This is a genomic window from Streptomyces sp. NPDC006134 (assembly GCF_040628835.1).
Lineage (GTDB): Bacteria > Actinomycetota > Actinomycetes > Streptomycetales > Streptomycetaceae > Streptomyces.
Genome location: NZ_JBEXTV010000009.1, coordinates 1 through 114,268, shown reverse-complemented (window position 1 = coordinate 114,268; position 114,268 = coordinate 1). Strand labels below are relative to the sequence as shown.

Annotated in this window: 99 protein-coding genes, 5 tRNA genes and 1 riboswitch (1 of these 105 cut by a window edge); of the genes, 29 read left to right on the top strand and 75 right to left on the bottom strand. The window is 72.6% G+C overall.

From position 1 onward, the window contains the following. The 3 genes from rsmD to ABZ340_RS08485 all read right to left on the bottom strand — a co-directional run. Window positions 1-333: the 5' portion of a 16S rRNA (guanine(966)-N(2))-methyltransferase RsmD gene (gene rsmD, locus ABZ340_RS08495; RefSeq protein ID WP_358780984.1), read on the bottom strand. The gene continues 255 nt to the left of window position 1, outside the view; the window shows 333 of its 588 coding nt (coding positions 1-333); its start codon is at window positions 331-333; the stop codon falls past the left edge of the window. A gap of 100 nt (window positions 334-433) precedes the next feature. Beyond that, the gene (gene recG, locus ABZ340_RS08490) at window positions 434-2,674 is read right to left on the bottom strand and encodes an ATP-dependent DNA helicase RecG (protein WP_358780983.1); all 2,241 of its coding nucleotides are present in this window, start codon (window positions 2,672-2,674) and stop codon (window positions 434-436) included. A 212-nt stretch (window positions 2,675-2,886) separates the two neighbouring features. Beyond that, window positions 2,887-4,698 carry a DAK2 domain-containing protein gene (locus tag ABZ340_RS08485; protein ID WP_358780982.1) on the bottom strand — a complete coding sequence of 604 codons (1,812 nt, stop codon included), beginning with the start codon at window positions 4,696-4,698 and terminating at the stop codon, window positions 2,887-2,889. Window positions 4,699-4,967: 269 nt separating this feature from the next. Between ABZ340_RS08485 and rpmB the strand changes: the two genes are divergently transcribed. Then, on the top strand, window positions 4,968-5,153 hold the full coding sequence (gene rpmB / locus ABZ340_RS08480) for a 50S ribosomal protein L28 (protein WP_003993230.1): 186 nt from the start codon (window positions 4,968-4,970) through the stop codon (window positions 5,151-5,153). Window positions 5,154-5,390: 237 nt separating this feature from the next. Here the strand turns inward: rpmB and thiD are convergent, their stop codons facing one another. Beyond that, window positions 5,391-6,224, bottom strand: coding sequence for a bifunctional hydroxymethylpyrimidine kinase/phosphomethylpyrimidine kinase (gene thiD / locus ABZ340_RS08475; protein ID WP_358780981.1), 834 nt, complete (start codon window positions 6,222-6,224; stop codon window positions 5,391-5,393). Beyond that, window positions 6,221-7,189 carry a thiamine-phosphate kinase gene (locus ABZ340_RS08470; RefSeq protein ID WP_358780980.1) on the bottom strand — a complete coding sequence of 323 codons (969 nt, stop codon included), beginning with the start codon at window positions 7,187-7,189 and terminating at the stop codon, window positions 6,221-6,223. The genes thiD and ABZ340_RS08470 overlap by 4 nt, the downstream gene beginning before the upstream one ends. A 244-nt stretch (window positions 7,190-7,433) precedes the next feature. Between ABZ340_RS08470 and ABZ340_RS08465 the strand changes: the two genes are divergently transcribed. After that, window positions 7,434-7,667, top strand: a complete 234-nt coding sequence (locus ABZ340_RS08465; RefSeq protein ID WP_003997603.1) for an Lrp/AsnC ligand binding domain-containing protein — start codon at window positions 7,434-7,436, stop codon at window positions 7,665-7,667. A 20-nt stretch (window positions 7,668-7,687) separates the two neighbouring features. Further along, the gene (locus ABZ340_RS08460) at window positions 7,688-8,179 is read left to right on the top strand and encodes a DUF3515 domain-containing protein (RefSeq protein WP_358780979.1); all 492 of its coding nucleotides are present in this window, start codon (window positions 7,688-7,690) and stop codon (window positions 8,177-8,179) included. A 42-nt stretch (window positions 8,180-8,221) separates the two neighbouring features. On the opposite strand, the gene ABZ340_RS08455 is transcribed toward ABZ340_RS08460, so the two are convergent. The 3 genes from ABZ340_RS08455 to ABZ340_RS08445 all read right to left on the bottom strand — a co-directional run bounded on the left by ABZ340_RS08455 (window position 8,222) and on the right by ABZ340_RS08445 (window position 11,230). Then, window positions 8,222-9,379: a D-alanine--D-alanine ligase family protein gene (locus tag ABZ340_RS08455; RefSeq protein WP_358780978.1), complete on the bottom strand. Its 1,158-nt coding sequence runs from the start codon at window positions 9,377-9,379 to the stop codon at window positions 8,222-8,224. Window positions 9,380-9,449: 70 nt separating this feature from the next. Then, window positions 9,450-10,460 (bottom strand): NAD(P)H-dependent glycerol-3-phosphate dehydrogenase, encoded by a 1,011-nt coding sequence (locus ABZ340_RS08450; protein WP_358780977.1) that lies wholly within the window; start codon window positions 10,458-10,460, stop codon window positions 9,450-9,452. Beyond that, window positions 10,457-11,230 (bottom strand): lysophospholipid acyltransferase family protein, encoded by a 774-nt coding sequence (locus tag ABZ340_RS08445; RefSeq protein ID WP_358780976.1) that lies wholly within the window; start codon window positions 11,228-11,230, stop codon window positions 10,457-10,459. Before ABZ340_RS08445 ends, ABZ340_RS08450 begins: the two co-directional genes overlap by 4 nt. Before the next feature lie 154 nt (window positions 11,231-11,384). Between ABZ340_RS08445 and cofC the strand changes: the two genes are divergently transcribed. Further along, window positions 11,385-12,035, top strand: coding sequence for a 2-phospho-L-lactate guanylyltransferase (gene cofC, locus ABZ340_RS08440; RefSeq protein ID WP_358780975.1), 651 nt, complete (start codon window positions 11,385-11,387; stop codon window positions 12,033-12,035). A 9-nt stretch (window positions 12,036-12,044) separates the two neighbouring features. Further along, entirely contained in the window at window positions 12,045-12,248 is a 204-nt protein-coding gene (locus ABZ340_RS08435; RefSeq protein ID WP_028425256.1) for a hypothetical protein, read from the top strand. Between the two features lie 97 nt (window positions 12,249-12,345). Here the strand turns inward: ABZ340_RS08435 and ABZ340_RS08430 are convergent, their stop codons facing one another. The 4 genes from ABZ340_RS08430 to leuC form a co-directional block, all read right to left on the bottom strand. After that, a complete protein-coding gene (locus ABZ340_RS08430) occupies window positions 12,346-12,993 on the bottom strand; it encodes an HU family DNA-binding protein (RefSeq protein ID WP_358780974.1) in 648 nt (215 codons plus the stop codon). Window positions 12,994-13,129: 136 nt separating this feature from the next. Further along, window positions 13,130-13,360 carry a hypothetical protein gene (locus tag ABZ340_RS08425; RefSeq protein ID WP_358780973.1) on the bottom strand — a complete coding sequence of 77 codons (231 nt, stop codon included), beginning with the start codon at window positions 13,358-13,360 and terminating at the stop codon, window positions 13,130-13,132. A 265-nt stretch (window positions 13,361-13,625) separates the two neighbouring features. After that, entirely contained in the window at window positions 13,626-14,219 is a 594-nt protein-coding gene (gene leuD / locus ABZ340_RS08420) for a 3-isopropylmalate dehydratase small subunit (protein ID WP_358780972.1), read from the bottom strand. Window positions 14,220-14,225: 6 nt separating this feature from the next. Then, complete coding sequence (gene leuC, locus ABZ340_RS08415; protein ID WP_358780971.1) at window positions 14,226-15,656, bottom strand: 3-isopropylmalate dehydratase large subunit; 1,431 nt, start codon at window positions 15,654-15,656, stop codon at window positions 14,226-14,228. 196 nt (window positions 15,657-15,852) lie between these two features. On the opposite strand from leuC, the gene ndgR reads away from it, so the two are divergent. Continuing rightward, window positions 15,853-16,569: an IclR family transcriptional regulator NdgR gene (gene ndgR / locus ABZ340_RS08410; RefSeq protein WP_014675221.1), complete on the top strand. Its 717-nt coding sequence runs from the start codon at window positions 15,853-15,855 to the stop codon at window positions 16,567-16,569. 171 nt (window positions 16,570-16,740) lie between these two features. Here ndgR and ABZ340_RS08405 read toward each other — a convergent pair. The 10 genes from ABZ340_RS08405 to ABZ340_RS08360 form a co-directional block, all read right to left on the bottom strand. Beyond that, window positions 16,741-16,813 (bottom strand) — tRNA-Glu (locus ABZ340_RS08405). Window positions 16,814-16,841: 28 nt separating this feature from the next. After that, window positions 16,842-16,913: transfer RNA gene (locus tag ABZ340_RS08400), tRNA-Gln, on the bottom strand. A gap of 35 nt (window positions 16,914-16,948) precedes the next feature. Then, window positions 16,949-17,021 (bottom strand) — tRNA-Glu (locus ABZ340_RS08395). Between the two features lie 41 nt (window positions 17,022-17,062). Continuing rightward, window positions 17,063-17,135 (bottom strand) — tRNA-Glu (locus ABZ340_RS08390). 39 nt (window positions 17,136-17,174) lie between these two features. Next, window positions 17,175-17,246, bottom strand: a tRNA-Gln gene (locus ABZ340_RS08385). Between the two features lie 90 nt (window positions 17,247-17,336). After that, entirely contained in the window at window positions 17,337-18,068 is a 732-nt protein-coding gene (locus tag ABZ340_RS08380) for an HAD family hydrolase (protein WP_358780970.1), read from the bottom strand. Window positions 18,069-18,148: 80 nt separating this feature from the next. Further along, window positions 18,149-18,868 (bottom strand): DUF4241 domain-containing protein, encoded by a 720-nt coding sequence (locus ABZ340_RS08375; RefSeq protein ID WP_358780969.1) that lies wholly within the window; start codon window positions 18,866-18,868, stop codon window positions 18,149-18,151. Window positions 18,869-19,054: 186 nt separating this feature from the next. After that, on the bottom strand, window positions 19,055-20,536 hold the full coding sequence (gltX, locus tag ABZ340_RS08370; protein ID WP_358780968.1) for a glutamate--tRNA ligase: 1,482 nt from the start codon (window positions 20,534-20,536) through the stop codon (window positions 19,055-19,057). Continuing rightward, window positions 20,529-21,314: a fumarylacetoacetate hydrolase family protein gene (locus ABZ340_RS08365; protein ID WP_358780967.1), complete on the bottom strand. Its 786-nt coding sequence runs from the start codon at window positions 21,312-21,314 to the stop codon at window positions 20,529-20,531. Before ABZ340_RS08365 ends, gltX begins: the two co-directional genes overlap by 8 nt. A 225-nt stretch (window positions 21,315-21,539) precedes the next feature. After that, the gene (locus ABZ340_RS08360) at window positions 21,540-21,725 is read right to left on the bottom strand and encodes a hypothetical protein (RefSeq protein ID WP_358780966.1); all 186 of its coding nucleotides are present in this window, start codon (window positions 21,723-21,725) and stop codon (window positions 21,540-21,542) included. Window positions 21,726-22,327: 602 nt separating this feature from the next. Here ABZ340_RS08360 and ABZ340_RS08355 point away from each other — a divergent pair. The 8 genes from ABZ340_RS08355 to ABZ340_RS08320 all read left to right on the top strand — a co-directional run bounded on the left by ABZ340_RS08355 (window position 22,328) and on the right by ABZ340_RS08320 (window position 33,052). After that, complete coding sequence (locus ABZ340_RS08355; RefSeq protein WP_358780965.1) at window positions 22,328-26,128, top strand: nitrate- and nitrite sensing domain-containing protein; 3,801 nt, start codon at window positions 22,328-22,330, stop codon at window positions 26,126-26,128. A gap of 9 nt (window positions 26,129-26,137) precedes the next feature. Then, window positions 26,138-26,551: a roadblock/LC7 domain-containing protein gene (locus ABZ340_RS08350; RefSeq protein ID WP_358781032.1), complete on the top strand. Its 414-nt coding sequence runs from the start codon at window positions 26,138-26,140 to the stop codon at window positions 26,549-26,551. Window positions 26,552-26,662: 111 nt separating this feature from the next. After that, complete coding sequence (locus ABZ340_RS08345; protein ID WP_358780964.1) at window positions 26,663-27,061, top strand: DUF742 domain-containing protein; 399 nt, start codon at window positions 26,663-26,665, stop codon at window positions 27,059-27,061. Further along, window positions 27,042-27,617 (top strand): ATP/GTP-binding protein, encoded by a 576-nt coding sequence (locus ABZ340_RS08340; RefSeq protein WP_358780963.1) that lies wholly within the window; start codon window positions 27,042-27,044, stop codon window positions 27,615-27,617. The genes ABZ340_RS08345 and ABZ340_RS08340 overlap by 20 nt, the downstream gene beginning before the upstream one ends. A 396-nt stretch (window positions 27,618-28,013) precedes the next feature. Beyond that, entirely contained in the window at window positions 28,014-31,400 is a 3,387-nt protein-coding gene (locus tag ABZ340_RS08335; RefSeq protein WP_358780962.1) for a nitrate- and nitrite sensing domain-containing protein, read from the top strand. Between the two features lie 10 nt (window positions 31,401-31,410). Continuing rightward, window positions 31,411-31,824, top strand: a complete 414-nt coding sequence (locus ABZ340_RS08330; protein WP_004983065.1) for a roadblock/LC7 domain-containing protein — start codon at window positions 31,411-31,413, stop codon at window positions 31,822-31,824. A gap of 93 nt (window positions 31,825-31,917) precedes the next feature. Then, a complete protein-coding gene (locus tag ABZ340_RS08325; RefSeq protein ID WP_358780961.1) occupies window positions 31,918-32,490 on the top strand; it encodes a DUF742 domain-containing protein in 573 nt (190 codons plus the stop codon). Further along, window positions 32,471-33,052: an ATP/GTP-binding protein gene (locus tag ABZ340_RS08320; protein ID WP_055515381.1), complete on the top strand. Its 582-nt coding sequence runs from the start codon at window positions 32,471-32,473 to the stop codon at window positions 33,050-33,052. The genes ABZ340_RS08325 and ABZ340_RS08320 overlap by 20 nt, the downstream gene beginning before the upstream one ends. A 165-nt stretch (window positions 33,053-33,217) precedes the next feature. On the opposite strand, the gene ABZ340_RS08315 is transcribed toward ABZ340_RS08320, so the two are convergent. The 4 genes from ABZ340_RS08315 to ABZ340_RS08300 all read right to left on the bottom strand — a co-directional run bounded on the left by ABZ340_RS08315 (window position 33,218) and on the right by ABZ340_RS08300 (window position 38,475). Continuing rightward, window positions 33,218-33,415, bottom strand: a complete 198-nt coding sequence (locus ABZ340_RS08315; RefSeq protein WP_358780960.1) for an acyl-CoA carboxylase subunit epsilon — start codon at window positions 33,413-33,415, stop codon at window positions 33,218-33,220. A gap of 18 nt (window positions 33,416-33,433) precedes the next feature. Beyond that, window positions 33,434-34,966, bottom strand: coding sequence for an acyl-CoA carboxylase subunit beta (locus ABZ340_RS08310; protein ID WP_358781031.1), 1,533 nt, complete (start codon window positions 34,964-34,966; stop codon window positions 33,434-33,436). Between the two features lie 229 nt (window positions 34,967-35,195). Further along, window positions 35,196-37,613, bottom strand: a complete 2,418-nt coding sequence (locus tag ABZ340_RS08305) for a polysaccharide lyase 8 family protein (RefSeq protein ID WP_358780959.1) — start codon at window positions 37,611-37,613, stop codon at window positions 35,196-35,198. A 70-nt stretch (window positions 37,614-37,683) separates the two neighbouring features. After that, the gene (locus ABZ340_RS08300; RefSeq protein WP_358781030.1) at window positions 37,684-38,475 is read right to left on the bottom strand and encodes an SDR family NAD(P)-dependent oxidoreductase; all 792 of its coding nucleotides are present in this window, start codon (window positions 38,473-38,475) and stop codon (window positions 37,684-37,686) included. Between the two features lie 584 nt (window positions 38,476-39,059). Here ABZ340_RS08300 and hpnR point away from each other — a divergent pair. Then, window positions 39,060-40,556 (top strand): hopanoid C-3 methylase HpnR, encoded by a 1,497-nt coding sequence (gene hpnR / locus ABZ340_RS08295; RefSeq protein WP_358781029.1) that lies wholly within the window; start codon window positions 39,060-39,062, stop codon window positions 40,554-40,556. Between the two features lie 9 nt (window positions 40,557-40,565). Then, window positions 40,566-41,465: a DMT family transporter gene (locus ABZ340_RS08290; RefSeq protein ID WP_358780958.1), complete on the top strand. Its 900-nt coding sequence runs from the start codon at window positions 40,566-40,568 to the stop codon at window positions 41,463-41,465. A gap of 18 nt (window positions 41,466-41,483) precedes the next feature. Here ABZ340_RS08290 and ABZ340_RS08285 read toward each other — a convergent pair whose 3' ends face one another. Beyond that, window positions 41,484-42,767: a glycosyltransferase gene (locus ABZ340_RS08285; RefSeq protein ID WP_358780957.1), complete on the bottom strand. Its 1,284-nt coding sequence runs from the start codon at window positions 42,765-42,767 to the stop codon at window positions 41,484-41,486. A gap of 198 nt (window positions 42,768-42,965) precedes the next feature. On the opposite strand from ABZ340_RS08285, the gene ABZ340_RS08280 reads away from it, so the two are divergent. Next, on the top strand, window positions 42,966-43,595 hold the full coding sequence (locus tag ABZ340_RS08280; protein ID WP_358780956.1) for a YceI family protein: 630 nt from the start codon (window positions 42,966-42,968) through the stop codon (window positions 43,593-43,595). 469 nt (window positions 43,596-44,064) lie between these two features. After that, entirely contained in the window at window positions 44,065-45,219 is a 1,155-nt protein-coding gene (locus ABZ340_RS08275; RefSeq protein ID WP_358780955.1) for a Cmx/CmrA family chloramphenicol efflux MFS transporter, read from the top strand. A gap of 62 nt (window positions 45,220-45,281) precedes the next feature. Here ABZ340_RS08275 and ABZ340_RS08270 read toward each other — a convergent pair whose 3' ends face one another. The 12 genes from ABZ340_RS08270 to ABZ340_RS08215 form a co-directional block, all read right to left on the bottom strand. Continuing rightward, window positions 45,282-46,670 (bottom strand): hypothetical protein, encoded by a 1,389-nt coding sequence (locus ABZ340_RS08270; protein ID WP_358780954.1) that lies wholly within the window; start codon window positions 46,668-46,670, stop codon window positions 45,282-45,284. Window positions 46,671-46,800: 130 nt separating this feature from the next. Then, a complete protein-coding gene (cimA, locus tag ABZ340_RS08265) occupies window positions 46,801-48,405 on the bottom strand; it encodes a citramalate synthase (RefSeq protein ID WP_358780953.1) in 1,605 nt (534 codons plus the stop codon). 318 nt (window positions 48,406-48,723) lie between these two features. Then, entirely contained in the window at window positions 48,724-49,941 is a 1,218-nt protein-coding gene (locus ABZ340_RS08260; RefSeq protein WP_358780952.1) for a hypothetical protein, read from the bottom strand. A 190-nt stretch (window positions 49,942-50,131) separates the two neighbouring features. Then, on the bottom strand, window positions 50,132-50,764 hold the full coding sequence (locus ABZ340_RS08255; protein ID WP_358780951.1) for a TetR/AcrR family transcriptional regulator: 633 nt from the start codon (window positions 50,762-50,764) through the stop codon (window positions 50,132-50,134). 9 nt (window positions 50,765-50,773) lie between these two features. Then, window positions 50,774-51,811 (bottom strand): agmatine deiminase family protein, encoded by a 1,038-nt coding sequence (locus ABZ340_RS08250; RefSeq protein WP_358780950.1) that lies wholly within the window; start codon window positions 51,809-51,811, stop codon window positions 50,774-50,776. Window positions 51,812-51,847: 36 nt separating this feature from the next. Next, the gene (locus tag ABZ340_RS08245) at window positions 51,848-53,569 is read right to left on the bottom strand and encodes an urease subunit alpha (RefSeq protein WP_358780949.1); all 1,722 of its coding nucleotides are present in this window, start codon (window positions 53,567-53,569) and stop codon (window positions 51,848-51,850) included. Continuing rightward, entirely contained in the window at window positions 53,566-54,270 is a 705-nt protein-coding gene (gene ureA / locus ABZ340_RS08240; RefSeq protein WP_358780948.1) for an urease subunit gamma, read from the bottom strand. Before ureA ends, ABZ340_RS08245 begins: the two co-directional genes overlap by 4 nt. Before the next feature lie 224 nt (window positions 54,271-54,494). Further along, window positions 54,495-55,583, bottom strand: coding sequence for a branched-chain amino acid aminotransferase (locus ABZ340_RS08235; RefSeq protein WP_358780947.1), 1,089 nt, complete (start codon window positions 55,581-55,583; stop codon window positions 54,495-54,497). Between the two features lie 258 nt (window positions 55,584-55,841). Then, complete coding sequence (locus tag ABZ340_RS08230) at window positions 55,842-56,894, bottom strand: 3-isopropylmalate dehydrogenase (protein ID WP_358780946.1); 1,053 nt, start codon at window positions 56,892-56,894, stop codon at window positions 55,842-55,844. A gap of 84 nt (window positions 56,895-56,978) precedes the next feature. Continuing rightward, window positions 56,979-57,110 (bottom strand): hypothetical protein, encoded by a 132-nt coding sequence (locus tag ABZ340_RS08225; RefSeq protein ID WP_358780945.1) that lies wholly within the window; start codon window positions 57,108-57,110, stop codon window positions 56,979-56,981. A 430-nt stretch (window positions 57,111-57,540) separates the two neighbouring features. After that, the gene (gene pruA, locus ABZ340_RS08220) at window positions 57,541-59,172 is read right to left on the bottom strand and encodes an L-glutamate gamma-semialdehyde dehydrogenase (protein ID WP_358780944.1); all 1,632 of its coding nucleotides are present in this window, start codon (window positions 59,170-59,172) and stop codon (window positions 57,541-57,543) included. A gap of 48 nt (window positions 59,173-59,220) precedes the next feature. Then, a complete protein-coding gene (locus ABZ340_RS08215; protein WP_358780943.1) occupies window positions 59,221-60,147 on the bottom strand; it encodes a proline dehydrogenase family protein in 927 nt (308 codons plus the stop codon). A gap of 182 nt (window positions 60,148-60,329) precedes the next feature. Here ABZ340_RS08215 and ABZ340_RS08210 point away from each other — a divergent pair, with 182 nt between their 5' ends. After that, on the top strand, window positions 60,330-61,628 hold the full coding sequence (locus ABZ340_RS08210; protein ID WP_358780942.1) for a helix-turn-helix domain-containing protein: 1,299 nt from the start codon (window positions 60,330-60,332) through the stop codon (window positions 61,626-61,628). On the opposite strand, the gene ABZ340_RS08205 is transcribed toward ABZ340_RS08210, so the two are convergent. Continuing rightward, window positions 61,609-62,205: a TetR/AcrR family transcriptional regulator gene (locus ABZ340_RS08205; RefSeq protein WP_358780941.1), complete on the bottom strand. Its 597-nt coding sequence runs from the start codon at window positions 62,203-62,205 to the stop codon at window positions 61,609-61,611. The genes ABZ340_RS08210 and ABZ340_RS08205 overlap by 20 nt on opposite strands. A gap of 97 nt (window positions 62,206-62,302) precedes the next feature. Between ABZ340_RS08205 and ABZ340_RS08200 the strand changes: the two genes are divergently transcribed. Beyond that, window positions 62,303-63,850: an MFS transporter gene (locus ABZ340_RS08200; RefSeq protein WP_358780940.1), complete on the top strand. Its 1,548-nt coding sequence runs from the start codon at window positions 62,303-62,305 to the stop codon at window positions 63,848-63,850. Between the two features lie 72 nt (window positions 63,851-63,922). Here ABZ340_RS08200 and serA read toward each other — a convergent pair whose 3' ends face one another. The 6 genes from serA to ABZ340_RS08170 form a co-directional block, all read right to left on the bottom strand. After that, on the bottom strand, window positions 63,923-65,512 hold the full coding sequence (gene serA, locus ABZ340_RS08195) for a phosphoglycerate dehydrogenase (RefSeq protein ID WP_358780939.1): 1,590 nt from the start codon (window positions 65,510-65,512) through the stop codon (window positions 63,923-63,925). A gap of 267 nt (window positions 65,513-65,779) precedes the next feature. Continuing rightward, complete coding sequence (gene ilvC, locus ABZ340_RS08190; protein WP_358780938.1) at window positions 65,780-66,778, bottom strand: ketol-acid reductoisomerase; 999 nt, start codon at window positions 66,776-66,778, stop codon at window positions 65,780-65,782. A 112-nt stretch (window positions 66,779-66,890) separates the two neighbouring features. Continuing rightward, window positions 66,891-67,415, bottom strand: coding sequence for an acetolactate synthase small subunit (ilvN, locus tag ABZ340_RS08185; RefSeq protein ID WP_358780937.1), 525 nt, complete (start codon window positions 67,413-67,415; stop codon window positions 66,891-66,893). Window positions 67,416-67,444: 29 nt separating this feature from the next. Next, window positions 67,445-69,295 carry an acetolactate synthase large subunit gene (locus ABZ340_RS08180; protein ID WP_358780936.1) on the bottom strand — a complete coding sequence of 617 codons (1,851 nt, stop codon included), beginning with the start codon at window positions 69,293-69,295 and terminating at the stop codon, window positions 67,445-67,447. Between the two features lie 243 nt (window positions 69,296-69,538). Then, entirely contained in the window at window positions 69,539-72,634 is a 3,096-nt protein-coding gene (locus tag ABZ340_RS08175; protein ID WP_358780935.1) for an EAL domain-containing protein, read from the bottom strand. A 529-nt stretch (window positions 72,635-73,163) separates the two neighbouring features. Beyond that, complete coding sequence (locus tag ABZ340_RS08170) at window positions 73,164-74,114, bottom strand: 2-hydroxyacid dehydrogenase (protein WP_358780934.1); 951 nt, start codon at window positions 74,112-74,114, stop codon at window positions 73,164-73,166. Between the two features lie 78 nt (window positions 74,115-74,192). Here ABZ340_RS08170 and ABZ340_RS08165 point away from each other — a divergent pair, with 78 nt between their 5' ends. Further along, on the top strand, window positions 74,193-75,191 hold the full coding sequence (locus tag ABZ340_RS08165; RefSeq protein WP_358781028.1) for an aldo/keto reductase: 999 nt from the start codon (window positions 74,193-74,195) through the stop codon (window positions 75,189-75,191). A 188-nt stretch (window positions 75,192-75,379) separates the two neighbouring features. Next, window positions 75,380-76,582, top strand: coding sequence for a PQQ-dependent sugar dehydrogenase (locus ABZ340_RS08160; RefSeq protein ID WP_358780933.1), 1,203 nt, complete (start codon window positions 75,380-75,382; stop codon window positions 76,580-76,582). Between the two features lie 9 nt (window positions 76,583-76,591). Here the strand turns inward: ABZ340_RS08160 and ABZ340_RS08155 are convergent, their stop codons facing one another. The 14 genes from ABZ340_RS08155 to ABZ340_RS08090 all read right to left on the bottom strand — a co-directional run bounded on the left by ABZ340_RS08155 (window position 76,592) and on the right by ABZ340_RS08090 (window position 92,732). Then, window positions 76,592-76,780 carry a DUF6191 domain-containing protein gene (locus ABZ340_RS08155; protein ID WP_358780932.1) on the bottom strand — a complete coding sequence of 63 codons (189 nt, stop codon included), beginning with the start codon at window positions 76,778-76,780 and terminating at the stop codon, window positions 76,592-76,594. A 250-nt stretch (window positions 76,781-77,030) separates the two neighbouring features. Further along, window positions 77,031-77,624: a hypothetical protein gene (locus ABZ340_RS08150; RefSeq protein ID WP_358780931.1), complete on the bottom strand. Its 594-nt coding sequence runs from the start codon at window positions 77,622-77,624 to the stop codon at window positions 77,031-77,033. A 199-nt stretch (window positions 77,625-77,823) separates the two neighbouring features. Next, on the bottom strand, window positions 77,824-80,130 hold the full coding sequence (locus ABZ340_RS08145; RefSeq protein ID WP_358780930.1) for an MMPL family transporter: 2,307 nt from the start codon (window positions 80,128-80,130) through the stop codon (window positions 77,824-77,826). Between the two features lie 277 nt (window positions 80,131-80,407). Next, window positions 80,408-81,922, bottom strand: coding sequence for an Asp-tRNA(Asn)/Glu-tRNA(Gln) amidotransferase subunit GatB (gene gatB / locus ABZ340_RS08140; protein WP_358780929.1), 1,515 nt, complete (start codon window positions 81,920-81,922; stop codon window positions 80,408-80,410). Window positions 81,923-81,937: 15 nt separating this feature from the next. Next, the gene (locus ABZ340_RS08135; protein WP_358780928.1) at window positions 81,938-82,177 is read right to left on the bottom strand and encodes a hypothetical protein; all 240 of its coding nucleotides are present in this window, start codon (window positions 82,175-82,177) and stop codon (window positions 81,938-81,940) included. Further along, window positions 82,174-83,670, bottom strand: coding sequence for an Asp-tRNA(Asn)/Glu-tRNA(Gln) amidotransferase subunit GatA (gene gatA, locus ABZ340_RS08130; RefSeq protein WP_358780927.1), 1,497 nt, complete (start codon window positions 83,668-83,670; stop codon window positions 82,174-82,176). Before gatA ends, ABZ340_RS08135 begins: the two co-directional genes overlap by 4 nt. Before the next feature lie 6 nt (window positions 83,671-83,676). Beyond that, window positions 83,677-83,973, bottom strand: a complete 297-nt coding sequence (gene gatC, locus ABZ340_RS08125) for an Asp-tRNA(Asn)/Glu-tRNA(Gln) amidotransferase subunit GatC (protein WP_029381524.1) — start codon at window positions 83,971-83,973, stop codon at window positions 83,677-83,679. A gap of 116 nt (window positions 83,974-84,089) precedes the next feature. Beyond that, complete coding sequence (locus tag ABZ340_RS08120) at window positions 84,090-84,581, bottom strand: cupin domain-containing protein (protein WP_358780926.1); 492 nt, start codon at window positions 84,579-84,581, stop codon at window positions 84,090-84,092. A gap of 107 nt (window positions 84,582-84,688) precedes the next feature. Beyond that, window positions 84,689-87,043 (bottom strand): bifunctional diguanylate cyclase/phosphodiesterase, encoded by a 2,355-nt coding sequence (locus tag ABZ340_RS08115; protein ID WP_358780925.1) that lies wholly within the window; start codon window positions 87,041-87,043, stop codon window positions 84,689-84,691. Between the two features lie 259 nt (window positions 87,044-87,302). Next, the gene (gene ligA, locus ABZ340_RS08110; protein WP_358780924.1) at window positions 87,303-89,498 is read right to left on the bottom strand and encodes an NAD-dependent DNA ligase LigA; all 2,196 of its coding nucleotides are present in this window, start codon (window positions 89,496-89,498) and stop codon (window positions 87,303-87,305) included. 15 nt (window positions 89,499-89,513) lie between these two features. Then, entirely contained in the window at window positions 89,514-90,521 is a 1,008-nt protein-coding gene (locus ABZ340_RS08105; protein WP_358780923.1) for a methionine synthase, read from the bottom strand. 154 nt (window positions 90,522-90,675) lie between these two features. Continuing rightward, the gene (locus ABZ340_RS08100) at window positions 90,676-91,365 is read right to left on the bottom strand and encodes an SDR family oxidoreductase (RefSeq protein WP_358780922.1); all 690 of its coding nucleotides are present in this window, start codon (window positions 91,363-91,365) and stop codon (window positions 90,676-90,678) included. A gap of 24 nt (window positions 91,366-91,389) precedes the next feature. After that, window positions 91,390-91,929, bottom strand: coding sequence for a TIGR00730 family Rossman fold protein (locus ABZ340_RS08095; protein ID WP_358780921.1), 540 nt, complete (start codon window positions 91,927-91,929; stop codon window positions 91,390-91,392). Beyond that, window positions 91,926-92,732: a class I SAM-dependent methyltransferase gene (locus ABZ340_RS08090; protein WP_358780920.1), complete on the bottom strand. Its 807-nt coding sequence runs from the start codon at window positions 92,730-92,732 to the stop codon at window positions 91,926-91,928. The genes ABZ340_RS08095 and ABZ340_RS08090 overlap by 4 nt, the downstream gene beginning before the upstream one ends. A gap of 111 nt (window positions 92,733-92,843) precedes the next feature. Here ABZ340_RS08090 and ABZ340_RS08085 point away from each other — a divergent pair, with 111 nt between their 5' ends. After that, window positions 92,844-93,167 carry a DUF427 domain-containing protein gene (locus ABZ340_RS08085; RefSeq protein ID WP_358780919.1) on the top strand — a complete coding sequence of 108 codons (324 nt, stop codon included), beginning with the start codon at window positions 92,844-92,846 and terminating at the stop codon, window positions 93,165-93,167. 37 nt (window positions 93,168-93,204) lie between these two features. Then, on the top strand, window positions 93,205-93,984 hold the full coding sequence (locus tag ABZ340_RS08080; RefSeq protein ID WP_358780918.1) for an alpha/beta fold hydrolase: 780 nt from the start codon (window positions 93,205-93,207) through the stop codon (window positions 93,982-93,984). A gap of 273 nt (window positions 93,985-94,257) precedes the next feature. Here the strand turns inward: ABZ340_RS08080 and mnmA are convergent, their stop codons facing one another. After that, window positions 94,258-95,388: a tRNA 2-thiouridine(34) synthase MnmA gene (mnmA, locus tag ABZ340_RS08075; RefSeq protein WP_358780917.1), complete on the bottom strand. Its 1,131-nt coding sequence runs from the start codon at window positions 95,386-95,388 to the stop codon at window positions 94,258-94,260. A gap of 59 nt (window positions 95,389-95,447) precedes the next feature. On the opposite strand from mnmA, the gene ABZ340_RS08070 reads away from it, so the two are divergent. After that, complete coding sequence (locus tag ABZ340_RS08070) at window positions 95,448-96,113, top strand: N-acetylmuramoyl-L-alanine amidase (protein ID WP_358780916.1); 666 nt, start codon at window positions 95,448-95,450, stop codon at window positions 96,111-96,113. A gap of 10 nt (window positions 96,114-96,123) precedes the next feature. Here the strand turns inward: ABZ340_RS08070 and ABZ340_RS08065 are convergent, their stop codons facing one another. The 4 genes from ABZ340_RS08065 to ABZ340_RS08050 all read right to left on the bottom strand — a co-directional run bounded on the left by ABZ340_RS08065 (window position 96,124) and on the right by ABZ340_RS08050 (window position 98,400). Further along, complete coding sequence (locus ABZ340_RS08065) at window positions 96,124-96,507, bottom strand: DUF1304 domain-containing protein (protein ID WP_358780915.1); 384 nt, start codon at window positions 96,505-96,507, stop codon at window positions 96,124-96,126. Between the two features lie 106 nt (window positions 96,508-96,613). Continuing rightward, entirely contained in the window at window positions 96,614-97,783 is a 1,170-nt protein-coding gene (locus ABZ340_RS08060) for a cysteine desulfurase family protein (protein WP_358780914.1), read from the bottom strand. A 111-nt stretch (window positions 97,784-97,894) separates the two neighbouring features. Next, complete coding sequence (locus ABZ340_RS08055; RefSeq protein WP_358780913.1) at window positions 97,895-98,161, bottom strand: DUF4190 domain-containing protein; 267 nt, start codon at window positions 98,159-98,161, stop codon at window positions 97,895-97,897. Between the two features lie 71 nt (window positions 98,162-98,232). Further along, window positions 98,233-98,400 carry a hypothetical protein gene (locus tag ABZ340_RS08050; protein WP_358780912.1) on the bottom strand — a complete coding sequence of 56 codons (168 nt, stop codon included), beginning with the start codon at window positions 98,398-98,400 and terminating at the stop codon, window positions 98,233-98,235. A 113-nt stretch (window positions 98,401-98,513) separates the two neighbouring features. Here ABZ340_RS08050 and ABZ340_RS08045 point away from each other — a divergent pair, with 113 nt between their 5' ends. Beyond that, the gene (locus ABZ340_RS08045; protein ID WP_358780911.1) at window positions 98,514-99,140 is read left to right on the top strand and encodes a TetR family transcriptional regulator; all 627 of its coding nucleotides are present in this window, start codon (window positions 98,514-98,516) and stop codon (window positions 99,138-99,140) included. Between the two features lie 241 nt (window positions 99,141-99,381). Here ABZ340_RS08045 and ABZ340_RS08040 read toward each other — a convergent pair whose 3' ends face one another. The 10 genes from ABZ340_RS08040 to ABZ340_RS07995 form a co-directional block, all read right to left on the bottom strand. After that, a complete protein-coding gene (locus ABZ340_RS08040) occupies window positions 99,382-100,251 on the bottom strand; it encodes a thioesterase family protein (protein WP_358780910.1) in 870 nt (289 codons plus the stop codon). A gap of 220 nt (window positions 100,252-100,471) precedes the next feature. Next, entirely contained in the window at window positions 100,472-101,128 is a 657-nt protein-coding gene (locus tag ABZ340_RS08035; RefSeq protein WP_358780909.1) for a trimeric intracellular cation channel family protein, read from the bottom strand. A gap of 73 nt (window positions 101,129-101,201) precedes the next feature. After that, the gene (locus ABZ340_RS08030; RefSeq protein WP_358780908.1) at window positions 101,202-102,458 is read right to left on the bottom strand and encodes a dipeptide ABC transporter ATP-binding protein; all 1,257 of its coding nucleotides are present in this window, start codon (window positions 102,456-102,458) and stop codon (window positions 101,202-101,204) included. A 23-nt stretch (window positions 102,459-102,481) separates the two neighbouring features. Next, a complete protein-coding gene (locus ABZ340_RS08025) occupies window positions 102,482-103,579 on the bottom strand; it encodes an ABC transporter ATP-binding protein (RefSeq protein WP_358780907.1) in 1,098 nt (365 codons plus the stop codon). Beyond that, the gene (locus tag ABZ340_RS08020; RefSeq protein WP_358780906.1) at window positions 103,576-104,574 is read right to left on the bottom strand and encodes an ABC transporter permease; all 999 of its coding nucleotides are present in this window, start codon (window positions 104,572-104,574) and stop codon (window positions 103,576-103,578) included. The genes ABZ340_RS08025 and ABZ340_RS08020 overlap by 4 nt, the downstream gene beginning before the upstream one ends. 108 nt (window positions 104,575-104,682) lie before the next feature. Then, complete coding sequence (locus tag ABZ340_RS08015; protein ID WP_358780905.1) at window positions 104,683-106,479, bottom strand: ABC transporter substrate-binding protein; 1,797 nt, start codon at window positions 106,477-106,479, stop codon at window positions 104,683-104,685. Window positions 106,480-106,548: 69 nt separating this feature from the next. Beyond that, the gene (locus ABZ340_RS08010) at window positions 106,549-107,556 is read right to left on the bottom strand and encodes an ABC transporter permease (protein WP_358780904.1); all 1,008 of its coding nucleotides are present in this window, start codon (window positions 107,554-107,556) and stop codon (window positions 106,549-106,551) included. A 490-nt stretch (window positions 107,557-108,046) separates the two neighbouring features. After that, a complete protein-coding gene (locus tag ABZ340_RS08005) occupies window positions 108,047-108,844 on the bottom strand; it encodes an enhanced serine sensitivity protein SseB C-terminal domain-containing protein (RefSeq protein WP_358780903.1) in 798 nt (265 codons plus the stop codon). Window positions 108,845-108,945: 101 nt separating this feature from the next. Continuing rightward, the gene (locus tag ABZ340_RS08000; protein WP_358780902.1) at window positions 108,946-109,740 is read right to left on the bottom strand and encodes an enhanced serine sensitivity protein SseB; all 795 of its coding nucleotides are present in this window, start codon (window positions 109,738-109,740) and stop codon (window positions 108,946-108,948) included. Between the two features lie 291 nt (window positions 109,741-110,031). Then, window positions 110,032-110,700, bottom strand: a complete 669-nt coding sequence (locus tag ABZ340_RS07995) for an AAA family ATPase (protein ID WP_358780901.1) — start codon at window positions 110,698-110,700, stop codon at window positions 110,032-110,034. A 180-nt stretch (window positions 110,701-110,880) separates the two neighbouring features. Next, a riboswitch (glycine riboswitch) is annotated at window positions 110,881-110,975 on the top strand. 190 nt (window positions 110,976-111,165) lie between these two features. On the opposite strand from ABZ340_RS07995, the gene gcvT reads away from it, so the two are divergent. From gcvT to glyA, 3 genes are all read left to right on the top strand, one after another. Continuing rightward, entirely contained in the window at window positions 111,166-112,317 is a 1,152-nt protein-coding gene (gene gcvT, locus ABZ340_RS07990) for a glycine cleavage system aminomethyltransferase GcvT (protein WP_358780900.1), read from the top strand. Window positions 112,318-112,525: 208 nt separating this feature from the next. After that, window positions 112,526-112,903, top strand: coding sequence for a glycine cleavage system protein GcvH (gene gcvH / locus ABZ340_RS07985; RefSeq protein WP_358780899.1), 378 nt, complete (start codon window positions 112,526-112,528; stop codon window positions 112,901-112,903). Window positions 112,904-112,918: 15 nt separating this feature from the next. Further along, window positions 112,919-114,181, top strand: a complete 1,263-nt coding sequence (gene glyA / locus ABZ340_RS07980; RefSeq protein ID WP_358780898.1) for a serine hydroxymethyltransferase — start codon at window positions 112,919-112,921, stop codon at window positions 114,179-114,181. Window positions 114,182-114,268 lie beyond the last annotated feature (87 nt).

Sequence of the window (114,268 nt, the reverse complement as noted above, 5' to 3'; positions counted from 1 at the left end):
CGCCGTGCGGATGATCTGTTCCGCTTTGCCCTGTCTGACCTCGGCGCCGGGCAGGCCGAGGGCCTTCACGTTCTCCCGGACCGTGCGGACGGCGCGGGCGTCGGCCTCGACGAGCAGGGTGTGGCCCGCGCCCCGGGACAGCGCCTCCAGGCCGACGGCGCCGGAACCCGCGTACAGGTCGAGGACCCGCTCGCCGTCCAGGGGTCCGCCGAGCAGGGACTGCCAGGTGGAGAAGAGGCCCTCGCGCGCGCGGTCGGAGGTGGGGCGGGTGCCGGTCCCGGGCGGAACGGCCAGGCGACGTCCGCCGGCCACGCCGGCGATCACGCGGGTCATCTGGGGTCCTTGTGAGTAGTGCGGTTACGGGTCCAGTCTGGCAGGCGGGGTGGGCGGGCGCCGTGCCGCCGGCGTCGTCCCCGGCCCTTCTCTTCCTTTCTCAGCCCTTCTCCAGGTACTGCTCCCTCTCGGCGTCCAGGAGGGCGTCCAGGGCGGTGCGCAGTCCCGGCAGGTGCTCCAGGTCGGGGTCGGCCGCCACGACCGCCGCGGCTTCCCTGCGCGCCTCGGCGATGACCTCCTCGTCCTCGATGACGGCGAGGACGCGCAGGGAGGAGCGGGCGCCGGACTGGGCCTGGCCGAGGACGTCGCCCTCGCGGCGCTGTTCGAGGTCGATGCGGGAGAGCTCGAAGCCGTCGAGGGTGGCGGCGACCGCGTTCAGCCGCTGCCGGGCGGCGCTGGCCTCGGGCATCTCGGTGACCAGCAGGCACAGGCCGGGTGCCGAGCCGCGGCCGACGCGGCCCCGGAGCTGGTGGAGCTGGGAGACGCCGAAGCGGTCGGCGTCCATGACCACCATCACGGTGGCGTTGGGGACGTTGACGCCGACCTCGATGACGGTGGTGGCCACCAGCACGTCGGCCTCCCCGGCGGCGAAGCGGCGCATGACCGCGTCCTTGTCGTCGGGCTGCATACGGCCGTGCAGGACCTCCACCCGCAGGCCCTTGAGGGGGCCCCGGGCGAGCTGCTCGGCGACCTCCAGGACGGCGAGCGGCGGGCGCTTGCCGTCCTCGCCCTCGGCAGGGTCCTTCTTGCCGGCCTTCTTGGTGCCGGCGGCTTCCTCGGCGTCGTCCCCGATGCGCGGGCAGACGACGTACGCCTGGTGGCCGCCCGCCACCTCCTCGCGCACCCGCTCCCAGGCCCGCGCCAGGAAGTGCGGCTTGTCCGCGGCCGGGACGACATGGCTCGCGATGGGCGAGCGGCCCGCCGGGAGCTGGTCGAGGACGGAGGTCTCCAGGTCGCCGAAGACGGTCATGGCGACCGTGCGCGGGATGGGCGTGGCGGTCATGACGAGCAGGTGCGGCGGCTGCTTGCCCTTGCCGCGCAGGGCGTCGCGCTGTTCCACGCCGAAGCGGTGCTGCTCGTCGACGACGACGAGGCCGAGGTCGTGGAACTGCACCTTGTCCTCGATGAGCGCGTGGGTGCCGATGACGATGCCGGCCTCGCCGGTGGCCAGGTCGAGCAGGGCCTGGCGGCGGGCGGCGGCGCCCATGGAGCCGGTCAGCAGCACCACCTTGGTACCGTGCTCCGCTCCGCCGAGCATGCCGCCCTCGGCGAGCTCCCCCATCATCTCGACGACCGAGCGGTGGTGCTGCTGGGCGAGCACCTCGGTGGGCGCCAGCATCGCCGCCTGCCCGCCCGCGTCGACGACGGCGAGCATGGCGCGCAGGGCCACCAGGGTCTTGCCGCTGCCGACCTCGCCCTGGAGCAGCCGGTGCATCGGGTGCTCGGTCGCCAGGTCCGCGAAGATCTCCCGGGAGACCTTCTGCTGGCCCTCGGTGAGGGTGAAGGGGAGGCGGGCGTCGAAGGCCGCGAGCAGGCCGTCGGGCGCGGGCTTGCGGGCGACGGCGGGAAGCTGGGCGTCGGCGTGGCGGCGGCGGGCGAGGGCGACCTGGAGGACGAAGGCCTCGTCCCACTTCAGCCGGGCGCGGGCGTCGGCGATGTCCGCCTTGGTGTGCGGGCGGTGGATCTTCAGCAGGGCCTCGGGGAGGGGGACCAGGCCGCGGCCCTCGCGCAGGGATGCGGGGAGGGGGTCGACGGCCTCCTGGGCGCTGGGCAGCACCGTCTGGACCGCCTTGCCGATCTTCCAGGACTCCAGTTTGGCGGTGGCCGGATAGATGGGGATGAGGGCACCGGCCCAGCTCTCGACCGACTCCGCCGCCCCGTCCGCGTCGTCGCTGCGGAGCAACTCGTAGGCCGGGTGGGCCAGTTGGAGACGCCGGTTGAAGACCGACACCTTGCCCGCGAACATCGCGCGGGTGCCCGGCAGGAGTTCCTTGTGGGGTTTGTGCACCCCGTTGCCGAAGAAGACCAGCTGAAGCCGGCCGCTGCCGTCCGTGATGGTCACTTCCAGCCGCTGTCCCTTGCCGCGCGGGGCCCTGGAGGAGGCGAAGGTGTGCAGGCGGGCGTCGGCGACCTGGGCGACCACCGTGACGTGCTCGTCCATGGGGAGGTCGGCGAGGTGGGTGAGCTGCCCGCGCTCCTCGTAGCGGCGCGGGTAGTGGTGGAGGAGGTCGCCGACGGTGTGCAGGCCGAGGTGCTCGGCCATCACCTTCGCGGTGGCGGGGCCGAGCACCGACTTCAGGGGCTGTTCCAGTGGTTCTCGCAGTGCGGGCACGCGATCCATTGCACACCACGCCACTGACAACGCCGCAGAGGTGCCCGGAAACGCACGGTGAGGCGGACGGCCCGGGCGGAGCGCGTGGCGGCGCGGCGCGGCCGGGACCGGGAAAACAGAAGCGGGAACGGGAGTGCAGGGGCGGGAACAGGGGCGCAGGAGCGGGAACAGGGGCGCAGAAGCGGGAACGGGGGTGCAGGGGCGGGCGAGCCGGCCCGGGGCTACTCCACCCCGATGAGCAGCAGCGCCCCCTGCCGGCCACCCCGGTACACCACCGTGTCGACGGCGAGGTACGCCTCCCGGACGCGTGCCTCGAGGTGCTCGGCGACCGTCTCGGGGACCTCGTCGCCGAGGACCAGGGTGACCAGTTCGCCCCCGGCGGCGAGCATGCGGTCGAGGACGGTCCGGGCGGTGGCGGTGACGTCCGGCCCGATCACGGCGACGTCCCCGTCGATCAGGCCGAGCACGTCCCCGGCCTGGCAGATGCCGGCCGTGGTCCAGGACTCGCGCTCGGCGACGGTGACCTCGGCGTAGCGGGTGGCGCCGGCCGCCGAGGTCATCGCCACGACGTCCTCGTCGAAGCGGCGGCCGGGCTCGTGCACGGCGAGCGCCGCGATGCCCTGGACCGCGGAACGGGTCGGGATGAGGGCCACCCGGACGCCCGCCGCGCGGGCCTGCTCGGCCGCCGCGGCGGCGGTGTGCCGCAGCTCGGCGTCGTTGGGCAGCAGCACGACCTCGCGCGCGTGGGCCCGCCGTACCGCCTCCACCAGCTCCCCGCTCGCCGGCGGCTCCCCGGGGCGGGCCAGGACGGTGGTGGCGCCGGCCTCGGAGTACAGCCCGGCCAGTCCCTCGCCGGGCACCACGGCCACCACGGCGCGCTGGGCCGGTTCGCGGAACGGGCGCCCGGCGCCGGCGGTGTGCGCGTCGCCCTGTCCGAAGTGGGTGATCCGGATGCGGTACGGCCGCCCGGCCTCGACGCCCGCCTCGACGGCGGCGCCGGCGTCGTCGACGTGCACGTGGACGTTCCACAGCCCGTCGCCGCCGACCACCACAAGGGAGTCCCCGAGGGCGTCGAGCCGCTCCCGCAGCCGCGTGACGGCGGCGTCGTCGGCCTCCAGGAGGTAGATCACCTCGAAGGAGGGGCCACCGCCGGGAGTACCGCCGGGAGTGTCGCACTCACCGGGCAGGCCGCCCTCGTCGGAGCCGGCTCCGACGGCGTCTGCGCGGAGGTCTCCGGAGGTGTCCCGGCCGGCGCGCTCCCCACGCGCGTGGGCGCCGCCGAGGGGAGGCACCGTCCGGGACGCGGACGCACCGGCGGCCGGCGCCTCCCCCGTCAGCGCTTCCACCAGCGCGGCGAGCACCGACACCAGCCCGCACCCGCCGGCGTCGACCACTCCCGCGCGCCGCAGCACCGGCAGCCGGCCGGGCGTCGCGGCGAGCGCCGTCCGGGCGCCCTCGTACGCCGCGCGGGCCACGGCACCGCAGTCGCCCTCCGCCCTCTCGGCCGCGTCGGCGGCGGCGGAGGCGACCGACAGGACGGTGCCCTCGACCGGGTGGGCCACGGCCTGCCGGGCGGAGTCGGCCGCACGCCGCAAGGCGAGCCGCAGGCCGGGGCCGTCGGTGTAAGCGTCCTCACCCCGGCCGGCGAGGACCTGGGCCATGCCGCGCAGCAGCTGCGCCAGGATCGTGCCGGAGTTGCCGCGCGCGCCGATCAGCGCCCCGTGGGCCATGGCCCGCGCGGCCTCGGCCAGCGACGGCCCGCCGGACGCCTCCGCCCCGCCGGCACCGGTCCCGCCGGGTCCGGCGTCACCACGGCCGCCGGGTCCCACCTCGTGTGCCGCGAAGACCGCCTCCACCGCGGCGACGGCCGACTCGACGGTCAGGTACAGGTTGGTGCCGGTGTCCCCGTCCGCGACGGGATAGACGTTGATCGCGTCGATCTCCTCACGCGCGCTCCCCAGCGCGCGCAGCGCCAGACCGCACCAGGTGCGCACCGCCAGAGCGTCGAAGAACCTCTGCGGCACCTGCGCCACCTGCGCCTCCCTGAGCTGCTGAATGTGGCACGCAGCGTAGACCCCGGGGCGGTACCCGCCGGAAGAGGGCCGGGAACCGGCTCCTGAGCTGCCATGGTAGTTTCGTTGTACGGGAGCAGCCGTTGTATGCTGCTCCGGTTGCCCGATCCGATCGGGCTAGTTCCCCTGGCAGCGCCACTCAGATCTCGGAATGCTCGCAAGAGCCTAAGATCTCGATCCCGGCATGCCGGGATTAACCGTAAGTGCATCTGAAGTCTTTGGAGTGACCCGTGGCTGCCAACTGCGACGTCTGCGGCAAGGGGCCGGGCTTCGGCAACAACATCTCGCACTCGCACCGCCGTACGTCTCGCCGCTGGAACCCGAACATCCAGCGTGTGCGTACCGTGGTCGGCGGGACGCCGAAGCGCGTGAACGCTTGCACCTCGTGCATCAAGGCCGGCAAGGTCTCGCGCTGACGCTCAGCAAGAGCGCGCGGCCACTGCTGGTTCGCTTGCACTGAGCCGGTCCACCGAAAGGTGGGCCGGCTTTTTGCGTGCCCGGAAAAACCGCGTACCCGGAAAGCACGAGGAACAGCCGCACCGGTCTGTTCCCGGCCCGGGCCAGCCGGAATCCGGCCCAGGCGCTCGGCACCCCGGCCCCTCCGGACCCACGCACCGACGGCGGCGCCCCCGCCCGGGCCGCCGCCACCGGCATCAGACTCCCGGACCACCCACCCTGTCCGCCTTGTCTGCCCTGTCCGTCCTGAACGCCCACCCGTGATCCACGGGCCCGATGCCCCCGCCGAGCGGGAACCCGGCCGCGATCGCCCCGGTGACGTACTCCTTGGCCGCCGCCACCGCCTCCGGCACCGGCTGCCCCTTGGCCAGCTGGGAGGCGATCGCCGAGGCGAGGGTGCAGCCCGTGCCGTGGGTGTGCCGGTTGTCGTAGCGGGGCGCCCGCAGCCAGTGCTCCTCGGAGCCGTCCGTGAGCAGGTCCACGGCGTCCCCGGGCAGATGGCCGCCCTTGATCAGCACCCAGCGCGGCCCGTACTCCAGCACGGCCGCGGCGGCCCGGCGCAGGTCGGGTTCCGACGCGACGCGCACGCCGGTCAGTTGCGCCACCTCGTCGAGGTTGGGCGTGGCGACGGTCGCCACCGGCAGCAGCTTGGTGCGGACGGAGTCCAGGGCGGAGGCGGCCAGCAGCGCGTCCCCGTGCTTGGAGACGCCGACCGGGTCGACGACCGCGGGCGCGTGGGTACCGGCGATCAACTCGGCGACCGTCTCGACCAGTTCCGCCGAGGCCAGCATGCCGGTCTTGACCGCCTGGACGCCGATGTCGTCGACGACGCTGCGGTACTGCGCCCGCACCGCGTCCACCGGCAGCTCCCAGGCGCCCTGCACGCCCAGGGAGTTCTGCGCGGTCACCGCGGTGATCACGCTCATGCCGTGCACGCCGAGCGCGAGCATCGCCTTCAGGTCGGCCTGGATCCCCGCGCCGCCGCCGGAGTCGGACCCCGCGACCGTCAGCACCCTCGGCAACGCGCTCATGACTCTATGTCCTCTCCGAAGTGGTCCCAGCCGCCCTTGCTCGTCCAGGGTGCCCCGTCGACGGTGACCTGGGGCAGCGCCGAGGGGTTGAGGACCTCGCCGATGACCTTCCAGCGGGCGGGCAGCTTCACGTCCGGCGGGAAGGTCGCCACGATCGCGTGGTCCTCTCCCCCGGTCAGCACCCACTGCAGCGGGTCGACGCCGACGGCCTGCCCGATGTCGTGCATCTGGGTGGGGATGTCGATCTGCCCGGAGCGGATGTCGATGCGCACGTTGCTCGCCTCGGCGATGTGCCCGAGGTCGGCGATCAGCCCGTCGCTGACGTCGCACATCGCGGTGGCGCCGAGCGCGGCGGCGGCCGGGCCCGCGTGGTACGGCGGCTCCGGGCGGCGGTGGGCCTCCACGAAGGCGCGCGGCGAGCGGAACCCGCGGGACAGCACCGCGTACCCGGCCGCGGACCAGCCCAGCCAGCCGGTCACCGCGACGAGGTCGCCGGGCCGGGCGCCGCCCCGCGTCACCGGCTCCTGGCCGCGCAGGTCGCCGAGGGCGGTGATGGACACGGTGACGCTGTCGCCGCGCACCACGTCGCCGCCGACCACGGCGGCGCCCGCGACCTGGCACTCGTCGCGCAGCCCGTCCATCAGCTCGGTCGGCCAGGTCACCGGCAGTTCGGCGGGCACGACCAGGCCGAGCAGCAACGCGGTGGGCACGGCGCCCATCGCGGCGATGTCGGCGAGGTTCTGCGCCGCCGCCTTGCGGCCCACGTCGTAGGCGGTGGACCAGTCGCGGCGGAAGTGCCGGCCCTCCACCAGGACGTCGGTGCTGGCCACGACCCGGCGGTCGGGCGCGGCGACCACCGCGGCGTCGTCGCCGGGGCCGATGCGGACCGCCGGGGTGGTGGTGAGACGGGAGGTGAGCTCCCTGATGAGCCCGAACTCCCCGAGCTCACCAACAGTGCCCTTCATTGCCCTTGCTCCCCTTCTGTCCCTGTCCGGGCCCGGTCGCGCGTCATCTCTGTCCTCGTTACGGTCGAAGTTGCCGGCCGGGGAGCCGGCCGAAGCCGTCTCCGCCGGAACCGTCAACTCGTATCCTCCCCGCACCCCCGGCGCGCGCGCCCGGCACCCCGCAGGTCTCCCCGCGGGGAGCGGCGACGCGATACCGTGGCGTTCCTTTCCCCCACATGATCCTCGTGGCCGCCCTGGAGGTTCCGTGGTACAGGCGTACATCCTGATCCAGACGGAGGTCGGCAAGGCGTCGACCGTCGCCGAGACCATCAGCAAGATCCCCGGTGTGATCCAGGCCGAGGACGTGACGGGCCCGTACGACGTCATCGTGCGGGCGCAGGCCGACACGGTCGACGACCTGGGCCGCATGGTGGTCGCCAAGGTCCAGCAGGTGGACGGCATCACCCGCACCCTGACCTGCCCCGTCGTCCATCTCTAGCCCCCGTCTACCCTGTGCCGGTGAACTCCTTCGCGCACCGGCACCGCTTCGTCCTCGCTCCGTCCGCGCTCGCCCTGCTCCTGGCCGCGGCGGGCTGCTCCTCCGGGGACGGCAGCGCCTCGGCGGCGGTTCCCAGCCCCGGCGCGGACACGGCGAGGCTCTGCCGGAGCCTGGACGAGGAACTGCCGTCGAAGGCGGACGGTCTGGACCGTGAGGACCCCGAGCCCCGGTCCGCCCTGACGGCGGGCTGGGGAAACCCGGTGATCATACTGCGCTGCGGTGTGCCGCGGCCCGCCGCGATGGACGATCCGGAGGCCGACGGCGTCGAGGTGGACGGCGTGGGGTGGCTGCTGCAGAAGCGGAAGGACGGGTCGTTCCGGTTCACCACCACGCTGCGCAGGGCCTATGTCGAGGTGACGATCCCGAAGGAGCGCACGCAGGACGGCCTGGCGCCGCTGGTCGACCTGGCCCCGGCCGTGAAGAAGGCGATCCCCGAGGGGATCGCCGACTGATCCGTCATCCGGCCGGTACCGCCGATACGGCCGGTACGGCCCTCAGCGCAGCCCCGTGGAGCGGCGCAGCGCCGCCTGCACCAGGCGGTCCACCAGCTCCGGGTAGGCGATCCCGCTGGCCTGCCACATCTGCGGGTACATCGAGATCGGCGTGAAGCCGGGCATCGTGTTGATCTCGTTGATGACGAACTCCCCGTCCTCGGTGAGGAAGAAGTCCGCGCGCACCAGCCCCTCGCAGGAGGCCGCCTCGAACGCCTCCACCGCCAGCCGCTGCACCTCGGCCGTCTCCTCGGGCGTCAGCGGGGCGGGCACGATGCCGGGCGTGGAGTCGATGTACTTGGCCTCGAAGTCGTAGTACGCGTGCGCGCTCGGCGGCGGGATCTCGGCGGGTACGGAGGCCCGCGGGCCGTCCTCGAACTCCAGCACCCCGCACTCGATCTCGCGTCCGCGCAGCGCCGCCTCCACGATGATCTTCGGGTCGTGCCGCTGGGCCTCCTCGATCGCCTCGTCGAGACCGGACAGGTCGTCGACCTTGGTGATGCCGATGGAGGAGCCCGCGCGCGCGGGCTTCACGAACAGCGGCCAGCCGTGCTCGCCGGCGAAGTCGACGATCTTCTTGCGGGCGGCGGCGACGTCCCGCTGCCACTCGCGCGGCCGGATCACCACGTACGGGCCCACCTTCAGCCCGAAGGAGGTGAACACCCGCTTCATGTACTCCTTGTCCTGGCCGACGGCCGAGGCGAGCACACCGGAGCCCACGTACGGCACGCCGGACAGCTCCAGCAGACCCTGGAGGGTGCCGTCCTCGCCGTAGGGGCCGTGCAGCACCGGGAAGACCACGTCGACCTCGCCCAGGGCCTTGGGCACCGCGCCGGGTTCGCTGTAGACGACTTCGCGGCTGCCGGGGTCGACGGAGAGCACCACGCTGCCCTCGGTCGACTCGGCGAGCTCCTCGACGCTGGGCGTGCGGCGTTCGGTGATCGCCATGCGCTCCGGCTCGTCGGCGGTGAGCGCCCAGCGGCCGTCCCGGGTGATGCCGATCGGCAGGACGTCGTACTTGGTCCGGTCGATGGCCTTCAGGACGGCTCCGGCGGTGACCGCGGAGATGCCGTGCTCGGAGCTGCGCCCGCCGAACACGACGGCCACGCGCGGCTTGCGCGTCGGCTGCCCGGGGGTCTGGGGGAGGTTCTCGGTGCTCATATCGCGACGAGAGTACCCGCCCGTAGGGGCACGGCACAGCGTCGGCGCGGCCGCGTGGCGCGGCCGTCGCTCAGCGTCGCTCGGGCTTCGCGCTGCGCGACATCAGCTCCTTCAGCGCGACCGCCGGCGGCTTGCCCTCGTGCACGATGCCGACGACCGTCTCGGTGATCGGCATGTCGACGCCGTGGCGCCGGGCCAGATCCAGCACCGACTGGCAGGACTTGACGCCCTCGGCGGTCTGCCTGGTGACCGCGATGGTCTCCTGGAGGGTCATGCCCTTGCCGAGGTTGGTGCCGAAGGTGTGGTTGCGGGACAGCGGCGAGGAGCAGGTCGCCACCAGGTCGCCGAGGCCGGCCAGCCCGGAGAAGGTGAGCGGGTCGGCGCCGAGCGCGACCCCGAGGCGGGTGGTCTCGGCGAGGCCGCGGGTGATGAGCGAGCCCTTGGCGTTGTCGCCCAGGCCCATGCCGTCGGCGATGCCGACGGCCAGCCCGATCACGTTCTTGACCGCGCCGCCGAGTTCGCAGCCGACGACGTCGGTGTTGGTGTACGGCCGGAAGTACGGCGTGTGGCAGGCGGTCTGGAGCCGCCGGGCGACGGCCTCGTCGGTGCAGGCGACCACGGCGGCGGCCGGCATGCGGGCGGCGATCTCCCGGGCGAGGTTGGGGCCGGTGACCACGGCGATCCGGTCCCGGCCGACCTTGGCGACATCCTCGACGACCTCGCTCATCCGCATCGCGGAGCCGAGTTCGATGCCCTTCATCAGGGAGACGAGGACGGTGTCGGGCGCGAGCAGCGGCGCCCACGCGGCGAGGTTGCCGCGCAGCGTCTGGGAGGGGACGGACAGGACCGTGTAGTCGGCGCCGGCGGCGGCCTCGGCCGGGTCCGTGGTGGCCCTGATGTTCTCCGGGAGTTCGACGCCGGGGAAGTAGTCGGGGTTGGTCCGGGTGGAGTTGATGGCGTCCGCGACGTCCGGGCGGCGCGCCCACAGGGTGACCTCGCACCCCGCGTCGGCGAGCACCATGCCGAAGGCCGTGCCCCACGACCCGGCGCTGAAGACGACCGCCTTGAGGGGTCCGCTCACGTTCCCTGCCCTTCCGCCTGCTTGCCCCGCTGCTTCTGCGCCTGCGTCCGGCGCCGCTGCTCGATCCGCTCGCGGCGCGGGTCGTAGGGGGTGTCGGGTGCCTTCTCGCCGCGGATCTCCTCCAGCTGGCGGGTGATGGCCGCCATGATGACCTCCGTCGCCTCCTTCAGGACGTCGGCGGACATCTCCTTGCCGTAGAAGCGCGTCAGGTCGACCGGCGGGCCGGCGAGGACGTGGTGGGTCTTGCGCGGGAACAGGCGCGGCTTCTTCGCGTAGGGCGGCAGCACCTCGTTGCAGCCCCACTGGGCGACGGGGATCACCGGGCACCGGGTCTGCAGGGCGACGCGCGCGGCGCCGGTCTTGCCGGTCATGGGCCAGCCGTCCGGGTCGCGGGTGAGGGTGCCCTCGGGGTAGAAGGCGACGCACTCGCCGCGCTCCACGGCGTCGATCGCGGCCCGGAAGGCGCTCAGCGCGTCCGTGCTCTCGCGGTAGACGGGGATCTGTCCGGTGCCGCGCATCGCGGCGCCGACGAATCCTTTCTTGAAGAGACCGCTCTTCGCCAGGAATCGCGGCACGCGCCCGGTGTTGTACTGGAAATGCGCGTACGCGAAGGGATCGATGTGTGAATTGTGATTCACGACCGTGATGAATCCACCCTCGGCCGGAATGTGCTCCATTCCGCGCCAGTCCCGCTTGAGCAGCACCACCAGCGGCGGTTTGCAGATCACCGCGGCGAAGCGGTACCAGAAGCCGATTCTGCGGCGGGGCACGCGGACACCTTCCTCTAGGGCCTGGACGCGGCCAAGGGGCCGCACAAGTGTCGCCCCAGGCCGCCGGTCTGTCGAGAACACCGTACGCCCCGCCCCGGGGACGACCGGGCCTGCGGGGGGACAATGGCCACGACAAGAGAGGGACGGAACGCTCGTGCAGTGGACCTTGGTCGTGCCCGTGAAGCCCTTGGCCCGGGCCAAGAGCAGGCTGTCGGACACCGCGGACGACGGGGTGCGGCCCCACCTCGCGCTCGCCTTCGCACAGGACACGGTGGCGGCGGCGCTGGCCTGCCCGGCGGTGGCGGATGTGGCAGTCGTCACGGAGGACGCGCGGGCCGGCCGGGAGCTGGCCGCACTGGGTGCCGGCATCGTTCCCGACGAGCCCCGCAAAGGCCTGAACGCCGCCCTGGCCCATGCGGCGGCGGTCGTACGGTCCTCGCGTCCCGGCCGTCCGGTGGCCACCCTCAATGCCGACCTTCCGGCCTTGCGCCCCGCGGAATTGGCCCGTGTCCTGGAGGCCGCCGCGCAATTCCCGCGCGCTTTTCTCGCCGATGCCGCCGCAATCGGCACGACGCTGCTGGCCGCCGCTCCGGGCCAGGCGCTGCGGCCCGCTTTCGGCCCTGATTCCCGCGCCCGCCACCACGCGTCCGGCGCGGTGGAACTCCGCTTGGCGGCGGTGGATTCCGTACGGCAGGACGTCGACACCGGCGACGATCTGCGGGCAGCGCTGGCGCTGGGGGTCGGCCCGCGCACGGCCGCGGCGGCGGCGCGGCTGCCGGGGCGGGACCCGGTACCGGGGCAGTAGGCTGCCGCCATGCAGGCGACCGCATACACGTACGACCCGGAAAGCCGCAGCGGGCAGGTGCTGCTCGACGACGGCACGCCCGTCCCCTTCGACGCGGCGGCGTTCGACGCGGGCGGCCTGAGACTGCTGCGCCCCGGCCAGCGGGTGCGCATCGAGACCGAGGGCGAGGGCGAGGGGCGGCGGATCACGCTGGTGACCCTGCAGACGTTCTGAGCCTCCGGACCCCAGGGGTCCCGGCGGACAGGCCGCGGGCCGGACTCCGTGAAGGAGTCCGGCCCGGCGCGTGAGTGCCCTGGTGCCCTGCCGCCCGCTACTTCTTGCGGGCGGTGGTCTTCTTGGCGGTCGTCTTGCGCGCGGTCGACTTCTTGGCGGGTGCCTTCGTGGCAGTCGCCTTCTTCGCCGGCGCCTTCTTGGCGGTGGTCTTCTTCGCCGCGGTGGTCTTGGCGGTGGCCTTGGTGGCGGGGGCCTTCTTGGCCGCCGTCTTCGTCGCCGCGGCGGTGGTCTTCTTGGCGGTGGTCTTCTTCGCCGCCGCGGTGGTCTTCTTGGCGGTCGTCTTCTTCGCCGCGCCCGTGGCCTTCTTGGCGGCGGCCTTCTTGCCCGCGGCCTTGGCGATCGTGGGCGTCGGGCCGGACAGGCTGCCCTTGGGCGCCTTCTTGACCGCGATGTCGTTCTTCGGGAGCTTCTTCGAGCCGCTGACCAGGTCCTTGAAGCCCTGACCCGCGCGGAAACGGGGGACGGAGGTCTTCTTGACCCGAACCCGCTCGCCCGTCTGGGGGTTACGGGCGTAGCGGGCCGGACGGTCGACCTTCTCGAAGGAACCGAAGCCGGTGACCGAGACCCGGTCACCCGCGACCACCGCACGGACGATGGCGTCCAGTACCGCGTCGACGGCATCGGCGGCCTGCTGGCGGCCGCCCATCTTGTCGGCAATCGCTTCTACGAGCTGCGCCTTGTTCACGTCTTCCCCTTCGGAGACATCGCCGGAACGAAAGTGTTCCAGCTTTTTCGCACGTTAGGCAGATATATACCGCAAATCAAACACGAAACGGGCTTATCACCCTTGTGCCGCAACCGACTCGACTGTCCCGGCCCGTTCAGCGTTCCTCTTCGGGGAATCGGCCCTCGTCGAGATCCGCGCTGAACCGCTCCAGGCGCCTTGCCGCACCGGCGAGATCGTGTTTGGCCGCGGCCGTAATGACCAGCAGCTTCCGGGTCAGCGCCACCCGTACGCCCTCCGGGACTTGCAGTGCGCGCACCCTGGCGTGCGCTTCCTTGAGCTGGACCGCGACCGCCGCATAGAGCTCGAGTTGGCCGTCGTGTTCCATGCACAGATTGTGCCATCTGGGGCGAGTTGTCGCCTGCGCAGGGGGGCAACTGCCGCCTCGGGCGGCCTGGCGGGCCACCGCCGAAGCCGCGGTCACGCGCCTCGCGTACCCCGGCAATCCCCCTTTTAACGTGGGACGTTGAGGGATGCGGCGGTGGCGCCCGGGGCCGGCCGGACCCAGACACGGCTGTACCCCCGATCGGACCGATCGGGGGTACAGAGTGGGGTTTGAGGTGGCCGAAAGTCGACCTTGTGCTCGGCCGGGGTCAGACCTGGAGCGTCCGCGGCTTGAACGACGGGCGCTTCGCCTCGTACGCGGCGATGTCCGCCTCGTTCTGCAGGGTGATCGAGATGTCGTCGAGGCCGTTCAGCAGCCGCCAGCGGGAGTTCTCGTCCAGCTCGAAGGAGGCGGTGACGCCCTCGGCGCGCACCTCGCGCCCGACCAGGTCGACCGTGACCTCGGCGGTGGGGTCGGCTTCGGTGAGCTCCCACAGCCGGTCGACGATCTTCTGGTCCAGGACCACCGTGAGCAGGCCGTTCTTCAGCGAGTTGCCGCGGAAGATGTCGGCGAAGCGGGAGGAGATCACGGCCTTGAAGCCGTAGTTCTGCAGCGCCCACACGGCGTGCTCGCGGGAGGAGCCGGTGCCGAAGTCGGGGCCGGCGACCAGCACCGTGGCGCCCTGCCGCTCGGGGCGGTTGAGCACGAACTCGGGGTCCTTGCGCCAGGCCTCGAACAGCCCGTCCTCGAACCCGTCGCGCGTGACCTTCTTGAGCCAGTGGGCGGGGATGATCTGGTCGGTGTCGACGTTGCTGCGGCGCAGCGGGACGGCCCGGCCGGTGTGGGTGGTGAAGGCTTCCATGACTGATCAGACTCCAGCGGGCGTGGGGGCGTCGGCGGCGGCCAGGTCGGCCGGGGAGGCGAGGTGGCCGAGGACCGCGGTGGCCGCCGCGACCTGCGGCGACACCAGGTGCGTACGGCCGCCCTTGCCCTGCCGCCCCTCGAAGTTGCGGTTGGAGGTGGACGCGGAGCGCTCGCCGGGGGCGAGCTGGTCGGGGTTCATGCCCAGGCACATCGAGCAGCCCGCGTGCCGCCACTCGGCGCCGGCCTCCTTGAAGACCACGTCCAGGCCCTCGGAGACGGCCTGGAGCCCGACCCGTGCGGAGCCGGGGACGACCAGCATCCGTACGCCGTCGGCGACTTTGCGGCCCTTGAGGATCTCGGCGGCGTTGCGCAGGTCCTCGATGCGGCCGTTGGTGCAGGAGCCTACGAAGACGGTGTCCACCTTGATGGAGCGCAGCGGCTGCCCGGCCTCCAACCCCATGTACTCCAGGGCCTTTTCGGCGGCGAGGCGCTCCGAAGCGTCTTCGTACGAGGCCGGGTCGGGGACGGACGCGGACAGCGGGGCGCCCTGGCCCGGGTTGGTGCCCCAGGTGACGAACGGCGACAGCTCGGCGGCGTCGATGACGACCTCGGCGTCGAACTCGGCGTCGTCGTCGGTGCGCAGCGTCTTCCAGTACTCCACCGCCGCGTCCCAGTCGGCGCCCTCGGGGGCGTGCGGGCGGCCCTTGAGGTAGGCGAAGGTGGTCTCGTCGGGGGCGATCATGCCCGCGCGGGCGCCGGCCTCGATCGACATGTTGCAGATGGTCATGCGGGCTTCCATCGAGAGCTTCTCGATGGCCTCGCCGCGGTACTCCAGGATGTAGCCCTGGCCGCCGCCGGTGCCGATCTTCGCGATGATCGCCAGGATCAGGTCCTTGGCGGTGACGCCCTCGGGCAGCTCGCCGTCGACGGTGATCGCCATGGTCTTCGGGCGGGCCATCGGCAGCGTCTGGGTGGCCAGCACGTGCTCGACCTGGGAGGTGCCGATGCCGAACGCCAGCGCGCCGAAGGCGCCGTGCGTGGAGGTGTGCGAGTCGCCGCAGACCACGGTGGTGCCGGGCTGGGTCAGACCCAGCTGAGGCCCGACGACGTGGACGACGCCCTGCTCGACGTCGCCCAGCGGGTGCAGCCGGACGCCGAACTCGGCGCAGTTCTTGCGCAGCGTCTCCAGCTGGGCCCGGGAGACCGGGTCGGCGATGGGCTTGTCGATGTCGAGGGTCGGGGTGTTGTGGTCCTCGGTGGCGATGGTCAGGTCGAGCCGGCGCACCTTCCGGCCGCTCTTGCGGAGGCCGTCGAAGGCCTGCGGGCTGGTCACCTCGTGCAGCAGGTGCAGATCGATGTAGAGGAGGTCGGGCTCGCCCTCGGCGCGCCGGACGACATGGTCGTCCCAGACCTTCTCCGCGAGTGTCCTACCCATCGCTTTCCCTCCGGTCGGCACGGAACGGCCGACCCAACTAGAGATCTTGAGGAGGCGGCGCCCGCACCCCTGTTTCCGGGCGTCCGCCACCAGGCCCTCATGTCCACGGGCCGCTGTGACGTCGTGCTCTCCAGGGTGGCGCGTTCCACGGAAAATTGAACTTGCGTTTCACAGAGTGAGACGCAAGTATCGTTGCATGGACAACAGTAGCGGCGTCGGCGTTCTGGACAAGGCGGCACTCGTCCTGAGCGCTCTGGAGTCCGGTCCGGCCACCCTCGCGGGTCTGGTCGGAGCGACCGGACTGGCACGACCCACGGCCCACCGCCTGGCCGTGGCCCTGGAACACCACCGCATGGTGGCCCGCGACATGCAGGGCCGTTTCATCCTCGGCCCGCGCCTGGCGGAGCTGGCTGCGGCGGCGGGCGAGGACCGCCTCCTGGCGACCGCGGGCCCGGTGCTCACCCATCTCCGGGACGTCACCGGCGAGAGCGCGCAGCTCTACCGCCGCCAGGGCGACATGCGCATCTGTGTCGCCGCGGCGGAGCGCCTGTCGGGCCTGAGGGACACGGTCCCGGTCGGCTCCACCCTGACGATGAAGGCCGGCTCCTCGGCGCAGATCCTGCTGGCCTGGGAGGAGCCGGAGCGCCTGCACCGCGGCCTGCAGGGCGCCCGCTTCACGGCGACGGCCCTGTCGGGCGTACGGCGCCGGGGCTGGGCCCAGTCGATCGGCGAGCGCGAGCCGGGCGTGGCGTCCGTCTCCGCGCCCGTGCGCGGCCCCTCCAACCGTGTGGTGGCCGCCGTCTCGGTCTCCGGTCCCATCGAGCGCCTGACCCGCCACCCGGGCCGGATGCACGCCCAGGCGGTCATCGACGCCGCCGGCCGCCTCTCCGAGGCGCTGCGGCGCTCCGGCTGAGCCCGGCGGACCGCCACCGGGAGGGCCGGCCTCAACGCCGCGGCAGGCCCTCCCCGGCACCTGACCGAAGGGAGCAGCCCGTACGGGACGTGGGCACGCCGGACGGACCGGCAGCGAGCGGAAGCGAGAACGCCGATGGCCCCCCGCCGAAGCGGGGGGCCATCCTGTATGTACCCCCGACCGGATTCGAACCGGCGCTACCGCCTTGAGAGGGCGGCGTGCTAGGCCGCTACACAACGGGGGCGTGGACCCTGCGTTTCCGCAGGTCCGAGCTGGTCTACCTGGACTCGAACCAAGACTAACTGAACCAGAATCAGTCGTGCTGCCAATTACACCATAGACCAAGGTGGTTTAGACCTCTGGGGCCGTTCACCTTCAGTACCCCCGACCGGATTCGAACCGGCGCTACCGCCTTGAGAGGGCGGCGTGCTAGGCCGCTACACAACGGGGGCCCTAGCGATTCCGACATGATCCATGATCTGATCGGAACCAGTACCCCCGACCGGATTCGAACCGGCGCTACTGCCTTGAGAGGGCAGCGTGCTAGGCCGCTACACAACGGGGGCTTGCGGATGAGATCCGCGGGTGCAGATGAGCTCTGCGAGCTGGCCTACCTGGACTCGAACCAAGACTAACTGAACCAGAATCAGTCGTGCTGCCAATTACACCATAGGCCACTGGAACGCAAGCCCCAGAGGGGATCTTGTTCTAGCTTGCGCTTCGGGTCTCCGGCCTTTCGGCCCGTTCCCCTCGGCGCAGGAAGAACATTACCCGAAGGAGGACGGGGCTCCAAAACGGGTATCCGGAGCGAGGAGGGCGGGCAGTTCGGCGAGGGTCGCGATGCGCCTCGGTCCGGCGGGCGGGTCGAGGGTCGCGCGGGTGCCGCCGCGGTCGATCCACACCGACAGCAGCCCGGCGTCGGCGGCGCCCCGGCCGTCGATCTCCGGGTGGTCGCCGACGTAGGCGACCTCGTGCGGGGCGAGGCCGAGGGCGTCGCAGGCGGCCAGGAAGGCGGCGGCCTCGGGCTTGGAGACGCCGAGCTCGGCGGCGCACAGGAGGGTCTCGAAGCGGTCGCGGACGCCGAGGACGCGCAGCTTGCGGTCCTGGACGGGGAGGCTGGAGTTGGACAGCACCGCGTGGCGGTGGCTGGCAGCCAGGGCGTCCAGGACGGGCAGGACGTCCGGGAAGAGGGCCCAGGCGGCCTCGTAGTGCGCCAGGTAGCGGCCGAACCAGTCGTCGGCCTCGGTGTCGGTCAGGTCGCGGCCGAGGAAGATCCGGGTGCGGTCGCGGCGCTGTGTGACGTAGTCGACCTCGCCGGCCGCGAACCGCGCCCACTGGGCCTCCGTGATCTCCCGCCACAGCGCCAGGGCCTGCTCGGCGGTTCCGTATCCGTCGAGCAGGCCCTCGGCCGCGAGATGGGCGCGCAGGCCCTCGCGGTCCGCGGTGGTGTAGTCGAAGAGGGTGTCGTCGACGTCCCAGACGACGGCTCGGATCGCCATGCCACCGACGGTAGCGCCGGACGCGCGTGCGCGGGCGGGATCGCGGGAACCGGCGGGAGTCTCCGCGCCGCGGGGGCGGGTCAGGCGGTGGCCGCGGCCGGCTCGGACGGTTCGGCGGACTCGGACGGTTCGGCGGACTCGGACGGGTCCGGGGCGACGAAGAAGTCCGTGACGAAGCAGGTGACCTCGCCGGCCGCGGTACGGCCGATCCAGGTCGGGTAGGCGCCGTCGCCCCAGCCGGAGCTGAACGCGGCGAGGGCGTGCCCTGTCTCCGGGGCGGTGACCAGGTGGGGGCCGGGCGCCCAGTCGCTGCCCTCGAAGGCGTCCCACAGGGGCCCCTCGTCGCCCTCGCACTCGGGGAAGGACGCCTCGGCCGCCGCGTCGTAGAAGCAGCCGGTGCCGGCGTCGACGCCGTAGCCGTAGAACTCCTCGTCGCCGAGTTCGGCCGGGTCCTGGCCGGGGAGCAGGGCGAGCTCCCAGGCGGCGGTGGGTTCGTCGCGGACGACGAGGCGGGCGGCGGCGACCTGCAGGTGGGGGACGTCGGACGGGGGCTCGCCGGGCCGGGTGAGGGTCGCCACGGCCGCCTCGACGCGGTAGCGGCCGGGTTCGACGGAGACCGTGAAGGGCTCGATGTCGCCCTGGCCGAGGTAGACGAACGGGTCGCAGGCCACGACCCGGCCGGTGGGCAGCCACAGCTCGCCCCCGTCGGCGACGTGGATCACGCCCGTCGTTCCCGACTCGTACGCGAAGGTGCTGCCCGGTGTGAACAGCCAGGTGTAGTCACGGGCGGACATCGGCATGGGGGCGCCTTTCCGAGGAGGGGTGTGGACCGGGACCGGCGGGGTCGTGACGGCCGGTGGGCGGCGTGGGGCGCCGCGTTGCCGGAACAGTAACGTCCGGCACCGACAGCCGGTCCGGGGCCGGGACGGCGAAGGGGCGGCACCCGGTGGTTCCGGGTGCCGCCCCTCACGGGCGCGTGGGCCGTCCTACGCGGCCAGCTTCGCCAGCGCCGCGTCGATGCGGGCCAGCGACTTCTCCTTGCCGAGGATCTCCAGGGACTCGAAGAGCGGCAGGCCGACCGTGCGGCCGGTGACGGCGACGCGGACCGGGGCCTGGGCCTTGCCGAGCTTGAGGCCGTGGGCCTCGCCGGCGGCCAGGACGGCCTCCTTCAGGGACTCGGGGGAGGTCCAGTCGGCCGCGTCCAGCTTCTCGCGGGCCGTGCGCAGCAGGGCGTCCGAGCCCTCCTTCATGGCCTTGTTCCAGCCGGCCTCGTCGAAGACCGGCTCGGGCAGGAAGAGGAAGTCGACGTTGTCGGTGATCTCGGACAGGACCTTCAGGCGGGTCTGCGCGTGCGGCGCGATCGCCTGCCACTTGGCCTCGTCGAAGTCCTCCGGCGCCCAGGGGGCGAAGGGGGCCTTCAGCCACGGGCGGCAGCGCTCGGCGAAGTCCTTCACCTCCAGCATGCGGATGTGGTCGCCGTTGATCGCCTCGCACTTCTTGAGGTCGAAGCGGGCCGGGTTGGGGTTCACGTCGGAGACGTCGAAGGCCGCGACCATCTCGTCGATCGTGAAGATGTCCTGGTCGGCCGAGAGGGACCAGCCGAGCAGGGAGAGGTAGTTGAGCAGGCCCTCGGGGAGGAAGCCGCGCTCCCGGTAGAGGTTGAGGGAGGACTGCGGGTCGCGCTTGGAGAGCTTCTTGTTGCCCTCGCCCATCACGTACGGCAGGTGGCCGAACTGCGGGATCCCCTTGGCGATGCCCAGTTCGATCAGCGCCTTGTAGAGGGCGATCTGGCGCGGGGTGGAGGAGAGCAGGTCCTCGCCGCGCAGGACGTGGGTGATCTCCATCAGGGCGTCGTCGACGGGGTTGACGAGCGTGTAGAGGGGGGCGCCGTTGGCGCGGACGATGCCGTAGTCCGGGACGTTCTCCGGGGTGAAGGTCAGCTCGCCGCGGACCAGGTCCGTGAAGGTGATCGTCTCGTCGGGCATGCGGAAGCGGACGATCGGCTCGCGGCCCTGGGCCTTGTACTCCTCGACCTGCGCCTCGGTCAGCTCGCGGCAGTGGCCGTCGTAGCCGGAGGGCCTGCCCGCGGCGCGTGCGGCCTCGCGGCGGGTGTCCAGCTCCTCCTGGGAGCAGTAGCAGTGGTAGGCGTAGCCGCCGTCGAGGAGCTTGCGGGCGACGTCCTTGTAGAGGTCCATGCGCTGCGACTGGCGGTACGGCGCGTGCGGGCCGCCGACCTCGGGGCCCTCGTCCCAGTCGAAGCCCAGCCAGCGCATCGCGTCGAGCAGCTGGTGGTACGACTCCTCGGAGTCGCGGGCCGCGTCGGTGTCCTCGATGCGGAAGACCAGGGTGCCGCCGTGGTGCCGGGCGAACGCCCAGTTGAACAGGGCGGTGCGGACCAGGCCCACGTGGGGGTTACCGGTGGGCGAGGGACAGAAACGGACGCGTACGGAGCCGGGTGCGCTAGCCACGCTTGACAACCTTGTTGGTGAGAGTGCCGATGCCTTCGATGGTGACGGCGACCTCGTCGCCGACGTTGAGGGGGCCGACGCCCGCGGGGGTGCCGGTGAGGATCACGTCGCCGGGGAGCAGCGTCATGGCCTCGGTGATGTTGACGATCAGGTCCTCGATCGGGTGGATCATCTCGCTGGTGCGGCCGAGCTGGCGCTGCTGTCCGTTGACCGTGAGCTGGATGGTCAGGTCGGACGCGGTGGCGAGGTCCAGGTCCGTCTCCACCCAGGGGCCCAGCGGGCAGGAGGTGTCGAAGCCCTTGGCCCGGGCCCACTGCTTCTCGCGCTTCTGCACGTCGCGGGCGGTGACGTCGAGGGCGCAGGTGTAGCCGAGGATCACGTCCTGGACGCGCTCGCGCGGGACCTCGCGGCACATGCGGCCGATGACGACGGCGAGCTCGGCCTCGTGGTGCAGTTCCTGCGAGAAGGAGGGGTACCGGATCTCGTCGCCGGGGCCGATGACGGAGGTGGACGGCTTGAAGAAGGCGAACGGGGCGTCGGGCACCTCGTTGCCGAGTTCACGCGCGTGCTCGGCGTAGTTGCGGCCGAAGGCCACGACCTTGTTGGGGAGCACCGGCGGCAGCAGCCGTACCTTGCTCAGCGGCACCTTGGTGCCGGAGAGCTCGAAGTCCGCGAACGGGATGCCCTTGATGATGTCGAGGACGAGCTCGTCCGGCTGGTCGCCCTCGACCGCGCCGAAGGCTACGTTCCCGTCGATGGAGAACCTGGCGATGCGCACGGGTTGCTTGGCCCCTTGACTGAGCTGGCTGAAGTCTGACGCTCCAGGCTAACGCGACGGGAGCCGGGCGCCTCGCGCATTCCGGGCGGGCGCCCCGCGCCGCCCGGGCGGGCCGTCGCCGGACGCGCCGCGCGGGCGCCCCCGGGTACGCGTCCGGCCGCCGGCGGGAGGCCGGCGGCCGGGGTGCTCCGTCCGTGCGGAGCGGTGCGTACTGCGCGGTGCCCGCTACTCCGCCGCGGCCGTGACCGGGATCTCGTTCAGCACGGTCCGCTTGGGGTTGGCGGTCTGGGCGGGGAGCTCGACGGGGTGCTCCGGCCGCTCCGGCGTCTGCAGCTCGCCGGCGTCCTTCAGGTGCGCCAGCGTGGTGCGCCGCGGGTTGGCGATCTTGTGGAACATCATCGTCGTCTTCACGGTTGTACGAGACCCTGTCGTGTCCGGGCGCCGGGAGGGTCCGGGGACCCCCGCGCGAGCGCGGGTTGTCGGTTTTGCCATCTCTGTAAAGCGTCAGGCTAAACATGCGATTCCCACCCAAGGCGGGGAGGTCCCGCGATCAGCATGTGAGTTTGCTCACTTAAGCAAGGGCAATTCGGTCAATCCAGACCAGTACCTCACCGCAACGAAACGGACATTGGGCACCTGAAGCCATCATTCCGCTCCTGATCATGGCGACTGGGACACCTCTTGGAGTCGGGTGAATTGACCACTTGCGACCGTTTTAGCAAAGATCACTTTCTACGCGCGGTGATCCGCCCCTCACAAGCTGTCACGTAGGTCACGGCCTGTCCCACGGGCCTTGTTGGAGATCCGGCACTGTGCTGGAATTCCACGGACCGCCGCAGGATCGAGCCGGCGCACAGGGGGCGCAGTCAAGCGCCGAGCGGCGGGCGAGATGGGGGAACCAGCGCCGGTCACTCACGACCACCACGGGGGCGTATTCAGGGCGCCCCTATGACGCCGACACCGTGTCCGGCCGTTCACGCGGCGGGGCGCCTGGTCCAGAGGTTGCGACGCTAGTGCAGGGACGTTTCAAGAGGGATGGCAGCGCTTCGGCGGAGCCGGAGCCGCACGGCGGGACTGGCCCCATGGCCGTCAGCTCCTCGCCCCAGCACGCCCAGAACCAGGGCCCGGCCGCGTCCGGCGACGGTTCCGGGCGTTCCGGGCGTTCCGGGCGCCCCGGCGCGTCGTCCCCCTCCGGACCGGCGAACCCCGCGCCGGCGGTCAAGCCGCCGAAGGACCCCGTGGACCCCGGCTCGCGCATGGCCCTGCGCAACTGGCGCATCTCCACGCGTCTGGTGTCGCTGCTCGCGCTCCCGGTGGTCGCGGCCACCTCGCTGGGCGCCATGCGCATCAGCCAGTCCCTGGACGACATGCAGCAGCTCGACAACATGAAGCTGCTGACGGAGATGACGAAGCAGGCCACCGAGCTGGCCGCCGCGCTCCAGGAGGAGCGCGACCAGTCCGCCGGTCCGCTGGCCCACGGCTCCAAGGCCAGCGCCCTCTCCGTCAAGGGCGACCGGGAGAAGACCGACCGGGCCCTGAAGAACTTCCTCGAGAGTTCCGAGGAGATCGACAGCGCCAGCAAGGACGGCTCCCTCCACGGCGTCCGGGACAGCCTCGTCGGCCTCGCGAGCGACCTGAACGACCTGAACAAGATCCGCAGCACCGCCTACGAGTCCAGGGAGAACTCGACCCGGACCGTCGACGCCTACCACCGCCTGATCACCAACCTGCTCGACCTCTCGCAGGACATGGCGGAGGCGACCAGCAACCCGGAGATGATCCAGCGCACGCGCGCCCTGGCGGCGTTCTCGACCGCCAAGGAGTACGCCTCCGTGCAGCGCGCGGTCATCGCCGCGGCGCTGCCCGCGAGCAACAACAGGGCCGGTGACCTCTCCGAGAACGACCGGCTCTACGCCGAGGCCGCGCTCCAGAGCCAGCGTTCCGAGCTGCGCAGCTTCACCAGCATCTACGGCGACGGCGCCGAGGATCTCCTCAAGCCCATCGACCAGGGCAACCCGACGATCGAGGCCTCCGACAAGTACGCGGGCCGCGTGCTGAGCACCGACGGCGCCATCGAGAGGATCGAGAAGCGGTCCTACCAGGACTGGCTGGACGACAGCTCCACCAAGATCCAGCAGATGAAGAACATCGAGCACTCGCTGCTGGAGGACATGGAGCAGAAGGCGCGTGAGCTGCACAGCGAGTCGGAGCGCGAGGCGATCATCTCCGGTGCGCTGATCCTGCTCGTGCTCGGTGTGTCGCTGGTCGGCGCCTTCGTCATGGCCCGCAGCATGATCCGCTCGCTGCGTCGGCTGGAGGACACCGCGACCCGGGTCGCCCAGAACCGCCTGCCCGAGCTGGTCAAGCAGCTGTCGGAGTCCGACCCGCAGGACGTGGACACCTCCGTGGAGTCGGTCGGCCTGCACTCCCGGGACGAGATCGGCCGGGTGGCCGCGGCCTTCGACGACGTGCACCGCGAGGCGGTCCGCCTCGCCGCCGAGCAGGCCCTGCTGCGGGGCAACGTCAACGCGATGTTCACCAACCTCTCGCGCCGCTCCCAGGGTCTGATCCAGCGCCAGCTCTCGCTCATCTCCGAGCTGGAGTCCCGCGAGGCCGACCCGGACCAGCTCTCCTCGCTGTTCAAGCTCGACCACCTCGCGACGCGCATGCGCCGCAACGGCGAGAACCTCCTCGTCCTCGCCGGTGAGGAACCGGGCCGCCGCTGGACCCGCCCGGTCCCGCTGGTCGACGTGTTGCGTGCCGCCGCCTCCGAGGTGGAGCAGTACGAGCGCATCGAGCTGTCGTCCGTGCCCACCACCGAGGTGGCCGGCCGGGTCGTCAACGACCTCGTGCACCTGCTCGCCGAGCTGCTGGAGAACGCGACCTCGTTCTCCTCGCCGCAGACCAAGGTCAAGGTCACCGGTCACGCGCTGCCCGACGGCCGCGTCCTGGTGGAGATCCACGACACCGGCATCGGTCTGTCGCCGGAGGACCTGGCGGCGATCAACGAGCGGCTCGCCTCTCCCCCGACGGTGGACGTCTCCGTCTCCCGCCGCATGGGTCTGTTCGTGGTCGGCCGCCTGTCGCAGCGGCACGGCATCCGCATCCAGCTGCGCCCCTCCGACTCCGGTGGTACGACCGCGCTGGTCATGCTGCCCGTCGACGTCGCCCAGGGCGGCAAGAAGCCCCAGCCCAAGCAGGGCCAGCCGGGCGCGGGCGGTCCGGCCGCCGCGCAGGCCGCGGCCGGTGCGGCGGCGGCCCGGCGGGCGGCGGCCGGTCAGGGCGGCGGTCGCGGGCCCGGCGCTCCCGGGGCCGGTGCCCCGGGCGGCCTGCTCGGCGGCGGCCAGGGTCCGCGCACCGCGCTGCCCGGGCGCGACGGCGGCCGTCCGGGCCAGCCGGGCGGACCGCGGGGCCGGCAGGCTCCGGCGGCGCCGCAGCAGGGCCGTCCGGCTCCGGCCGGAACGGGTGCCGACGCCGGTGCCGGTGCCGGTCAGGCGCCGGGTGCCCCGCAGGGCCTGCAGGCCGCGGGCCTGAACGCGCCGCAGCGCCCGGACGCCTTCGGCGGTCGCGGCCCCTCCGCCGGCCTCGACCAGCCCCGGCCGGGCACGGCCCCGACGCGGCGGCGCGGCAAGGGCGGGTCCGGCGGCGACGCCGAGCGAGGCCGCCGGCCGCAGCTGCCGGCGCGCGGTGGCCCGCGGGCCGAGCTGCCCGGCGGCAGCCCGCAGCCCCACGTGCCGAGCTGGGGCGACGACAACGCCCGGCCGCCGGTGCCGCGCGCCTCGCTGGATGCTCCGCGCGGCCACGAGGAGCCGGACGTCTCCTCGACGTCCCGCATGCCGCGCCTCGACGACCGCCGGGGCCCCGGTGCCACGGCGGAGATACCGGCGTTCCCGGCGACCGGCGACCGGCAGGGTCCCGGCTCGACCGCCGAGTTCGCCCGCCCGGACTTCGGCGCCCCGGCTCCCGGCGCCGGCGACCCGCAGCACACCGGCGGGTTCCCCCTGCCGGAGGCTCCCGCCGACCGGTTCGGCCGCGACGGCGCCGACGACCCGCAGAACACCGGGGCGTTCGCCCGCACGGACGTCTTCGGCACCTCCGCGGGTACGTCCGCAGGCACCTCCGCGGGCATCTCCGCGGGGCAGAACGATCCCGCCTCCGCGGACCGGTTCGCCGCCCCGCAGGCGTACGACAGCGGCTCCACGGGCCGGCACGCCCTGCCGGAACGCGCCAACCCGTCCGAGACGACGGGCCGGTTCGAGCAGCCGCAGGCCGGCGGCGCGCACGCGCAGTCCGGCTTCACCACTCCCCCGGCACGACCCGCCCGCCAGGAGCCCGAGGCGCTGCCTCCGGCGTCCGGTGCCGGCGACGGCCGTACGCCGCTGTACGACACGCTGGAGACCAACTGGTTCCACGGCGAGCAGCGGCCGCAGGACGGCGGCCCGGCGGCCGAGCCGCAGCAGCGGCCGCAGGAGCCGCAGGAGCCGCAGGCGTCCTCCCCCGCGGCCCGGCGGCCCGCCGCCACCGCCTGGCGCAGCTCGCCGAACGACGAACTCGTCCGGCAGGCCGAGCGGGTGCGGCAGCCGGCCGCGGGCGGGGTCACCACCTCAGGCCTGCCGCGCCGGGTGCCCCGGGCCAACCTCGTGCCCGGCACGGCTCAGCAGCAGCCGACCCAGAGCGGTCCGCAGATCTCGCGCGCGCCCGACGACGTGCGTGGCCGGCTGACCAATCTCCGTCGGGGTATCGCACAGGGCCGACAGGCGGGAGCCGCCCAGACCGGCAGCTACCCGCGGCCCACTCACCAGCAGGAGCGTTAGTTGAGCCCGATGAGCCAGGCGGCACAGAACCTGAACTGGTTGATCACGAATTTCGTGGACAACACCCCGGGGGTGTCCCACACCGTCGTGGTCTCCGCCGACGGACTCCTTCTGGCGATGTCCGAGGGCTTCCCGCGCGACCGCGCCGACCAGCTCGCGGCCGTCGCCTCCGGCCTGACCTCGCTGACCGCCGGGGCATCCCGGATCTTCGAGGGCGGCACCGTGGCGCAGACGGTCGTGGAGATGGAACGGGGGTTCCTCTTCCTGATGTCCGTCTCGGACGGCTCGTCCCTGGCCGTGCTCGCCCACTCGGAGTGCGACATCGGCCTCGTCGGCTACGAGATGGCACTCCTCGTCGACCGCGCGGGGGCGGTACTCACGCCCGACCTGCGCGCCGAACTGCAAGGCAGTCTGCTCCACTGATCGGCCCCGGCACCACCCACCTCACCAAATCACCGTCCGGCCGCCACAATCCCCCCACCGGCCCCGTCAGACGGCTTGACTGACCGACTTGCTGTCCTGCCCGGAGGATCCATGAACCCGCCCACCGCCTCTCATGATCCGTACGCGGAGCCGTACGAGGACGAGGGCGACCAGCCGCTGGTCCGTCCCTACGCGATGACCGGCGGCCGGACGCGGCCGCGCTACCAGCTCGCCATCGAGGCGCTGATCAGCACGACGGCCGACCCGGCCGTGCTCATGAGCCTTCTTCCGGAGCACCAGCGCATCTGCCACCTGTGCCGCGAGGTGAAGTCGGTCGCCGAGGTGTCGGCGCTGCTGAACATGCCGCTGGGTGTGGCCAGGATCCTCGTCGCCGACCTCGCGGAGGCCGGGCTCGTCGCCATCCACCAGCCCGGCGGCGACGAGAACGCCGGCGGTGCGCCGGACGTGACACTGCTCGAAAGGGTGCTCAGTGGACTTCGCAAGCTCTGACGAGGGCCGGTCGACCACCTCCGCGAAGATCGTGGTGGCGGGCGGCTTCGGCGTGGGCAAGACCACGTTCGTCGGCGCCGTCTCCGAGATCGATCCGCTGCGCACGGAGGCCGTCATGACGTCCGCCAGCGCCGGGATCGACGACCTCACCCACACCGGGGACAAGACGACCACGACGGTCGCCATGGACTTCGGCCGCATCACGCTCGACCAGGACCTGATCCTGTACCTGTTCGGCACGCCCGGCCAGGACCGCTTCTGGTTCATGTGGGACGACCTCGTGCGCGGCGCCATCGGCGCGGTGGTCCTGGTCGACACGAGGAGGCTCGCCGACTGCTTCCCCGCCGTCGACTACTTCGAGAACAGCGGACTGCCCTTCGTCATCGCCCTCAACGGCTTCGACGGCCGGCAGGCGCACACGCCGGACGAGGTCCGCGAGGCCCTGCAGATCGGCCCCGACACCCCGATCGTCACCACCGACGCCCGCCACCGCGCGGACGCCAAGGGCACGCTGATCACGCTCGTGGAGCACGCGCTGATGGCACGGCTGCGGTAGCGGCCAAATCGGCTGCGGACCGCGGCAGTTGCCGGGTCGCCGTGCGGCGCCGTGGGACCGGCTGTGTCCTTTGACACGGTCGGCTTCGATGTTCATAACGTTTCGGCAGAGGAATCGGGTGGTACAACCACGCGTCGCGCACATCCGGTCTCACTGTGCTCACGAACGCCCCGTCTTTTGACGGGGCTCGCTCTTTATGACCGTTTTATCGGGCGCTTTCCTCACACGGAATCCCCTGGTCCCACTGTTTGGAAGAGCACTGGTCGTCGTGCTGGAATGCCTGAACTGCCCCCTGGTCAAAGACGTACCCAGTCGTACTGCGTACTCGATGGCGTACCGGGCTCTGAGACACTGCGGCACAAGGTTGGTGCCGACCGCCGAGAGGTTGTTGGTCGAGTGAGGCGAAGCAAGAACAGTCCCGAGCCGTCGACGGCCCGGGGCAACTTCACCCCGCCGCCGCGCACAGCGGCGCCCGCCCCCGCGCCGGGTCCGGAACCGACGGCCACGCCCGCCCCGAGCGGCGGCCGTTTCTCCCCGCGCAACTGGCGGGTGACGACCCGGCTCAACGCGATCCTCCTCATACCCGTACTGGTCGGCCTGGTCATGGGCGGCTTCCAGGTGACGAGCTCGATCGACACCTGGCAGGAGGCCGAGGACGCCGAGAACACGGCGCGCCTGGTGCAGACCTCCCTGGCGTACGCCGACGCCCTCTACAACGAGCGTGACGTCTCCGCGGCCCCGCTGCTGCAGGGCAAGGGCCAGGACGACAAGACCGTCGCACAGGTCCGCAAGGCCACCGACAAGGCCGCCGACGCCTTCGACGAGGCGGCGCAGCAGATGCCGCAGAAGCCGGGCCTGGAGCGACGCCTGAAGCTGTTCCGCGAGCAGGAGCCCAAGCTCCAGACGCTGCGCGCCGCCGCCTACACCTCCAAGCTCAAGGGCGTGGAGACCCAGGAGGGCTACACCCAGGTCGCCCACCCCCTGATGGAGTTCGCCAACGAGCTCGGTCTGGGCACCGGCAACATCACCTCCTACGGCCGTACCGTCTACGCGATGTCGCTGACCAAGGCGGCGCTGTCGCTGGAGCGGTCCATCGGCATGCAGCTGCTGATCAAGCCGGGCCCCGAGCCCGGCCACCTGGCCAGCCAGCGCGTCGCCCTGTCGTCGTACGCCTACCTCGAGCGCATCGCCATGGAGGAGTACCTCGGCGGCGGCACCGAGGAGGACGCCGAGAAGCTCGACGAGGCCGAGGCGAAGGTCAGGGCGGACGGCGCGGCCATGGCCAAGGAGGCCAAGGCCAAGGACCCGGACTACGTGCCGCCGCCGTCGAACCCGACGACGATGGTCTCGGAGCTCGCCCAGCTGTCGTCCACGGACCGCAGCGCCCGCGCCGCCCTCGCCCAGCAGGGCATCACCCCCGAGAACTGGTGGGCGGTCAACACCCTCAAGTTCGACGCGTACCGCACGATCGAGACGGACATGACCGATGCCGCGGTGGCCGAGGCCGCCGGCATCGCCGACGACGCCCAGCGCGACGCGATCATCACCGGTGCGATCGTCGTGATCGCCCTGCTCGCCGCGTTCATCCTGGCCGGCATGGTGGCCCGCCAGATGAGCCGCTCGATGCGCCAGCTGCGCAGCGCCGCCTTCGGCATCGCCGAGCAGCGCCTGCCGATGCTGGTCGACCAGCTCTCCCGCACCGACCCCGGCCGCGTCGACACCCGCGTCACCCCCATCCCGATCACCTCGACCGACGAGATCGGCGAAGTCGCCCGCGCCTTCGACCAGGTCCACCGCGAGGCGGTCCGGCTCGCCTCCGAGCAGGCGCTGCTGCGGGGCAACATCAACGCGATCTTCACCAACCTCTCGCGCCGCAACCAGTCGCTGATCGAGGGCCAGCTGAGCCTGATCACCGACCTGGAGAACAACGAGGCCGACCCCGACCAGCTGGAGAACCTCTTCAAGCTGGACCACCTGGCGACCCGTATGCGCCGCAACGGCGAGAACCTCCTGGTCCTCGCCGGCGAGGAGCCCGGCCGCCGCTGGGACCAGCCGGTCCCGCTGGTCGACGTGTTGCGCGCCGCCTCCTCCGAGGTGGAGCAGTACGAGCGCATCGAGCTGTCCGGCGTCCCCGACTGCGAGATCCACGGCCAGGCCGTGACCGACCTCGTGCACCTGCTCGCCGAGCTGCTGGAGAACGCCACCACGTTCTCCTCCCCGCAGACCAAGGTCCGCGTCACCGCGACCCGGCTGCCGGACGGCCGTGTGATGGTCGAGATCCACGACAAGGGCATCGGCCTGACCGCCGAGGACTTCGCGGACATCAACCACAAGCTGGCCAACCCGCCCACCGTGGACGCCGCGATCTCGCAGCGCATGGGCCTGTTCGTGGTCGGCCGGCTGTCCGACCGGCACGGCATCCGCGTCCAGCTGCGCCCGTCGGGCGAGCAGGCCGGCACCACCTCGCTGGTCATGCTGCCGGACGCCATCACGCACGGCGGTGGCGGCGAGCAGCAGGCCGAGCGCGACGAGTTCACCGTCTCGCAGATCATCCCGGAGCAGAACGTCCGGGGCGTCGACCCCCACCAGCAGCCGATGCGCACGGCCGCGGAGCTCGGCTTCGACGACAGCCGCTACACCGAGGTCCCCGACGACCCGCGCGGGCTGAACCCCGTCGGCCGCTCCCTGATGCGTGAGGAGCGCCGTGCGGCCCTGGAGTCCCAGTCGCACGGTCGGCACGCCCCGCAGGCGGCGCAGGACGCCCAGGAGACCGCGTACGCCGACCAGTTCACCGGTCAGCACCCGCAGCCCGGTTACGACGACGGCCAGGACGGCTACCCGCAGCAGCACACGGCCGGGTACGACCAGCAGCACCAGACGTACGACGAGCAGCAGGCGTCCTACGACACCGGGCAGCACCAGACGTACGACGAGCAGCAGGCGTCCTACGACACCGGGCAGCACCAGACGTACGACGAGCAGCAGGCGTCCTACGACACCGGACAGCACCAGACCTACGGCGACCAGCAGGCGTCCTACGACACCGGACAGCACCAGACCTACGGCGACCAGCACTTCGCGCAGAACGGCGGCCTGCCGCAGGGCGACGGCTTCCGGCCGAACGGCGGCTACCCCGAGCCCGCGTACACCGAGCCGCTCCAGGAGGAGCCCGCGGCGGCCGGTACCGGTGCGCCGGAGAGCTTCCCGGCCTTCGAGCAGCGGCGTCACCAGGACGACTGGCCGCAGCAGGACGCCTACCAGAACGGCTACCCGAACCAGTACCCTGCGGGTGCCCCCGAGGCGGAATCCGCGCAGGCCGCTGACGGCGGCGAGGCGGACCACGTAGGCTTCGACCGTCCGGGACCGGCTCCCTCCGCCGTCCACGAGATGACCGGCGCCGGGCTTCCCCGCCGCGGTTCCACCGGGGGCGGCGCGGGCGGCACGCAGCCCGTGCAGCAGGAAGCGCCGGCTTCCACCCCGGAGAACGACGGCGACTGGCGTTCGGCCAACGACGAGCGCTGGCAGCAGGCCGCTCAGCTCCGGAAGCCCAAGGCGGGCGGGGTGACCTCCTCCGGCCTGCCGCGGCGGATTCCCAAGGCCAACCTGGTCGACGGCTCCGCCGAATCCACCGCCCAGGGCGGCCCACAGGTCTCCCGCGCCCCGGAGGACGTCCGGGGCAGGCTGAGCAACCTGCGGCGCGGCGTCCAACGAGGCCGCAGCGCAGGCAGTGAAACGAACGGCCAGGGCTTCGGTCCTGACAGCACCTACAACCAGGAGCGTTAGTGTGAGCCCGATGAGCCAGGCGGCACAGAACCTGAACTGGTTGATCACCAACTTCGTGGACAACACCCCGGGGGTGTCCCACACGGTGGTGGTCTCCGCCGACGGACTCCTTCTGGCGATGTCCGAAGGCTTCCCGCGCGACCGCGCCGACCAGCTCGCGGCCGTCGCCTCCGGTCTGACCTCGCTGACCGCCGGTGCCTCGCGCATCTTCGAGGGCGGCAGCGTGAACCAGACGGTTGTGGAGATGGAGCGAGGATTTCTCTTCATCATGTCCATCTCCGACGGTTCGTCGCTCGCGGTTCTCGCGCACCCGGAGGCGGACATCGGCCTCATTGGGTACGAGATGGCCCTGCTCGTGGACCGCGCCGGCACGGTCCTGACCCCGGATCTCCGTGCGGAGCTCCAAGGAAGCCTTCTCAACTAAAGGACAGACGGTGCGTTTTGGCGTCCCGGGGCCGTAAGGTTTCGGGACGCGGCTCCACAATATGGATGCCAGGCACAGTCGGAGGAGGAGAAAGTGGCAACACCCCCAGGCGGTTCGTCGTCGGGCAACTGGTCGTACGGCCCTGCACAGGGTCCGGTCGACGGTTCCCAGAACCGGTACGGCTTCCCCTCCACCCCGAGCCACGGCCAGCCGTACGCCCCGCCGGTCCCCGGCCCGTCGCCGTACGACCAGCCGCAGGCTCCGCGCATCCAGCCCGTGCAGCCTCCGCGCCGCACCCCTGAGCCGGCGCCCTCCGGGGCGTCGAACAACCCCCTGGTGCGTCCGTACGCCATGACGGGCGGCCGTACCAGGCCGCGGTACCAGCTCGCCATCGAGGCGCTGGTGCACACCACCGCGCAGCCGCACCAGATGCAGGGCCAGCTGCCCGAGCATCAGCGGATCTGCAACCTCTGCCGAGAGATCAAGTCGGTCGCCGAGATCTCGGCGCTGCTGACCATCCCCCTCGGCGTGGCCAGGATCCTCGTCGCCGACTTGGCGGAGGCGGGACTGGTCGCCATCCATCAGCCCGGCGGCGACGAGAACGCCGGCGGCCAGCCAGACGTGACACTGCTCGAAAGGGTGCTCAGTGGACTTCGCAAGCTCTAGCGGCGGTCCTTCCCGCTCCACCACCTCCGCGAAGATCGTGGTGGCGGGCGGCTTCGGCGTGGGCAAGACCACGTTCGTCGGCGCCGTCTCGGAGATCAACCCGCTGCGCACGGAGGCCGTCATGACGTCTGCTTCGGCGGGCATCGACGACCTCACCCACACCGGGGACAAGACGACCACGACGGTCGCCATGGACTTCGGCCGCATCACCCTGGACCAAGACCTGATCCTGTACCTGTTCGGCACGCCCGGCCAGGACCGCTTCTGGTTCATGTGGGACGACCTCGTGCGCGGCGCCATCGGCGCGGTGGTCCTGGTCGACACGAGGAGGCTCGCCGACTGCTTCCCCGCCGTCGACTACTTCGAGAACAGCGGACTGCCCTTCGTCATCGCCCTCAACGGCTTCGACGGCCAGCAGCCGTACACGCCGGACGAGGTCCGCGAGGCCCTGCAGATCGGCCCCGACACCCCGATCATCACCACCGACGCCCGCCACCGCGCGGACGCCAAGAGCGCGCTGATCACGCTCGTGGAGCACGCGCTGATGGCACGGCTGCGGTAGCCCCGCGGCACTGGTTGCGCGACAGCCCCCGGCGGCCACTGGGCCGCCGGGGGCTGTCGTGTGCCGGGTCGCGGGTGTCCGTGTGGTGACGCGCCCCCGAGGGGCGCGTCACCACACGGACACGGAAAAGGGCCCCTCCTGTGCGGAGGGGCCCTTCCGGGGCGGTCAGCGCCAGCTGTGCGGGGCGCGGAAGCCCGGCTCGCGCTCCAGGCGGCGCCAGCCGGCGCGCACGCGGCCGCCGCGGGCCGCCGGGGCGATCTCGGCGGGGCGGGCCGCCGCACGGGCCAGCAGGACGGCCGTGATGGCGGCGACTTCCTCGGGCTCGGCGTGGCCCTTCTCGACACGGATGTCAGGCGTGGACATACGGCATGCTCCTCGGGGTCACTGCGGCGGGTTGCCGTGCTTGCGGGACGGCAGGTCGGCGTGCTTGGTCTGGAGCATGGCCAGGGACCTGACGAGCACCTCGCGGGTCTCGGCGGGGTCGATGACGTCGTCCACCAGGCCGCGCTCGGCCGCGTAGTACGGGTGCATCAGCTCCGACTTGTACTCCTTGACCATCTTCTGGCGCATGGCCTCGGGGTCGTCGGCCTCGGCGATCTGCCGGCGGAAGATGACGTTGGCGGCGCCCTCGGCGCCCATCACGGCGATCTCGTTGGTCGGCCAGGCGTAGGTCAGGTCCGCGCCGATGGACTGGGAGTCCATGACGATGTAGGCGCCGCCGTACGCCTTCCTGAGGATCAGGGAGATGCGCGGCACGGTCGCGTTGCAGTACGCGTACAGCAGCTTGGCGCCGTGGCGGATGATGCCGCCGTGCTCCTGGTCGACACCGGGGAGGAAGCCCGGGACGTCGAGGAAGGTGACGATCGGGATGTTGAAGGCGTCGCACATCTGGACGAAGCGGGCGGCCTTCTCGCTGGCCTCGATGTCCAGGACGCCGGCCAGCACCTGCGGCTGGTTGGCGACGATGCCGACCACCTGGCCGTCCAGGCGGGCCAGGGCGCAGATGATGTTGCGCGCCCAGCGCTCGTGGACCTCCAGGTACTCGCCGTCGTCGACGATCTCCTCGATCACCTTGGCCATGTCGTAGGGCCGGTTGCCGTCGGCCGGGACCAGGTCGAGCAGGACGTCCGAGCGGCGGTCGACGGGGTCGGCGCTCTCCACCCGCGGCGGGTTCTCCCGGTTGTTCTGCGGGAGGAGGGAGAGGAGGTAGCGCACCTCGGCGATGCAGGTCTCCTCGTCGTCGTAGGCGAAGTGGCACACGCCGGAGGTCTCGGCGTGCACGTCGGCGCCGCCCAGGCCGTTCTGGGTGATCTCCTCGCCGGTGACGGCCTTGACGACGTCCGGGCCGGTGATGAACATCTGCGAGGTCTCGCGGACCATGAAGACGAAGTCGGTCAGGGCGGGGCTGTAGGCCGCGCCGCCCGCGCACGGGCCGAGCATCACGCTGATCTGCGGGATGACGCCGGACGCCTTGGTGTTGCGCTGGAAGATGCCGCCGTACCCGGCGAGGGCGGCCACGCCCTCCTGGATGCGGGCGCCGGCGCCGTCGTTCAGCGACACCAGCGGGGCCCCGGCCGCGATGGCCATGTCCATGATCTTGTGGATCTTCGTCGCGTGGGCCTCGCCCAGCGCGCCGCCGAAGATGCGGAAGTCATGGGCGTAGACGAAGACCGTGCGGCCCTCCACCGTGCCCCAGCCGGTGATCACACCGTCGGTGTACGGCTTCTTCGCCTCCAGCCCGAACCCGGTGGCCCGGTGCCGGCGCAGCTGCTCCACCTCCTGGAAGGAGCCCGGGTCCAGGAGCAGCTCGATGCGCTCGCGCGCGGTCAGCTTGCCCTTGGCGTGCTGCGCCTGCGTCGCCCGCTCGCTGGGGCCGGCCAGCGCCCGCGCACGGATCTCGTGCAGTTCGGCCACTCGCCCGCGCGCGTCCGTCGGTTCGCCCGCGCGCGCGTCCTTCGGTTCGCTCGGCGCATCATCCAAAACGGTCATGTAGCGACCATACGAAGCGGAGCGAGGAAAGCGAGCCGTCGACTCCGTACAGTCTCCGACGGGTTTTCCTGGTACCCCTGAACAGAACCTCGACGGCATGCAGCCGTTTCGACTGCTCAGGGGCCCTGCCGCTTGTAGGGGTCTTACAAAGCCGTCAGCTGAGAGTCACCTCACATCCGTGGGTGGCGCATTCCTCCCCCGGAGTGACGCGCAGGCGCAGCCGGCGGCCGGTGGCGAGGATCTCGACCGTCTCGTCGGCCTGCACCACCCCGCGCACGGGACGGTCCCAGACGATCTCCAGCGGCCGTCCGGTGCGCGGCGGCTCGCTCACGCAGAGCGTAGCGGTACGGCCCCGGCGGCGGACCAGCACGCTCGCGCCCGCCGTGGCGGTGAGCGGGCCCGCCGTGCCGGCCCGCCAGAAGTTCGCGGCCGTCACCCCGAGGGAGGGGACGGCGACGGCCTGGCAGGCGGCGTCGTTGGCGAGCACGGAGAGCCGGCCCGGGGCGGCGGCGCGGCGGGCGACCTGGCTGCGGGTGGCGCCGGGCAGGAGGACGTAGGCGTAGCCGGCGCCGTCCGGGTCGGTGCCGTGGTCCAGCCAGAGGGTCTGCCAGCGGCGGGTGCGGCGTTCGGTGGTGGAGGTGGTGTTGATGTCGGACCAGGCGCCGGTGCGGTCCTCGCGCAGGGTGTTCAGTGCGCCGTCGAGGACGATCCAGCCGCCGTGGTGCTCCAGGTGCGCCCAGTGCGGGCCCCGGGTGAAGGGGGCGGTGCCGTTCTCCCCCAGGTTGCGGTTGTCGACGATCGTCTCGACGGGCACGCCGTCGGCGCAGGTGATCCCGGCGCCCAGGCAGACCACCTCGTCGGCGAGGCAGAACCAGGACTTGCGGGCGTCGAGGGTCGAGCCGAGGCCCTTGAGGTGCTGGCCGATCGCCGCGTACTCGCCGTCGGTGGTGCCGCCGACCCAGCGCACGCCGGGCCTGGGCGCGCCCCATTCGCCGCCCGCCCGGTCGGGCAGCCGCTTGGTGGAGACGGTGGTGCCGGGCAGGCGGTACCAGTCGACGGTGGGCCAGAACCAGTCCGTGTACTGGTCCGACCGGTCGCCGGACCCCGCCCACCAGTACGTCATCCCGGCACCGGTGTGCCAGCCGCGCGGGTTCTCGCCGTTGCCGCACTCGTAGTGCGCGATGCGGTCGCTGGCCATGGCGATGCCGACGGTGAAGCCGGGACGGCGGTGCACGGCGCGGTCCATGGCCGGAAAGAGCCGGTGCCCGACGGGCTCGGGCGCGGCCGGGACGGGGGCGGCGGCGACGGCGTGCAGCCGGGCCAGGTCGGCCACGTCGAACTGGCGCGCCGTCAGGACGGGGCTGGTCGTGCTCCGTTCGATCCACCCCTTCACGCGCGCGTGCCAGCGGTCCCGCTCCGCCGGGCTCGCCCCGCCCGCCAGCAGCGCGATCGCCGCGATGACGCCCTGCCCGTGGAAGTGGTCGCCGCGCATGACCCGCCGGTCGTCGCTCCTGAGGTACCCGCGGCTGATGGCGCGCCCGTTGACGCCGTCCATCATCAGCCCGTCGTGGAGGAACGGCGCGAAGGCGTGCTCGACGCTGTCGAGGATGTTCTGCCGGGCGGGGTCCGTGACCTCCCACGCGGACCCGGCGAGGAGGGTGAAGAGCCGTCCGAGGCCGTCGAGCAGGACCTGCCCGTAGGTGCCCGAGTACGCCACCCAGGTGTGCTGGACGAACGAGCCGTCGGCGTACAGGCCGTCGCCCTTCGTGACGTACGGGAAGACCGGCGAGAGCGCGTCCCGGGCCAGGGCGATCTTGGCGGGGTTCCGGCCGAGGATGCCGCGCAGGGCGACCGAGCGGCACAGGTCGACGCGGTTGGCGCCGGTGGACGTGCCCGTGTAGGCGCCGAGCGCGGCGTCGGGGACGAAGTGGTCGACGGCGGCGCAGGCGGCGGCGATCCGGTCCTCGCCGAGGTGGTCGTACAGGGCCGCGGTGATGTCCGTCAGGAGGCGGGGGCTGCCGATCTGCCACTCCCACCAGTTGCCGTAGGGGGTGGTGGCGGGGTGGTAGACGGTGGCGGAGAGGTGGTCCAGGCCGCGCAGGACGTCCGCGAGGAGGGCGGGGTCGCCGGTGGAGCCGGTGCCCTGCTGGACGTACGCCTGGGTCATGGTCCACAGGCGGCCGTAGCTGAAGGTGATGCCGGACGGCGGGTCGAAGGGCCGGCCGGGCCACAGGGAGGCGGGGGCGGGGGCCATGGCGGCCTGGAAGGAGCGGGCGAGGGCGCCGGTCTCGGCGAGGCGGGAGGCGTACGGTTCGGCGGCCGGGTCGTAGCCGGTGCCGAGGGCGATGGTGAGCCAGCGATGGCGGAGGGCGGCGTAGGGGTCGGGGCCGGGGGCGGCGGGGTCCGCCGGGGCGGCGTGGACGGGGAGAGCCGGGGTGAGGGTGGCCGCGAGGGCCGCCGCGAGGAGGACGGTGCGGCGGGTGGGAGCCCGGTGTGCGGCGGCCGGGGCGGGGTGGGGCGGCGGCGGAGGGCCGGGAGGGGGCGGGGTGGAGGGGGAGGCGGGAGAGGTCATGCTCCTGCCGTTTACCACTCGGGCGGCGCCGGGGGAACCGCACCGGCGGCCACCTCTCCAGGGGGAACGGTCAGCCGAAACGGTTCAGCAGGCGGCGGTACACGCTCGGCGCGAGCCCGCGCACCCGGCCCGGAAGGGTGAGCCAGCCGGGCACGTGGACGTCGTCCCGGCCGTGCTCGACGGCGTCCCACACGGCGCCGGCGACCCGGCCGGGCGGGGTGGGGCGCGGCCGGGACCGGCCGTAGGGCGTGCCGCGCCGGTCGAAGAACGGCGTGTCCACCGGGCCCGGCACGACGTGCGTCACCCCCACGCCGGTCCCCCGCAGCTCCTGCCGCAGGGCCTCGGCGAACGCGGCCAGCCCGGCCTTGGTCGCGGAGTACACCGCCTCCTCCCGCACGCCCACCGCCCCGGCGACCGAGCCGACGAGCACGATCCGTCCCCGCCCGGCCTCGACCATGGCGGGCAGCACCTCGCGGACGAGGTGGAGCGTGGCGCCGAGGTTCAGGGTCAGCACCTGGTCGATGACCGGGCGCGGCATGGCGGCGAACGGGCCGGCCCAGCCGATCCCGGCGACCGCCACCAGCAGGTCGATCCGCCCGGCCGCCTCCAGCGCGGCGCGGGCCAGGCGGCGCGGGCCGCCAGGCACGGTGAGGTCGGCGGGCAGCACGACGGCCGAGGTGCCGGCGGCGGTCTCCGCCAGGCGCCCGAGGTCCCGCCCGCTGAGCAGCAGGCGCCAGCCCCCGGCCGCGAACCGGCGGGCGGTGGCGGCGCCGATGCCGGAGGAGGCGCCGGTGACGAGCGCCACCGGCCGGTCGGCGCACAGGCGGGCGGACGGTGCGGGGGCGGCGCTCGCCCCCGTCAGGCGCGCGGCCGGGGCGCGGGTGGCGGCGGGACCGTGGACGGAGGGGGAGCCTGGGTGGGTCACGAGACGGTCTCCCGGGGGTGTGGACGACGTTCCCCGACCGGTTCCCGACCGGTTCCCGACGGGTTCCTGGCTTCCAGGACACAGCCACAGCGGTGCGCGGCGCCAGTCCAGCGGCCATTCGCGGGACCCGCGCCGCGGCGGGGCCACCCGTGAGGGCCGTCGGCGCGGCCGTGCGGTGGGGCCACCCGTGGGGGCCGCGGGTACGGCCAGGCGGCGGGGCCACCCGTGCGGGCCGCCGGTACGGCCCGGCGGCGGGGCCACCCGCGAGGGCCGCCGGTACGGCCCGGCGGCGAGGCCACCCGCGAGAGCCGCCGGTACGGCCCGGCGGTGGAGCCACCCGTCGGAGCCGCGGGTACGGCCAGGCGGCGGTACGGATGGTGCGCCGGGCGCGGGCGCCGGTTACGAAGGGAGTGCCTCCCGCCCCTCCCCTGCCCCTGCCCCCGTCTCCTCCCCGCCCGCTCCCCTCCCCGGTCCGGTTCCCCTCCGCTGCCGGTGCGCTCCGATCCCGTGACGAGGTGACCATGCGTGTGCTGCTCGTCCACCCCAGCGCCCTGATGTACTCCGAGATCTTCCTCCGGCTCGAACCGCTGGGCCTGGAACGGGTGGCGGGCGCCGCCCGCCAGGCCGGGCACGAGGTCCGGGTCGTGGACCTCCAGGTGCTCGGCCGGTCGCACCTGGCGCGCGAGGTGCGGTCGTTCCGCCCCGAGGCCCTCGGCATCTCGCTGAACTACCTGGCGAACGTCCCCGAGGCGATCGATCTGGCCGCGGCGGTGAAGCGGGCCGTCCCCGGCTGCTTCGTCTTCCTCGGCGGGCACAGCGTCTCCTTCGTCGCCGAGGACGTGCTGGAGCAGGCGGCCGGCGCGGTGGACGCGGTGGTGCGGGGCGAGGGCGAGCCGGCGATCGCGCCGCTGCTGGCGGCGGTGCGCGACGGCGGGGTGGACGGCGTGCCGGGGATCGTCACCGCCTCCGGCCGCGGACCCGCGCCGCTGATGCTGCACGGCATCGACTCCCCGCTCCCGGCCCGCGACCTGATGCGCAACCGGCGCCGCTACTTCATCGGCGAGCTCGACCCGTGCGCCTCCGTCGAGTTCACCCGCGGCTGCCCCTGGGACTGCTCGTTCTGCTCCGCCTGGACGTTCTACGGCCGCAGCTACCGCAAGGCCACCCCCGAGGCCGCGGCCGAGGACCTGGCGCGCATCCGCGAACCGAACGTCTTCATCGTCGACGACGTGGCCTTCATCCGGCCCGAGCACGGCGACGCCATCGCCGCCGAGATCGAGCGGCGCGGCATCCGCAAGCGGTACTACCTGGAGACGCGCAGCGACGTCCTGCTGCGCCACCCCGAGGTGTTCGAGCGGTGGGCCCGGCTGGGGCTGCGCTACATGTTCCTGGGGATGGAGGCCCTCGACGCCGAGGGCCTGGACCTGTTCCGCAAGCGGATCAGCCCCGACGAGAACCTGCGGGCCCTGGAGGCCGCCCGCCGGCTGGGCATCCAGGTCGCCGTCAACCTGATCGTCGACCCGGCCTGGGACGAGGAACGCTTCCGGATCGTGCGGGAGTTCGCCCTGTCCGTCCCGGAGATCGTGCACTTCACCGTGATGACGCCGTACCCGGGGACGGAGATCTGGCACACCGAGTCGCGCCGGCTCACCACCCGCGACTACCGCCTCTTCGACATCCAGCACGCCGTGGTGCCCACCACCCTGCCGCTGGAGCGGTTCTACGAGGAGCTGGTCCGCACCCAGGCGGTGATCAACCGCAAGCACCTGGGCCCGCGGACGGCGTACCGCGCGGCGCGCGTCCTCGGCCGCAACCTGCTGCGCGGGCAGACCAACTTCGCCCGCATGCTGTGGAAGTTCCACAGCGTCTACCACCCGCGCCGCCAGCTCGCCGACCACGGCAGGCCCGTCCGCTACGAGCTCCCCCTGCCGCAGCCCGTCGACGTCGGCGACCGGCGCCGCCTGTACGTGCACACCCGGGCGGCCCCGCCGGCCCGGAGCCGCGACGCCGGCGACTGAGCGCGGCCCATGACGGTCGCGGTGCTCGCCTCGCTCGCCGCCGGGGTCTGCTTCGCCGTGGCGGGCGTGCTCCAGCAGCGGGCGGCCGCCGCCCGCCCGGACGAGGAGGCGTTCTCGCCGCGGCTGCTGGGCCGGCTGGCCCGGGACCGGGTGTGGCGGTACGGCATCGCCCTGGCGGTCCTGGCGTACGGCTTCCAGTCGCTGGCCCTGGCGTTCGGGCCGCTCAGCCTGGTGCAGCCGCTGATCGTGACGGAGCTGGTCTTCGCGGTGCCGCTGTCGGCGCGGCTGCACCGCATGCGGCTGGGCCCCCGGGAGTGGTTCGGCACGCTCGCGGTGGCCGCCGGGCTCGCCCTGGCCCTGGCCTCGGCCCGTCCGCACGGCGGCCGGCCGGGTGCGGCGGGGACGCTGTCCTGGCTGGTGGTCGTGGGCGTGACCGTGGCCTTGGTGGGCGCCTCGCTGGTGGTGGCCGGTCTGCTCACCGGGCCGTGGCGGGCGTCGGCGGTGGCGCTGGCGGCCGGGGCGGTCATGGGCACCCAGTCCGTGCTGCTGGAGGCCACCGTCGAGCACCTGAGGCACGGACCGCTCGCGGCGCTGGGCGCCTGGCAGTCGTACGCGCTGGTCGTCGCCAGCGTGGGCGGGCTGCTGCTCATCCAGAGCGCCTTCCAGCAGGGCCCGCTGGCCGCGAGCATGACGGTGATCGACGCGACCGAGCCGGTGGTGGCGGTGGCCGTGGGCACGGCGGTCTTCGGCGAGGTGGTCCACAGCGGCTGGCCGGTCACCGCGGTCACGGGGGCGGGCCTGGCCCTGGTCGTCGCGGGCATCGTGAGCCTGGACTCGTCACCGCTGGTGGCGGCGCTGCACGGAGGGCGGCGCGAGGAAGGGGCGAGCGGTGGGGCCGGGGGGCGGTGACAGGGGCGGCGGCCCGGGTCACATGGGACGTGGCGTGCCGCCGCGGCCGGGCGGCCCGAGCCAGACGGGCAGCAGGTCCTCGGCGAGGACCCGGTCCCAGGAGGGGTGGGTCCGGCGGGCGGTGGCCGCCGCGTGCCGCCGCACGGCGTCGAGCCGCCGCGGCCGGTCGATCAGCGCGCACAGGGCGTCCGCCCAGTCGCGGGGGTCGTCCCGGGGCACGACGACGCCGTCCCGGCCGGGCGCGGCCAGCCACCGGGTGGTCGTGGCGCCCTCGGGCAGGACGACCGCCAGGCCGCTCGCCATCGCCTCGGCGACGACGTTGCCCGCGGTCTCGGTGCGGGAGGGGAAGACGAACAGGTCGCAGCCGGCGTACACGTGGGCCAGCCGCTCCTGCGGGAGCGGCCCGAGCAGGGTGACGTCGGGTCCCAGGCACCGCCGTACCGCGTCGGTCTCCGCTCCCGCGCCCGCCGTCACCAGGTGCGCGCGCCGGCCCCGCTCCCGCAGCAGCCGCACGCTCTCGGCCAGCAGCGGCACCCCCTTGGAGGCGTCGAGGCGTCCGGCGAACAGCAGCAGCGGGCGGTCGGCGGGGACGCCGTAGGCGCGGGCGAGCCGGGCGCGGGCGGCGGGGTCGGGGCGGAAGCGGTCGTGGTCGATGCCGCGGCGCAGCGGGCGCAGCCGGTCCGCGCCCAGGGTCCGGGCCAGTTCGGCACGGGCCGCCGGCGGCACCAGCACCTGCTCGCAGCAGCGCAGCAGCCGGTCGCGCCGGTGGCGCATCCCGCTCTCGGCCCACCGCGCGGCCCGGTCGGCGAGGAGGCCGGCGGGCATCCGGCGGCGGGCGAGGTACCGGGCGTAGACGGCGGCCAGCGCCGGGACGTCGGTGTGCACCGAGCCGACGATCCGGGGCCGCCGGGCCGTGCGGGTGCGCCGGGCGAGCCGGACGGCGGTGGCGGCGTACCCGAAGCTGTGCGTCAGGTGCCACACGTCGTGCCGCGGGAGCAGCGCGGCCAGCCCCGGGTGGTACGGGGTGAGGTCCGTGGCGTCCTCGGCGCCGTCGGCGGAGGTCAGGGCGGCGGTGGACAGCACCGGTTCGAGCGTGACGAGCCGGACGTGCGGGGCGAGCGTCTCGGCCCGCTCCCGGTCGCCGAGGAAGTAGACGGTGAGGTCGAGCCCCGGTCCCCCGGCACCGTGCGGTGCCGTCCCCGGCAGCCGGGCGGCGCTCTCCGCGAACCTCTCCCAGCACTTGACGTGGCCGCCCGCCGTGCCGCTGCGCACCAGCTCGACCAGGACCGCGACCGAGGACATGCCGCATGGGTACCACTTCGTCCGGGTGCGCAACCGGCCGCCACCCCCGGAACGGGTTCCGGGGGCGCCCCCGACCAGACTGTTGAAAGTTAAACGGAATGGGTCTACAGTCGTCCTCGTTGAAGTCGTTGAATCTTCAACCGAATCGGCCGGGCCTCCCGCCCGGGACCCGGCCCCGTCCCCCTTCAGGAGCACCTCATGGGCATCTTCGGCCGCAACAAGACCGCCACCTCCGCGACGGCCACCCCCGCGACGGCCACCCCCACGACCACCGCCGTCAGCCCCGGCCTGGCCGCGCTGACCGGCGACTACACCATCGACCCGGCGCACTCGACGCTCGGTTTCGTCGCCCGGCACGCCATGGTCACCAACGTCAAGGGCAAGTTCCTGGACTTCAGCGGCTCGCTGCACCTGGACGGCGGCGACCCCACCCGGTCCACGGCCTCGATCGACGTCGCGATGGACAGCATCGACACCGGGTCCGCGGACCGGGACGGCCACCTCAAGAGCGCGGACTTCTTCAGGACGGACGAGTTCCCGGCGATGACCTTCCGCTCCACCAAGGCGGAAGCCCTCGGCGGCGACGACTACCGCATCACCGGCGACCTGACGATCCTCGGCACCACCCGGCCGGTCACCATCGACCTGGAGTTCAACGGCGCGGCCCAGGACCCCTTCGGCAACGAGCGCGTCGGCTTCGAGGGCAAGGCGGAGATCCTGCGCTCGGAGTGGGGCCTGACCTGGAACGCGGCGCTGGAGACCGGCGGCGTGCTGGTGTCCGACAAGATCAAGCTCGTCTTCGACGTCTCGGCGATCAGGCAGGCGTGAGGCCCGCCGTCCCCACGGGGACGCCGGAGCCGGTCTCGGCGGCCGGGACGCGGACACGGCGCCCCGGCCGGCCGTCGTTCCGGCGGACCGCGTCGTGCCGGGCGGCCGAGCCCCGTACCGGGCCGCGCCGCCCGGCACTGGCGGTACGGCCGACACCGGCCGTACCGCCAGTGTGCTCGCCGCCGGCCGGAAAATCCGTCGCCCCCGCGGCCGGACCGCGCTAACCTGCCTGCCGTGAACAGCCCCGAAGCGTCCAGACCCCGGCCACCGGCTCTCCGGTGGCTGCTCGCGAGGTCCTGACGCCGGGCTGAGGCGCGCGCTCCCGCACGCCCGAAGCCGCCGAAGACCGTCGGCGCACCCGCTCACCGCCCCCGGACGGCCGTCCGCCGTGCCGTGTTCCCGCCGGGTTCCACGGCTCCTTGGACCTTCACGGATCTTCTACGCCGATTTCGGGGTGCGGAGCCTCTTCATGCCGTTCGCTCTTCTTCTGCTGGGCCTTGCCGTGTTCGCGCAGGGCACGTCCGAGTTCATGCTGTCCGGGCTGGTGCCGGACATCGCCCGGGACCTGGGGGTCTCCGTCCCGGCCGCGGGGGCGCTGACCTCCGCGTTCGCGGTGGGGATGGTGGTCGGGGCCCCGCTGATGGCCGGGCTCGGCCGGCGCTGGTCCCGGCGGGGCGCGCTGCTGGCCTTCCTGGTGACCTTCCTCGCCGTCCACGTCGCCGGTGCCCTCACCGACAGCTTCGGGGTGCTGCTCGCCACGCGCGTGATCGGCGCCCTGGCCAACGCCGGGTTCCTGGCCGTGGCCCTGGTGACCGCCGCCGGCATGGTCGCGCCGGACGCCAAGGGGCGGGCCACGTCCATGCTGCTGGGCGGGGTCACCCTGGCCTGTGTGGCGGGGGTGCCCGCGGGGGCGCTGCTGGGGCAGCTGTGGGGCTGGCGCTCGGCGTTCTGGGCGGTGGCGCTGCTGTCGGTGCCCGCCGTGGTGGCGGTGGCGCGGTCGGTGCCGGGCGGGGCCGCCGACACCGCGCCTGGTCCGCTCCGCGGTGAACTGCGGTCGCTGCGCGCCAGGCGGCTCCAGGTCACGCTGCTCCTGGGAGCCCTGGTGAACGGGGCGACCTTCTGCACGTTCACCTATCTCGCGCCCCTGGTCACCGAGGTCGCCGGGCTGGACGGCCGGTGGGTGCCGGGGGTGCTCGCGCTGTTCGGGGCGGGGTCGTTCGCCGGGGTGTCTCTCGCCGGGCGGTTCGCCGACCGGCGGCCCGGGCCGGTGCTCGCGGTGGGCGGGGCCGCGCTGTGCGCCGGGTGGGGCGTCCTCGCGCTCGGCGCCGGGGAGCCCGGCCCGGCGCTCGGGCTGGTCCTCGTCCAGGGCGCCCTGTCCTTCGGCGTCGGCTCCACGCTGATCGCGCAGGCGCTGTACGCCGCTCCCGGCGCCCCCACGCTGGCCGGCGGCTTCGCCACGGCCGCGTTCAACGTGGGCGCCGCGCTGGGGCCCTGGCTCGGGGGGACGGCGATCGGCGCCGGGTTCGGCTACCGGTCGGCGGTGTGGGTCAGCGCCGGTCTCGTCGCCGCCGCCCTCGCGACGGCGGCCGTGGCCCTGCCCTCGCGCCGGACCGCCGCGCGCTGAGGACGGGGACGGGGGCGAAGAGACCGAGGGTGCCCGGCGGGACGGGGGCACCCGCCGGGCCGTCAGAACCCGCCGCCGAAGTCCCCTCCGCCACCGCCTCCGCCGAAGTCACCGCCGCCGAAGCCGCCCCCGTCGCCGAAGCCGCCGCCATAGTCACCGGGGTCGAAGTCCGCGCCGGAGACGTCGCCGCCCTCGTAGCCGCCGCCGAAGTCGCCGTAGCCGGAGCCGTAGTCGGCGGCGTACGTGGGGGTGGCCATCATGCTGCCGAGCACGGTGCCCATCAGCAGGCCGGGCAGGATGCCGCCGCCGAAGTAACCGCCCGCCCAGGGGCCGTAGGCGGGGCCGGCCTCCCAGTACGGGCGGCGGCCGTAGGCGGTGTCCACCTCGCGGACCATCGGGTCTCGGCCGTCGGCCAGGCGGGCCTGGTCGGCGGCGCAGACCGGGACCTCGCGGGTGGCGCCGCCCGGCGGGGTCCAGGTCACGTCGGCGACCGACGGGCCGTGCCGCGGGTCGAAGAAGCAGGGCGGGCGCCGCTGGGGCAGCGGGCGGCCCTCCCGGCGGGCGGCGAGCTGCGCGAGCGAGAAGCGGCCGTCCTCCAGGGCCTGGGTGACGGCGCGGACGTCCTCGGGCCTCTCGGCGTCGGCCATGAAGGTCTTGGCCTGTTCGTAGGCGTCCAGGGCGCGGGCGTAGTCGGCGCGCATGGCGTCGTCGGCGCCCGCCTCGGCCGGGTGGAAGTCCAGGCGGTCCAGTTCCTCGCCGAAGGCGGTGATGTCCTCGTCCACCACGACCCGCAGCTTCTCCAGGGCGGCCCGCTGCTCCTCCTCGTGGCGGCGCCGGTTGCGCCGCACCAGCGTGTACGCGCCCGCGCCGCCGGCGACGACCACGGCCCCGGCGGTGATCAGCGCGGTGGTGGAGACCCCGCCGCCGGCGCCCTCGTCCCAGCCGCTCGGCGCCGCGCCGCCCATGTTGGCCAGGGCGCGGTCGGTGAAGTCGTCGAGCTGGGTGCGCGCATCCTCGCCCTGCACACTGCCGACGAGGTTGCTCACGGCCGCGCGCGGCAGCACCGCGGAATCGGCGCGGGCGTCGAACCGGTCGCCGAGCCGGACCGCGTACAGGCCGGTGACGCCGGTCGCCGTGCGCAGGTCGGTGAAGAGGTCCTCGGTGGGGTAGCCGGCCGGGAGCACCACCACGAAGAGCGGCTTGTCCGCGTCCTCGATCCTGTCGGCCAGGGCCTGGGCCTCGCCCTCGGACAGCAGCGCGGAGGCGGCCGGATCGACGTACACGGGCCGCTCGCGCAGGGCCTCGGCGATCGCGGAGACACTGGTGACCGTGGGGGCGCGCGGGGCGGCCCCCGCGGACGGGGCGGCCAGGGCGGCCACGGCGGTCAGGACGGCGATCGCCAGCGCGATCAGCAGTCCGGCGGGACCTCGGGTGGCTATCGCGGCCTTCATACCTAGAAACTACCCGAAATTACCCCAAATAGGTCACCCATCGCACAGGAGTCCGGCACCCGGGCGGGCCGCCGCGCACCCGCGGGCGCCGCGCTCCGGCCGGGGAGCGGCGCCTGCGACAGGGGGAGACCTACCGCGCCGGCGTCACCCCGGCCCGCAGCAGCCCGTAGGTGTAGGCGTCCTCCAGGGCCTGCCAGGAGGCGGCGATGACGTTGTCCCCGACACCCACCGTGGACCACTCCCCCCGCCCGTCGGAGGTGGCGATGAGGACCCGGGTCGTGGACTGGGTGCCGTGCCTGCCCTCCAGGATGCGGACCTTGTAGTCGACCAGCTCCAGCCGGGCGAGCTGCGGGTAGATCTTCTCCAGGGCGACGCGCAGGGCCTGGTCGAGGGCGTGGACCGGGCCGTTGCCCTCGGCGGTGGCGACGATGCGCTCGCCCTTGGCCCACAGCTTGACGGTGGCCTCGTTGGCGTGGGTGCCGTCGGGGCGGTCCTCGACGATCGCGCGCCAGGACTCGACCTCGAAGTACTTCAGCCGCCCGCCCTCGGCCTCCGCGCGCAGCAGGAGTTCGAAGCTGGCGTCGGCGGCCTCGTAGGTGTAGCCCTTGAGCTCGCGCTCCTTGACCCGCTCGACGACCCGGCCGACCAGTTCCCGGTCGCCGCCGAGGTCGATGCCGAGCTCCTTGCCCTTCAGCTCGATCGAGGCGCGGCCGGCCATGTCGGAGACCAGCATCCGCATGGCGTTGCCGACCAGTTCGGGGTCGATGTGCTGGTACAGGTCGGGGTCGACCTTGATGGCGGAGGCGTGCAGGCCGGCCTTGTGGGCGAAGGCGGAGACGCCGACGTAGGGCTGGTGGGTGGAGGGGGTGAGGTTCACGACCTCGGCGATGGCGTGCGAGATGCGGGTGGTCTCGCGCAGCCTGCCCTCGGGGAGGACCTTCTTGCCGTACTTCAGCTCCAGCGCCGCCACGACCGGGAAGAGGTTGGCGTTGCCGACGCGCTCGCCGTAGCCGTTGGCCGTGCACTGCACGTGGGTGGCGCCGGCGTCGACCGCGGCGAGGGTGTTGGCGACCGCGCAGCCGGTGTCGTCCTGGGCGTGGATACCGAGGCGGGCGCCGGTGTCGGCGAGGACCGTGGCGACCACGGCGTGGATCTGCGCCGGGAGCATGCCGCCGTTGGTGTCGCAGAGGACGACGACGTCGGCGCCGGCCTCGGAGGCCGTGCGGACGACCGCTTTGGCGTACTCCGGGTCGGCGCGGTAGCCGTCGAAGAAGTGCTCGCAGTCGACGAAGACGCGGCGGCCCTGGGAGCGCAGGTGGGAGACGGTGTCGCGGACCATCTCCAGGTTCTCGTCCAAGGTGGTGCGCAGCGCCAGCTCGACGTGCCGGTCGTGGGACTTGGCGACCAGCGTGATCACCGGGGCGCCGGACTCCAGCAACGCCTTGACCTGCGGGTCCTCGGCCGCGGTGGTGCCGGCGCGGCGGGTGGAGCCGAAGGCGACCAGCTGAGCGTGCCGGAACTCGATCTCCTGCCGGGCACGGGCGAAGAACTCCGTGTCCCGCGGGTTGGCACCGGGCCAGCCGCCCTCGATGAAGCCCACGCCGTAGTCGTCCAGGTGCCGCGCGATGGCCAGCTTGTCCGCGACGGTGAGGTTGATGCCCTCCCGCTGCGCGCCGTCGCGGAGCGTGGTGTCGAAGACGTGGAACGAATCGTCGAGCTCGCTGGGTGCGGTCATGATCTTCAAGGCTCCTGTATGGGATCTCGGTCTACCGGAATGACCGGCTCCACCGTCCCCCTATGATCCCTCGCGCTCCCTTCCCGGCTTGGGGTGGGCCGGGAAAACGAAAAACCTCTCGCGGGTGCGAGAGGTCTGCGCGCGGGTCGAGGACGACGGTGTCCGCCCGTACCTGGTCGTACGTGGCGGTCACTGCGGACCGGCGCGCCTGCTGCCAATAATCATGGCGAACGAGAGCACGGGGGCAGTCTGGCACAGGCGGCCCCCGCGCTCACGCACCGTCTCAGGATGCGAGCACACCCGTGGGTGAGGTGTGCGTCACCGCAGGTGACGGACGAACGCGTCCGAGTCGTCGTTGGTGTCGCCGCCCGGGACCAGGCTCGCGTCCCAGGAGGTGAAGGCGATCCGGCGCGCGCCGTCCGCGATCCCGCCCGGGGCGACCGAGGCCGTGGCCGTGCCGCCGGTGGTGTCGGGGGTGACCAGGGTGGTGGTGCCCTTCTCCAGGTCCCGTACGTAGACGGGCTGCTCCGTGCCCCAGGTGCTGCCCGGCTCGGCCAGCCTGGAGGTGAAGGTGACGTGGCGGCCGTCGGCGCTCACGGCCGGGGAGCGGGTGTGGACGGCGTCGGGTCCGCCCTGGGGGCCGTGGAGGCGCTGGTTGGTGCCGGTGGCGATGGTGTGCACGAACACGTTCCAGCTCTGGTCGGTGTCGTCCGGCACCAGGTGGGGGTCGGCCGACTCGAAGACGACCGTCCGCCCGTCGGCGCTGAGGGACGGCTCCAGGGACTCCCGCTCGGTCGGCGCGCCGTCGTGGGAGCGGTCGATCTGCGTGCGCTCCCCCGTGGCGCGGTCGAGCATCCAGACGTCGCCCCAGTCGTCGCCGCGCGGGCCGTTGGCGTAGCGGTGGCCGTAGACGACCCGGCGGCCGTCGTCGCTCACCGTCGGGCTGTCGGCGTTGCGCGGCTCCCACGTGGGGCGCGGGTGGCTGATCCGCTCGGTGGTGCCCGCGACGCGGTCGCGCAGGTAGACGACGGAGCCGCCCTCCTCCCCGTCGTACGGGCCGCCGGAGGTGAAGACCGCGTAGCGGGCGTTCCCGCTGAGCGAGACGTCGCCGCGCCCGGTGCCGGACGTGGCCGGCACGCCGGCGTCGAGCCGCTCCGTCCGTCCGGTGCGCCGGTCGTGCAGGACGATCTCCCGGGCGTCGGTGGTGTAGGCGACGTACCGGCCGTCGGCGCTGATCGACGGGCCGTGGCCGGCGCCGAGCCGCTCCAGCCGTCCCGTGCGCAGGTCGCGCACGAACACGCCGGCCCCGCCCCCGGGCAGCAGGTCGGCGGCCGTGGAGTCGAAGGCGGCGTACCGGCCGTCGCGACTGATCACCGCCTCGCGCGACGCGCCGTCCCCCGCCCGGCCCTCCGGCGTGACGCTCAGGGGCACGGTGTACGGCGTGTACGGCGCGGGCGCCGGTGCGGCCGAGGCGGTGGGCGGCGCCGCGAGGGCGATCGTCACCCCCGCGACCACCGCGACCGGCACCGCACGCATGGCTCTGAACATGGTTCCCCCTGCTGTCCCCCTGGGCCCCGTGATCCCTGTGATCCCTGTTGATCCCCGTGATCCCTGTTGATCCCCGTGGCCGCTTCTCCCCCGGCCCCGCGCCGAGGTCTCCCTGTAGGCAACCGCACCGCCCCCTACCGGGGCAATCCGCCGATGTGCGTACAACCCGGACCGGTGTTCAGGTGTCCGTGCGGTCCGTGCGGTCCGGGTGCAGGGACTCGTCCAGGAACTCCCGTACGTGGCCGAGGACGTGCGCCCGGTCCGTGCCCCGCAGTCCGATCGCGACGTGGATGGCGAAGCCGTCCAGGAGGGCCCGCAGGCGGGTCGCGAAGCGGTCGGGATCGACGGGGCGGAACTCGCCGCGGGAGACACCCTCGGCGAGCAGGGCGACCAGGTCGCGGTGCCAGGCGCCCTCGATGGCGGCCTGCCGGTCGCGGGCGCCGGATTCGACGGCAGCGCTCTGCGAGCGGTTCCAGACCTCCAGCCACAGCGTCCAGTGCGGGTCGCGGTGGCCGTCGGGGACGTACAGGTCGACGTAGGCGTCCAGGCGCTCCCGGGCGGGTCCGCCGCGGGTGAGCAGCCGGCCGCGCTCGGCGCCGAGGCGGCCCTCGCTCCACTCCAGGGTCCGCAGCAGCAGCTCGTCCTTGGAGCCGAAGTAGTAGAGCAGGTGGCCGCTGCTCATGCCGACCTCGCGGCCGAGCGCCGCCATGGTGAGCTTCTCCAGACCGCGTTCGGCGATCATCTCCATGGCGGCGGCCAGGACCTGCTCGCGCGGTGGCGCGTTCCTGCGCGGCCGTGCCGCACCGGCCATCTGCGGCTCCTAGACCTTCGGCTGCTGCTGGGTGACACAGTGGATGCCTCCACCGCCGGCGAAGATCGTACGCGCGTCGACCAGGGTGACCGTCCGCCCGGGGTAGAGGCGGCGGAAGATGCCGGCCGCGAGTTCGTCGCGCGGGTCGTCGAAGGCGCACAGCACGACGCCGCCGTTGCAGACGTAGTGGTTGATGTAGGAGTAGTCGGCCCAGTGGCCGTCGGCCTCCAGCACGGTCGGCGCCGCGACCTCGACGACCTCCAGGCGGCGCCCGCGGGCGTCGGTGGCGGACCTCAGGATGCCGATGGCCTCCTTCGTCACCTCGTGGTCGGGGTGGGCCGGGTCCGGCTGGTGGTGGGCGACGACGACGCCGGGGCCGGCGAAGGCGGCGACGATGTCGACGTGGCCGAGGGTGCCGTAGCCGTGGGGCGGGTAGTCGGCGGTGAGGCCGCGCGGCAGCCAGATCGCCTTGCTGGTGCCGAGGTGGGCGTGGATCTCCGCCTCGACCTGCTCCCTGGTCCAGCCGGGGTTGCGCTCGGGGCCGAGCTGGACGGTCTCGGTGAGCAGGACGGTGCCCTCGCCGTCGACGTGGATGCCGCCGCCCTCGTTGACCAGCTTCGAGGCGTAGGTGCGGGCGCCCGCGAGGCCGGCGACGTACGCGCCGATCTTGGAGTCGTGGTCCCAGCGGGCCCACTCCTGGGCGCCCCAGCCGTTGAACGTCCAGTCCACGGCGGCCAGCTCCCGCCCGTCGGTGACGAACGTGGGGCCGATGTCGCGCATCCAGGCGTCGTCGAGGTCCCGTTCGACGGTGTCGACGTCCGGGCCGAGCAGTTCCCGCGCCTCGGCGGACTGGCCGGGTCCGCAGACCACGGTGACCGGCTCGAAGCGGCGGATCGCGCGGGCGACCGACGCCCAGGCGGCGCGGGAGGCGGCGAGGTCCTCGGGGTCGTCGAAGGTGGGGTTGGGGCCGGGCCAGGCCATCCAGGTGCGCTCGTGCGGGGCCCACTCGGGGGGCATGCGGAAGCCGTCGGCGGCGGGGGTGGTCATGAGAGTCCTTGGGAGAAGACGGAAAAAACCGTGCGCTCAGAGGAAGTACAGGCGGTTGAGGGAGACCGAGTCGGCCGGTTCGGAGCGGACCGGGTCGCCGTCGAGGGTGACCAGACCGGTGCGCTGGTCGACCTCGACCGATCCGGTACGGGAGTTCAGGCGCAGGTCGGCCGGGCCGATGCCGCGGGTGCCGCGGACGGCGACCCGGCGGCGGCGGGTCGGCATCCGGTCGCCGCCCTGGTCGAGGGCGGCCTGCGCGACGAAGGCGACGGATATGTCGGCGGGGGTCGCGCCGTGCGCGCCGAACTGCGGGCCGAGCACGAGGGGTTCGCAGGTGTCGGTGGCCGCGTTGGGGTCGCCGGTCACGCCGTACGCCGGGAAGCCGGCCTTGAGGACGAGCTGCGGCTTGGCGCCGAAGTACTCCGGGCGCCACAGCACGATGTCGGCGAGCTTGCCGGTCTCGATCGAGCCGACCTCGTGGGACAGGCCGTGGGCGATGGCGGGGTTGATGGTCAGCTTGGCGATGTAGCGCAGGACGCGGGCGTTGTCGTCGCCCTCGCCGTCGCCCTCCATCGGGCCCAGCTCGGCCTTCATCTTCCCGGCCATGGCGAAGGTGCGGCGGACGGTCTCGCCGGCGCGGCCCATGCCCTGCGCGTCGGAGGAGGTGATGCCGATGGCCCCCAGGTCGTGCAGCACGTCCTCGGCGCCCATCGTCCCGGCGCGGATGCGGTCACGGGCCATGGCGGCGTCGCCCGGCAGGTCGGTCTTCAGGTCGTGGACGGAGACGATCATGCCGTAGTGCTCGGCGACCGCGTCCCGGCCGAAGGGCAGGGTGGGGTTGGTGGAGGAGCCGATGACGTTGGGGACGCCCGCCATCTTCAGCACGTTGGGGACGTGCCCGCCGCCGCAGCCCTCGATGTGGAAGGCGTGGATGGTGCGGCCCTCCAGGACGCGCAGGGTGTCCTCCACGGAGAGGCACTCGTTGAGGCCGTCGCTGTGCAGGGCGACCTGGACGTCGTGCTCCTCGGCGACGCGCAGCGCGGTGTCCAGGGCGCGGGTGTGGGCGCCCATGTCCTCGTGCACCTTGAAGCCGCTCGCCCCGCCCTCGGCGAGGGCCTCGATCAGCGGCGCCGGGTCGGAGGAGGAGCCCCGGCCGAGGAAGCCGATGTTGACGGGCCAGGCGTCGAACGCGTTGAACGCGTGCTTCAGCGCCCACGGCGAGTTGACGCCGACGCCCCACACCGGCCCGAACTCCTGGCCGATGACGGTGGTCACGCCGGAGGCGAGCGAGGCCTCCATGATGCGCGGCGACAGCAGGTGGACGTGGGTGTCGACGGCCCCGGCGGTGGCGATCAGGCCCTCGCCGGACACGATGGAGGTGCCCGTGCCGACGACGACGTCGACGCCGTCGAGGGTGTCGGGGTTGCCGGCCCGGCCGATGCCGCAGATCCGGCCCTCGCGGATGCCGATGGACACCTTGCGGATGCCCTGCACGGCGTCGATCACGACGACGTTGCTGATGACGACGTCGCAGGTCTCGCGGACGGCGGCGGCCTTCAGGTGCAGTCCGTCGCGGGCCGTCTTGCCGAAACCGGCGAGGAACTCGTCGCCGTAGCGCTGGGAGTCGGACTCGATCCTGATGGTCAGGCCCGAGTCGCCCAGCCGGACGCGGTCGCCGGCGCGGGGCCCGTGGGTGGCCGCGTACTCGTACGGGGTGAGGCGGCGGGCTTCGGCGGGGTGGCCTCCGGGGCGGCTCATCGTGCGGCCTCCTGGTCAGTGGTGTCCGGTACGCCGAGGTAACCGCAGGCGGCGGCCCGCCGCAGGGCCTCCTCCCTGGCTCCCGGCGCGTCCAGCGGGCCGTCGACGAGACCGGCGAAGCCGATCGCGATGCGGGCGCCGCCGATCGGCACGAGGCCGACCTCCTGGCTCTCGCCCGGCCCGAAGCGCACGGACGATCCGGCGGGGACGGCGAGGCGCATGCCGTAGGCCCGCTCACGGTCGAAGTCGAGCCGCGGGTTGGCCTCGAAGAAGTGGAAGTGCGAGGTGACCGAGACGGGCACGCGCGCGGTGTTGGTGACGGTCAGCCGCACCACGGGCTCGGGGTCGGTGTGCTCGGGTCCCGGCAGCAGCGCGCCGGGAGCCTCGTGGCCCAGCCCGCCCCCGAGGGGGTCGGAGACGACCGCGAGCCGGGAGCCGTCGTCGAAGACGGCCTCGACGTGCACCTCGGTCACCACGTCCGCGACGCCGGGCAGCACGTCGTCCGGTCCGAGCACGGACCGCGCCGCCTCGACGGCCTCGGCGAGCCGCTTCCCGTCGCGGGCGGCCTCGCAGACGGTGTCCGCGATGAGCGCCGTCGCCTCCGGCACGTTCAGCCTCAGGCCGCGGGCCCGGCGGGCGCGGGCCAGTTCGGCGGCACCGAACAGCAGCAGCCGGTCGCGTTCCGTGGGGGTCAGTCTCATGACGCGGGCACCTCCTTGCCTCCCACACGTTAGAGCAACACTCTAACCCTAGGGACCCTCATGCCAAGAGCATCGCAGGTAAGCCGTCACACATCACATTGAGCAACGCTCTAAAAGCTGGGCGGCACGCTGGAAGCGGAAGGCCGGCCCGCCCGCGAAGAACGCGACGGGGCCGCCGCGGACGTCGTGTCCGCGGCGGCCCCGTCGGTCAGGACCGGTGAGGGTCAGCCCAGCTTGTGCATCCAGCCGTGCTTGTCCTCGGCGATGCCGCGCTGGATGCCCAGCAGCGCCTCGCGCAGGCGCATCGTGACCGGGCCGGGCGTGCCGTCGCCGTGGGTCCAGGCGTCGCTCTTGGTCTTGACGTGGCCGATGGGGGTGACCACGGCGGCGGTGCCGCAGGCGAAGACCTCGGTCAGGGCGCCGGAGGCGGCGTCCTCGCGCCACTGCTGAAGGGTGACGACGCCCTCCTCGGCGGTGTAGCCGAGGTCGCGGGCGACCTGGAGGAGGGAGTCGCGGGTGATGCCCTCCAGGATGGAGCCGGTCAGCTCGGGGGTGACGATCCGGTCGCCGTAGACGAAGGCGATGTTCATGCTGCCGCTCTCCTCGACCTTGGTGCGGGTGACCGCGTCGAGGTAGACGACCTGGTCGCAGCCGTGCGCCGCGGCCTCGGCCTGGGGCAGCAGGGAGGCCGCGTAGTTGCCGCCGGTCTTGGCGTCGCCGGTGCCGCCGGGCACGGCGCGGACGTGGTCCTCGGAGACCCAGATGGTGACCGGCTTGATGCCGCCGGCGAAGTAGGCGCCGGAGGGCGAGGCGATCAGCAGGAACAGGTACTCGGTGGCCGGGTGCACGCCGAGCCCGGTCTCCGAGGCGAACATGAACGGGCGCAGGTAGAGGGACTCCTCGCCGCCGTGCGGCGGGACCCAGTCGGCGTCCTGGGTCAGCAGCGCGTCCAGGGCCGCGATGAAGAGCTCCTCGGGCAGCTCGGCCATGGCCATGCGGCGGGCGGAGCTGCGGAAGCGGCGGGCGTTGGCCTCCGGGCGGAAGAGCGCGACCGAGCCGTCGGGCTGGCGGTAGGCCTTCAGCCCCTCGAAGATCTCCTGCCCGTAGTGCAGGACGTGGGAGGAGGGGTCGAGGGAGATCGGCCCGTACGGAACGAGCTGCGCGTCGTGCCAGCCGCGGCCCTCGGACCACTTGATCGTCACCATGTGGTCGGTGAAGTGGCGGCCGAACCCGGGGCTGGCGAGGATCGCCTCGCGCTCCGCGGCGGGGAGCGGGTGGGCGGAGGGCTTGAGCTCGATCGTGGGCGTCGTCATGGATGGATGTCCTTCACCGGTTGTCGTGACGGGCCGCGCTCACGCCCGTACGGCCGGTGGCCAGTGGTAGGACGTCCGAGCATTCCCTCATGTCGCGGCTCCGCGTTCGATTATCGCGCGCGGCTCGTCCGCGGATGAAACGGGGTGAGGGCGGCCCAGGGGTCGATGGTCGCACCCGGCGGGGACAGGGGGAAGCCGCCGGGTGCCTTCTGTGCGAGGGACCCGGCGGCTTCGAGAGGGTGAGTTCGAGCAGTCGGGTCAGCCGGCTACTCGTACGGCGAGCGCGTCGCCGATCTGGGAGGTGCTGCGGGCGGGGAGCCCGGCGCGCTCGCCGAGGTCGGCGGCGACGGCGTCCTCGATGCGGGCCGCCTCGGCCTCGTAGCCGAGGTGGCGCAGCAGCAGGGCGACGGACAGGACCGTGGCGGTGGGGTCGGCCTTGCCCTGGCCGGCGATGTCCGGGGCGGAGCCGTGGACCGGCTCGAACATGGACGGGAACTCGCCGGAGGGGTTGATGTTCCCGCTCGCGGCGACGCCGATGCCGCCGGAGACGGCCGCGGCGAGGTCGGTGATGATGTCGCCGAAGAGGTTGTCGGTGACGATGACGTCGAAGCGCTCGGGCTGGGTGACGAGGAAGATCGTCGCCGCGTCGACGTGGATGTACTCGGTGGTGACCTCGGGGTACTCCTCGGCCACCTTGTCGAAGATGTTCGTCCACAGGTGGCCCGCGAAGGTCAGCACGTTGTTCTTGTGGACCAGCGTGAGCTTCTTGCGGGGGCGGGCCTGGGCGCGGGCGAAGGCGTCGCGGACGACGCGCTCGACGCCGTAGGCCGTGTTGACGGACACCTCGGTGGCGACCTCGTGGGGCGTGCCCTTGCGGATGGTGCCGCCGTTGCCGGTGTACGGGCCCTCGGTGCCCTCGCGGACGACGACGAAGTCGATCTCCGGCTGGCCGGCGAGCGGGGTGGCCACGCCGGGCAGGAGCTTGCTCGGGCGCAGGTTGACGTGGTGGTCGAAGGCGAAGCGGAGCTTGAGCAGGAAGCCGCGCTCCAGGACGCCGGAGGGCACCGACGGGTCGCCGATGGCGCCGAGCAGGATGGCGTCGTGCCGCTTGAGGGCGTCGAGGTCGGCGTCGGTGAGGGTCTCACCGGTGGCGTGGTAGCGCTTGGCGCCGAAGTCGTACTCCTTGGTCTCCAGCTTCACATCCTGCGGGAGGACGGCGGAGAGGACCTTCAGGCCTTCGGCCACGACCTCCTGGCCGATGCCGTCACCGGGGATCACTGCGAGATTGAGGATGCGAGAGCTTGCCGACATGCGCAGCACCCTACTCCTCGTCCCAGAGGCTGACACGCGGTGTCCGCCATGCGGACACCGGCGCGTCGGTGGCGACGGGGCGGCTCAGTGACCGGTCTCTCCGCCGTTGTCCCGGCGGTCGAGGGCGCGCTGGAGGGCGGCGGCGGCGTTCTTGCGGTCGGACTCGCTCGTGCGGGAGGCGTGGCGGACTCGGCGGCGGACGGTCGTCTCGGGCATGGGTGATCGACTCCTTCGGCACACGGGGTGACACGGAAGACGGGTTTCGATTCGAGACGCCGGAAGGGGCGGGGAGCGGTGGGCCCGCAGGTGTCGCCTGCGTGGGGCCCGGCTCACGACCGCCATTCGCTGGGTCGAGCGAGACGTTCGGCTCTTACAAAACTAAGGGAGTGCGGAGCGTCTGTCTCCACAATTACTCGGACTTCCTACTATCTGAGACGGTGGAGTGCGTCACACCACGCTGACCTGCGATTTCTCCGTACGGGCAGAAGTCGGGGGACATCGCCGTCGCGTCGGCCGGAGTCCGGCCCGCCCCGGTCGCCGGGGGCCTGGCGGGTGCCCGCGCCGTGGCCGCCGGTCCGCCCCCGGCCGGGCACGCGAACGGGCCGGGCCCCGAGGAGGGACCCGGCCCGTCACCGCCCGGTGGGCGTCAGCCCATGTGCGGGTAGGTGTAGTCGGTCGGCGGGACCAGCGTCTCCTTGATGGCGCGGGTCAGGGTCCAGCGCATCAGGTTCTGCGGGGCGCCGGCCTTGTCGTTGGTGCCGGAGGCACGGCCGCCGCCGAAGGGCTGCTGGCCGACGACGGCGCCGGTCGACTTGTCGTTGATGTAGAAGTTGCCGGCCGCGTAGCGCAGCTTCTCCATCGTGTACGCCGCCGCCGCGCGGTCGTTGGCGATGACCGAGCCGGTCAGGGCGTAGTCGGAGACCGACTCCATCTGGGTCAGCATCTCGTCGTACTTCTCGTCCTCGTAGACGTACACGGCGAGGATCGGGCCGAAGTACTCGGTGCGGAAGACCTCGTTCTCCGGGTCGGTGCACTCGATGACGGTCGGGCGGACGAACCAGCCCACCGAGTCGTCGTAGCTGCCGCCGGCGACGATGGTGCAGGCGGGGTCGGCCTGGGCGCGGTCGATGGCGGCCTTGTTCTTGGCGAAGGACCGCTCGTCGATGACGGCGCCGATGAAGTTCGACAGGTCGGTGACGTCGCCCATGGCGATGCCGTCGACCTCGGCCGCGAACTCCTCCTTGAAGCCGTCGTTCCAGAGGGAGGCCGGGATGTAGGCGCGGGAGGTGGCGGAGCACTTCTGGCCCTGGTACTCGAAGGCACCGCGGGTCAGGGCGGTCTTGAGGACGGCGCGGTCGGCGCTCGGGTGGGCGACGACGAAGTCCTTGCCGCCGGTCTCGCCGACCAGGCGCGGGTAGGCGCGGTACTTCTCGATGTTGTTGCCGACCGTCTTCCACAGGTACTGGAAGGTCTTGGTCGAGCCGGTGAAGTGGATGCCGGCGAGGTCGCGGTGGTTCAGGGCGACCTCGGAGACCTCCAGGCCGTCGCCGGTGACGAGGTTGATGACGCCCTTGGGCAGACCGGCCTCCTCCAGCAGCCGCATGGTCAGCACGGCGGCGTGGGTCTGCGTCGGGGACGGCTTCCAGACCACCACGTTGCCCATGAGGGCGGGCGCGGTGGGCAGGTTGGCGGCGATCGCCGTGAAGTTGAACGGCGTGATCGCGTAGACGAAGCCCTCCAGCGGGCGGTGGTCGAGGCGGTTCCACACGCCCGGGGAGTTGGCCGGGGGCTGCTCGGCCAGGATCTGGCGGGCGTAGTGGACGTTGAAGCGCCAGAAGTCGGCCAGCTCGCAGGGGGTGTCGATCTCGGCCTGCTGGGCGGTCTTGGACTGGCCGAGCATGGTGGAGGCGGCCAGGGTCTCGCGCCACGGGCCGGTCAGCAGCTCGGCGGCGCGCAGGATGATCGCCGCGCGGTCGTCGAAGGACATCGCGCGCCAGGCCGGGGCGGCGGCCAGGGCGGCGTCGATGGCGTCCTGGGCGTCCTGCTGGGTGGCGTTGCGGTAGGTGCCGAGGACGGCCTTGTGGTTGTGCGGCTGGACGACCTGGAACTCCTCGCCGCCGCCCATGCGCCGCTCGCCGCCGATGGTGCAGGGCAGCTCGATCGGGTTGTCGGCCAGCTCCTTGAGCTTGGCCTCCAGGCGGGCGCGCTCGGGCGAGCCGGGGGCGTAGCCGTGCACCGGCTCGTTGACGGGGGTGGGGACCTGGGTCACAGCGTCCATGGGTACCGAACTCCTTGATCTTGAGCGGTGTTGCGGGCGGTGGCGGGCTCAGCCCTTGGTGACCATCGAGCGGGCGAAGAAGCGCAGGTTCGCCGGCTTCTCCGCCAGACGGCGCATGAAGTAGCCGTACCAGTCGGTGCCGTACGCGGTGTAGACGCGCATGCGGTGACCCTCGGCGGCCAGCCGCAGGTGCTCCTCGCTGCGGATGCCGTACAGCATCTGGAACTCGTACTCGTCGAGCTTGCGCCCGGCGCGGTGGGCGAGCTCCTGGCCGATGGCGATCAGACGCGGGTCGTGGGACCCGATCATCGGGTAGCCGTCGCCCTCCATCAGCGTCCGCAGGATGCGCACGTACGCCTTGTCGATCTCGTGCTTGTGCTGGTACGCGACCTCGGCGGGCTCCTTGTAGGCGCCCTTCACCAACCGTACGCGAGAGCCGTTGGCGGCGAGGCGGCGCGCGTCGGCCTCGGTGCGGAAGAGGTAGGACTGGATGACGCAGCCGGTCTGCGGGAAGTCCTTCCGCAGCTCGTCGTGGATGGCGAACATCGAGTCGAGGGTCGTGTGGTCCTCGGCGTCGAGGGTGACCGTGGTGCCGATCCCGGCGGCGGCCTCGACCACCGGACGGACGTTCTTCAGGGCCAGCTCGTGGCCGCCGTCCAGCGCCTGGCCGAACATGGACAGCTTCACCGACATCTCGGCGCGGGTGCCGAGCTCCAGCGGCTTGAGGCGGTCGATCAGCTCCAGGTAGGCGTCCCGGGCGGCCTCCGCCTGCTCGGGGGTGGTGATGTCCTCGCCGACGACGTCCATGGTCAGCTCCAGGCCCTTGCCGGTGAGCTCCTGGACGATCGGCAGGATCTCGTCGACCGTCTCGCCGGGGATGAAGCGGTCGACGACCGGCTTGGTCACCGGGGCCGCCGAGACCAGACGTCGCATCCGGTCGCTGCGCGACGCGGCGAGAATCACGGGACCCAGCACGGGGCACCTCCACTTACACATGCGCCAAGGGCCGTCACCCGACGTTTCGGGGACGGCACGGAGAACCACCGTGAAACCTAAGGATGTCTCCGATCGTGGGCCATCTACAGCTGTCACGCATCCGTGCCGCGGTTCTCGGACAGATGTATGAAGGCCCTGCTCCCATGCGGCAGAATGCCCGGATGACGTCGGATTTCAGGGGTGAGTACCAGGAGCTGGTCGACGAGATCTCGGAGCTGCTGGGCGCCCCCGCGACCCTGGAGAACCGCGACTTCGAACTGATCGCCTTCGGCGCCTACGACAGCGAGGGCGACCTCGATCCGTCGGCGCTGGACCCGGTGCGCGCCCGCTCGATCCTCACCCGGCGCTCCACGGCGGCCGTGCGGGCCTGGTTCGAGGGGTTCGGCATCACCCGCGCGACGGGCCCGGTCCGCATCCCGCCGACACCGGAGGCCGGGGTCCTGCGGGGCCGCGTCTGCCTGCCCGTACGTCATCGGGGCGTCGTCCTCGGCTACGTCTGGCTGCTGGACACCGACCCCGGCCCGACCGCGCCGCAGCTGGCGGCGGCGATGGAGGTGACCGGCCGGATCGGCGCCCTGCTGGCGGACGAGGCCACCCGCGGCGCCGACCTGAGCCGGGAGCTGCGGGCGGTGCTCACCGCCGAGCGCGGCTGGCAGCGGGACATGGCCGTCGCCGAGCTGCGCACCGCCCTCGGGGCCCGCGCCGAGGGCCCGCACACGGTGGTGTGCGTGGCGCCCTGGCCGTCGGCGGGCCCGGACGACGCCCCGTCGGTGCGTACGGTGCCGGGGGCGACGGCGCTGTGCACGGTGCCGTGGGACGGGGGTGCCTCCCACGCCTCCGGGGCGGCGGGGCGGACCGGCGCGGCCCTGGCGCTGCTGGTCCGGCTCCGCTCGGCGGACGTGCCGGCCCCGGCGGTGTCGGCGGCGGGGCGGCTGCTGGAGCGGGCGCGCGGCGGGGGTGGTCCGGCCGGTGCGGGCGGATCGACCGGTGCAGGTGGACCGGCCGGTGCGGGCGGACCGGCCGGTGCGGGCGGACCGGCCGGTGCGGGCGGCCCCGCCGCCGGGATCGCCGCCGCGCGCACCGGGCTCGCGGAGCTGGGGGCGGCCTGGCGGGAGGCGTCGTCGGCGGCGCGCGCGGCGCTGGCCGAGCCGCGGCTCGGGCCCATCGCCGAGTGGGCGTCGATCGGCCCGTTCCGCCTGCTGACCGCCCTGCCCCCGACGGCCGCCCACGACCCCGCCGTACGGGCCCTGCTCTCCCCCGCCCACCGCGAACTGGCCCGCACCGCCGAGGTCTACCTCGACCGCGCCGGGCAGGCCGGCCGCACCGCCGCCGAGCTGGGCATCCACCGCCAGACCCTGTACTACCGCCTCTCCCGCGTCGAGCGGCTCACGGGCCTGGACCTGGACGACGGCGAGGACCGGCTGCTGCTGCACATGGCCCTCAAGGCGCACCGCCTGTAGCACCGGCGGCCTCGATCACCCGGCGCAGCCCTTCGGTGAGCTGCCCGGCCTCGGGCGCGGACTTCGGGTCGAAGGTCCACTGCGCGATGAGACCCGTCATCAGCGTCAGGTAGAACGCCCCGAGGGTGTCCGTCGTCTCGTCCGAGACGTCCTCCTCGCGCCCGCCCATGAGCAGCGGGACGATCCCCCGCCCGGCCTCCCGCTGGGCCCGCGCGAGATGGTCGCGCACCTCCGGCATCCGGTCGCCCATGGCCAGGATCTCCACGCTGAGCCGCCACACGCTGCCGGGTTCCCGCATCGTGTCGATGATGTTCGACCAGACCCGCTGGAAGCGCTCGACCGAGCCGGGTTCGGTGTCGTCCAGCACGGACCGGTCACCCTCGAAGGCGTCACCCAGCCCTTCGACCAGCGACACGTACGCCTGCGCGAGGAGCGCGTCCTTGGAGCCGTAGTGGTAACCGATCGACGCGAGGTTGGTCCCCGACTCCTTGACGATGTCCCGCGCGGTCGTCCGCGCGAACCCCTTCCGCAGCAGGCAGCGCTTGGCGCCGTCGAGCAGATCCTCACGGTGTCCCATGGAGTCACCCTACCCCTCGGTCCATACACCCGTCCCACACGCACGTCTTATACGGCCGTACTAGACAGGCGTATAAGACGTGCGTACAGTCCCGGGCATGACGACGAACCCACCCCGCGCCGGGCGCCGCGAATGGACCGCCCTCGCCGTGCTGATGCTTCCGCTGCTGCTGGTCTCGATGGACGTCTCCGTCCTCTACTTCGCGATCCCGGCCATCAGCGCCGACCTCGAACCCACCGGCACCCAACAGCTGTGGATCTTCGACATCTACGCGTTCGTGCTGGCCGGTCTGCTGATGACGATGGGCTCGCTGGGCGACCGCATCGGCCGCCGCAGGCTCCTGCTGATCGGCGCGGCGGCCTTCGGCGCCGCCTCGCTGGTGGCGGCGTACGCGAACAGCGCCGAGACGCTGATCGCCGCCCGCGCGGTGCTCGGCATCGGCGGCGCGACCCTGATGCCCTCGACGATGGCCCTGGTCCGCACGATGTTCACGGACCCCGGACAGCGCGCGAAGGCCATCGGGCTGTGGTCCGGCGTGATGACCGCGGGCATCGCGCTGGGCTCGGTGATGAGCGGTGTCCTGGTCGAGTACTTCTGGTGGGGCTCGGTCTTCCTGGTCAACCTGCCCGCGATGGCCCTGCTGCTGGTCCTCGGCCCGGTCCTGCTGCCGGAGTCGAAGAGCCCGCACCCCGGCCGCTTCGACCTGCCGAGCGTGCCGCTGTCGATGGCCGCCGTCCTGCCCCTGGTCTACGGCCTGAAGGAGATCCCGTCCGAGGGCTGGCACGTGCGCTACGTCATGTCGGTGACGGTCGGCCTGCTGTTCGGCGCCCTGTTCGTGCACCGTCAGCGCACCACGGCGTCCCCGCTGATCTCACCGGTGCTGTTCCGCGGCCACGGCTTCACCCCGGCGGTCGTCCTCAACCTGGTGTCGGCCTTCGGGATGATGGGCTCCTCGTACTTCACCACCCAGTACATCCAGTCCGTCCTGGACAAGAGCGCGCTGGAGGCGGCGCTGTGGGCCCTGCTGCCCTCGGTGCCCATCGGCTTCGCGGCACCGCTCGCCATGCGGCTGGTCCAGCGGGGCGTGGAGCGGGCGTACGTCGTCGCGGGCGGCTTCGTCGTCGCGGCGTGCGGCTACGCGCTGCTGGCCCTGGCGGACACCGGCTCCCTGTGGCTGGTGCTGGCCGCGTGCGGTGTCATGGCCGCCGGCATCGTCGCCGTGATGTCCCAGCTGACCGACCTGGCCCTCGGCACCGCCCCGGTCGAGAAGGCCGGGACGGCCTCCTCCCTCATGGAGACCGGAACGGAGTTCGGCGGCGCCCTGAGCATGGCGGTCCTCGGCTCCATCGGCACGGCCGTCTACCACCACGCGATGCCGGCCTCGGCACCGGACGCGGCCCGGGAGACCCTGGGCGGCGCGCTGGCGGTCGCCGGGCAACTGCCTCAGCCCGCGGGCCAGGCGCTGGCGACGGCGGCGCGGGAGGCGTTCACCAGCGGGATGCGCGGCGCGGCGATCGCGGGGGCGGTGCTGCTGCTGGCCGCGGCGGTACCGGCGGCGCGCGCGCTGCGCGGCATCCGGGTGCGCGAGGCCGCGGACACGGAAAACGCCGGACGGGCTGACGTGGTCAGCCCGTCCGGCGTGTGAGCGCGTGAGGACGGGGCCCGTTCAGGGCCGAAGCGGGGGCCCGGGGACGGCGACCCCGCGGGAGTGGTCGCCTCAGACCAGGTTGACCGACCGGGCCGACGTCGCGCCGATCTCCGCGGCGACCTCGCCCAGCACCCCGGGGGACACCGTGTCGTCGACGGTCAGCACCGCCAGCGCCTCGCCGCCGGCCGCCGCGCGGGCGACCTGCATGCCGGCGATGTTGATGCCCGCCTCGCCGAGGATGCGGCCGACGGTGCCGACGACGCCGGGACGGTCCTCGTAGCGCAGCACCACCATGTGGTCGGCGAGCGCGAGGTCCACGTCGTAGTCGCCGACGGCGACGATCTTCTGGACGTGCTTGGGACCGGCCAGCGTGCCGGAGACCGACACCTCCTCGCCGTCGGCGAGGGTGCCGCGCACGGTGACGACGTTGCGGTGCTCGGCCGACTCCGAGCTGGTGGTCAGCCGCACCTCGACGCCGCGCTCCTGCGCGAACAGCGGCGCGTTGACGTAGGACACCGTCTCGTCGACGACGTCCTCGAAGACGCCCTTGAGCGCGGACAGCTCCAGCACCTTCACGTCGTGCTGGGTGATCTCGCCGTACACCTCGACGTCGAGGCGGACCGCGACCTCACCGGCGAGCGCGGTGAAGATCCGGCCGAGGCGCTCGGCGAGCGGCAGACCCGGCTTGACGTCCTCGGCGATGACACCGCCCTGCACGTTCACCGCGTCCGGGACCAGCTCGCCGGCGAGCGCGAGGCGCACCGACTTGGCGACGGCGATACCGGCCTTCTCCTGCGCCTCGTCGGTGGAGGCGCCGAGGTGCGGGGTGCACACCACCTGGTCGAACTCGAACAGCGGCGAGTCGGTGCACGGCTCCTTGGCGTACACGTCCAGGCCGGCGCCCGCGACGCGGCCCTCCTTCAGCGCCGCGTACAGCGCCTGCTCGTCGACGATGCCGCCGCGCGCGGCGTTGACGATGCGGACGGTCGGCTTGACCTTGCGCAGCGCCTCGTCGCCGATCAGGCCGAGCGTCTCGGGGGTCTTGGGCAGGTGGACGGTGATGAAGTCGGAGACCTCCAGCAGCTCGTCCAGCGACAGCACCTTCACGCCCATCTGCGCGGCCCGCGCGGGCTGCACGTAGGGGTCGTAGGCGACGACCTTCATGCCGAAGGCCGACATGCGCTGCGCGACGAGGGCGCCGATCCGGCCCAGACCCACGACACCGAGGGTCTTCTCCGCCAGCTCGACGCCCGTGTACTTGCTGCGCTTCCACTCGCCGTTCTTCAGCGCGGCGTTGGCCTGCGGGATGTTGCGGGCCGTGGCGAGGAGGAGGCCGCAGGCCAGCTCGGCGGCGGTCACGATGTTGGAGGTGGGGGCGTTGACGACCATCACGCCGGCCTTGGTGGCGGCGGAGACGTCGACGTTGTCCAGGCCGACGCCGGCGCGCGCGACGACCTTCAGCCTGTTCGCGGCGGCGATCGCCTCGGCGTCGACCTTGGTGGCCGAACGGATCAGGATCGCGTCCACGTCGGCGATGGCGGGGAGCAGTTCCGCCCGGTCCGCCCCGTTGCAGCGGCGGATCTCGAAGTCCGGGCCAAGCGCGTCCACAGTCGCGGGCGACAGCTCTTCAGCGATGAGTACGACGGGTTTCGAGCTCACGTGAGGTCCTCACAAGTCCAATGCGGACGGCCGTCCCGACGGCCGCAGGCGGTGGAGGTTGGCTAGCCGCGTGGAAGACGCACGACGCTGTGGGCCTGACGCGTTTGTTGTGCAGCAGTGTAGTGGCGCCGGGGGCATCGTCTTACGCCGCTTCGGAAGGATCACCCGTCCGGGGCTGGACGGGTTGGACAACGCCGGGTGCCCGGCGTCGTCCGGGTTCGCCGAAGGGGCCGGAGCAATGCGCTCCGGCCCCTTCGGCCGTCAGGCTCACGCCTCGTCGTTCACCCAGCTCATGAGCTTGCGCAGCTCCTTGCCGGTGGTCTCCAGCAGGTGCTCGGAGTCCTGCTGCTTGTACGCGTCGTACTTCTTCAGGCCGCCGTGGTACTCGTCCATCCAGTTCTTGGCGAAGGTGCCGTCCTGGATCTCGGCGAGGACCTTCTTCATCTCCGCCTTGGTGGCGTCGGTGATGATGCGCGGACCGGTGACGTAGTCGCCCCACTCGGCGGTCTCGGAGACCGACCAGCGCATCTTCTCCAGGCCGCCCTCGTACATGAGGTCCACGATCAGCTTCAGCTCGTGCAGGCACTCGAAGTAGGCGATCTCCGGCTGGTAGCCGGCCTCGACCAGGGTCTCGAAGCCCGCCTTCACCAGCGCGGCGGTGCCGCCGCACAGGACGGCCTGCTCGCCGAACAGGTCGGTCTCGGTCTCCTCGGTGAAGGTGGTCTTGATGACACCGGCGCGGGTGCCGCCGATGCCCTTGGCGTACGACAGGGCCAGCGCGAAGGCGTTCCCGGTGGCGTCCTGCTCGACGGCGGCGATGCAGGGAACGCCGCGGCCCTCCTCGTACTGGCGGCGGACCAGGTGGCCCGGGCCCTTCGGGGCGACCATGCAGACGTCCACGCCGGCCGGGGGCTTGATGAAGCCGAAGCGGATGTTGAAGCCGTGGCCGAAGAACAGGGCGTCGCCGTCCTTCAGGTTGTCCTTGATGTGCTCCTCGTAGACCTGGGCCTGGATCGGGTCCGGGACGAGGATCATGATGACGTCGGCCTCGGCGGCGGCCTCGGCGGGGCTCACCACGCGCAGGCCCTGCTCCTCGGCCTTGGCCTTGGACTTGGAGCCCTCGTGCAGACCGACGCGCACGTCGACGCCGGAGTCGCGCAGCGACAGGGCGTGGGCGTGGCCCTGGCTGCCGTACCCGATGACCGCGACCTTGCGGCCCTGGATGATGGACAGGTCGGCGTCGGCGTCGTAGAACAGCTCGGCCACTTTGGGTTCTCTCCTTGTGTGCAGGTGTTGCGTCCCACCGTATGCCGGTGAGGGGAAGGGAAGTTCGGGGGTCTCGGGATGCGGGCGGCAGGCAAGCCGCCCGCGGGGCGTGTCAGGCGGTGCGGTCGAGGGCGCGCAGCGAGCGGTCCGTGATCGAACGGGCGCCGCGGCCGATCGCGATGGTGCCGGACTGGACCAGTTCCTTGATGCCGTACGGTTCCAGCATCTTGAGCATGGCGGACAGCTTGTCGCTGCCTCCGGTGGCCTCGATGGTGACGGCCTCCGGGGAGACGTCGACGGTCTTGGCGCGGAAGAGCTGGACGATCTCGACGATCTGGGAGCGCGTCTCGTTGTCGGCGCGCACCTTCACCAGGACGAGTTCGCGCTGCACGGCCTGCGACGGCTCCAGCTCGACGATCTTGAGCACGTTGACCAGCTTGTTGAGCTGCTTGGTCACCTGCTCCAGCGGCAGGTCCTCGACGTTCACCACGATGGTGATGCGGGAGATGTCGGGGTGCTCGGTGACGCCGACGGCGAGCGAGTCGATGTTGAAGCCGCGGCGGGAGAAGAGGGCGGCGATCCGGGCGAGGATGCCGGGGGTGTTCTCCACCAGGACGGAGAGCGTGTGCTTGGACATGTGTGGTCTTCCTTCTCGCTCTTCCTCGCTCAGTCGTCTTCGCCGTCGCCGAAGTCGGGGCGGACGTCCCGGGCGGCCATGATCTCGTCGTTGGAGGTGCCGGCGGCGACCATCGGCCAGACCATCGCGTCCTCGTGGACGATGAAGTCGACGACGACCGGCCGGTCGTTGATCGAGTTCGCCTCCTCGATGACCTTGTCGAGGTCGGCCGGGTCCTCGCAGCGGATGGCGTAGCAGCCCATGGCCTCCGACAGCTTCACGAAGTCGGGGACGCGGGTGCCCCGGGCCTCGGGGTTGACGTCGTCGGGGCCGGAGTGCAGGACGGTGTTGGAGTAGCGCTGGTTGTAGAACAGGGTCTGCCACTGGCGGACCATCCCGAGGGCGCCGTTGTTGATGACGGCCACCTTGATCGGGATGTTGTTCAGGGCGCAGGTGGCGAGCTCCTGATTGGTCATCTGGAAGCAGCCGTCGCCGTCGATCGCCCAGACGGTCCTGTCCGGCGCGCCGGCCTTGGCGCCCATGGCGGCCGGGACGGCGTAGCCCATGGTCCCGGCGCCGCCGGAGTTGAGCCAGGTGGCGGGCTTGTCGTACTGGATGAAGTGGGCGGCCCACATCTGGTGCTGGCCGACGCCCGCCGCGAAGATCGTGCCCTCGGGGGCGAGCTGTCCGATGCGCTCGATGACCGCCTGCGGGGACAGCGAGCCGTCCTCGGGCCGGTCGTAGCCGAGCGGGTAGGTCTCGCGCCAGCGGCTGAGGTCCTTCCACCAGGCGCTGTAGTCGCCCGTGTGGCCCTCGCTGTGCTCCTTCTGGACGGCCTGGATCAGGTCGGCGATGACCTCGCGGGCGTCACCGACGATCGGCACGTCGGCGGCGCGGTTCTTGCCGATCTCCGCCGGGTCGATGTCGGCGTGGACGATCTTGGCGTACGGGGCGAAGCTGTCCAGCTTGCCGGTGACGCGGTCGTCGAAGCGGGCGCCGAGGGCGACGATCAGGTCGGCCTTCTGCAGCGCGGTGACGGCGGTGACCGCACCGTGCATGCCCGGCATCCCCACGTGCAGCGGGTGGCTGTCGGGGAACGCGCCGAGCGCCATCAGGGTGGTGGTGACGGGGGCGCCGGTCAGCTCGGCGAGGACCTTCAGCTCGGCGGTGGCCCGGGCCTTGAGAACGCCGCCGCCGACGTAGAGGACCGGCCGCTTGGCGGAGGTGATCAGCTTGGCCGCCTCGCGGATCTGCTTGGCGTGCGGCTTGGTCACCGGGCGGTAGCCGGGCAGGTCCATCACCGGCGGCCAGGAGAAGGTGGTCTTCGCCTGGAGGGCGTCCTTGGCGATGTCGACCAGGACCGGGCCGGGACGGCCGGTGGAGGCGACGTGGAAGGCCTGCGCGATGACCCGCGGGATGTCGTCGGCGTTGGTGACCAGCCAGTTGTGCTTGGTGATCGGCATGGTGATGCCGACGATGTCCGCCTCCTGGAAGGCGTCCGTGCCGATCGCCTTGGAGGCGACCTGGCCGGTGATCGCGACCAGCGGCACCGAGTCCATGTGGGCGTCGGCGATCGGGGTGACCAGGTTGGTGGCGCCGGGTCCCGAGGTCGCCATGCAGACGCCGACCTTGCCGGTGGCGAGCGCGTACCCCTCGGCGGCGTGGCCCGCACCCTGCTCGTGGCGGACCAGGACGTGGCGGACGCGGGTGGAGTCCATCAGCGGGTCGTACGCCGGAAGGATGCAGCCACCGGGAATGCCGAATACCGTGTCGGCGCCGACCTCCTCGAGAGAGCGGATGAGGGACTGCGCACCCGTGACGTGCTCGACGGGCGCGGACTGCTGTCCTCCGGATCGGGGCCGCGGCTGCGGATGAGGGGCCCCGGTGGCCTGCTCGGTCATCGGCATTCTCTTCTCGGTGCTGAGGGTTTTCGCGAAGTTTGCGCGGTGGGTGACCGCGGTTCGGCAGGTGCTGGTGCAACAAAAAACCCCTCGTGCCATAAGGCAAGCGAGGGGAGCGCGCCGGGTGTGGGTCGCTGGGGTTCCGGGTCGGTCCGGACGTCACCAGCTTCAGCCGACGCGCTGTCCAAGTACGAGAATTCGGGTGCGCATGGCACTGACCCTCCCCCCGGCACGCACTCACTGTCAAGTGGGTGGGACGGGAGTCTCATTATGTGAACGAAGGGGTGTGCCACCGGTGAAGACGGCCGGAACGTTGCTGGTGACGCCGCCGGCGACCCCGCCGGCCACGGCGCCGGGCCGGCCCTTTCCGACCGTGCCCGTCATCCCCTTGGCCACCCCGTTGGTCACCCCGCCGGCGTACATCACCGCACCGCCGCTCCCCGTGAGGGCAGGACCGGCCGGACCGTGCGGCAGCGGGTAGGGGCCGGTGCCCAGCGCCCGGCGCAGCCGGTGCTCGTCCAGCGGCCCGGAGAAGGCCATGCCCTGCCCGTGGGTGCAGCCCATCGCGCGCAGGGCGACGGCCTGCTCGGGCAGGTCCACCCCCTCGGCCACGGACGTCAGCCCGAGGTCGGCGGCGATACGGAGCAGACCACTTGTGATCTTGTAGAGCCGGGCCGACTCCACGACGCCCTCGACCAGGCTCCGGTCCAGCTTGAGGGCGTCGAGGGGAAGCCGCCGGAGCGCGGTGACCGCCGCGTAGCCGCTGCCGAAGCCGTCCAGCGTGATCCGTACGCCGACCCGCTTGAGGGCGTTCAGGCGGCGCTCCAGCTCCTCCAGGCCGACCCGGGGGTCGATGTCGCACACTTCGATCACCAGGGAGCCGGGCGGCAGGCCGTGCCGGGTGAGCAGGGCCTCGACGGAGCCGAACGGCGTCGAGCGGTCCAGCAGGCGGCGGGCGCCGAGGCGGACGGCCACGGGCACCGACAGCCCGGCCGCCGCGCGTTCGGCGGCCTGCTCGATGGCCTCCCGGAGAATCCAGCGGTCCAGTTCGGCGGTCTTGTCGCCGTCCTCGGCCACGCGCAGGAACTCGGCGGGGGTGAAGAGCACCCCCTGCGAGGAGCGCCAGCGCGCCTGCGCGCAGACCGACGTGATCCGGCCGTCCTGGAGGGAGACCACCGGCTGGTGCAGCAGGGCGAACTCGCCGTCGTGCAGGGCGGCCCGCAGCCGCGTGGCCAGTTCGGCCTTGCGGACGACGTCCTGCTGCATCTGCGGCTGGTACAGCTCGACGCGGCCCTTGCCGCCCGCCTTGGCGCGGTACATCGCCAGGTCGGCGTTGCGCAGCAGTTCGCCCGCGCCGAGGCCGGGCTCGGCGAAGGCCACCCCGATGGAGGCGTTGACGCGGACATCGTTGCCGTCGATGAGGTAAGGCTGTGACAGCGTCACCCTGAGGCGGTCGGCGAGTTCCAGGATGTGCCGCTCGCGGGCGGCCCGGTCGCGGGTGCCGTCCCCGGCGATGAGGGCCGCGAACTCGTCGCCGCCCAGCCGGGAGGCGGTGTCGCCCTGGCGGACCGCCTCCTGGAGTCTGCGGGCGGCCTGGACGAGCAGTTCGTCCCCGGCCTGGTGCCCGATGGTGTCGTTGACGGCCTTGAAGCCGTCCAGGTCGATGAAGAGCACGGCCGTGCCGCGCAGGGCGGCGCCCCGGTCCGAGGCGCGGCGGCCGGAGAGGGCCTGCTGGACGCGCTTGGTGAACAGGGCGCGGTTGGGCAGGTCGGTGAGCGGGTCGTGCTCGGCGTTGTGCTGGAGCTGCGCCTGGAGGCGCACGCGTTCGGTCACGTCCCGGCTGTTGAAGATCAGGCCGCCGTGGTGGCGGTTGACGGTCGACTCGACGTTGAGCCAGCCGCCGTCGCCCGAGCGGAAGCGGCACTCGATGCGGGTGGTGGGTTCCTCGACCGGGTCGGCGGCGAGGAAGCGGCGCACCTCGTGCACCACGCAGCCCAGGTCGTCCGGGTGGATGAGACCGGCCAGTTCCGTGCCGACCAGTTCCTCCGCGGGGCGGCCGTAGACGCCGGCGGCGGCCGGGGAGACGTACCGGAGGATGCCGCTGGGCGCGGCGATCATGATGACGTCGCTGGAGCCCTGCACCAGGGAGCGGAAGTGGTTCTCCTTCTCGGCCAGTTCCTGGGTGAGGGTGATGTTGTCGAGCAGCATGATGCCCTGGCGCGCGACGAGGGCGAGGACGACCGTGCCGCCGGTCAGCAGCACCACGCGGTCGACGCTGCGGCCGTTGAGGACGTTGTAGAGGATCCCCAGCGTGCAGACCGCGGCGGCGAGGTACGGCGTGAGCGCGGCCAGCGACCCGGCGATGGGCCGGGCGGCCGGGTAGCGGCCGTGGTCGCCGCCCGGCGCGGGCGCGGGCGGGTGTCCCGTGGCGGGCCGGCCGGACGGGTGCTCGCGCACCCCGCACGTGTGCCCGGCGGGCGCTTCCTCGTGCGGTGGCCGTCCACGGCCCGGCGGGGCCCAGGGGGCGTAGGCGAGCAGCAGGGAGCCGGCGAACCAGCCGGCGTCCAGCAACTGGCCGGAACGGTAGCTGCCGTGCAGCAGCGGTGACGTGAACAGGGCGTCGCACATCACGGTCAGGGCGAGGGCGCCGATCGCGGTGTTGACCCTGGAGCGGTACACCGGCGCGCGGCGGAAGTGCAGCGCGAGCACCATGCTGATCAGGGCGATGTCGAGCAGCGGGTACGCCAGCGCCAGCGCGATGTGCGCCACGCTGGACCCGTCGGCCCGCGCGGCCTGCTCCAGCGCCAGGCTCCAGGCCAGCGTCAGCAGGGAGCCGCCGATCAGCCAGGCGTCGAGACCCAGGCAGACCCAGCCGGCCTTCGTCATGGGCCGCTTGGCGAGTACCAGCAGCCCGACGATCGCGGGCGGCGCGAAGCACAGGAAGAACAGGTCCGCGTAGCTGGGGTGGGGCACGGGCCGCACGAGGACGGCCTCGTACCAGCCCCAGACCAGGTTGCCCAGGCAGGCCATCGCCGAGGAGAGGGCGAACATCAGCCAGGCGGCCCGGAAGCGGACCCGGTTCCTGCGCGCGTGGACGAAGCACGAGACGGCTGCGGCGCCCGCCGCGGCAGCCAGCCCGAAGTCGCCCATGATCACGGCGAGTCGTTCGGACCCCCAGCCGAACGCCGAACCGATCGCGTACGCCGCGCAGAGCAGGGCGACGGCGAGCTGCCGGCCCAGGTACGTGCCGCCGGCCCGGGCCGGCGGGGCGCCCGGCGCCTGCTGCGAGCGCAGCGCGCCGTCGAGGGCGGGTGCGGGGGCGGAAGGTGGCGAGCTCACCGGGTCCTCCCGGTCCGCGCCGCTGCCGGGTCCCGCGGGTCCGGCAGCGCCCCCTGGGCGTGCCGCCTGCGGCTGTTCGGCCTGCGCTGGTGATGGCTGTGGCTGTGGTGGTCGCGGTGGCCGCGCCTGCGCGCGGCCGTGCGCGGGGGTCGCCGCCGGCGGCCCCGCCGCGTCGGATCGTTCGTCCATAGGCCGTGCATCGCCCGTCGCCCCCCTCACAGTCTGAAATGTCCATCCCCGGCGCCGAACGGTGCACGGCGCAGCCCCTGTCGGGACGATACACCAGTGCCGTCACTCAGGGACATAGGTTCTCTACTCTCCGTGACGACCAGGGAATATGCGGGAACCCACCGCACCCGGAAGATTGCGGACGGTGCGGAAAGCGGGTCACCGCTCCTTGGTGCGAAGGATGCACCGGCCGCTCGGACGGGGCGGGTTCCCGCCGATGCGCCGGGCGCACACGTCGCTTGTTCACCGCGCCGGGTGCGCCCGGCGCCCGGTCACGAGGCCGCCGCGCCGGACGCGCGGGTCACGCGCCGGACGCGCCCGTCGTGAGGATCACGTTGCGCAGCGGCTCCCGGTTCACGAAGCGGCGCAACTGGTCCGTCAGCAGCCGCTTCGCGCGCGGCAGGAAGGCGGTCGTCGGCCCGCCGACGTGCGGGCTGATCAGCACGCCCGGCGCCTGCCACAGGGGATGGCCCGGGGGCAGCGGCTCGGGGTCGGTGACGTCGAGGGCGGCGGTGATGCGGCGGCTCTCCAGCTCGGTGAGGAGCGCCTTGGTGTCGACGACGGGGCCGCGGGCGACGTTGACGAGCAGCGCGCCGTCCTTCATCCGGGCCAGGAAGTCCGCGTCCGCCAGGCCGCGGGTGGTCTCGGTGAGCGGCGTGGACAGCACGACGACGTCCGCCTCCGGGAGCAGGGCGGGCAGGTCGGTGAGCGGATGCACCGGCCCGCGCTCCGTGGTGCGCGCGGAGCGCGCGACGCGCGCCACCCGCGCCACCTCGAAGGGCGCGAGCCGGTCCTCGATGGCCGCACCGATCGAGCCGTACCCCACGATGAGGACGGTCCGGTCGGCCAGCGCGGGCCGGAACCCGCCCAGCCACTCCCCTCGTCCCTGTGCCCGGACGAAGTCGGGGATGCCGCGCAGCGACGCCAGGATCAGCGCGAGCGCCAGTTCCGCGGTGCTGGCCTCGTGCACGCCGCGCGCGTTGCACAGCCGTACGCCGTCGGGCAGGTCCTTCAGCCCCGGTTCCACGTGGTCGATGCCGGCGGAGAGCGTCTGGACGACCCGGACGGAGTTCATCCGCGGCAGCGGCCGGACGCACAGCGGGCTGGGCTTCATGTAGGGCACGACGTAGAACGCGCAGTCGGCGGGGTCCGCGGGGAAGTCCTCGGCGCCGTCCCAGAAGCGGTAGGCGGGGCCCTCGGGGAGCCCCTCGATCTCGTCGGGCGGGATGGGCAGCCACACGTCAGCAGTCATGGCCTGGAGGCTATGTCAGGGGTGTGACGGCGCAGAGGTTAGGTTGGGGTGGCCTTGACGAGGGAGGGTCACGACCAGGTGGAGCGCAGGACGATCGGCGCGGCGGCACTCGCGGTGGGGGCCGTCGGGCTCGGGTGCATGCCGATGAGCTGGGCGTACAGCGCGTCGCGGCAGCGGGGCGACGAGTCGCTCAGGACGGTGCACCGGGCGCTCGACGTGGGGTCGTCCCTGCTGGACACGGCCGACATGTACGGCCCGTTCACCAACGAGCTGCTGCTGGGGCGGGTCCTGAAGGAGCGGCGGGCGGAGGCGTTCGTCTCCACCAAGGTGGGGCTGCTGGCCGGGGACCAGCACATCGTGGCCAACGGCCGTCCCGGCTACGTCAGACGGGCCTGCGACGCCTCGCTGCGCCGTCTGCAGACCGACGTCATCGACCTCTACCAGCTGCACCGTGCCGATCCGGAGGTTCCCGTCGAGGAGACCTGGGGCGCCATGGCGGAGCTGGTCCGGGCCGGGAAGGTACGGGCGCTGGGGCTGTGTGCGGTGGGAGCGCGGTCGGCGCGGCGGCAGGGGGCGGGGCTGCACGACGGGACGATCCGGCAGCTGGAGCGGGTGCAGCAGGTCTTCCCGGTGAGCGCCGTTCAGGCCGAGCTGTCGGTGTGGTCGCCGGAGGCGCTGCGGTCCCTGCTGCCGTGGTGCGAGGCGCGCGGCATCGGCTTCCTCGCCGCGATGCCGCTCGGCAACGGCTTCCTGACCGGCACGCTGACGCCCGGCGAGGGCTTCGAACCGGACGACGTGCGGGCCCGGCACCCCCGCTTCACGGCCGAGATGATGGCCGCCAACCAGCCGATCGTCGCCGGTCTGCGCCGGGTCGCGGCCCGGCACGGCGAGCGGGTCACGCCCGCGCAGGTGGCCCTGGCCTGGGTGCTGGCCCAGGGGCGGCACGTGGTGCCGGTGCCGGGCGCCAAGCGGGAGCGGTGGGTGGCGGAGAACGCGGGGGCGGCGGGGCTGCGGCTGACGGCGCGGGACCTGGCGGAGATCGCCGGGCTTCCGGCGGCGCAGGGGTCGTGGGACTGAGACCGGCCGGCCGCCGGGCCCTCCCTGTCCGACCCGCCCGGCCCGCCCGACCCACTCGACCCGCTCGACCGGCCTGAGCACGGCCTTCGCGCCGCCGCCCGGCCCGAGGGACCGGTGCCCGGCCCCGGGGGCCCGGTTCCCGCGATTCCGGATCCGGGGACCGGGAACCTGTGAGGCGCGAGCGGTGTATGACAAGGAGAACCCGCCGCGTCGAAAGGACCACGATCGTGCAACGTCGAGTCGTGTCGGCCGTGTTGGCCGCCGCCGCGCTGGTACTGACGGCCGGCTGCTCCTCCGGCGGCGAAGGCGCGCCGGACAAGGACGAGGGCGCCTCGCCGGGCCGTACGACCGCGCAGGCCTCGCCCTCGCAGCCGGGCACCGGGGCAGCCCCTGCGGCCAAGGGCTCCGTGAAGGTGGTCCGCACGGTCGCCACGGGCCTGAGAAGTCCCTGGGGCCTGGCCCCGCTGCCGGACGGCGACCTGCTCGTCTCCTCACGGGACGAGGGCACGATCACGCGGGTCGACGCCCGGTCCGGCGAGAAGACGGAGCTGGGAGAGGTGCCGGGGGTGTCACCGGCCGGGGAGGGCGGTCTGCTCGGCATCGCGCTCTCCCCCGACTACGCCTCGGACCACATGGTCTACGCGTACTTCACCTCCGCCTCGGACAACCGTGTCGTCCGCATGCCGTACGACGAGGAGGAGCCGTCCGGCGAGCAGCTGGGCGCGCCCGACACGGTGTTCAAGGGCATCCCCAAGGGGGTGATCCACAACGGCGGCCGGATCGCCTTCGGCCCGGACCGGATGCTGTACGTGGGCACGGGCGAGAGCGGCGACACGGGCCTGTCCCAGGACGAGGACTCCCTCGGCGGAAAGATCCTGCGCCTGACCCCGGAGGGCGAACCGGCGCCGGGCAACCCCTTCCCCGATTCCCCGGTGTACTCCTTGGGCCACCGCAATGTGCAGGGTCTGGCCTGGGACGACGAACAGCGCCTGTTCGCCTCGGAGTTCGGGCAGAACACGTGGGACGAGCTGAACGCGATCGAGCCGGGCGGCAACTACGGCTGGCCCGAGGCGGAGGGCCGGTCCGGCGACGCCTCCTTCCGTGACCCGCTGGCGCAGTGGAGCACGGACGAGGCCTCCCCCAGCGGCGTCGCCCACGCCGGGGGCTCCCTCTGGATGGCGGGCCTGCGCGGCGCGCGCCTGTGGCGCATCCCGCTGAAGGGCACCGAGACCGCGGCCGACCCGCAGTCCTTCCTGGAGGGCGAGTACGGCCGGCTGCGCACGGTGGCTGCGGCGGGCGACGGCCGGCTGTGGCTGGTGACCAGCAACACGGACGGCCGGGGCGACCCGGAGAAGGGGGACGACCGGATCCTGGAGCTGAGAGTGACGTAGCCGGGGCGCTCACTCCTCGGCGGGCCGCGCCTCGTCCCGGTGCGGCGGCCGTACGACGACCTTCCCCGAGGCCAGGTCTATCGGCCCGCGGCCGGGGTCGCCGTCGCCCGCGTCCTCCCGGGTGAGCTCCAGCCGGTTCTGTTCGTCCCGGGTGTGCTTGCGGCCGGGTGCGAACAGTTCCTGCAGGACGTCGAACACGGTGCCTCCCTCGGCCGTCGATCCGTTCAGCGTACGTCCCGGTCCGCCGTCTCGGGGGTGTGTGTTCCGGCCGGGAACGGACCGAGGCGGGCGCGTCATGGGGCGAGCCTGGGGGCGTGCACAGGGGCCTCAGAGGTGCGCGGGGGTCTTGGAGGGTCTTGTGGGCGCGGACGCGGAAGAGGCCCCGGGACCGTCCGCCGTGTGCACGTGCGGATGTCCCGGGGCCCCTGGGGACCTGCGGTGACGTACGTCAGCCCGTGGACGGCAGCCCGAGCAGGACGTCGGTGTACTTCAGGACGGCCAGCAGCAGGCCGATGACGCCGAGGGCGACGCCCGCCCAGGCGACCGACTTGATCCAGGGGGCCTGCGGCCTGCCCGGCGCCCCGAAGGCGGGCCGGGCGAGCACCACGACGCCGACGATCAGGGCGGCCAGGGCGAACAGGCCGCCCCACAGCGCGGTGGCGTGCCAGGCGTCGCCGTAGCCCTTCTCGATCATCGTGGCGACATCGGACGAGGAGGAGGTCTCCAGCTGGCCGATCAGCGACTCGCGAGCGGAGGCCACGGTGCCGATCCAGCCGCCGGTCAGCGAGACGACCCCGAGCCCGGCGGAGACGACGGCACCGGCACCCTGGCCGACACCGGAGGGACCCGCCGCCTCGGCTTTCCCGGCCGCGTCGACGTCGTCCTTCACCTCCCCGGCGTCCTTCGTGCCCTCGGTGGCGGCTTCCTCGGTGGCGGCTTCCTCGGTGTCCGCCACGGCCCGCGTGGTCTCCTCGGCGCCGTCCGCCGTGTCCTCGTCGGCCTGTGTCGCGGCCCCGGTCTCGTCCACTGTCTTCGTACCCATGCCCCGCACCGTACGGACGCTGTCTGAGAGGTCTCTTAGAGCCCCGGGCGGAAGGGGAGCCCGATCAGCTCGCGGCGTCCGGTGCGTGCGCTCGCAAGGCACCGGAGCTCCCTCGTGCGGAGCCACGTGGGCGTTTCGGCAACGCGGCAAGCGTGCGTGCCGGGCGTCGCGAGCCGGGCGCCCCTTCTGTCCGGGGCTCTCAACGATCGCTGTGCGCGGCACGCGCGCGTGCCGCCCGCTCCCGCCGTTCCTCCGCCGCCAGGACGTCCGCCATCTCGGCGTCCAGCGCGTCGCCGTCCATCGCGTCGCCGTCCACCGTCCCGGCGTCCGCCACGGCGGCCGGCCGCTCCTGGGCGGCACGGCACTCGGGCGGTTCGATGCTGATCCTGGGCAGGCGGGCGTCGAGCCGGCGGGGCAGCCACCAGTTGGCGCTGCCGAGCAGGTGCATCAGCGCCGGCACCAGGAGGGTGCGGAGCACGAAGGCGTCGAGGGCGACGGCGGCGGCGAGCGCGATGCCGAACATGGCGATCACGCGGTCACCGCTGAGCACGAAGGCGAGGAAGACGGAGATCATGATGAACGCGGCGGAGTTGATCACCCGGCTGGTCTCGGCGAGGCCGACCCGCACGGCCCGCCGGTTGTCCCCGGTCTCCAGCCACTCCTCGTACATCCGGCTGACCAGGAAGACCTGGTAGTCCATGGAGAGGCCGAAGAGGACCGACACCATGATCACCGGCAGGAAGGGCTCGATCGGCCCGGCGCTGCCCAGGCCGAGCAGGTCGCTGCCCCAGCCCCACTGGAAGACCGCGACGACGACGCCGAAGGAACCGGCCACGGCGGCGACGTTCATCGCGGCGGCCTTCAGCGGGATGGCGAGGGACCGGAAGGCCAGCAGGAGCAGCAGGCAGCCCAGGGCGACCACGACGCCGACGAAAAGGGGCAGCTTGCCGACGATGACGCCGGCGAAGTCGTCGTAGCCGGCCGTGACGCCGCCGACCTGCACGTCGAGCGAGGTGCCGGCCTCGGCGCGCGGCAGCACCTCGGTGCGCAGCCGGTCGACGAGGCCGCTGGTCCGCTCCGACTGCGGGGCGGAGTCGGGGACGACGGTGAGGTACGCGGTGCCGCCGCCGGCGTCGAACGTCACGGGTGTCACCGCGGCGACGCCCTCGGTGGCGCGCAGCGCGGTGTCGAGGTTGTCGAGCGCGAGCCGGTCCTGGGCGCCGCCGACCTCGGTGACGAGGGTGAGGGGGCCGTTCACGCCGGGCCCGAAGCCGTCGGCGAGGAGGTCGTACGCCTGGCGGGTGGTGGTGCCCTGGGGGTCGTTGCCCTGGTCGGAGGTGCCCAGGCGCAGCCCGAGGGTGGGCAGGGCGAGGAGTGTGACGACGACGAGGGCGACGGCGGCGAGCAGCTTGGGGCGGCGTTCGACGAAGGCCGCCCAGCGGGCGGCGAACCCGGTGGGCGGTTCCGGCTGCGGTCCGTGCTCGGCCAGCCGGCGCCGCTCGCGGCGGCTGAGCGCACGCGGGCCGATCCAGGCCAGCAGGGCCGGCAGCAGCGTGACGGAGGCCGCGACGGTCAGGACGACGGTCAGCGAGGCGGCGACGGCGACCCCGTTGAGGAAGTCCAGCCGCAGGATGAGCATGCCCAGCAGGGCTATGCACACGGTGGCGCCCGCGAAGACGACCGCGCGTCCGGTGGTGGCGACGGCGCCGGTGGCCGCCTCGGTGACGGACAGCCCGCGTTTCAGGCCGCGCCGGTGCCGGGTGACGATGAACAGGGCGTAGTCGATGCCGACGCCGAGCCCGATCAGCAGGCCCAGCATGGGCGCGAAGTCGGCGACGGTCATGGCGTGCCCGAGCAGCGTGATCCCGGCGTAGGCGGTGCCGACGCCGACCAGGGCGGTGGCGATGGGCAGCAGGGAGGCGGCCAGGGAGCCGAAGGCGAGGAACAGCACGAGGGCGGCGACGGCCACGCCGACGGCCTCGGCGAGGTGGCCGCCCGGTTTCCCGGTGCCGGCGACGGCGCCGCCGCCCAGCTCCACCTGGAGACCGTCGCCCTCGGCGGCCTCGGCGATGTCGGCGACGGACCGCGCCGTCGGCTCGGGGAGGTCCTTCTCCTCGCCGGCGAAGGCGACGGTGGCGTACGCCGTGTGCCCGTCCGCGCTGATCCGGCCCGCGCCCTCGGCGCCGTAGGGCCCGGTCACGGCGGTGACGCCGGGCAGGTCCCCGATGCGCTCCAGGGCGCGGGTCATGGTCTGTTCGACGTCGGCGGCCCGGACGGAGCCGGTCGTGGTGTGCCAGACGACCGTGTCGCTGTCGCCGCCGAGGCCGGGGAAGCCGGAGGCGAGGAGCTGGGAGGCGCGGCCCGACTCGGTGCCGGGCACCTTGTAGTCGTCGGAGTACGCCGAGCCGGTGGCCGCCGCGGCCGCGGTGACCCCGGCGAGGGCCAGGAGCCAGAGCAGGACGGTGACGAGGCGGCGTTGGACACACCAGCGTGCGAGGGCTGCCACGAACGTGCTCCCAGATGTACTGATGATGGATCTTTGACCGGGAACAGTCGTTCAGGACACGAAAGAACGTATATAGACGTATACAGACGTGCACAGACGTGAACAGCCCGCAAAGAATGCATGAGTGACGCGAAGGCCACTCTTGCAGGGGAAGGTGATCCTTTGTGGGGTTCGTGGGCTTACTCACACGAACCGCGCATGGAAACGCCCAGGAAGCAGGAAGAGGGGGCGCACCGGTTCCGGTGCGCCCCCTCGTGAGGTGTGGAGTGCGCTGTGGTCAGCCTTCGCCGACGCCCAGCTTCTGGAGGATCAGCTCCTTGACGCGCGCCGCGTCCGCCTGGCCCCGGGTCGCCTTCATGACCGCGCCGACCAGGGCGCCGGCCGCGGCGACCTTGCCGCCGCGGATCTTCTCCGCGATGGCCGGGTTGCCGGCGATGGCCTCGTCGACGGCGGCGGTGAGCGCGCCCTCGTCGGAGACGACCTTCAGGCCGCGCTTGTCGACGACCTCGTCCGGCGTGCCCTCACCGGCGAGGACGCCCTCGATGACCTGGCGGGCCAGCTTGTCGTTCAGGTCACCGGAGGCCACCAGCTCGGTGACGCGGGCGACCTGCGCCGGCGTGATCGCCAGCTCGTCCAGGGCCTTGCCGGACTCGTTGGCGCTGCGGGCCAGCTCGCCCATCCACCACTTGCGGGCGGAGGCCGCGTCGGCGCCGGCGTCGATCGTGGCGACGATCAGGTCCAGCGCACCGGCGTTGAGGATCGCCTGCATGTCGGTGCCGGAGATCCCCCACTCCTCACGGAGCCGGTTGCGGCGCACCAGCGGCAGCTCGGGCAGGGAGGCGCGGATCTCCTCGACCCACTCACGGGACGGGGCGACCGGCACCAGGTCGGGCTCCGGGAAGTACCGGTAGTCCTCGGCCTCCTCCTTCACGCGGCCCGAGGTCGTGGAGCCGGTGTCCTCGTGGAAGTGGCGGGTCTCCTGGACGATGGTGCCGCCGGAGGAGAGGACCGCCGCGTGCCGCTGGATCTCGTAGCGGGCCGCGCGCTCCACGGACCGCAGCGAGTTCACGTTCTTCGTCTCGGAGCGCGTGCCGAACTTGTCCGCGCCCTTCGGCATCAGCGACAGGTTCACGTCGCAGCGCATCTGGCCCATCTCCATGCGGGCCTCGGACACGCCGAGCGCGCGGATCAGCTCGCGCAGCTCACGGACGTACGCCCGCGCGACCTCGGGGGCGCGCTCGCCGGCACCGGTGATCGGCTTGGTGACGATCTCGATGAGCGGGATGCCCGCGCGGTTGTAGTCGAGCAGGGAGTGGGACGCGCCGTGGATACGGCCGGTGGCGCCGCCGACGTGGGTCGACTTGCCGGTGTCCTCCTCCATGTGGGCGCGCTCGATCTCCACGCGGAAGGTCTCGCCGTCCTCCAGCTGCACGTCGAGGTAGCCGTCGAAGGCGATCGGCTCGTCGTACTGGGAGGTCTGGAAGTTCTTCGGCATGTCCGGATAGAAGTAGTTCTTCCGGGCGAAGCGGCACCATTCGGCGATCTGGCAGTTGAGCGCGAGGCCGATCTTGATGGCGGACTCGACGCCGGTCGCGTTGACGACCGGCAGCGCGCCGGGCAGGCCGAGGCAGACCGGGCAGGTCTGGGTGTTCGGCTCGGCGCCCAGCGCGGTCGAGCAGCCGCAGAACATCTTGGTCTTGGTGCCGAGTTCGACATGGACTTCGAGGCCCATGACGGGGTCGTACGACGCGAGCGCGTCCTCGTACGACACCAGGTCGGTCGTGGTGGTCACGGTGGAAATTCCCTCTCAGCCCAGCAGGACGTCGTCGTCGCCCAGCCGCTTCAGCTCGCGGTAGAGGACGGCGAGACCGGTGACGATCCCGGCGGCGGTCACGACGGCGTCGATCAGGCGCAGCGTGTCGTTCTCGGTGCGGGCCTTCTTGATCTGCTTGACGGCACCGATCGCGCCGAAGGCGGTGGTGGCCATGGTCAGGTACGTACCGGACTTGGACTTCTTGAAGCCCTTGGCCTTGGTCAGTGCACTCACAGCGACGGAGCCTCCTCGAGCAGCGGGTGGCCCCACTTTTCCACGAAGGCGGCCTCGACGGCGGCACCCACCTTGTACAGGCGGTCGTCCTTCATGGCGGGGGCGATGATCTGCAGGCCGACCGGGAGGTTGTCCTCCGGGGCGAGGCCGCAGGGCAGCGACATGGCCGCGTTGCCCGCCAGGTTGGTCGGGATGGTGCACAGGTCGGCGAGGTACATCGCCATCGGGTCGTCGGCGCGCTCGCCGATCGGGAAGGCGGTGGTCGGGGTCGTCGGGGAGACGATCACGTCGACCTGCTCGAACGCCTTCTCGAAGTCCTGCTTGATGAGCGTGCGGACCTTCTGGGCGCTGCCGTAGTACGCGTCGTAGTAGCCGGAGCTGAGCGCGTACGTGCCGAGCATGATGCGGCGCTTGACCTCGGGGCCGAAGCCGGCCTCGCGGGTGAGGGAGGTGACCTCCTCGGCGGAGCGCGTGCCGTCGTCGCCGGTGCGCAGGCCGTAGCGCAGGCCGTCGAAGCGGGCGAGGTTGGAGGAGCACTCCGAAGGGGCGATCAGGTAGTACGCCGACAGCGCGAGGTCGAAGGAGGGGCAGTCCAGCTCGACGATCTCGGCGCCCAGCTCCTTCAGCAGCGCGACGGACTCGTCGAAGCGCTGGATGACGCCGGGCTGGTAGCCCTCGCCGCGGAACTGCTTGACGACGCCGACGCGCATGCCCGCCACGCTGCCGTTGCGGGCGGCCTCGACGACCGGCGGGACCGGGGCGTCGATGGAGGTGGAGTCCAGCGGGTCGTGGCCGGCGATCACCTCGTGCAGCAGGGCCGCGTCCAGGACCGTACGGGCGCAGGGGCCGCCCTGGTCCAGGGAGGAGGAGAAGGCGACCATGCCGTAGCGGGAGACGCCGCCGTAGGTCGGCTTCACGCCGACCGTGCCGGTGACGGCCGCGGGCTGGCGGATGGAGCCGCCGGTGTCGGTGCCGATGGCGAGGGGGGCCTCGAAGGCGGCGAGGGCGGCGGAGGAGCCGCCGCCGGAGCCGCCGGGGATCTTGGTGAGGTCCCACGGGTTGCCGGTCGGGCCGTAGGCGCTGTTCTCCGTCGACGACCCCATGGCGAACTCGTCCATGTTGGTCTTGCCGAGGATGACGACGTCGGCGGCCTTCAGCTTCTTGGTGACCGTGGCGTCGTACGGCGGGATCCAGCCTTCGAGGATCTTCGAGCCGACGGTCGTGGGCACGCCCTCGGTGGTGAAGATGTCCTTGAGCGCCAGCGGCACGCCGGCCAGCGGGCCGAGCTTCTCGCCGCGCTCCCGCTTGGCGTCGACGGCGCGGGCCTGCGCGAGCGCGCCCTCGCGGTCGACGTGCAGGAAGGCGTGCACCTTCTCGTCGACGGCCTCGATCCGGGCCAGGTGGGCCTCGGTGACCTCGACGGCCGTCAGCTCGCCGGAGGCGATCTTCGCGGCGATCTCGGCCGCGGTCAGCTTGATGATGGAGTCCGGCATGGCGGGCTACTCCTCCCCCAGGATCTGCGGCACCTTGAAACGCTGCTGCTCCTGGGCCGGGGCGCCGGAGAGCGCCTGCTCGGGGCTGAGCGACGGTCGGACCTCGTCCGGGCGCATGACGTTGGTCAGCGGGAGCGGGTGCGAGGTCGGCGGTACGTCTTGGTCGGCGACCTCGCTGACGCGGGCCACCGCGCCGATGATGTCGTCCAGCTGTCCCGCGAAGTGATCGAGCTCTTCGGGCTTCAGCTCCAGACGCGCCAGCCGGGCGAGGTGGGCGACCTCCTCGCGCGTGATGCCAGGCATGCAGCGTTCCTCTGGGGTGAGTGTGAGTGGTTTGGGGCCAATCCTATGGGGCGGGGCCCGGTGCCCGTGAAACGGTTTCCCCCGCCGGCCCCCGCCGGGCCCCCGCCAGGGCCCCGTCAGTGGCGCCCGTCCCAGGCCGCGCTGGTCAGGAAGTGGTTGTCGTAGAGGTCCTGGACCTCCTTCAGGCTCTCCGGCGTGGCCTCGCCGAGGCGGATGCGCTGGAGGTGGCGGAAGTACTCGAAGCGTTCGACGCCGGGGGTGATCACGATGAGGAGATCGGCGCCGCTGCCGGGCGCGGCGGCGAAGGCGTGCGGCTTTCCCGGCGGTACGACGACCAGATCACCGCGCTCTGCGGTGACGACGTCGTCGCCGGAGAGGAACTCGGCGGCGCCGTCGAGCACGTAGAACATCTCCGCGGAATTGTGGTGCAGGTGGGGGCGGGCGCCGTCGGCACCCTCGGTGAGGGTGACGCGTACGGTGGACAGGGCGCCGCCGGTGGCGCTGCTGTCGGCGAGCAGCTTGACGGCCACGGGGGCGCTGCCGACCACCTCGGCCTCGGCGTCGCGGACGACGACGGACGGGTCGAACCGCGGGACGAACAGGGACATCGCGTCACCTCTGGGTTGGTTCCGGCGCGGACGGGCGGTGCCGTGCGCACCGCCGTGCCGTCGGCAACGATCATGGCAGCGTGCCGCATTCCCGCGGGCCGTACGCCTCAGCCCACCCGTCCCGGGTCGTCCGCCGCGGCGGCCGGGAGGGCGGCGGTGGGACGCTGCCAGCCACGGGAGCCGCGGGCGCGCAGCCAGGCGGTGGTCTCCTCGGGCGGCATCGCGGCGGCCACCAGCCAGCCCTGGACGGCGTCGCAGCCCAGGTCGCGCAGGCGCTCCCAGGTCTCGTCGTCCTCGACGCCCTCGGCGACGACGAGCAGGCCGAGCGAGTGGGCGAGGTCGACCGTGCAGCGCACGATCTCGGCGTCCTCGGTGTCGACGGCCAGCCGGGCCACGAACGAGCGGTCGATCTTGAGCTCGCTGACGGGGAGGCGGCGCAGGTGGACGAGGGAGGAGTAACCGGTGCCGAAGTCGTCCAGCGACATCTTCACGCCGTGGCCGGTGAGTCCGGCGAGGGTGTCGGCGGCGCGCTGGGGGTCCTCCAGCAGGACGTGCTCGGTTATCTCCAATTGCAGCGCCCCGGCGGGGACGCCGTGGCGGGCCAGCCGGGCGGCGACCGAGCCGGCGAAGCCGGGGGTGTGGACGTCGCGTGGGGAGACGTTGACCGCGACCGGCACGAACAGGCCCTGGGAGCGCCAGCGGGCGACCTGCCCGAGCGCCGTCTCCAGCACGTACTCGGTGAGGTGCGGCATCAGCCCGGAGGACTCGGCGATCGCTATGAACTCGTCCGGCGGGACCTTGCCCCGCTCCGGGTGCACCCAGCGCACCAGGGCCTCCAGGCCGGCGACCTGGCCGTCGAAGCGGACCTTGGGCTGGTAGTGCAGCTCGACCTCGTGGGCGTCCAGCGCCCGGCGCAGATCGCCCAGCAGGCCCAGCCGGTCCGGGGTGTTGGAGTCCCGCTTGGACTCGTAGACCTCGACGCCGGTGCGGTCCCGCTTCGCCTGGTACATCGCCACGTCCGCGCGGCGCAGCAGCCCCTCGGCGTCCAGCGCGTGGTCGGGGAAGACGGCGACACCGGCGCTGGCCTCCAGTACCAGGGTGAGGCCGTCCAGGTCGAGCGGGGAGCCGAGGGCCGCGATCAGGCTGCGGGCGACACGGGTCACGGACGTCGTGGAGTCGGCGACGGGCAGTAAGACGGCGAACTCGTCGCCGCCCAGCCGCGCGACCTCCGCTCCGCGGGGCAGCGCCAGCCGCAGCCGGTCGGCGGTCTGCAGCAGCAGCCGGTCACCGGCCAGATGCCCCAGGGTGTCGTTGACCGACCGGAAACGGTCGAGGTCGATCAGGACCAGGGCGGCGCGGGCGCCGATGCGTTCGGCGTCGTCCAGCGCGGTCCAGATCCGCTCCAGCAGCCACTGCCGGTTGGGCAGTCCGGTCAGCGGGTCGCGCAGTTGCTCCTCGGCGCGGGCGCGGGCGATCCACAGGGTGGAGTCCAGGGCGATCAGCGGGATGGAGAACAGCGGCAGCAGCAGCGGCTGCGCGAACGCGACCACGCAGATCAGCGGGGCGATGCCGAGCAGGGCGGCGGCGAGCAGGCCCTGTCTGAGCAGGGCGGTGCGGGCGACGGTGGGCAGGCCGCCGCGCGGTGCGTGCAGGTACCACAGCAGGACGCGGGTGACGGCGAGGTAGGTGACGGCGACGCCCACCACCTCGGGCGCGGTGTAGAGCGTCCAGGTGGCGGGGTCCCAGGGTGCCTCGACGGACGGCACGGAGCCGCAGGCGCCCAGCAGCAGGGCTCCGGCACCGATGCCGAGGATGTCCACCGCGCCGTGCAGCACGCCCTGCCGCCAGCGGCCCCGGCGGGCGACGCCGACGAGCACGACGACGGTGAGGCTGACCATGCCGGCCGGGACCCAGCCGTACAGCAGCAGGACGGCGAGGGTGAGGGCGGCGCCGGAGCCGGTGCCGCCCCACCAGCGGGCCCGGCCGAGCATGACGAGGTGGCCGACGATGGTCCCGGTGAGCACGGCCAGGGACCAGCCGGTGGTGCCGGACGGGAAGAGGGCGTGGCCGCCGCTGAACGCCCGGTAGAACCCGGCGCCCAGGACGAATCCGGCCGCCGCGACGACGGCCGCGGGCAACGCGGGCCAGGACAGGTGCCGTTCGGCGTCGGCACCGGAGAGGGAGGGGCCGCGTTCGGCGGCCGTCGTCGCGGCGCCGCCGCCGTCGGCCGCGGCGTGCGGTCCGGGCTGCCGGCCGTCCGCCGGGCGCGGGCCGCCGGACCGGCGGCCCGCGGTGTACGGTCCCGCGCCACGGTCCTCCCCCGGAGCGTGCGGCGGGGCGGCGCGCCCCTTGGCGCCGCCGTGCTCCGAGGACCACCCGGCCCACCGGCTGACCCGCCAGGCGCTCGCCCTGCGGTACCGGCGCAGCCGGGAGCCCGGGGCGGCGCTCTCGGTCGGTTCCATTCCCGTCCCTCTCACAGCCGGCGGTGCCCACGCCACGCGGCCCCCGCCTCGACCACCATCAACGGCGCCGCGTTGGAAAACCCTTCCCCCTGCTCTCGCAGAGCACGGGGATGCCCCGACCGCAGCTGGGCACGGCAGGCGCACACCTCAACAGTAGGCCGCAGAAGGCTTCCACGGGCAGCGGTCGTCGACGGTTGCCCGAATGCGCCCCGGCCACCCGTATGCATCTGATATGCGCCGAACGAGTGGCCTTCAACCGCTATTCCCCGGACGGAAGTGCTACTTCCGCCGCAGCCTCGGGTCCTTGTTCGAGCAGAACCCCGAAACCGTCCTCGTTCAGGACCGGAACCTTCAGCTGCATGGCCTTGTCGTATTTCGAGCCGGGGTTGTCGCCCACCACGACGAACGAGGTCTTCTTCGACACCGAACCGGTCACCTTCGCGCCCCGGGTCTGGAGTGCCTCCTTGGCGCCGTCCCGGGTGAAGTGTTCCAGGGTGCCGGTGACGACGACGGTGAGTCCTTCCAGGGGGCGGGGGCCTTCGTCCTCCCCCGAGCTCTCCTCCTCCATACGGACGCCGGCGGCCTTCCACTTGCGCAGGATCTCCTGGTGCCACTCCTCGGCGAACCACTCCTTGAGGGAGGCGGCGATGATGGGCCCGACACCCTCGGTGCCCGCCAGCTCCTCCTCGCTCGCCTGCTCGATGCGGTCGATGGACCGGAACTCGCGGGCCAGCGCCTCGGCGGCGACCGGGCCGACGTGACGGATCGACAGGCCGGTGAGGACGCGCGCCAGCGGGCGCTGCTTGGCGGCGGCGATGTTCTCCAGCATCGCCAGCGCGTTCTTCTTGGGCTTGCCCTCCTGGTTGGCGAAGACCGTCGCGATCTTCTCCTCGCCGGTCTTGGGGTCCCGCTTGGGCAGGCCGCTGTCCTGGTCGAGGACGTAGGCCCGGATGGGCAGCAGCTGCTCGACGGTGAGGTCGAACAGGTCGCCCTCGTCCTTCAGCGGCGGGTCCGCCGGTTCCAGCGGCTTGGTGAGCGCGGCCGCCGCCACGTAGCCGAAGTGCTCGATGTCCAGGGCCTTGCGGCCGGCCAGGTAGAACAGGCGCTCGCGCAACTGGGCGGGGCAGGTGCGGGCGTTGGGGCAGCGCAGGTCGACGTCGCCCTCCTTCATGGGCCGCAGCGGCGTGCCGCACTCGGGGCACTCGCCCGGCATCACGAACTCCCGCTCGCTGCCGTCGCGCAGGTCGGCCACCGGGCCGAGGATCTCCGGGATGACGTCACCGGCCTTGCGCAGCACCACCGTGTCGCCGATGAGGACGCCCTTGGCCTTGACCACGTCCTGGTTGTGCAGGGTGGCGAACTCGACCTCGGAGCCCGCGACGGTGACCGGCTCGACCTGGGCGTACGGCGTGACGCGTCCCGTGCGGCCCACGCCCACGCGGATGTCGACGAGCTTGGTGTTGACCTCCTCCGGCGCGTACTTGTAGGCGATCGCCCAGCGCGGCGCGCGCGAGGTGGAGCCCAGGCGTCCCTGGAGCGGGATCTCGTCCAGCTTGATGACGGCCCCGTCGATCTCGTGCTCGACGGAGTGCCGGTTCTCGCCGTAGTACGCGATGAACTCCCGGACGCCGCCGAGGCCGTCGACCACCTTGTTGTGCCGGGAGGTGGGCAGGCCCCAGGTCTTCAGCAGGTCGTAGGCCTGGGACAGGCGGGTCAGGCCCGTGAAGCCCTCCAGGGCGCCGATGCCATGGACGACCATGTGCAGCGGGCGGCCGGCGGTGACGCGCGGGTCCTTCTGGCGCAGCGAACCGGCCGCCGCGTTGCGCGGGTTGGCGAAGGGCTTGTCGCCGGCCTCGACCAGACGGCGGTTGAGCTCCTCGAACTTCTCCATGGGGAAGTAGACCTCGCCGCGGATCTCCACGAGGTCGGGGACCTTCTCCCCCTTCAGGCGCTCCGGGATCTCGGCGATGGTGCGGACGTTGGGCGTGATGTCCTCGCCGGTGCGGCCGTCGCCGCGGGTCGCCGCGCGGGTGAGGCGGCCGTGCTCGTAGGTGAGGTTGACGGCGAGGCCGTCGACCTTCAGCTCGCACAGGAAGTGGTAGGTCTGGTCGCCCAGTTCCCTGGCGATGCGCTCGGCCCAGGCGGCGAGCTCGTCGTCGTTGAAGGTGTTGTCCAGGGACAGCATCCGCCGGCGGTGCTCGACCGCCGTGAACTCCGTCGCGTAGGAGCCGGCGACCTTCTGGGTCGGCGAGTCGGGCGTGCGCAGCTCGGGGTACTCGTCCTCCAGGGCCTCCAGGGAACGCAGCAGCCGGTCGAACTCCGCGTCGCTGACGACGGGGGCGTCCTTCACGTAGTACCGGAAGCGGTGCTCCTCGATCTGCTCAGCGAGCTGCACGTGCTTCTCCCGCGCCTCGGCGGGCACGTTCGTCGTCTCCGCTTGCTTGTCGCCGGCCACCGTGTTGTCCTCCCGTTACTCTGGGTTGTCCGCGAGGGATCTCGCCGCCCGGACGCAGTGGGCGAGCGCCCGGCGCGCGTACTCGGGGGACGCGCCCGCGAGTCCGCACGCCGGAGTGAGGGTGACCGCCTCCGCGAGAAGCCCCGGATGCAGCCCCAGCCTGCGCCACAGCGTCCTGACCCCCATGACGCTACCGGCAGGGTCTGACAACGGGCCGTCCGTGCCCGGCACGACACCGGCCAGCAGCCGGGTGCCGCCCTCCACCGCCTCGCCGATCGCCTCGTCGTCACGCTCGGTCAGGAGGGAGAAGTCGAAGGAGACGCCCGCCGCGCCCGCCCGGCGCAGCAGGGCGAAGGGGACGTCCGGGGCGCAGGAGTGGACCACGACCGGGCCGCCGTCGTGCGCGCCGACGACGTCGCGCAGGGTGGACTCGACGACCTGCCGGTCGACGGCGCGGTGGGTGCGGTAGCCGCTGGCGGTCCTCACCCGGCCGCGCAGGACGGCGGTGAGGGACGGCTCGTCGAGCTGGAGCACCACCTGGGCCCCCGGGACCCGGCTGCGCACCTGCGCCAGGTGCAGGCGCAGCCCCTCGGCGAGGGAGGCGGCCAGGTCGCGGCAGGCACCGGCGTCGGAGAGGGCGGCCTCGCCGTTGCGCAGCTCCAGCGCGGCGGCCAGCGTCCAGGGGCCGACGGCCTGCACCTTCAGCGGCCCCTCGTAGCCCTGGGTGTACTCCTCCAGCGCGTCGAGGTCCTCGCGCAGCCAGGAGCGGGCCCGCCGGGTGTCCCGGCCGGGCCGGTCGCCGAGCCGCCAGCCGCTGGGCTCCACGCGCGCGTACAGCTCGACGAGCATCCCGGCGGTGCGGCCGGTCATGTCGGCGCCGGGCCCGCGGGCGGGCAGCTCGGGCAGGAACGGGAAGTCCTCGAAGGTGCCGGTGACGGTCTTGACGGCCTCACGCGCGTCCGCGCCCGGCATGGACCCGACGCCGGTGGCGGGACCGAACCTGAACTGGCTGTTTTCGCTCACCCCGGAAGAGTACGTAACCCTTCCGGGGAGGGTTCACCGGACGGCCCCCCGAAGGGGCGGCGGCCGGTGCCGGTCACGGCCCCGGGCACACGGACGGATCACCGTCCCGGGCACACGGACGGAGGATCACCGTCCCGGGCGCACGGACGGAGGATCACCGTCCCGGGCGCACGCTCAGGTCGTTGACCTCCGCGTCCCGGGGCAGGTCCAGGGCCATCACGATGGTGGTGGCCACCGACTCGGGGTCGATCCACTTCGCGGGGTCGTACTCCTTGCCCTCCTGCTGGTGCACCTTGGCCTGCATGGGGCTGGCGGTGCGGCCCGGGTAGACGGAGGTCACGCGGACACCGTTCGCGTGCTCCTCCTGGCGCAGGGCGTCGGCCAGCGCCTTCAGGCCGTGCTTGGAGGCGGCGTACGCGGCCCACTCGGCGTGCGCGGCGAGCCCGGCTCCGGAGTTGACGAAGACCACGTGGCCCTGGGCGACCCGGAGCTGGGGCAGGAAGAGGCGGGTCAGCTCGGCGGGGGCGATCAGGTTGACGTCGAGCTGGCGGCGCCAGCTCTTCGTCGACAGTTCGCCGACCGGGCCGAGGTCGACCACGCCCGCGATGTGGAGCAGGGAGTCCACGCGGTCCGGCAGCGTCTGGTGGGACAGGGCCCAGGACAGCTTGTCGGGGTCGGTGAGGTCGCCCACCAGGGTCTTCGCGCCGGGGAACGCGGCGGCGAGCTCCTTGGCGCGGGCCGCGTTGCGCGCGTGCAGCACGAGGTCGTCGCCGCGCGCGTGCAGGCGGCGGGCCACGGCCGCGCCGATGCCGGAGCCCGCTCCGGTGATCACATGTGTAGCCATGCCCGCCATGCTCGCATCACCGGGTCACTCGATGCCGAGCGCCTCCTCCAGGTAGGCCAGCGCGCCGACCGGCTCCTCGGCGAAGAAGACCAGCTCGGCCAGCGGACGCGGCAGGAAGCCCTCGTCCTCCATGCGGCGGAACTGCTCCTTGAGCCCGTCGTAGAAGCCCGCGGTGTTCAGCAGCACGACCGGCTTGTCGGTGTGCCCGTGCTTCTTCAGCTCCAGGATCTCGGTCGCCTCGTCCAGCGTGCCGGTGCCGCCCACCATGATCACCACGGCGTCGGCCTTCTCCAGCAGCAGCCGCTTGCGCTCGGCGAGGTCGCGGGCGACCACCATCTCCTCGACGCCCTTGCGCGCCCGGTCCGACAGGAACTCCACCGAGACGCCCAGGAGCCGCCCGCCGGCCTCCTCGACACCGTCGGCGACCACCTTCATCAGCCCGACGTCCGAGCCGCCCCACACCAGGGTGTGCCCGCCCTTGCCCATGAGCTCGGCGAACTCCCTGGCGGGACGGGTGTAGCGGTCGTCGAGGTCGGCGGCGGAGAGGAAGACGCAGATGTTCATGCCCCCACCGTACGGGCAGGCGCCGACAGCGCGGTCACCCGGATCTTCGACTGGCGGTGCGGCAGCCGCTCCCAGTCGTCCATGAGACGGGCCGCCAGGCCGTGCCGCGCGGCCAGGTCGACCAGGGTCTGCGTCCGGTAGTAGAAGTCCTCGTGCAGCACCTGGTGCTCCTCCCCCTCCGTCCGGTCGAACGTGAAGTCGAAGAAACCGCCGGGGGCGAGGATCCGGCCGACGTGCGCGAAGCACTCCTCGATGACGTGCCGGGGCGAGTGGGAGAAGACGCTGTGCGCGTGCACGACGTCGAAGTGCCCGTCGGGCAGGAAGGCGAAGGTGAGGTCGTCGACGAGCGCCAGGTGGGGCAGTTTGGCCTGGAGCCCTTCCCGCACGAGGGTGTCCTGGGCGGCGAGCAGGATGTGCGGCGAGATGTCGATGCCGTAGTAGTGGCCGGTGTCGAGGTGGTCGATGAACAGGCGCCCGGCGCGCAGGTTGCCGCAGCCGATCTCCAGCATCCGGTGGTGCGGCTCCAGCCCGTGCCCCACCAGGTAGTCGAACTGCATCCGCCCGATCCGGGCCCACTGCTCGCGCGAGGGGCTGTGTCCCACGGCCGCCTCGGCGCCGCGGGCGGTGTCGGAGGCCATCACGGCCCGGTAGTAGGCGATGTGGTCGCCGCGGCAGCGCAGCCGCAGCAGGGCGTCGCGCACGGCCCGCCGGGCGTGGGCGGGGACGCGTTCGGGGTGGCGCAGGGCGTAGCGGACCTGGTGGGCGAGGCTGCTGCGGTTCCTGGCCGGGTGCGTGGCTCCCATGGGTCTCCTCCTGCGGGTGCGCGCCGGGTGGGACGGCCCCGGCCGGGCGGGAAGAACTCCGCTTCAGCGTGCGCTGTACCGGAGAACCCGGCTACCCAAGGAGGGTCGATCGTGACCGGAGGGCACCACATCACCATCGAGCGGAGCGACCGGCACGTGCGCGTGGTGCACGGCGAGGAGGTGCCGGCCGAGAGCGGCCGGCCGCTGCTCCTGCGGGAGACGGGCTGTCCCGACCGCTACTACATCCCGGCCGAGGACGTGCGCATGGATCTGCTGACGCCGTCCGGGACGCACACGCGCTGCCCCTACAAGGGCACCGCGTCGTACTGGTCGCTGCCGGGCGCGCCGGACGCGGTGTGGGCGTACCCGGACCCGAAGCCGGAGGTCGCGCAGATCAAGGGCCACCTGTGCTTCTACGAGGTGGAAGTGTCGTGAGCGTTTAAACGCGCGCTTTGGGGCAGTCTGCACAGGCATGGAGAAGCAGACTCTTTCACGCGACGGCACACCGATCGCCTACGAGCGCACCGGACGGGGCCCCGTGGTGGTCCTCGTGAGCGGCGCGCTGTCGACGGGGGCCACGATGGCGCCGCTGGCCGCGGAGCTCTCGGGGCGTTTCAGTGTGGTCGTCTACGACCGCCGGGGCCGCGGCGAGAGCGGTGACACGCCGCCGTACGCGGTGGAGCGCGAGGTCGAGGACCTGGCGGCGCTGATCGAGGCGGAGGGCGGCGAGGCGTCGCTGTACGGCGTCTCGTCGGGCGGCGCGCTGGCCCTGCGGGCGGCGGCGGACGGGCTGCCGGTGCGCCGGGTCGCGGTCTACGAGGTGCCGTACGCCCTGGACGACGCGGGCGTGAAGGAGCGCGCGGCGTACTCGCGGGCGCTGGGGAAGGCGCTGTCCCAGGGACATCGCGGGGACGCGGTCGAGCTGTTCCTGCGCCTCACCGGGCTGGGCGAGGAGGTCATCCGGGGTGCCCGCCAGTCCCCCCTGTGGGCGAGCCTGGCGGCCCTCGCGCCGAGCCTCGCGCACGACGACGCCGTGCTGGGCGACGGACGCCCGCCGCTGTCCCGGCTGGCCTCGGTCTCCGTGCCGGTGCTGGCCCTGGCGGGTGACGCGAGCCCGGCGTGGTTCGGCGAGGCGGCCCGGACGATCGCGGAGACGGTCCGGGAGGGTACGTACCGCTCGCTGGAGCGGCAGACCCACAGGGTGGAGCCGGGGGTGCTGGCGCCGGTGCTGGCGGAGTTCCTCGCCGGCTGACGGCCGTCTTCCTCGGCTTCCCCTGCCGTGGCACGCGCGCGTGGCGGTCGCCGTCCGTCCGCCGGGCACGCACGGGCCCGGGGGCCGGCCGGGCGGCGGCCGGGGATGCGGCGGGGCCGGTTCAGAGCCCCGGGCAGAAGGGGTGCCCGATCGGCTCGCGGCGTCCGGTGCGTGCGAGCGCAAGGCGCCGGAGCGCCCTCACGGCAAAGCCACGTGGGCGCTTCGGCAACGCGGGACGCCGCGAACCCCGGGTGCCCCTTCCGTTCGGGGCTCTCAGGCCGCGCCGGCCGTCGCACGCGCGGTGGACGCGATCGTCGCCGAGCCCACCACGCGCGTACCGTCGTACAGGACGATCGCCTGGCCGGGGGCCACGCCGCGCACCGGCTCGGTGAAGCGCACGCGCAGCTCGCCGTCGACGAGCTCGGCGCTCACCTCGGTCTCGTCGCCGTGGGCGCGCAGCTGGGCGGTGTAGGTGCCGGGGCCGGTGGGGGCCGCGCCGCACCAGCGCGGCTTGATCGCGGTGAGGGCGGTGACGTCCAGGGAGGCCGCCGGGCCGACCGTGACGGTGTTGGTCACCGGGGAGATGTCGAGGACGTAGCGGGGCTTGCCGTCGGGGGCGGGGGTGCCGATCCGCAGGCCCTTGCGCTGGCCGATGGTGAAGCCGTACGCGCCCTCGTGGGTGCCGAGCTTGTTGCCGGCCTCGTCGACGATGTCGCCCTCCGCCCGGCCCAGCCGCCGGGCCAGGAAGCCCTGGGTGTCGCCGTCGGCGATGAAGCAGATGTCGTGGGAGTCGGGCTTCTTCGCGACCGCCAGGCCCCGGCGCTCGGCCTCCGCGCGGATCTCCTCCTTGGTGGTGACCGTGTCGCCGAGGGGGAACATCGCGTGCGCGAGCTGCCGGTCGTCCAGCACGCCGAGGACGTAGGACTGGTCCTTGGCCAGGTCGGAGGCGCGGTGCAGTTCGCGCGTGCCGTCCTCGTTCACGATCACCTTGGCGTAGTGGCCGGTGCAGACGGCGTCGAAGCCGAGGGCGAGGGCCTTGTCCAGCAGCGCGGCGAACTTGATCTTCTCGTTGCAGCGCAGGCACGGGTTGGGGGTGCGGCCGGCCTCGTACTCGGCGACGAAGTCCTCGACGACGTCCTCGCGGAAGCGGTCGGCGAGGTCCCAGACGTAGAACGGGATGCCGATGACGTCCGCGGCGCGGCGGGCGTCGCGCGAGTCCTCGATGGTGCAGCAGCCCCGCGCGCCCGTGCGGAACGACTGCGGGTTCGCGGAGAGCGCGAGGTGGACGCCGGTCACGTCGTGGCCCGCCTCGGCGGCGCGGGCGGCGGCGACGGCGGAGTCGACTCCGCCGGACATGGCGGCCAGGACGCGGAGGGGGCGGGTGCGCTGCGGGGTGTCAGTCATAACCCCTCCAGGGTACGGGGCGCGGGAACCGGGGCCGCCGGGTATGCGTTCACGGCTACATGGGCGCGAGACAGGCAGCGAAGGACGGGGACCGGCGCATCGGGCGGCGGGCCCTGCTCGTCGGCGGGGCGGCGGCGGCCGTGGGGACGGCGGTGCTGGCGCGGGACGAGCTGGGCCGCCTGTGGTGGCGGGCGCCCGGCGTCGACAAGCCGCGCACGGAGGGCGAGGTGGACTACGGCGGCGCCCGCTGGGTGGCGGCGTCGGACGCGAACTGGCGGCGCGCGGACCGGCCCGCGGACTTCGGCATAGACATGGTGGTCGTCCATGTCACCCAGGGCAGCTTCGCGAGCGCGGTGAAGGCGTTCCAGGACCCGGCGCACCAGGCGGCCACGCACTACATCGTCGGCCAGGACGGCCGCGTCACGCAGATGATCCGCGAGCTGGACGTGGCCTACCACGCGGGCAACCGCGCCTACAACGAGCGCAGTGTCGGCATCGAGCACGAGGGGTTCGTCGACCGGCCGCAGGACTTCACCGACGCGATGTACGAGGCGTCGGCGCGGCTGACGGCGGGGATCTGCGCGCGGTACGGCATCCCGGTGGACCGTGAGCACATCATCGGCCACGTGGAGGTGCCGGGCACGGACCACACCGATCCGGGCCCGCACTGGGACTGGGACCGGTATCTGCGGCTGGTGCGGCGGGCACGTACGGCACCCGCGTGAGGCGGCGGGCTCACCAGGGCAGGGCGAGGAGGGCGGCGGCCGGCGCCAGCCCCTGGCCGAGGGCGCCCCGCCACAGCCGCGGGAAGGAGAGGCCGAAGACGACGGCGGAGACGACCAGGAAGGCGCACAGGTAGAGGACCAGCGTGCGGCCGGCCGTCGTGGCGCCGGTGTGCAGGGCGACGACTCCGGCGGCCAGGCCCAGGCCGAGGAGGATGTTGTAGACGGCGACGCCGGAGCGCCACAGGGTGACCTCGGGGGCGTCGGCCGTGGACGTGGTGAGGAAGCGGCGGACGGCGGGGCTGCCGTAGCGGAAGCGCTCCAGCACGCCCACGACGAGGTGGATCACGGCCGTGAGCAGGGCCAGGACCTGCGCGACGGCGTTCACGTCCTTCACATCCCGAGTCTGCGCCCGCGGGCGGGGGCCGGCAACAGCGGCCGTCCCGGCTCGCGCGCCGCCCGTGCCGCGGCGCCCCTCGCGTCCGGATCCGGCGGAGGGCCCCTTACGTCAGGCCCGCCGCCCGGGCCCGCTCCACCGCCGGGCCGATGGCCTTGGCGACCGCCTCGACGTCGGCCTCGGTGGAGGTGTGGCCGAGGGAGAAGCGGAGGGTGCCGCGGGCCAGGTCGGGGTCGGTGCCGGTGGCCAGCAGGACGTGGCTGGGCTGGGCGACGCCCGCGGTGCAGGCGGAGCCGGTGGAGCACTCGATGCCCTGGGCGTCGAGGAGGAGCAGCAGCGAGTCGCCCTCGCAGCCGGGGAAGGTGAAGTGGGCGTTGGCCGGGAGGCGGCCCTCGGGGGACGGATCGCCGCCGAGGATCGCGTCGGGGACGGCGGCGCGGACCGCGGTGATCAGGTCGTCGCGCAGGGCGCCGATCTCGCGGGCGAACCACTCGCGCTGCTCGACGGCGAGGCGGCCGGCGACCGCGAAGGAGGCGATGGCCGGTACGTCGAGGGTGCCGGAGCGGACGTGGCGTTCCTGGCCGCCGCCGTGCAGGACGGGGACGGGGTTGTACTCGCGGCCGAGGACCAGCGCGCCGATCCCGTACGGACCGCCGATCTTGTGGCCGGACACCGTCATCGCGGCGAGCCCGGAGGCGGCGAAGCCGACCGGGAGCTGACCGACGGCCTGGACGGCGTCGGCGTGCAGCGGGACGCCGAACTCGGCCGCCACGTCGGCCAGTTCGCGGACCGGCATGACCGTGCCGATCTCGTTGTTCGCCCACATGACGGTGGCCAGGGCGACGTCGTCGGGGTTGCGGGCGATGGCCTCGCGCAGGGCCTCGGGGTGGACGCGGCCGTAGCGGTCCACCGGGAGGTACTCGACGGTGGCGCCCTCGTGCTCGCCGAGCCAGTGGACGGCGTCCAGGACGGCGTGGTGCTCGACGGGGCCGGCCAGGACGCGGGTGCGGGCCGGGTCGGCGTCGCGGCGGGCCCAGTACAGGCCCTTGACGGCGAGGTTGTCGGCCTCGGTGCCGCCTGAGGTGAAGACGACCTCGCTGGGGCGGGCGCCGAGGGCTTCGGCGAGGGTCTCGCGGGCCTCCTCGACCGTACGGCGGGCGCGGCGGCCGGACGCGTGGAGGGAGGAGGCGTTGCCGGTGACGCTCAGGTGCGCGGTGAGTGCCTCGACTGCCTCGGGAAGCATCGGGGTGGTCGCGGCGTGGTCGAGGTAAGCCATGGTGACGCCGATTCTACGGGGCGCTCCCGGCGGGGCTCAGGCCGCGGTTGGCCAAGGTCCGGCCGTGCGCGTTCCGGCCGGGGCGGGCGCGGTCCGTGTCCCGGGGCGGCCTCAGAAGCTCCACGACAGCGTGTGGTCCGCCTGCAGGAACGCGGCCAGGACCAGCAGGTCCGCGGCGCCCAGGGCGAGCCCGAGGCACGCGCGGCCGCGGCGGGCGGTGCCGCGCCTCAGGGCCGTGCAGGCCAGGGCGAGGGCGAGGGGCCCGAGGACGACGTTGAGGACGAGCAGGCCGAGCAGGCCCAGGACGAAGGAGGCCACGGCCATGCCGTCGGCGTCGCGCAGGCCGGTCGGGCGGCGGGCCGGTGCGGTGAGGTGCATGGTGATCGGCTCCTGACGGTCGGGCGATCGGGCGGCCTGGCGGCCGAAGGGGTCCTCGTGCGGGGCGGCGGTCAGCGGGCGGGCGTGCCCCGGCGGCGGCCGTGCCGCTCGCGCAGCGCGAAGACGCCGAGCCAGACGGCGATGACGGCACCGGCGGCGACGGAGAAGGAGAGCGGCGCGTGGGCCACGGTGCCCAGCACCACGCCGAGGAGCAGGAACGCCGCGACGAGGAACAGCACGGTCGGGAACCCCCAGTTCGGTGAACGACTGTAGTTACACTTGTTCACTGACTACCCAGACTAACGCGTGGGACGGCTTCTCAATTTCGGAGAACAGCTGTTAACTGCATGGCATGAGTCACACCCTCGGCGTCCGGCAGGCCCAGAAGCAGAAGACCCGGCAGGCTCTCCTGGACGCGGCGCTGGAACTGCTGGAGGAGCAGAGCCTGAGCAGTCTGGGCCTGCGCGAGGTCACGCGCGCCGTCGGTGTCGCGCCGACCGCCTTCTACCGCCACTTCCGCTCCACGGCGGACCTCGGGGTGGCCCTGGTCGAGGAGGCGCTGAACAGCCTGCACCCGATGATCCGCACGATGGTGTCCACGACGGGCGACGGCGAGGAACGCATCGCCCGCGCCGTCGGGCTGATCGCCGGCCATGTGCGCGCGTACCCCGCCCACGTCCGCTTCATCGCGCGGGAACGGCACGGCGGGGTGCAGCCGGTGCGCGAGGCCATCCGGGCCCAGCTGGACCGGTTCGCCGAGGAGGTGAAGGCGGGGCTGGCCGGCGACCCGGTGTCGGCGGGCTGGCACGACGACGACCTGGCGATGCTCGCGGGGCTCTACGTCGACCAGATGCTGAGCACGGCCTCCCTCTTCCTGGAGTCCCTGGACGCCCCCGAGGAGGAGCGGGCGCGCGTCGCCCGGGTCGCGGCCCGCCGGCTGCGCCTCGTCGGCATCGGCCGCCATCACTGGCTGGACTGATCACCCGGCCCGGAACCGGCACCGGCGAAGCACCGGTGCCGGTACTTCGCCGGTGCCGGTACTTTGCCGGCGTCACGGATGAAGACGGGTCCGCCGGCGAGGACGTGCGTGGTGCGCCCCTGCGGGCGGCGGGCACCGGCCGGGCCCGGAACGGCCCGCCGGGCCCGTGGCCGGAACGGCCCGCCGGACCCGGAACCGCCTGCGGGCCCGGGATCGCAGGCGGGCCCCGCGGCCGGAACGGTCAGCCGAGCCTGACCCGGGCCAGTTGCCGGGACTGCGCCACCAGCCGGTCGGCGCTGTCCCACACCTCGGCGTCCTCCTCCAGGAAGCCGCCGGCGAGGTTGCGGGTGGTGATCGACACCCGCAGCGGGCCCGGCGCCGGGCGGCAGCGCACGTGCACGGTCAGCTCGACCGTGGGCACCCAGCCGGACAGGCCCAGCTCGAACGCGGTCGGGGGCAGCGCGTCCACCGCCAGCAGCAGCGAGAAGGGGTCGGCGTCCCGGCCGTCGGCGAGCCCGAACCAGCCCCGCATCTCACCCCTGCCCGACGGCTGCCCGAGCGCCCAGCCGAGCGTGGCCGGGTCCAGCTTGAGCATCAGCCGGTCGGCGATGGCGGAGCTGCCGGGGACGGGGGCGGGGCCGTCCTCGGGGCCGAGGCACTGCTCGATGGGCGGGAGGGCGGGCGGCTCGGCCGTCGTGCGGACGTCGTCGGGCAGCGCGTCCAGGTCGCCGTAGGAGGCCAGGACGCGGATGCGCTCGACCTCGCGGCCTTCCTCGTCGTACTGGAAGAGCGATGCCTGTCCGGTCGACAGCGTCCGGCCGGTGCGCACGGTGTCGGTGCGGACCACGGCCGGGCCCGGCCGGGAGGCGGTCAGGTAGTGGGCCGAGATGGTGAAGGGGTCCGGGTGCGGCAGGGTGTCCGCGAGCGCGCGGCCCAGGACGGCCAGCAGATAGCCGCCGTTGACGGCGTTGATGATCGTCCAGCCGGCGGAGAGGTCGATGTCGTAGACACCGGGGACGCCGGGCTCGCGCCGGGTGACGGCGGTGTCGCGGTCGAACTCGCTGTCGCCGATGATGGCCCGCAGGGCCGGTGCGGAGGCTGCTTCTGGCATGGCTGAACGCTACAACAACAAACTACTAAGCGGTAGCTTTTGGCGATGCGGTGACTTGGCGATGCGGTGACTTGGCGATGCAATGGCTTGGTGATGCGGCGACTTGGCGATGCAATGGCCTGGTGATGCGGTGGCTTGGCCATGCAATGGCTTGGCCATGCAATGGCTTGGCCATGCAATGGCTTGGCGATGCGGTGGCTTGGCGATGCGGTGGCGGGCCCTACCCTTCCCGCGCCTCCGAGCGGCGGTTCCACGCCCGCGGGGCCCGCCAGTGGAACCGCATGGCGAGCAGCCGCAGTACGAAGGCGGTGACCACCGCGAGACCGCTGGTGAGCGGGGTGAGCGCGTCGTAGCGGATGCACAGCGCGGCCATGGCGGCGCCGACGATCGCCGGCACGGCGTACAGGTCGCGGTCCCAGCGCAGCAGCGAAGGCACCTCGTTGGCGAGGACGTCCCGCAGCACGCCGCCGCCCACCGCGGTCGCCAGGCCCAGGCAGGCGGAGGCGGTCAGCCCGAGCCCGTACTCGTACGCCTTGGTCGTCCCGGCCACGCAGAACAGGCCCAGGCCCGCCGCGTCGAAGACGTTCACGCCGGCCTGGATGCGCTCCACGTGCGGGTGGAGGAAGAAGACCAGGGCGGCGGCGAGCAGCGGGGTGACGAAGTACCCCAGGTCCGTGAAGGCCGCGGGCGGTACGGCCCCGATGACCAGGTCCCGGAACAGCCCGCCGCCGAGCGCGGTGACCTCGGCGAGGACGGCGATGCCGAACACGTCGAAGTTCTTGCGGACGGCCAGCAGCGCGCCGGAGATCGCGAAGACGAAGATGCCGATCAGGTCGAGCGTGTGCTGGACGGACGGGCTGAAGAGTTGCTGGAGCACCCTTCCATTCTTACCTGCCGGAGAGCCCCCGCCTTGCAAACGAAGGCGGGGGCTCGCTGAGCAGCCGGACGCGCTACTTGTCCGTGGACTTCCCGCCGGGCTCTTCGGCGGGCGCCGCCGGGGCGGGCGTCTCCCCGGTGTCCGCGCCGGACCCCGTCTCCGCCGCCGACGTCTCGGCCGCCACCGCCGCCGACGTCTTCGCCGACTCGGCCAGTTCCTCCTCCGGTACCAGCTCCGCCGCCTCCTTGGCCGCGGACAGCAGGACCGTGTCCTGCGGGGCCTGGTCCTCGAAGTTCTCCGGGTGGTGGCAGGCCACCCGCTGGCCGGGCCGCAGCTCCTTCAGCGGCGGCTCGGTGGTCTTGCAGATCTCCGTCGCCTTCCAGCACCGGGTGTGGAAGCGGCAGCCGCTCGGCGGGGAGATCGGCGACGGCACGTCGCCCTTGAGCAGGATCCGCTCGCTCCTGGCCGACTTGCGCGCCGGGTCCGGGATCGGCACCGCCGACAGCAGGGCCTTGGTGTACGGGTGCATCGGCGACTTGTAGAGCTGGTCGCGGTCGGCCAGCTCCACGATCTTGCCGAGGTACATCACCGCGATCCGGTCCGAGACGTGCCGGACGACCGACAGGTCGTGCGCGATGATCACGTACGTCAGGCCGAGCTCCTCCTGGAGGTCGTCCAGCAGGTTCACCACCTGCGCCTGGATCGACACGTCCAGCGCGGAGACCGGCTCGTCGGCCACGACCAGCTTCGGGTTGAGCGCGAGGGCGCGGGCGATGCCGATGCGCTGGCGCTGGCCGCCGGAGAACTCGTGCGGGTAGCGGTTGTAGTGCTCGGGGTTGAGCCCGACCACCGACAGCAGCCGCTGCACCTCCTTCTTGATGCCGCCCTCGGGCTCGACGCCCTGGAGCTTGAAGGGGGCGCCGACGATGGTGCCGATGGTGTGGCGCGGGTTCAGCGACGAGTACGGGTCCTGGAAGATCATCTGCACGTCGCGGCGCAGCGGGCGCATGCCGCTCACCCCGAGGTGCGTGATGTCCTTGCCCTCGAACTCGATGGTGCCGGCGGTCGGTTCCAGCAGCCGGGTGATCAGCCGGCCCATGGTCGACTTGCCGCAGCCCGACTCGCCCACGACGCCCAGGGTCTCGCCGGCCCGGACCTCGAAGTCGATGCCGTCGACCGCGTGCACCGCGCCGGCCTGCCGCTGGAACAGGCCCTTCTTGATGGGGAAGTGCTTCTGGAGCCCGGTCACCTTCAGCAGGACCTCGCCGGGAGCGGCGTCCTCGGTGCGGGCGGCGGACCCGGCGCCCTTGCTCTGCGCAGGAATGGCCACTGCTTCGTCCTTGGCGTTCTCGCTCACAGCTTCGGCGCAATCTCTTCGGTCCAGATACGCTCCCGCTGCTCCTGCGACAGGTGGCAGGCGGCCCAGTGCCTGCTGCCGACCTCGGTCAGCTCGGGGCGGACCGTGCGGGTGACGTCGTCCTTGGGCAGGTCGGCGTACGGGCAGCGCGGGTTGAAGGCGCAGCCGGACGGGACGTTGATGAGGGAGGGCGGGGAGCCCTTGACCGGGATGAGGCGTTCCTGCTGGTCGCGGTCGAGGCGGGGCATCGAGCCGAGCAGGCCCCAGGTGTAGGGGTGGCGCGGCTCGTAGAACACCTTCTCGGCCGGTCCCCGCTCGACGCAGCGCCCGCCGTACATCACCAGGATGTCGTCGGCGAGCTCGGCGACGACGCCCAGGTCGTGGGTGATGACGATGACCGCGGAGCCGAACTCCTTCTGCAGGTCCCGGATCAGGTCGAGGATCTGCGCCTGGACGGTGACGTCCAGGGCGGTGGTCGGCTCGTCCGCGATGAGCAGTTCGGGGTTGTTGACCAGCGACATCGCGATCATCGCGCGCTGGCGCATACCGCCGGAGAACTCGTGCGGGTAGTTGTCGACCCGCTTGTCCGGCTGCGGGATGCCCACCCGGTCGAGCATCTCGACCGCGCGGCGCCTGGCGGTCTTCTTGTCGACGTCGTGGTGGATGCGGTACGCCTCCACGATCTGCTGGCCGATCGTGTAGTACGGGTGCAGCGCGGACAGCGGGTCCTGGAAGATCATCGCCATCTCGCGCCCGCGCAGCCTGCGGACGTGGTCCGGGTCGGCGGAGAGCAGCTCGGTGCCGTCCAGCCAGATCTCGCCGGATATCCGCGCCTTGCGCTTGCCGTACTGGCCGGCGGTGTGCAGGCCCATGATGCCGAGCGAGGTCACCGACTTGCCGGAGCCCGACTCGCCCACGATGCCGAGGGTCTTGCCCTTCTCCAGCTGGAAGCTGAGCCCGTCGACGGACTTGACCAGGCCGTCGTCGGTCGGGAAGTGCACCTTCAGGTCGCGCACGTCCAGGAAGGCGGTCGGGGCGGGGGACGCGGCGGTGGGCTCGCCCACGGCCGCGCCGGTCTTGCTGAGTTCGGTCATGACAGCCTCACTCGGGGGTCGATCACGGCGTACAGGACGTCCACCACGAGGTTGGCGATGAGCACCGCGAGAGAAGTGATCAGGGTGACGCCCAGGATGACGGGCAGGTCCTGGTTCTTGATCGCGTTGAGGACCGCCTGGCCGAGGCCGGGCAGGGAGAACGTGGTCTCGGTCAGGATCGCGCCGCCGATGAGAGCGCCGAGGTCCATGCCGAGCATGGTGAGGATGGGCGTCATCGTCGAGCGCATGGCGTGCTTGCGGATGACGACCGGCTCCCGCAGGCCCTTGGCGCGGGCGGTGCGGATGTAGTCCTCGCCGAGGATCTCCAGCATGGTGGCGCGGGTGATGCGGGCGTACATCGCCGCGTAGAGGAAGGCCAGGGTGATCCAGGGCAGGAGCATGCCGCCCAGCCAGCCGGTGAAGCTCTCCTCCAGGGGCACGTACTCCGCGTCGAGCCAGCCCAGTCCGTAGGAGAAGACCGCCAGGCTGAGCAGACCGGTGAAGTAGATGGGCAGGGAGACACCCGCCAGGGCGACGATCATCGCGCCGCGGTCCCAGAAGCTGCCCCGCTTGAGCGCGGAGAGCACACCCGCGGCGAGGCCGAAGACCAGCCACAGCACGGCGGCACCGAGCGCCAGCCCCAGGGTCACCGGGAAGCGGTCGGTCAGCACCGGCCAGATGGCCTGCTCACTGCGGAAGGAGTAGCCGAAGCACGGAGCGGCGCAGTGCGTGACGTCACCGCCGGCCGCGTAGGTGCGGCCCGCGAAGATGCCCTTGAAGAACTCCCACACCTGGACGTAGACCGGATCGCCCAGGCCCAGCTTCACCCGCACGGCCTCGACGGCGGCGGGGTCGGCCTGCTTGCCCACGAAGTTCAGGGCGACGTCGACGCCCGCCCACTTGGGGATGAGGAAGAAGATGCTGAAGACCACCATGATGATGACCACGAGCATCACTGCGGCGGCGAACAACCGCCTGATGAGGTAAGCGAGCACAGCTAACGGCCCGCCGCGGACCGCGGGCCGCCGGAGGTCGTCCGGCGGCCCGCGCTCACGCCGCGCCGGCCTTCACCTGCCTTTCGTGCCGTACGGCGGGTGTGCCGGTTACTTCGGGTTCTTCAGGCCGAGGTTGACGAAGTCGTACATGCCGCTGTACGCGTCGGTGGTGTAGACGTTCGCCAGCCGGTCCGAGCGCCAGTTGATGAACTTCTCGAAGACGAAGGGCAGGTAGTACGCGCCCTCCATCACCTTGTGGTTGATCTCCGTGGCAATCTTGGTCTTGCCGGCCGCGTCCAGCGTGTTGACGTAGTCGTCGAACAGGCCGTCGATCGTCTTGTCCTTGATGAGAGCGTAGTTGTTGTTGGCGCTCTCCTGGATGGCCTTGCTGTGCCACAGCGGCCAGCCGTAGCCCTGGACGGACGGGAAGTCCGGGCCCCAGCCCATGATGATGATGCCGTAGTTCTTCTTCTTCACGTTCGACGGGCTGCCGATGATGCTGGAGTGCTGCGCGCCGTCGTACTGGTCGATCTCGACCTGGATGCCGATCTTCTTCAGCGACGCCTGGAGCGACTCGGCGGTGGCCACCTCGACCGGCTTGTTGTTGCGGACCGCGATGGTGGTCTTGAAGCCGTCGGGCTTGCCGCAGGCCTTCAGCTCCTCCTTGGCCTTGGCGACGTTGCCGTTCTTGTTGGCACCGGCCATCCCGTACGGGTCGTACTTCTGGCCCTCGGCGCCGGGGACGGACGGCGGCAGCATGTTGGTGCCGATCTCACCGCCGGCGACGGGGCCGCCGCGCGCGGTCTGGAGGGAGACGTGGTCGGCGCCGTAGAGGACCGCCTTGCGGCAGTGGATGTTGTCGAACGGCTTCACGTTCTGCGCGAGCGCCGCGTAACGGACGTAGCCGGAGACCGGGTTGTCGAGGTTCTCCTTGTGCTGCTTCAGGGCGGTGGTGCGGCCCTGCGGCGACAGACCGGTCTGGTTGATGTCCAGGTCGTAGTCGCCGGCGATGAGCCGGGCGTCCATGTCGTTGGCGTTGGAGAAGAGCTTGAGCGTGATCTTGTCCGGGTACGCCTTGCGGATCGGGTCCGAGGACTGCTTCCACTCGGGGTTGCGGACCAGCGTCAGGTCCTTGCCCACGTTGTAGGACTCGAACTTGTACGGGCCGGAGGAGAACGGGCGCAGACCGTACTTCGACTTGGTGTCCTTGTCCTGGCGGACCGGGGAGGCGGAGATGAGGGCCAGCATCTCCTCGAAGTCCGAGTTGGCCCTCGGCAGCTTGAAGACGATGGTCTTGTCGTCCGGCGTCTCGATCGCCTTCAGGCCCAGCTTGTCCTTGGAGGTGTCCTTGTACGGACCGGGGTACTCGCCCTCGGGGTCGAGCACGTCCTTCAGGTAGGTCGGGCCGCCGGAGAGCACGTCCTGCGCCCAGACCCGCTCGATGCCGTACTTGACGTCCTTGGAGGTGATCGGCTTGCCGTCCTCCCAGGTGATGCCGTCGCGCAGGGTGTACGTGTAGGTCTTGCCGTCGTCGCTGACCTTGGCGAGACCCGCGGCGAGGTCCGGGGTCAGCTCGGCGCCGGCCTTGCCCGGCTCCGTCTTGTTCGTGACGAGCTGGCGGCTGTAGTAGCGCGCGAAGTTCCACATGAAGCCGTAGTAACCGCGCGTGGTGTCCCACGAGTCGGCGTCCTGGACGCCCGCGAACTTCAGGGTGCCGCCCTTCTTGGCCAGCGAGGCCTGGGCGACCTTGTTGTTCGCGGCGTCGAAGCCGGCCGCGCCGTTCTTCGACCCCCCGTTGTCGTCCTTGCCACCGCCGCCGCACGCCGCCGTGGTCAGCAGCGCGGCGACCACGGCGGCAGCGGCCATGGCCTGCTTGCGCCGCCCTGAGGTGCGTTGGGTAGTCACGATCTCGGATCCTCCGGATTAGATGAGAGACCCCGTGCAGGTGCCACGGGTCGCTTGCGGTACGGCAGGTCAGCGGGAGCCCTTCGGGTCCAGCGCGTCGCGCACGCCGTCACCGAAGAGGTTGAAGGCAAGGACGGTGATGAAGATCGCCACACCCGGGATCACCATGTACATGGGGTCCGCGTCGTAGTAGTCGATCGCGCTCGACAGCATCTGCCCCCAGGAGGCCGTGGGCGGCTTGACCCCCACGCCCAGGAAGCTGAGCGCCGCCTCGGTGAGGATGTTGGTGGGGATCATCATGGTCGTGTACACGATGATCGGGGCGACCAGGTTGGGCAGCAGTTCCTTGAACAGGATGTAGAACCGTCCCGCGCCCAGCGACCGGGCGGCCTCCACGTATTCGCGTTCTCGCATCGACAGGGTCTGGCCGCGCACCACGCGCCCGATGTACGGCCACCCGAAGAAGCCGATGACCAGGATCATCACGAACACGCGCACGCCCGTGCCGGTGAGTCCCAGCATCTGGTTCGGCATGACGGAGACCAGCGCGATGATGAACAGCAGCTGCGGGAAGGCGAGCAGGCCGTCCATGACCCGGCTGATGAGGGAGTCGACCCAGCCGCCGAAGAAGCCCGCCAGGATGCCCAGGACGGTACCGAGGACCACGGCGACGACCGCGGACAGGAAGCCGACGAGGAGCGAGATCCGGGCGCCGTAGACGATCCGGGCGAAGATGTCGCGGCCGTTGACGGGCTCGACGCCCAGCAGGTGCTCGCCGCTGATGCCGCCGAAGGATCCGATGGGCGTGCCGAACAGCGGGTCGATCAGGTCCTCGTGGTGCGTCTCCGGGTCCTGCCCGACCAGGCTCGTGATCACGGGCGCGAGCAGCGCGACCACGATGAGGAAGAGCACCACGACACCGCCCGCGAGGGCGAGTCTGTCCCGCTTCAGCCGCTCCCAGGCGATCCGCCCCAGGGAACGGCCCTGGACGGCCTTCGCCTCGGCGCCGGCCGCCGCCGCTTCCTCAGCCGCACTCGGGGCCGCTTCCGCGGTCGGCTCGTGCAATGGTGCCGTCATCTGGCAGGGACCCCTCTCAACCGGCGGTAGCCGGCCCGCACTTGCCGCTGTAGCGGCGTGGTCAGTCCGTCGTACACAGGGGCGAACGCCCCCTTGGAGCGGGAGTCTTCAACGCTTTGGCGATCAGTTGCCAGACTTGGCAGGGAAAGGATGCGCAACCGTGATGCTGTCTGAGGGCTTCCGTTATCCGGACAGTGGGTAACGGGGGCCGGACGCGGGAGAGTTGGGGCATGCGGGGCGGAAAGTGGTGCCCCGCCTCCTTCTACGCGCGAAGAACCGTCCCGCGCGAACGCGTCGGCGCGGCGGAACGGTCCAATGGGTGGACGGCCGTGGCGGAGGCGGCCGGGGGCAGCCGGGGACGGTCGCGGCAGAGACGGCCGGGGGCAGCCGGGGACGGTCGCGGCAGAGACGGCCGGGGGCAGCCGGGGACGGTCGCGGCAGAGACGGCCGGGGGCGTTTCAGAGGTGGCCGGGGACGGCCGGGGAGAGCGTCAGGGGCGGCCGGGGGCCGGAGGGTAGCCGTACCCGGCCGCGGGGGACGGGGCGGGCGCCGCGTGGGCCTCGCGGTCGTAGAAGGGGCGGGCGTTGGCGCGCAGCCACAGGGCCACCGGGTCGTACGCGTCGGACATCGCCACGGTCGACACCGGCAGCCCGTCCGGGACCGCGCCGATCGACTGCTGCATCATCGCGCGCACCGAGTCCACGGCGGCCGGGGAGGTGTCGTACACGTCGAGACCGATGGCGAGGTACGGCGCCCCGAGCGCCGGCTGCACCCAGGCGCGGCGCAGCGAGCGGATCGCCGGGGTGCGGTGGGCGTTCTGCGTGAGCAGGGCGTAGAACTGCGGGATCTCGATGGCCGGTTCGGACAGCCGCAGCGGTCCGGCGGGCTGCCGGTCCAGGCCGGTGGCGATCCGGCGCAGGTCCAGCCAGGGGATGCCGACCCCGCCGCCGGGGGCGTGCGGGTTGAGCCAGAGGCCGTAGTGGTCCGGGTAGAGGGCGCGGGCCACTTCCAGGCCGTCGGCCACCTCGTACGACCGGTTCCAGCCGCTGGCCGACAGCTCCTGGGCGGAGGTGACGCAGGGCGCGTAGCCGTGGCCGTCGACCTGCATGCTCCCGTACTGGGCGTCGGGGGAACCGGCCTGGCCGTGCCACAGCAGCATCCAGACCTGGCCGGAGCCGGGGGTCGCGAGCGCGCGCAGCAGCGCCTCGTAGGCGTCGTAGCGCCCGGGCGTCACCTGGCGCAGCATGTGCTCGACCTGCCCGGCCGCGGCCGTGCCGCTCGCGCTCACTCTTCTACCGCCCCTTCGTGCAACACCCGACCGCGCTATGAAACCAGGTTATGCGGTCGGGAGGGAGGACCGTCGCGCGCACGGCTCCGCCGGGCGGCCGGTCACAGGTCCCTCTGGTAGAACGGCCGGACCTTCTCCCGCATCCAGTCGCACACGGGATCCTGGGCCGCCTCCAGCAGCACCAGGTTGACCGGCCAGGTCACCGGCACCCTGCCCAGGGCCCGCCCGAGGGCTTCCAGCGGGACCGCGCGCGCGTCGCCCTCCCAGTGGGACAGCTCGACGCCGACGAACATCACCGGGTCGTCGGTCTCGATGGCGGCCAGGCAGCGGCGGGCGGTGCGGACGACGCCGGTGGCGTCGAACTCGGCGCGGGCCGCGGCGAGGAAGTCGACCGGGTCGTCCTGCCAGTCGGGCTCGAAGAGGCGGACCCGGCCGCCGCTCGCCTCCCCGTCCAGCGGGGTCCGCCCGGCCCGGCACAGCTCGGCCACGGCGGGCGGCGGCAGCGGGACGCCGACCACGCCGTCCGGGTTGACGGCGATGCCGACCTGCGGCGGCAGCCCGCGGGCGAACTCCACGGCGGGGGCGATGGTGTACGCCATCTGCGCGCCGGCGACCTGGCGGAGCTGCTCCTCGGAGCTGAAGACCGGGACGTACGCCTGGCCGTCGATCTCCAGCGCGGGCAGGTCGAGGGGGCCGCTGTGCGGGCCGCCGCCGTTGGGGAGCGGCACCCACAGGAAGCTGCGGCCGAGCACCTCGACGATCCGCCCGCCCGCCGACGGCCCGGCACCGAGCGCGGCCGACAGCACCTCCTCCAGCTCGTTGCCGGGCCACCCGCCGTGCGAACGGGGGTGCGCCTGCGCCGGGAAGTCCGCGGAGAAACCCGCCGGGAAGTCCATCTGCCTACCGCCTGCTTCCGAAGCCACTGCTGTGGCTGAAAAGGCTAACCCGTACGGCCGTACGCGCCGGGCTCACCGGACGCACCGGACGCACCGGCGGACGGCGGGCGGCGGACGGCGGGCGAACCCGGCTCGTCAAACCCGGCTCGTCGAACCCGGTCAGCCGGACTCGGCTCGTCGAACCCGGTCAGCCGGCCCTGGTCCCGCACGGCCCGATCAGTCCCGCACGGCCCGATCAGCCGACCTCAGTCCCCCCGGCCCGATCAGCCGACCCCGGTCCGCCCGGCCCGGTCAGCCCGTGAAGCCGATCCGGTGGAGGGCGTCGGCCGCCGCCCGGTCCAGCAGGACCGCCGAGACGCAGCCGAGGGGCAGGGCGCCCCGCTGCGCGGCGCGCAGCAGGCGGGCGTTGGCCGCGCGGTGGCGGCGGAAGGCGTAGCGGGAGACCCCGCGGCCCCGGTCGCGCTGCCCGGCCAGCGCCTCCTCGGGGCTGACGTCGAGCAGCAGCAGGTGCAGCGTGCCGCCCCGGCGCCGCGCCTCGCGGGCCAGCCAGGCGCGCACCCACGCCTGGGTGCCGCAGTCGTGCACGACCACCCCCTCGCCGGAGCGCAGCGCGCGGCGCAGCCCGGCGTAGTGGGAGAGGCGGACCAGGGGGCGGTAGACCGCGTACGGCAGGAAGTGCGGCATCCGGCGGTCCCAGCGGTCGCGGGTGTCCTGGGAGTCCACGCGCCGGCCGCGCACGGTGCGGCGCATCAGCGTGGACTTGCCGCTGCCGGGCAGGCCGGTGACCACGACGAGGTCGCGGGGCCCGAAGAGCAGGGCGTGCGGGCTGCGGCCGGCCCGGTCGCGCAGGTCGCGGACCATGGGCGCGGGCAGCGGTCCGCACGCCTCCCGGGCCGGGGTGGAGGGCTGCTCGGGCAGTGCGAGGCCCGAGGTCGTGGCCAACGCCGTGGTCCTGTTCACCGTGATCGTCCTCCCCTGGGGCGGTTCACGAGTTCCCATCCCCGTCGAGTGTAAAGAGAAGGTAATCCCGGCTGTCTGCCTTTTTCGTGCGCGTCCTGCCACAGGCCGGTCACAGATCGCGGCCTGCCGTGATCGGGCGAGGCGTGCAATGATGAGCGCGCCAACTGCATACCGGCCGTTTGAATCCGCGCGGGAGAGTTCCCAGCCACCGCTGGGGCGCCGAAGGAGCAAGTCCCTCCCTTGAATCTCTCAGGCCCCGTTACCGCGCGGGCGAGGCACATCTGAAAAGCGGGCCGCTGTCCCAGTGGCCCCACCCAAGGTGCAAGCCATGGTCGCCGCCCCGCGCGGGTGTCATGGCGAACCTCTCAGGTTCCGATGACAGATGGGGAGGACCTTCCTCGCCCTCCCCTACGCTCGGCTGCGCTCGCGCGAGGGGACCCCATCGCCCTGGGAGACGACCGTCCGATGAGCAGTACCGAATCCCCTGAATCCGCTGTGACCCCTGCGTCCCCGCTGCGCCGCACCGCGCTCGACGCCGTCCACCGCGCGCTGGGCGCGACGATGACCGACTTCGCCGGCTGGGACATGCCCCTGCGCTACGGCTCCGAGCGCGACGAGCACCAGGCCGTGCGCACCCGGGCCGGTCTCTTCGACCTGTCGCACATGGGTGAGATCACGGTGACCGGCCCGCAGGCCGCCGCGCTGCTGGACCACGCCCTGGTCGGCAACATCGGGGCCGTCCGGCCGGGCCGCGCCCGCTACACCATGATCTGCCGCGAGGACGGCGGCATCCTGGACGACCTGATCGTCTACCGGCTGGCCGAGACCGAGTACATGGTGGTCGCCAACGCATCCAACGCCCAGGTGGTGCTGGACGCCCTCACCGAGCGCGCCGCCGGCTTCGACGCCGAGGTGCGCGACGACCGCGACGCCTACGCGCTGATCGCCGTACAGGGTCCCGAGTCCCCGGGCATCCTCAAGAGCCTCACCGACGCCGACCTGGACGGGCTGAAGTACTACGCCGGTCTGCCCGGCACGGTCGCGGGCGTCCCGGCGCTGATCGCGCGCACCGGCTACACCGGCGAGGACGGCTTCGAGCTGTTCGTGAAGCCGGAGCACGCCGTGGAGCTGTGGCAGGCGCTGACCGCGGCGGGCGAGGGCGTGGGCCTGGTCCCGTGCGGCCTGTCCTGCCGGGACACGCTGCGCCTGGAGGCGGGCATGCCGCTGTACGGGCACGAGCTGACCACGGAGCTGACGCCGTTCGACGCCGGGCTCGGCCGGGTGGTGAAGTTCGACAAGGAGGCCGACTTCGTCGGGCGCGAGGCCCTGCTCCGGGCCGCCGAGCGGGCCGAGCAGAACCCGCCGCGCGTCCTGGTCGGCCTGGTCGCCCAGGGCCGCCGGGTGCCGCGCGCCGGGTACGCGGTCGTCGCCGGCGGCGAGGTGATCGGCGAGGTCACCTCCGGCGCCCCCTCGCCCACCCTGGGCAAGCCGATCGCGATGGCGTACGTCGACGCGGCGCACGCGGCACCGGGCACGCCCGGCGTCGGCGTGGACATCCGGGGCACCCACGAGCCGTACGAGGTCGTGGCACTGCCGTTCTACAAGCGCCAGAAGTAGCACCGGACCCCAAGCACCGGATCCGCAAGCGCCGGAAGCGGCACCGGATCCCGAGCGCCGAGTCCGCAAGCGCCGGAAGCAACGCCGGGACAGCCACCGGGCGCGGCCACGCCCCGCGTGTGACCCCGCGCACGTTTCCGCTGCTCACCGGCGGTTCCAGCAGTCCCCCCGTCAGCACCACTCCCCCGCGTACAGGAGAATTCAGGCCATGAGCAACCCCCAGCAGCTGCGCTACAGCAAGGAGCACGAGTGGCTGTCGGCCGCCGAGGACGGCGTGTCGACGGTCGGCATCACGGAGCACGCGGCCAACGCGCTCGGTGACGTCGTCTTCGTCCAGCTCCCCGAGGTCGGCGACACCGTGTCCGCGGGCGAGACCTGCGGCGAGCTGGAGTCGACCAAGTCCGTCTCCGACCTGTACTCCCCGGTCTCCGGTGAGGTCACCGAGATCAACGAGGACGTCGTCAACGACCCGTCCCTGGTGAACTCCGCGCCCTTCGAGGGCGGCTGGCTGTTCAAGGTGCGCGTCTCGGAGGAGCCGGCCGACCTGCTCTCCGCGGACGAGTACACCGCCTTCATCGCCGGCTGAGGAGTCGTGGACCGCATGTCGCTTCTGAACACGCCCCTGCACGAGCTCGACCCCGACGTCGCCGCCGCGGTCGACGCCGAGCTGCACCGCCAGCAGTCCACCCTCGAGATGATCGCCTCGGAGAACTTCGCCCCGGTCGCGGTCATGGAGGCGCAGGGCTCGGTCCTGACCAACAAGTACGCCGAGGGCTACCCGGGCCGCCGCTACTACGGCGGCTGCGAGCACGTCGACGTGGTCGAGCAGATCGCGATCGACCGCATCAAGGCGCTGTTCGGCGCCGAGCACGCCAACGTGCAGCCGCACTCGGGCGCCCAGGCCAACGCGGCGGCGATGTTCGCGCTGCTCAAGCCGGGCGACACGATCATGGGTCTGAACCTCGCCCACGGCGGGCACCTGACCCACGGCATGAAGATCAACTTCTCCGGCAAGCTCTACGACGTCGTCGCCTACCACGTCGGCGACGACGGCCTGGTCGACATGGCCGAGGTCGAGCGGCTGGCCCGGGAGCACCGGCCGAAGCTGATCGTGGCGGGCTGGTCGGCCTACCCCCGGCAGCTCGACTTCGCCGCGTTCCGCAAGGTCGCCGACGAGGTCGGCGCGTACCTGATGGTCGACATGGCGCACTTCGCCGGGTTGGTGGCGGCCGGGCTGCACCCCAACCCGGTGCCGCACGCCCACGTGGTCACCACCACCACCCACAAGACGCTGGGCGGCCCGCGCGGCGGTGTGATCCTCTCCACGGCCGAGCTGGCCAAGAAGATCAACTCCGCCGTCTTCCCCGGTCAGCAGGGTGGCCCGCTGGAGCACGTGATCGCCGCCAAGGCGGTCGCCTTCAAGGTCGCGGCGAGCGAGGACTTCAAGGAGCGCCAGCGTCGTACGCTGGAAGGCGCCCGCATCCTGGCCGAGCGCCTGGTGAAGGACGACGTGAAGGCGGCGGGCGTGTCGGTGCTGACCGGCGGCACGGACGTCCACCTGGTCCTGGTCGACCTGCGCGACTCCGAGCTGGACGGCCAGCAGGCCGAGGACCGCCTCCACGAGATCGGCATCACGGTCAACCGCAACGCCGTCCCCAACGACCCGCGCCCGCCGATGGTGACCTCGGGTCTGCGGATCGGCACCCCGGCGCTGGCCACCCGCGGCTTCACGGCCGAGGACTTCGCCGAGGTCGCGGACGTGATCGCCGAGGCGCTCAAGCCGTCCTTCGACGCGGAGTCCCTCAAGGCCCGGGTGAAGGCCCTGGCCGACAGGCACCCGCTGTACTCCGGCCTGAACAAGTAAGTCCGGACGAGCACGTCCCCCGGGGCGCCGGATGCTTTTCCTGCTTCCTGGCTCCGACGCGGAGCTCCCCCATCGGGCATAACCGTC

Bases quoted from the DNA above. Each gene is read 5' to 3' on its own strand.
- ABZ340_RS08315 (WP_358780960.1), bottom strand. From the start codon at position 33,415: ATGTCCACGCCTGACATCCGTGTCGAGAAGGGCCACGCCGAGCCCGAG.
- thiD (WP_358780981.1), bottom strand. From the start codon at position 6,224: ATGAGCGCGTTGCCGAGGGTGCTGACGGTCGCGGGGTCCGACTCCGGC.
- ABZ340_RS08115 (WP_358780925.1), bottom strand. From the start codon at position 87,043: ATGGAACCGACCGAGAGCGCCGCCCCGGGCTCCCGGCTGCGCCGGTAC.
- ABZ340_RS08225 (WP_358780945.1), bottom strand. From the start codon at position 57,110: ATGCCCGAGACGACCGTCCGCCGCCGAGTCCGCCACGCCTCCCGCACG.
- glyA (WP_358780898.1), top strand. From the start codon at position 112,919: ATGTCGCTTCTGAACACGCCCCTGCACGAGCTCGACCCCGACGTCGCC.
- recG (WP_358780983.1), bottom strand. From the start codon at position 2,674: ATGGATCGCGTGCCCGCACTGCGAGAACCACTGGAACAGCCCCTGAAG.
- ABZ340_RS08275 (WP_358780955.1), top strand. From the start codon at position 44,065: ATGCCGTTCGCTCTTCTTCTGCTGGGCCTTGCCGTGTTCGCGCAGGGC.
- ABZ340_RS08040 (WP_358780910.1), bottom strand. From the start codon at position 100,251: ATGCCAGAAGCAGCCTCCGCACCGGCCCTGCGGGCCATCATCGGCGAC.
- ABZ340_RS08230 (WP_358780946.1), bottom strand. From the start codon at position 56,894: ATGTCGGCAAGCTCTCGCATCCTCAATCTCGCAGTGATCCCCGGTGAC.
- ABZ340_RS08255 (WP_358780951.1), bottom strand. From the start codon at position 50,764: ATGGCCGGTGCGGCACGGCCGCGCAGGAACGCGCCACCGCGCGAGCAG.
- ABZ340_RS08200 (WP_358780940.1), top strand. From the start codon at position 62,303: ATGACGACGAACCCACCCCGCGCCGGGCGCCGCGAATGGACCGCCCTC.
- ABZ340_RS08380 (WP_358780970.1), bottom strand. From the start codon at position 18,068: ATGGCGATCCGAGCCGTCGTCTGGGACGTCGACGACACCCTCTTCGAC.
- ABZ340_RS08375 (WP_358780969.1), bottom strand. From the start codon at position 18,868: ATGCCGATGTCCGCCCGTGACTACACCTGGCTGTTCACACCGGGCAGC.
- ABZ340_RS08095 (WP_358780921.1), bottom strand. From the start codon at position 91,929: ATGAACATCTGCGTCTTCCTCTCCGCCGCCGACCTCGACGACCGCTAC.
- ABZ340_RS08305 (WP_358780959.1), bottom strand. From the start codon at position 37,613: ATGACCTCTCCCGCCTCCCCCTCCACCCCGCCCCCTCCCGGCCCTCCG.
- ABZ340_RS08090 (WP_358780920.1), bottom strand. From the start codon at position 92,732: ATGGGAGCCACGCACCCGGCCAGGAACCGCAGCAGCCTCGCCCACCAG.
- hpnR (WP_358781029.1), top strand. From the start codon at position 39,060: ATGCGTGTGCTGCTCGTCCACCCCAGCGCCCTGATGTACTCCGAGATC.
- ABZ340_RS08025 (WP_358780907.1), bottom strand. From the start codon at position 103,579: ATGACCGAACTCAGCAAGACCGGCGCGGCCGTGGGCGAGCCCACCGCC.
- pruA (WP_358780944.1), bottom strand. From the start codon at position 59,172: ATGGACGCTGTGACCCAGGTCCCCACCCCCGTCAACGAGCCGGTGCAC.
- ABZ340_RS08000 (WP_358780902.1), bottom strand. From the start codon at position 109,740: ATGGACTTCCCGGCGGGTTTCTCCGCGGACTTCCCGGCGCAGGCGCAC.
- ABZ340_RS08070 (WP_358780916.1), top strand. From the start codon at position 95,448: ATGGGCGCGAGACAGGCAGCGAAGGACGGGGACCGGCGCATCGGGCGG.
- ABZ340_RS08425 (WP_358780973.1), bottom strand. From the start codon at position 13,360: ATGGAACACGACGGCCAACTCGAGCTCTATGCGGCGGTCGCGGTCCAG.
- ABZ340_RS08270 (WP_358780954.1), bottom strand. From the start codon at position 46,670: ATGAAGGCCGCGATAGCCACCCGAGGTCCCGCCGGACTGCTGATCGCG.
- ABZ340_RS08010 (WP_358780904.1), bottom strand. From the start codon at position 107,556: ATGACGGCACCATTGCACGAGCCGACCGCGGAAGCGGCCCCGAGTGCG.
- ABZ340_RS08345 (WP_358780964.1), top strand. From the start codon at position 26,663: ATGAACCCGCCCACCGCCTCTCATGATCCGTACGCGGAGCCGTACGAG.
- ABZ340_RS08150 (WP_358780931.1), bottom strand. From the start codon at position 77,624: ATGGGTACGAAGACAGTGGACGAGACCGGGGCCGCGACACAGGCCGAC.
- gatA (WP_358780927.1), bottom strand. From the start codon at position 83,670: ATGCCGGACTCCATCATCAAGCTGACCGCGGCCGAGATCGCCGCGAAG.
- ABZ340_RS08080 (WP_358780918.1), top strand. From the start codon at position 93,205: ATGGAGAAGCAGACTCTTTCACGCGACGGCACACCGATCGCCTACGAG.
- cimA (WP_358780953.1), bottom strand. From the start codon at position 48,405: ATGACCGCACCCAGCGAGCTCGACGATTCGTTCCACGTCTTCGACACC.
- ABZ340_RS08180 (WP_358780936.1), bottom strand. From the start codon at position 69,295: ATGACCGAGCAGGCCACCGGGGCCCCTCATCCGCAGCCGCGGCCCCGA.
- ABZ340_RS08470 (WP_358780980.1), bottom strand. From the start codon at position 7,189: ATGAAGGGCACTGTTGGTGAGCTCGGGGAGTTCGGGCTCATCAGGGAG.
- ureA (WP_358780948.1), bottom strand. From the start codon at position 54,270: ATGAGACTGACCCCCACGGAACGCGACCGGCTGCTGCTGTTCGGTGCC.
- ABZ340_RS08260 (WP_358780952.1), bottom strand. From the start codon at position 49,941: ATGCGTGCGGTGCCGGTCGCGGTGGTCGCGGGGGTGACGATCGCCCTC.
- ABZ340_RS08250 (WP_358780950.1), bottom strand. From the start codon at position 51,811: ATGACCACCCCCGCCGCCGACGGCTTCCGCATGCCCCCCGAGTGGGCC.
- ABZ340_RS08120 (WP_358780926.1), bottom strand. From the start codon at position 84,581: ATGTCCCTGTTCGTCCCGCGGTTCGACCCGTCCGTCGTCGTCCGCGAC.
- ABZ340_RS08330 (WP_004983065.1), top strand. From the start codon at position 31,411: ATGAGCCAGGCGGCACAGAACCTGAACTGGTTGATCACCAACTTCGTG.
- ABZ340_RS08060 (WP_358780914.1), bottom strand. From the start codon at position 97,783: ATGGCTTACCTCGACCACGCCGCGACCACCCCGATGCTTCCCGAGGCA.
- ABZ340_RS08205 (WP_358780941.1), bottom strand. From the start codon at position 62,205: ATGGGACACCGTGAGGATCTGCTCGACGGCGCCAAGCGCTGCCTGCTG.
- ABZ340_RS08350 (WP_358781032.1), top strand. From the start codon at position 26,138: ATGAGCCAGGCGGCACAGAACCTGAACTGGTTGATCACGAATTTCGTG.
- ABZ340_RS08285 (WP_358780957.1), bottom strand. From the start codon at position 42,767: ATGTCCTCGGTCGCGGTCCTGGTCGAGCTGGTGCGCAGCGGCACGGCG.
- ABZ340_RS08210 (WP_358780942.1), top strand. From the start codon at position 60,330: ATGACGTCGGATTTCAGGGGTGAGTACCAGGAGCTGGTCGACGAGATC.
- ABZ340_RS08435 (WP_028425256.1), top strand. From the start codon at position 12,045: ATGCAGGCGACCGCATACACGTACGACCCGGAAAGCCGCAGCGGGCAG.
- ABZ340_RS08235 (WP_358780947.1), bottom strand. From the start codon at position 55,583: ATGACGACGCCCACGATCGAGCTCAAGCCCTCCGCCCACCCGCTCCCC.
- ndgR (WP_014675221.1), top strand. From the start codon at position 15,853: ATGGACAACAGTAGCGGCGTCGGCGTTCTGGACAAGGCGGCACTCGTC.
- ABZ340_RS08245 (WP_358780949.1), bottom strand. From the start codon at position 53,569: ATGAGCCGCCCCGGAGGCCACCCCGCCGAAGCCCGCCGCCTCACCCCG.
- ABZ340_RS08170 (WP_358780934.1), bottom strand. From the start codon at position 74,114: ATGACTGCTGACGTGTGGCTGCCCATCCCGCCCGACGAGATCGAGGGG.
- gcvT (WP_358780900.1), top strand. From the start codon at position 111,166: ATGAGCAGTACCGAATCCCCTGAATCCGCTGTGACCCCTGCGTCCCCG.
- ABZ340_RS08045 (WP_358780911.1), top strand. From the start codon at position 98,514: ATGAGTCACACCCTCGGCGTCCGGCAGGCCCAGAAGCAGAAGACCCGG.
- gcvH (WP_358780899.1), top strand. From the start codon at position 112,526: ATGAGCAACCCCCAGCAGCTGCGCTACAGCAAGGAGCACGAGTGGCTG.
- leuD (WP_358780972.1), bottom strand. From the start codon at position 14,219: ATGGAAGCCTTCACCACCCACACCGGCCGGGCCGTCCCGCTGCGCCGC.
- ABZ340_RS08290 (WP_358780958.1), top strand. From the start codon at position 40,566: ATGACGGTCGCGGTGCTCGCCTCGCTCGCCGCCGGGGTCTGCTTCGCC.
- gatC (WP_029381524.1), bottom strand. From the start codon at position 83,973: ATGCCTGGCATCACGCGCGAGGAGGTCGCCCACCTCGCCCGGCTGGCG.
- ABZ340_RS08455 (WP_358780978.1), bottom strand. From the start codon at position 9,379: ATGAGCACCGAGAACCTCCCCCAGACCCCCGGGCAGCCGACGCGCAAG.
- ABZ340_RS08055 (WP_358780913.1), bottom strand. From the start codon at position 98,161: ATGCACCTCACCGCACCGGCCCGCCGCCCGACCGGCCTGCGCGACGCC.
- mnmA (WP_358780917.1), bottom strand. From the start codon at position 95,388: ATGACTGACACCCCGCAGCGCACCCGCCCCCTCCGCGTCCTGGCCGCC.
- ABZ340_RS08280 (WP_358780956.1), top strand. From the start codon at position 42,966: ATGGGCATCTTCGGCCGCAACAAGACCGCCACCTCCGCGACGGCCACC.
- leuC (WP_358780971.1), bottom strand. From the start codon at position 15,656: ATGGGTAGGACACTCGCGGAGAAGGTCTGGGACGACCATGTCGTCCGG.
- ABZ340_RS08160 (WP_358780933.1), top strand. From the start codon at position 75,380: ATGACAAGGAGAACCCGCCGCGTCGAAAGGACCACGATCGTGCAACGT.
- ilvN (WP_358780937.1), bottom strand. From the start codon at position 67,415: ATGTCCAAGCACACGCTCTCCGTCCTGGTGGAGAACACCCCCGGCATC.
- ABZ340_RS08100 (WP_358780922.1), bottom strand. From the start codon at position 91,365: ATGGCTACACATGTGATCACCGGAGCGGGCTCCGGCATCGGCGCGGCC.